The sequence below is a fragment of the Dyella tabacisoli genome (assembly GCF_003350925.1).
In the GTDB taxonomy this organism is placed as follows: domain Bacteria; phylum Pseudomonadota; class Gammaproteobacteria; order Xanthomonadales; family Rhodanobacteraceae; genus Dyella_C; species Dyella_C tabacisoli.
Map to the genome: position 1 here is coordinate 188190 of NZ_KZ857179.1, position 94883 is coordinate 283072.

The 94883-nt window shown below is 61.6% G+C and carries 84 protein-coding genes (1 of these 84 only partly in view); 46 read left to right on the plus strand and 38 right to left on the minus strand.

Annotated elements, in window-relative coordinates:
• Nucleotides 1–427, minus strand: partial view of a hypothetical protein gene (locus DVJ77_RS15800; protein ID WP_114846477.1) — the 5' portion only. It extends 242 nt beyond the left edge of the window; only the first 427 of its 669 coding nucleotides appear in the window; it begins with the start codon at nucleotides 425–427; its stop codon lies off the left edge, out of view.
• A 243-nt stretch (nucleotides 428–670) separates the two neighbouring features.
• Here DVJ77_RS15800 and DVJ77_RS15805 point away from each other — a divergent pair, with 243 nt between their 5' ends.
• From DVJ77_RS15805 to chrA, 3 genes are all read left to right on the plus strand, one after another.
• The gene (locus DVJ77_RS15805) at nucleotides 671–2908 is read left to right on the plus strand and encodes an NADP-dependent isocitrate dehydrogenase (RefSeq protein WP_114846478.1); all 2238 of its coding nucleotides are present in this window, start codon (nucleotides 671–673) and stop codon (nucleotides 2906–2908) included.
• Between the two features lie 185 nt (nucleotides 2909–3093).
• Nucleotides 3094–3402, plus strand: a complete 309-nt coding sequence (locus tag DVJ77_RS15810) for a PepSY domain-containing protein (protein WP_114846479.1) — start codon at nucleotides 3094–3096, stop codon at nucleotides 3400–3402.
• Nucleotides 3403–3551: 149 nt separating this feature from the next.
• The gene (gene chrA / locus DVJ77_RS15815; RefSeq protein WP_114846480.1) at nucleotides 3552–4796 is read left to right on the plus strand and encodes a chromate efflux transporter; all 1245 of its coding nucleotides are present in this window, start codon (nucleotides 3552–3554) and stop codon (nucleotides 4794–4796) included.
• A gap of 252 nt (nucleotides 4797–5048) precedes the next feature.
• Here chrA and DVJ77_RS15820 read toward each other — a convergent pair whose 3' ends face one another.
• Nucleotides 5049–5900 carry a hypothetical protein gene (locus tag DVJ77_RS15820; RefSeq protein WP_225428037.1) on the minus strand — a complete coding sequence of 284 codons (852 nt, stop codon included), beginning with the start codon at nucleotides 5898–5900 and terminating at the stop codon, nucleotides 5049–5051.
• Between the two features lie 292 nt (nucleotides 5901–6192).
• Between DVJ77_RS15820 and DVJ77_RS15825 the strand changes: the two genes are divergently transcribed.
• Nucleotides 6193–7218 (plus strand): TraB/GumN family protein, encoded by a 1026-nt coding sequence (locus DVJ77_RS15825; protein WP_114846574.1) that lies wholly within the window; start codon nucleotides 6193–6195, stop codon nucleotides 7216–7218.
• Nucleotides 7219–7278: 60 nt separating this feature from the next.
• Here DVJ77_RS15825 and DVJ77_RS15830 read toward each other — a convergent pair whose 3' ends face one another.
• From DVJ77_RS15830 to DVJ77_RS15840, 3 genes are read right to left on the minus strand one after another with little or no spacing between them, the layout of a single operon-like run.
• Entirely contained in the window at nucleotides 7279–7746 is a 468-nt protein-coding gene (locus DVJ77_RS15830; protein WP_114846481.1) for a nuclear transport factor 2 family protein, read from the minus strand.
• Between the two features lie 27 nt (nucleotides 7747–7773).
• Nucleotides 7774–8718: an aldo/keto reductase gene (locus DVJ77_RS15835; RefSeq protein ID WP_114846482.1), complete on the minus strand. Its 945-nt coding sequence runs from the start codon at nucleotides 8716–8718 to the stop codon at nucleotides 7774–7776.
• A gap of 52 nt (nucleotides 8719–8770) precedes the next feature.
• Nucleotides 8771–8965 (minus strand): hypothetical protein, encoded by a 195-nt coding sequence (locus DVJ77_RS15840; RefSeq protein ID WP_114846483.1) that lies wholly within the window; start codon nucleotides 8963–8965, stop codon nucleotides 8771–8773.
• Nucleotides 8966–9071: 106 nt separating this feature from the next.
• On the opposite strand from DVJ77_RS15840, the gene DVJ77_RS15845 reads away from it, so the two are divergent.
• The 5 genes from DVJ77_RS15845 (at nucleotide 9072) to DVJ77_RS15865 (ending at nucleotide 13446) form a co-directional block, all read left to right on the plus strand.
• Nucleotides 9072–9974: a LysR substrate-binding domain-containing protein gene (locus tag DVJ77_RS15845; RefSeq protein ID WP_114846484.1), complete on the plus strand. Its 903-nt coding sequence runs from the start codon at nucleotides 9072–9074 to the stop codon at nucleotides 9972–9974.
• Between the two features lie 71 nt (nucleotides 9975–10045).
• Nucleotides 10046–11158, plus strand: a complete 1113-nt coding sequence (locus DVJ77_RS15850) for an S-(hydroxymethyl)glutathione dehydrogenase/class III alcohol dehydrogenase (protein WP_114846485.1) — start codon at nucleotides 10046–10048, stop codon at nucleotides 11156–11158.
• 144 nt (nucleotides 11159–11302) lie between these two features.
• The gene (locus DVJ77_RS15855) at nucleotides 11303–11965 is read left to right on the plus strand and encodes an NYN domain-containing protein (protein WP_114846486.1); all 663 of its coding nucleotides are present in this window, start codon (nucleotides 11303–11305) and stop codon (nucleotides 11963–11965) included.
• 58 nt (nucleotides 11966–12023) lie between these two features.
• Nucleotides 12024–12893, plus strand: coding sequence for a class I SAM-dependent methyltransferase (locus DVJ77_RS15860; RefSeq protein ID WP_114846487.1), 870 nt, complete (start codon nucleotides 12024–12026; stop codon nucleotides 12891–12893).
• Nucleotides 12894–12912: 19 nt separating this feature from the next.
• A complete protein-coding gene (locus DVJ77_RS15865) occupies nucleotides 12913–13446 on the plus strand; it encodes a pseudouridine synthase (RefSeq protein WP_114846488.1) in 534 nt (177 codons plus the stop codon).
• A 3-nt stretch (nucleotides 13447–13449) separates the two neighbouring features.
• Here the strand turns inward: DVJ77_RS15865 and DVJ77_RS15870 are convergent, their stop codons facing one another.
• The gene (locus DVJ77_RS15870; protein WP_114846489.1) at nucleotides 13450–14238 is read right to left on the minus strand and encodes a TatD family hydrolase; all 789 of its coding nucleotides are present in this window, start codon (nucleotides 14236–14238) and stop codon (nucleotides 13450–13452) included.
• 419 nt (nucleotides 14239–14657) lie between these two features.
• Between DVJ77_RS15870 and DVJ77_RS15875 the strand changes: the two genes are divergently transcribed.
• The 13 genes from DVJ77_RS15875 to hrpB all read left to right on the plus strand — a co-directional run bounded on the left by DVJ77_RS15875 (nucleotide 14658) and on the right by hrpB (nucleotide 30843).
• Complete coding sequence (locus DVJ77_RS15875; protein ID WP_114846490.1) at nucleotides 14658–16286, plus strand: S8 family serine peptidase; 1629 nt, start codon at nucleotides 14658–14660, stop codon at nucleotides 16284–16286.
• A gap of 267 nt (nucleotides 16287–16553) precedes the next feature.
• On the plus strand, nucleotides 16554–18287 hold the full coding sequence (gene gspE, locus DVJ77_RS15880; RefSeq protein ID WP_114846491.1) for a type II secretion system ATPase GspE: 1734 nt from the start codon (nucleotides 16554–16556) through the stop codon (nucleotides 18285–18287).
• 93 nt (nucleotides 18288–18380) lie between these two features.
• Nucleotides 18381–19598, plus strand: coding sequence for a type II secretion system inner membrane protein GspF (gene gspF, locus DVJ77_RS15885; protein WP_114846492.1), 1218 nt, complete (start codon nucleotides 18381–18383; stop codon nucleotides 19596–19598).
• 150 nt (nucleotides 19599–19748) lie between these two features.
• Nucleotides 19749–20138 (plus strand): type II secretion system major pseudopilin GspG, encoded by a 390-nt coding sequence (gene gspG, locus DVJ77_RS15890; protein ID WP_114846493.1) that lies wholly within the window; start codon nucleotides 19749–19751, stop codon nucleotides 20136–20138.
• Nucleotides 20139–20245: 107 nt separating this feature from the next.
• Entirely contained in the window at nucleotides 20246–20683 is a 438-nt protein-coding gene (locus DVJ77_RS15895; RefSeq protein ID WP_225428038.1) for a GspH/FimT family pseudopilin, read from the plus strand.
• A gap of 8 nt (nucleotides 20684–20691) precedes the next feature.
• Nucleotides 20692–21249 carry a type IV pilus modification PilV family protein gene (locus DVJ77_RS15900; RefSeq protein ID WP_114846495.1) on the plus strand — a complete coding sequence of 186 codons (558 nt, stop codon included), beginning with the start codon at nucleotides 20692–20694 and terminating at the stop codon, nucleotides 21247–21249.
• Nucleotides 21250–21398: 149 nt separating this feature from the next.
• Complete coding sequence (locus DVJ77_RS15905) at nucleotides 21399–22085, plus strand: prepilin-type N-terminal cleavage/methylation domain-containing protein (RefSeq protein WP_225428045.1); 687 nt, start codon at nucleotides 21399–21401, stop codon at nucleotides 22083–22085.
• Between the two features lie 143 nt (nucleotides 22086–22228).
• Nucleotides 22229–23107 carry a type II secretion system minor pseudopilin gene (locus DVJ77_RS15910; RefSeq protein ID WP_114846497.1) on the plus strand — a complete coding sequence of 293 codons (879 nt, stop codon included), beginning with the start codon at nucleotides 22229–22231 and terminating at the stop codon, nucleotides 23105–23107.
• A 196-nt stretch (nucleotides 23108–23303) separates the two neighbouring features.
• Nucleotides 23304–24479, plus strand: a complete 1176-nt coding sequence (locus tag DVJ77_RS15915) for a PilN domain-containing protein (protein WP_114846498.1) — start codon at nucleotides 23304–23306, stop codon at nucleotides 24477–24479.
• The gene (gspM, locus tag DVJ77_RS15920; protein WP_114846499.1) at nucleotides 24476–25117 is read left to right on the plus strand and encodes a type II secretion system protein GspM; all 642 of its coding nucleotides are present in this window, start codon (nucleotides 24476–24478) and stop codon (nucleotides 25115–25117) included. Before DVJ77_RS15915 ends, gspM begins: the two co-directional genes overlap by 4 nt.
• Nucleotides 25114–25854 (plus strand): general secretion pathway protein GspN, encoded by a 741-nt coding sequence (locus DVJ77_RS15925; protein ID WP_114846500.1) that lies wholly within the window; start codon nucleotides 25114–25116, stop codon nucleotides 25852–25854. The genes gspM and DVJ77_RS15925 overlap by 4 nt, the downstream gene beginning before the upstream one ends.
• 3 nt (nucleotides 25855–25857) lie before the next feature.
• On the plus strand, nucleotides 25858–28251 hold the full coding sequence (gene gspD / locus DVJ77_RS15930) for a type II secretion system secretin GspD (RefSeq protein ID WP_114846501.1): 2394 nt from the start codon (nucleotides 25858–25860) through the stop codon (nucleotides 28249–28251).
• 84 nt (nucleotides 28252–28335) lie between these two features.
• Nucleotides 28336–30843: an ATP-dependent helicase HrpB gene (hrpB, locus tag DVJ77_RS15935; protein ID WP_114846502.1), complete on the plus strand. Its 2508-nt coding sequence runs from the start codon at nucleotides 28336–28338 to the stop codon at nucleotides 30841–30843.
• A 142-nt stretch (nucleotides 30844–30985) separates the two neighbouring features.
• Here the strand turns inward: hrpB and DVJ77_RS15940 are convergent, their stop codons facing one another.
• A complete protein-coding gene (locus DVJ77_RS15940) occupies nucleotides 30986–31933 on the minus strand; it encodes an NAD(P)H-binding protein (RefSeq protein ID WP_114846503.1) in 948 nt (315 codons plus the stop codon).
• Between the two features lie 103 nt (nucleotides 31934–32036).
• On the opposite strand from DVJ77_RS15940, the gene DVJ77_RS15945 reads away from it, so the two are divergent.
• Nucleotides 32037–32942: a LysR family transcriptional regulator gene (locus DVJ77_RS15945; RefSeq protein ID WP_114846504.1), complete on the plus strand. Its 906-nt coding sequence runs from the start codon at nucleotides 32037–32039 to the stop codon at nucleotides 32940–32942.
• Here the strand turns inward: DVJ77_RS15945 and DVJ77_RS15950 are convergent.
• Nucleotides 32926–33558: a flavin reductase family protein gene (locus DVJ77_RS15950; protein ID WP_318530930.1), complete on the minus strand. Its 633-nt coding sequence runs from the start codon at nucleotides 33556–33558 to the stop codon at nucleotides 32926–32928. The two genes, DVJ77_RS15945 and DVJ77_RS15950, sit on opposite strands and share 17 nt — an antisense overlap.
• Before the next feature lie 90 nt (nucleotides 33559–33648).
• Here DVJ77_RS15950 and DVJ77_RS15955 point away from each other — a divergent pair, with 90 nt between their 5' ends.
• The 5 genes from DVJ77_RS15955 to DVJ77_RS15975 all read left to right on the plus strand — a co-directional run bounded on the left by DVJ77_RS15955 (nucleotide 33649) and on the right by DVJ77_RS15975 (nucleotide 39127).
• Nucleotides 33649–34356, plus strand: a complete 708-nt coding sequence (locus DVJ77_RS15955) for an ArsR/SmtB family transcription factor (RefSeq protein ID WP_114846506.1) — start codon at nucleotides 33649–33651, stop codon at nucleotides 34354–34356.
• Nucleotides 34357–34867: 511 nt separating this feature from the next.
• On the plus strand, nucleotides 34868–35218 hold the full coding sequence (locus tag DVJ77_RS15960) for a hypothetical protein (RefSeq protein ID WP_114846507.1): 351 nt from the start codon (nucleotides 34868–34870) through the stop codon (nucleotides 35216–35218).
• A 159-nt stretch (nucleotides 35219–35377) separates the two neighbouring features.
• Nucleotides 35378–35806 carry an S-adenosylmethionine decarboxylase gene (locus tag DVJ77_RS15965; protein WP_114846508.1) on the plus strand — a complete coding sequence of 143 codons (429 nt, stop codon included), beginning with the start codon at nucleotides 35378–35380 and terminating at the stop codon, nucleotides 35804–35806.
• A 96-nt stretch (nucleotides 35807–35902) separates the two neighbouring features.
• Nucleotides 35903–37546 (plus strand): NRAMP family divalent metal transporter, encoded by a 1644-nt coding sequence (locus DVJ77_RS15970; protein ID WP_114846509.1) that lies wholly within the window; start codon nucleotides 35903–35905, stop codon nucleotides 37544–37546.
• Nucleotides 37547–37702: 156 nt separating this feature from the next.
• A complete protein-coding gene (locus DVJ77_RS15975; protein ID WP_114846510.1) occupies nucleotides 37703–39127 on the plus strand; it encodes a carbohydrate porin in 1425 nt (474 codons plus the stop codon).
• Nucleotides 39128–39248: 121 nt separating this feature from the next.
• Here DVJ77_RS15975 and DVJ77_RS15980 read toward each other — a convergent pair whose 3' ends face one another.
• The 10 genes from DVJ77_RS15980 to DVJ77_RS16025 all read right to left on the minus strand — a co-directional run bounded on the left by DVJ77_RS15980 (nucleotide 39249) and on the right by DVJ77_RS16025 (nucleotide 51663).
• The gene (locus DVJ77_RS15980) at nucleotides 39249–40187 is read right to left on the minus strand and encodes a DUF2167 domain-containing protein (RefSeq protein ID WP_114846511.1); all 939 of its coding nucleotides are present in this window, start codon (nucleotides 40185–40187) and stop codon (nucleotides 39249–39251) included.
• Nucleotides 40188–40225: 38 nt separating this feature from the next.
• The gene (locus tag DVJ77_RS15985) at nucleotides 40226–40687 is read right to left on the minus strand and encodes a hypothetical protein (protein ID WP_114846512.1); all 462 of its coding nucleotides are present in this window, start codon (nucleotides 40685–40687) and stop codon (nucleotides 40226–40228) included.
• Nucleotides 40688–40868: 181 nt separating this feature from the next.
• Entirely contained in the window at nucleotides 40869–42860 is a 1992-nt protein-coding gene (locus DVJ77_RS15990; RefSeq protein WP_225428040.1) for a DUF3300 domain-containing protein, read from the minus strand.
• Between the two features lie 1187 nt (nucleotides 42861–44047).
• Nucleotides 44048–45427: an ATP-dependent RNA helicase DbpA gene (gene dbpA / locus DVJ77_RS15995; protein WP_114846514.1), complete on the minus strand. Its 1380-nt coding sequence runs from the start codon at nucleotides 45425–45427 to the stop codon at nucleotides 44048–44050.
• Between the two features lie 374 nt (nucleotides 45428–45801).
• The gene (locus tag DVJ77_RS16000; protein ID WP_114846575.1) at nucleotides 45802–47235 is read right to left on the minus strand and encodes a sugar porter family MFS transporter; all 1434 of its coding nucleotides are present in this window, start codon (nucleotides 47233–47235) and stop codon (nucleotides 45802–45804) included.
• Between the two features lie 137 nt (nucleotides 47236–47372).
• Complete coding sequence (locus tag DVJ77_RS16005) at nucleotides 47373–48743, minus strand: DUF2867 domain-containing protein (RefSeq protein ID WP_114846515.1); 1371 nt, start codon at nucleotides 48741–48743, stop codon at nucleotides 47373–47375.
• 37 nt (nucleotides 48744–48780) lie between these two features.
• Nucleotides 48781–49101: a metalloregulator ArsR/SmtB family transcription factor gene (locus tag DVJ77_RS16010; RefSeq protein WP_114846516.1), complete on the minus strand. Its 321-nt coding sequence runs from the start codon at nucleotides 49099–49101 to the stop codon at nucleotides 48781–48783.
• Between the two features lie 85 nt (nucleotides 49102–49186).
• Nucleotides 49187–49906, minus strand: coding sequence for a pseudouridine synthase (locus DVJ77_RS16015; protein WP_114846517.1), 720 nt, complete (start codon nucleotides 49904–49906; stop codon nucleotides 49187–49189).
• A 21-nt stretch (nucleotides 49907–49927) separates the two neighbouring features.
• The gene (locus DVJ77_RS16020; protein WP_114846518.1) at nucleotides 49928–50701 is read right to left on the minus strand and encodes an ABC transporter permease; all 774 of its coding nucleotides are present in this window, start codon (nucleotides 50699–50701) and stop codon (nucleotides 49928–49930) included.
• Nucleotides 50698–51663, minus strand: coding sequence for an ABC transporter ATP-binding protein (locus DVJ77_RS16025; RefSeq protein ID WP_114846519.1), 966 nt, complete (start codon nucleotides 51661–51663; stop codon nucleotides 50698–50700). Before DVJ77_RS16025 ends, DVJ77_RS16020 begins: the two co-directional genes overlap by 4 nt.
• A 90-nt stretch (nucleotides 51664–51753) precedes the next feature.
• Here DVJ77_RS16025 and DVJ77_RS16030 point away from each other — a divergent pair, with 90 nt between their 5' ends.
• Nucleotides 51754–52500: an FAD-binding oxidoreductase gene (locus DVJ77_RS16030; protein ID WP_114846520.1), complete on the plus strand. Its 747-nt coding sequence runs from the start codon at nucleotides 51754–51756 to the stop codon at nucleotides 52498–52500.
• 247 nt (nucleotides 52501–52747) lie between these two features.
• Entirely contained in the window at nucleotides 52748–53125 is a 378-nt protein-coding gene (locus DVJ77_RS16035; RefSeq protein ID WP_114846521.1) for a hypothetical protein, read from the plus strand.
• A gap of 22 nt (nucleotides 53126–53147) precedes the next feature.
• On the opposite strand, the gene DVJ77_RS16040 is transcribed toward DVJ77_RS16035, so the two are convergent.
• The 5 genes from DVJ77_RS16040 to DVJ77_RS16060 all read right to left on the minus strand — a co-directional run bounded on the left by DVJ77_RS16040 (nucleotide 53148) and on the right by DVJ77_RS16060 (nucleotide 59401).
• Nucleotides 53148–54233, minus strand: coding sequence for a fimbrial protein (locus DVJ77_RS16040; protein WP_114846522.1), 1086 nt, complete (start codon nucleotides 54231–54233; stop codon nucleotides 53148–53150).
• Between the two features lie 10 nt (nucleotides 54234–54243).
• The gene (locus tag DVJ77_RS16045) at nucleotides 54244–55245 is read right to left on the minus strand and encodes a fimbrial protein (RefSeq protein WP_114846523.1); all 1002 of its coding nucleotides are present in this window, start codon (nucleotides 55243–55245) and stop codon (nucleotides 54244–54246) included.
• A complete protein-coding gene (locus DVJ77_RS16050; RefSeq protein WP_162791523.1) occupies nucleotides 55245–57953 on the minus strand; it encodes a fimbria/pilus outer membrane usher protein in 2709 nt (902 codons plus the stop codon). The genes DVJ77_RS16045 and DVJ77_RS16050 overlap by 1 nt, the downstream gene beginning before the upstream one ends.
• A 71-nt stretch (nucleotides 57954–58024) precedes the next feature.
• A complete protein-coding gene (locus DVJ77_RS16055; RefSeq protein WP_114846525.1) occupies nucleotides 58025–58768 on the minus strand; it encodes a fimbrial biogenesis chaperone in 744 nt (247 codons plus the stop codon).
• Between the two features lie 93 nt (nucleotides 58769–58861).
• Nucleotides 58862–59401 carry a fimbrial protein gene (locus tag DVJ77_RS16060; RefSeq protein ID WP_114846526.1) on the minus strand — a complete coding sequence of 180 codons (540 nt, stop codon included), beginning with the start codon at nucleotides 59399–59401 and terminating at the stop codon, nucleotides 58862–58864.
• A 450-nt stretch (nucleotides 59402–59851) separates the two neighbouring features.
• Between DVJ77_RS16060 and DVJ77_RS16065 the strand changes: the two genes are divergently transcribed.
• Genes DVJ77_RS16065 through DVJ77_RS16085 form a run of 5 tightly spaced genes read left to right on the plus strand, consistent with a single transcriptional unit; the run spans nucleotide 59852 to nucleotide 64223 of the window.
• Nucleotides 59852–60490, plus strand: a complete 639-nt coding sequence (locus DVJ77_RS16065; RefSeq protein ID WP_162791524.1) for a hypothetical protein — start codon at nucleotides 59852–59854, stop codon at nucleotides 60488–60490.
• 10 nt (nucleotides 60491–60500) lie between these two features.
• Entirely contained in the window at nucleotides 60501–60701 is a 201-nt protein-coding gene (locus DVJ77_RS16070) for a helix-turn-helix transcriptional regulator (protein WP_114846528.1), read from the plus strand.
• A complete protein-coding gene (locus tag DVJ77_RS16075; protein WP_114846529.1) occupies nucleotides 60698–62299 on the plus strand; it encodes an alpha/beta hydrolase in 1602 nt (533 codons plus the stop codon). Before DVJ77_RS16070 ends, DVJ77_RS16075 begins: the two co-directional genes overlap by 4 nt.
• The gene (locus DVJ77_RS16080) at nucleotides 62296–63030 is read left to right on the plus strand and encodes an ABC transporter ATP-binding protein (protein WP_114846530.1); all 735 of its coding nucleotides are present in this window, start codon (nucleotides 62296–62298) and stop codon (nucleotides 63028–63030) included. Before DVJ77_RS16075 ends, DVJ77_RS16080 begins: the two co-directional genes overlap by 4 nt.
• Entirely contained in the window at nucleotides 63027–64223 is a 1197-nt protein-coding gene (locus DVJ77_RS16085; protein ID WP_114846531.1) for an ABC transporter permease, read from the plus strand. The genes DVJ77_RS16080 and DVJ77_RS16085 overlap by 4 nt, the downstream gene beginning before the upstream one ends.
• 381 nt (nucleotides 64224–64604) lie before the next feature.
• Here DVJ77_RS16085 and DVJ77_RS16090 read toward each other — a convergent pair whose 3' ends face one another.
• Nucleotides 64605–64856 carry a DUF3820 family protein gene (locus tag DVJ77_RS16090; RefSeq protein ID WP_114846532.1) on the minus strand — a complete coding sequence of 84 codons (252 nt, stop codon included), beginning with the start codon at nucleotides 64854–64856 and terminating at the stop codon, nucleotides 64605–64607.
• Between the two features lie 144 nt (nucleotides 64857–65000).
• Here DVJ77_RS16090 and DVJ77_RS16095 point away from each other — a divergent pair, with 144 nt between their 5' ends.
• Both DVJ77_RS16095 and DVJ77_RS16100 read left to right on the plus strand, forming a co-directional pair.
• Nucleotides 65001–66242, plus strand: a complete 1242-nt coding sequence (locus DVJ77_RS16095; RefSeq protein WP_114846533.1) for an MFS transporter — start codon at nucleotides 65001–65003, stop codon at nucleotides 66240–66242.
• A gap of 458 nt (nucleotides 66243–66700) precedes the next feature.
• Nucleotides 66701–67663 carry a quinone oxidoreductase family protein gene (locus DVJ77_RS16100; RefSeq protein ID WP_114846534.1) on the plus strand — a complete coding sequence of 321 codons (963 nt, stop codon included), beginning with the start codon at nucleotides 66701–66703 and terminating at the stop codon, nucleotides 67661–67663.
• 13 nt (nucleotides 67664–67676) lie between these two features.
• Here DVJ77_RS16100 and DVJ77_RS16105 read toward each other — a convergent pair whose 3' ends face one another.
• Together DVJ77_RS16105 and DVJ77_RS16110 are read right to left on the minus strand one after the other, a co-directional pair.
• Nucleotides 67677–69188: a B12-binding domain-containing radical SAM protein gene (locus DVJ77_RS16105; protein WP_114846535.1), complete on the minus strand. Its 1512-nt coding sequence runs from the start codon at nucleotides 69186–69188 to the stop codon at nucleotides 67677–67679.
• A 422-nt stretch (nucleotides 69189–69610) separates the two neighbouring features.
• Nucleotides 69611–71665 carry a transglycosylase SLT domain-containing protein gene (locus DVJ77_RS16110; RefSeq protein WP_114846536.1) on the minus strand — a complete coding sequence of 685 codons (2055 nt, stop codon included), beginning with the start codon at nucleotides 71663–71665 and terminating at the stop codon, nucleotides 69611–69613.
• Between the two features lie 394 nt (nucleotides 71666–72059).
• Here DVJ77_RS16110 and DVJ77_RS16115 point away from each other — a divergent pair, with 394 nt between their 5' ends.
• Nucleotides 72060–73664, plus strand: a complete 1605-nt coding sequence (locus tag DVJ77_RS16115) for a glycoside hydrolase family 17 protein (protein ID WP_114846537.1) — start codon at nucleotides 72060–72062, stop codon at nucleotides 73662–73664.
• On the opposite strand, the gene DVJ77_RS16120 is transcribed toward DVJ77_RS16115, so the two are convergent.
• The 5 genes from DVJ77_RS16120 to DVJ77_RS16140 all read right to left on the minus strand — a co-directional run bounded on the left by DVJ77_RS16120 (nucleotide 73578) and on the right by DVJ77_RS16140 (nucleotide 77464).
• Nucleotides 73578–73997: a hypothetical protein gene (locus DVJ77_RS16120; RefSeq protein WP_114846538.1), complete on the minus strand. Its 420-nt coding sequence runs from the start codon at nucleotides 73995–73997 to the stop codon at nucleotides 73578–73580. The genes DVJ77_RS16115 and DVJ77_RS16120 overlap by 87 nt on opposite strands.
• Complete coding sequence (locus tag DVJ77_RS16125; RefSeq protein WP_114846539.1) at nucleotides 73994–74803, minus strand: endonuclease/exonuclease/phosphatase family protein; 810 nt, start codon at nucleotides 74801–74803, stop codon at nucleotides 73994–73996. Before DVJ77_RS16125 ends, DVJ77_RS16120 begins: the two co-directional genes overlap by 4 nt.
• Nucleotides 74804–74916: 113 nt before the next feature.
• Complete coding sequence (locus DVJ77_RS16130; protein WP_114846540.1) at nucleotides 74917–75570, minus strand: thiol:disulfide interchange protein DsbA/DsbL; 654 nt, start codon at nucleotides 75568–75570, stop codon at nucleotides 74917–74919.
• A gap of 115 nt (nucleotides 75571–75685) precedes the next feature.
• The gene (locus DVJ77_RS16135) at nucleotides 75686–76591 is read right to left on the minus strand and encodes a thiol:disulfide interchange protein DsbA/DsbL (RefSeq protein WP_114846541.1); all 906 of its coding nucleotides are present in this window, start codon (nucleotides 76589–76591) and stop codon (nucleotides 75686–75688) included.
• Between the two features lie 93 nt (nucleotides 76592–76684).
• The gene (locus DVJ77_RS16140; RefSeq protein WP_114846542.1) at nucleotides 76685–77464 is read right to left on the minus strand and encodes a c-type cytochrome; all 780 of its coding nucleotides are present in this window, start codon (nucleotides 77462–77464) and stop codon (nucleotides 76685–76687) included.
• 116 nt (nucleotides 77465–77580) lie between these two features.
• Between DVJ77_RS16140 and yihA the strand changes: the two genes are divergently transcribed.
• Nucleotides 77581–78216 carry a ribosome biogenesis GTP-binding protein YihA/YsxC gene (gene yihA, locus DVJ77_RS16145; protein ID WP_114846543.1) on the plus strand — a complete coding sequence of 212 codons (636 nt, stop codon included), beginning with the start codon at nucleotides 77581–77583 and terminating at the stop codon, nucleotides 78214–78216.
• Between the two features lie 10 nt (nucleotides 78217–78226).
• Nucleotides 78227–79420 carry a class I SAM-dependent methyltransferase gene (locus DVJ77_RS16150; protein ID WP_114846544.1) on the plus strand — a complete coding sequence of 398 codons (1194 nt, stop codon included), beginning with the start codon at nucleotides 78227–78229 and terminating at the stop codon, nucleotides 79418–79420.
• A gap of 8 nt (nucleotides 79421–79428) precedes the next feature.
• Here the strand turns inward: DVJ77_RS16150 and DVJ77_RS16155 are convergent, their stop codons facing one another.
• The 3 genes from DVJ77_RS16155 to DVJ77_RS16165 form a co-directional block, all read right to left on the minus strand.
• Entirely contained in the window at nucleotides 79429–81663 is a 2235-nt protein-coding gene (locus DVJ77_RS16155; protein WP_162791525.1) for a YfhO family protein, read from the minus strand.
• Nucleotides 81664–81769: 106 nt separating this feature from the next.
• Nucleotides 81770–83779 carry an LTA synthase family protein gene (locus DVJ77_RS16160; RefSeq protein ID WP_114846546.1) on the minus strand — a complete coding sequence of 670 codons (2010 nt, stop codon included), beginning with the start codon at nucleotides 83777–83779 and terminating at the stop codon, nucleotides 81770–81772.
• A gap of 82 nt (nucleotides 83780–83861) precedes the next feature.
• Nucleotides 83862–85091 (minus strand): multifunctional CCA addition/repair protein, encoded by a 1230-nt coding sequence (locus DVJ77_RS16165; RefSeq protein ID WP_114846547.1) that lies wholly within the window; start codon nucleotides 85089–85091, stop codon nucleotides 83862–83864.
• A gap of 163 nt (nucleotides 85092–85254) precedes the next feature.
• Between DVJ77_RS16165 and DVJ77_RS16170 the strand changes: the two genes are divergently transcribed.
• The gene (locus DVJ77_RS16170) at nucleotides 85255–86964 is read left to right on the plus strand and encodes a dipeptidyl-peptidase 3 family protein (RefSeq protein WP_114846548.1); all 1710 of its coding nucleotides are present in this window, start codon (nucleotides 85255–85257) and stop codon (nucleotides 86962–86964) included.
• A gap of 44 nt (nucleotides 86965–87008) precedes the next feature.
• Here DVJ77_RS16170 and DVJ77_RS16175 read toward each other — a convergent pair whose 3' ends face one another.
• The 4 genes from DVJ77_RS16175 to hemH all read right to left on the minus strand — a co-directional run bounded on the left by DVJ77_RS16175 (nucleotide 87009) and on the right by hemH (nucleotide 91736).
• On the minus strand, nucleotides 87009–88880 hold the full coding sequence (locus DVJ77_RS16175) for an aspartyl protease family protein (protein WP_114846549.1): 1872 nt from the start codon (nucleotides 88878–88880) through the stop codon (nucleotides 87009–87011).
• Between the two features lie 72 nt (nucleotides 88881–88952).
• On the minus strand, nucleotides 88953–89759 hold the full coding sequence (locus DVJ77_RS16180; RefSeq protein WP_114846550.1) for a helix-turn-helix transcriptional regulator: 807 nt from the start codon (nucleotides 89757–89759) through the stop codon (nucleotides 88953–88955).
• Nucleotides 89760–89803: 44 nt separating this feature from the next.
• Nucleotides 89804–90694 carry an alpha/beta fold hydrolase gene (locus tag DVJ77_RS16185; protein ID WP_114846551.1) on the minus strand — a complete coding sequence of 297 codons (891 nt, stop codon included), beginning with the start codon at nucleotides 90692–90694 and terminating at the stop codon, nucleotides 89804–89806.
• A complete protein-coding gene (hemH, locus tag DVJ77_RS16190; RefSeq protein ID WP_191983708.1) occupies nucleotides 90678–91736 on the minus strand; it encodes a ferrochelatase in 1059 nt (352 codons plus the stop codon). The genes DVJ77_RS16185 and hemH overlap by 17 nt, the downstream gene beginning before the upstream one ends.
• Before the next feature lie 203 nt (nucleotides 91737–91939).
• On the opposite strand from hemH, the gene DVJ77_RS16195 reads away from it, so the two are divergent.
• The 5 genes from DVJ77_RS16195 (at nucleotide 91940) to DVJ77_RS16215 (ending at nucleotide 94674) form a co-directional block, all read left to right on the plus strand.
• The gene (locus DVJ77_RS16195) at nucleotides 91940–92626 is read left to right on the plus strand and encodes a lipid-binding SYLF domain-containing protein (RefSeq protein ID WP_114846552.1); all 687 of its coding nucleotides are present in this window, start codon (nucleotides 91940–91942) and stop codon (nucleotides 92624–92626) included.
• Between the two features lie 96 nt (nucleotides 92627–92722).
• Nucleotides 92723–92980, plus strand: a complete 258-nt coding sequence (gene tatA / locus DVJ77_RS16200) for a Sec-independent protein translocase subunit TatA (RefSeq protein ID WP_114846553.1) — start codon at nucleotides 92723–92725, stop codon at nucleotides 92978–92980.
• A 21-nt stretch (nucleotides 92981–93001) separates the two neighbouring features.
• Nucleotides 93002–93412 (plus strand): Sec-independent protein translocase protein TatB, encoded by a 411-nt coding sequence (gene tatB / locus DVJ77_RS16205; RefSeq protein WP_114846554.1) that lies wholly within the window; start codon nucleotides 93002–93004, stop codon nucleotides 93410–93412.
• Nucleotides 93399–94193 (plus strand): twin-arginine translocase subunit TatC, encoded by a 795-nt coding sequence (gene tatC, locus DVJ77_RS16210; protein ID WP_114846555.1) that lies wholly within the window; start codon nucleotides 93399–93401, stop codon nucleotides 94191–94193. Before tatB ends, tatC begins: the two co-directional genes overlap by 14 nt.
• Nucleotides 94194–94212: 19 nt before the next feature.
• A complete protein-coding gene (locus DVJ77_RS16215; protein WP_114846556.1) occupies nucleotides 94213–94674 on the plus strand; it encodes a cupin domain-containing protein in 462 nt (153 codons plus the stop codon).
• Nucleotides 94675–94883 lie beyond the last annotated feature (209 nt).

The window sequence follows — 94883 nt, forward strand, 5'->3', positions numbered from 1 at the left end:
AGCAGAGATCGCCTTGCATGATTTTCTTGCTGCCATTGAGGCCGATTTGCTCCGCCTCTTTTTCGCGATAGAACTTCTTGCCTTCGGCGGTCAGGGTATAGCGCTTCACCTTGAGCTTCTGGCCGGTCGGCTGATTGGACATAAAGCCAATTTGATCGACCTCGGCATCCGCGCCGGCCGCCAGGCCGACCGCCTCAAGCGCGGCCATTTGCCCCGCCGTGCCGGTGGTGATGGTCTTTGCCATCTGTAGATCCATTGTGGTCAGCTCCACCGGCCATTTATTGAGCCCAAGGCAGAGCTCGCCCTTCTGGTCCAAGTACTGCCCGATGGCGGCGGCAAAATTCTTTTCGCTTACATCTTGTTTACTGCCGCAGCCTGCGAGAGCGAGGGTGGCGAGTGCGGCGAGGCATAGTCCATTCGTCTTCATGATCGTCCTTGGATTGTTTGCATCGCGGGGGAGTGTCGCAAATTCTTGCGGTAAAGGCCACCTGCATGCGTGCGTAGCCAGAGCCTGTCATTCCGGCGAAAATGCCAGGTCTTGTCTTTCGTGAGCGCGACGCCAAGTCTGTCGCGTCCGCCTTCCTGCATTGGAGAGGTTCGTGACTGCCGCGAAACTCTCCACGCTGGCTGCGTTTTCCATCCTGAATTGCTGTAGCAAAGAGGTCCATGAATGTCCGACACGCCGAAGATCATCTACACGCTCACCGATGAAGCCCCGTTCCTGGCAACGCAGTCCTTGCTGCCGATCATTGATGCTTTCACCGGCACCACCGGCATCAAGGTGGAAACCCGCGACATCTCGCTTGCCGGGCGCATCATTGCGCTGTTCCCGGACATTCTGAAAGACGAGCAGAAGATTCCCGACGATCTGGCGGAACTCGGTCAGCTAGCGACCACGCCGGAAGCGAACATCATCAAGCTGCCCAACATCAGCGCCTCGATGCCGCAGCTCAAGGCGGCCATCAAGGAGCTTCAGCAGCAGGGTTATGCGTTGCCGGACTACCCCGAAGAGCCCAAGGACGTCAGCGACTGGAATGTCAAAGCGCGCTATGACCGGGTCAAGGGCAGCGCGGTGAATCCGGTGTTGCGCGAGGGCAATTCCGACCGTCGCGCACCGCTGTCGGTGAAAAACTACGCACGCAAGCACCCGCACAAGATGGGCGCCTGGAGCGCCGATTCCAAAACCCATGTGGCGCATATGGAGGGCGGCGACTTCTACGGCAGCGAGAAATCCGTGCTGATCGAGCAGGCCGGTATTGCCAAGATCGAATGGTTCGGCAAGGACAACAGCCATACCGTCCTGAAAGAGAAGACCCCACTGCTGGCCGGCGAAATCATCGATGCTTCGGTCATGAGCAAGAAGGCCCTGGCCAGCTTTATCGATGCGCAGATCGAAGACGCGAAACAGCAGGGCGTGCTGTTCTCAGTGCACCTGAAGGCGACGATGATGAAGGTCTCCGACCCGATCATATTCGGCCAGGTGGTCAGCGAGTTCTATAAGGACGTGCTGGTCAAGCACGCCGATATGTTGAAGAGCATCGGCTTTGATCCCAATAACGGCATCGGCGATTTGTATGCCCGCATCAAGTCTCTGCCGGCGGACAAGCAGGCCGAGATCGAAGCCGACATCCAGGCCGAGTACGCCAAGCGCCCGGCGCTGGCGATGGTCAATTCCGACAAGGGCATCACCAGTCTGCACGTGCCCAGTGACGTCATCGTCGATGCGTCCATGCCGGCGATGATTCGCGACTCCGGCAAAATGTGGAATGCCCAAGGCAAGCTGCAGGACACCAAGGCGATCATCCCAGACCGCAGTTACGCCGGTGTCTATCAAGTGGTGATCGAGGATTGCAAAGCGCACGGCGCATTCGACCCGACCACCATGGGCAGTGTGCCGAATGTCGGCCTGATGGCCCAGGCAGCCGAAGAGTACGGCTCGCACGACAAGACGTTTCAGATCGCCGCCGATGGTGTGGTGCGAGTGACCGACGCCGCCGGCAAGGTGCTGATCGAGCAGCCGGTGGAAGCCGGCGATATCTGGCGCATGTGCCAGGTCAAGGACGCGCCGATCCAGGACTGGGTGAAGCTGGCGGTGAGCCGCGCGCGCCTGAGCCATACACCAGCGGTATTCTGGCTGGATCCGAAGCGTGCGCACGATGCCCGGATGATTACCAAGGTCGAGCGCTATTTGAAGGATCACGACCTGAGCGGTTTGGACATCCGCATTATGTCGCCCGATGAAGCCACTCGTTTCTCGCTGGAGCGTATCCGCCAGGGCCTGGACACGATTTCGGTCACCGGCAACGTGCTGCGCGATTACCTCACCGACCTGTTCCCGATCATGGAATTGGGCACCAGCGCCAAGATGCTCTCCATCGTGCCGTTGATGGCCGGCGGCGGATTGTTCGAAACCGGCGCAGGCGGCTCCGCGCCCAAGCATGTGCAGCAGTTTCTGGAAGAGAATTGCCTGCGTTGGGATTCACTGGGCGAGTTTCTCGCACTGGCGGCGTCGCTCGAACATCTGAGCAACCGTTACAGCCATGCCGGTGCCGGCGTGCTGGCCAGGACCCTGGATCAGGCCAATGGCAAGTTCCTCGACAACAACAAGTCGCCGGCCCGCAAGGTCGGTGAATTGGATAATCGCGGCAGCCATTTCTACCTGGCCCTGTACTGGGCGCAAGCCTTGGCCGCGCAAACCGAAGATGCCGCATTGAAAGCGACATTTACGCCGCTGGCCAATGCGCTGGAAGAGAACGAGGCGAAGATCGTCGGCGAACTGAATGGCGTTCAAGGCAAGCCGGTGGATATTCAGGGCTATTACCACCCGAACCTTAAGCTGGTGAGCGAGGCCATGCGGCCTAGTGCGACCTTCAATGCTGCGCTGGCCGCGTTGAAGACACCGCGCTGATTGCCGTCAGGTGAGTTATCCGGCCGTTCAGGCCGAATGCGAAGGGGCGCCGTTGGCGCCCCTTCGTCATGGCGTGTGCGCGGTGGAAGCGGTCGCGTAGCACTAAGCAGTATCCAAGCATTTCCTGCGAAGTTGTCATCTCCTCCCAGAGCTTTTAAGCGGCTCTAGTTACCGAAGGAATGACCATGCGTAAATCATATTTAGCTTCAATTTTGTTCTGTTTGACGCTGACGGGTGCTGCGCTGACGGCGCATGCTTCGCCGGCGACCAGCCTCGACGCCAAGGCAGTCGTCAAAATGCCCGAGGCCCGCAATATCGCCTTGAAGGTCTACCCTGGAAAAATCGTCAAGGAAGAGTTGGAAAAAGAAGCGGGCGGTAGCGGCCTGCGCTACACGTTCGACATCAAGTCCGACGCGGGAACCCATGAGGTCGGTGTAGACGCGAAGGACGGCAAGATTCTGGAAAATTCGGTCGAAGGTAGTGATAAGGATTGATAGCAAGGATTTACCGCGCGACCAGCTTGCCGGCTCATCGAATTTAGCCGCCAAGCTGGCGCCACGCACTACCACCTGGCAGCCACTCAACGACAACGCGGGCTACGCGAATAGCGTGAACAGGCCCTAGGGATGTTCTGATCTCTGACATGACCGCATCCGACATCGGCCCTGATTTATCGCCATTGCCATTGCCATTGCCATCGTCATCGGCACCTGGTCGGGCGCGCGAGGTGTTCGTCGCGTTTTTGAAACTGGGCTTGACCTCGTTTGGCGGGCCGATTGCGCATATCGGTTATTTTCGTCGCGCTTTCGTCGAACAACGGCGCTGGCTGGATGACGCGCATTTTTCGCAGCTACTCGCGCTGTGTCAGTTTTTGCCGGGGCCGGCGAGCAGTCAGTTGGGCTGCGCCTTGGGTCTGCTGCGAGCTGGCTGGCGCGGTGCGTTGGCTGCTTTCGCCGGATTCACGCTGCCGTCGGCGTTGCTGTTGTTTGCCTTCGCCGCATGGGCGCCGTACCTGGATAGCCGATGGGGTCAGGCGGTCTTGCATGGCCTGAAGCTGGTGGCGCTGGTCGTGGTGGCGCAAGGTCTACTGGGCATGCTGCGCACATTGGCACCGGATGGGCCGCGCCGAGTATTGGCACTGGCGGCCGCCACGATGCTGCTGTGGCAGCCGCAGGCATCGATGCAGCTTCTGGTAATCGCCGCTGCTGCCGCGCTGGGGCCATGGATGTGCCGCGCGGTGCAGGCACATCGTGGTGATGTGTTTGTCCTGAACTACACATATCGCGACGCGATATGGCTGCTGCTCGCGTATGCCCTGCTGTTGCTGGGGGCGCTGGCGGCAAGCGCAGGGTGGCCATGGCTGCTTCAGGCTGCAGCCGCGTTTTATCGTTCAGGCGCCTTGGTGTTCGGTGGCGGTCACGTGGTGTTGCCGTTGTTGAAACAGGCCCTGGTAACGCCCGGCTGGCTCGATGAGGGCAGCTTTCTTGCCGGCTACGGCGCGGCGCAGGCGGTGCCGGGGCCGATGTTCTCATTGGCTGCATTCCTTGGCAGCAGTTTGCATGGCGGACAGGGTGGTGTACTCGGCGCGATGGTCGGTTTATTGGCGATCTTCCTGCCTGGCCTGCTGCTGGTGACAGGCATGCTGCCGTTCTGGCAGCGGCTGTCGGCGCGCGACGATGCCGTGCGCGCCGTGGCGGGCATCAACGCGGCGGTGATCGGTCTACTTGCGGCGGCGTTCTACGATCCCCTGTGGACCGGTGCCGTACATGCGCCCATCGACCTGGTGATCGTAGCGGTAGGTCTGGCTGTGCTGGTATTTGCGCGAAAGCCGGTGTGGCTGGCGATGCTGTGGTGTGTCGGCGTGTCGCTATGCCGCGCATGGTTTTAGAGCCTGTTCAAATGACTGGCTTACGGGGGTATTGCAAGAGCTACCAAAAGGGCGATGACAAAAAGTAAGACTATGGTGATCCAAAATCCCCTAGGGCCATAATCGATAGAGCTGAGAAAGTTGAGAGTGGCGAAGAGCGTGTCGAAAAACCGCTCTAACGCCGATAAGAGAAAATCCAACATGCGACTCATGCGACACTCCTGGCCCAGGTGCGTCATAGAGCCTATGGCGCGCCTGGGCGGCAGGTGACCATCAAATATCGGCCGAGGCAATCTCTATAGAGCTGCGGTAATGCAGCGCGACTGCGGAAATGCAGGTCCGATAAATACGATTCTGATTGACTCCGGCAATGTACCTAACCACAGCTCGGGCGTTTGCCGCGAGGTACAACCGTCCTGGCATGAAGCCTACCGGGCGTGGAACAAGATTGAAGGCCGCTGAGCATTTCAAAATCTCTCCCGTTGCATCTGAAAGGAGGTCGCCCACGACAGCGTTCATGGTCCAGTTGTTAGCAAGTGACGCACTCCAAATGGAGGTGGCAACCGTGAGTAGCGCAGCCTGCTCATCTGGACTTGGGTCTGACGAATTCTGCTGTGTAGCGATCTTTGTCTTAGGTAAAGCGGTTGCCCCACTCTGTGCGCCAGGCCACACGATCGTCTCAACCGTAGGTGCCAATCTTCTTATCCATAGCTCAATGGCCGGGTGTATGCCGGGCGATTGATCGCTGCTGAAATACCGGATAGCCCCGTTTTCCACATCATAATAGGCTGCATAAATACGACCGTCTGGGTAAATAGCCACAGCGGACGTGTGTTGCTGGCTGGCATTTTCGCGCCATCCCTCGATGTATATGCCATCGCCTTTTAGCTTCGCTGGAACAGCGAGTTGATCGAGATTACGCAAAACCTGCGGATACTCCGCTCCCAGCAAGTTTCGAAGACCACTGGATGAAAGCGACTCATCAAGAGTGCTAACAGCACGCGCTCGCGCATCATTATTCATGCTTTGCGCAAATGCGGGTGCGGCGAAAACGAACGACATAAGAAAGAAACTTTTGCAGAGCATGTTTCTCGGCGACGTCATCGTCATGACACTATTCTCCATGATGCCCATCCTGTTGGGGCACTTGGACTCTACGTCACGTCGGAGTTGGGTTGCAATTTCAATGCCCGTGGCTCGCAGGCTTTTAGGAATGTTCTGATCTATCCTACGCAGCCGGCATGGCTGGTAGTGCTGTAGCGTGTCGCTATGCCGCGCATAGTTTTAGATGACTGATGGCGCAGGTGGCTTTGAACTTGTCGTGCCATTCTCCAGTCTGATCGCCGGCCTTGTCGCATTCGGTTTACGACGCCACTACAACACTTGGCTAACCCCGCACCTCATGGAGCATCGAGACATGCGTCTGTCACTGTTCGTCGTACTGTTCGCGTTATCCGGGATATCGCCGGCTTTCGCGCAAACCGTGGCCGCGACGGCACCGGCGCCAGCCAGCTCGGTCGCCAACCTGGAGGCGGTCGTGGTCACTGGCGTGCAGCCTGGGCCGGGCCTGTGGAAGGTGAGCAAGGGCGATCATGTGATGTGGGTGCTGGGCACCTTGTCGCCGCTGCCCGATCATATGCAGTGGAAAACCGATGATGTGGAGCAAATCATCGCGCAGTCGCAGGAGGTGCTGGAGCCGCCGTCGCTGCAGTTGAAAGCGGACGTGGGTTTCTTCGGCAAACTCTTTCTATTGCCGACGCTGATCGGCGCGCGCAAGAGCCCCGATGGCGCCACCCTGCAACAGTTGGTGCCGCCGCCGCTATACGCGCGCTGGCTGGTGCAGAAGCAGCTATACATCGGCAAAGACAACAGCATCGAGCGTTGGCGGCCGATCTTTGCAGCGACTGAGCTCTACGACAAGGCGATCAAGCATGCCGGCCTGACCGCCTCGGGCGGCGTAAAAAACACCATTCGCGATCTGGCCAAGAAACACGGCGTCAAATTGACCAAGACGAATTACAAGCTGGCGATTGCCAATCCACGCGAAGCGGTCAAGACCTTCAAGAGTTCGGCGATGGACGATCAGGCGTGCTTGAGCGGCGTGATCGATGGCATCGAGCATTCGCTGGGCAGCATCACCGCGCGCGCCAACGCATGGGCCACCGGCGATATCGAGATACTGCGCACGTTGTCTTTGCACGATCAGCGTGAGGCTTGTATCGATGCGGTCACCGAGGCGGGCTTTGCGAAAAAACTTGGGCTCAACGATGTGCGGCAACGTGTCGATGCGATATGGATGAGCGCTGCCGAGCAGGTTCTGGCCAACGACAAGCAAAGCTTTGCGATGCTGCCGATGGAAGAGGTGTTGTCGCCCGATGGTTATCTCGCCAAGCTCAAGGGGAAGGGCTACACCGTGCAGGCACCGGACGAGCAAGAGCCGTAGTGGCTATTCCCCGAGCTTTTGGCCCCTCCCTCAGCGCTGATGAACAAGAGAGCGCTCAAGTCAAAACCCGAACTCACTCAAGCCCGGATGATCGTCCGGTCGACGACCCAGTGGCCAATGAAACCGGCGCTCGGTTTCGCTGATCGGCGTGTCGTTGATGCTGGCGTGGCGATGCGTCATCAGGCCGGCATCGTTGAATGCCCAATTCTCATTGCCATAGCTGCGGAACCAGTGGCCGGAATCGTCATGCCATTCGTAGGCAAAGCGCACGGCGATTCGGTTGCCGGCATAAGTCCATAGCTCCTTAATTAGCCGATAGTCCAGCTCGCGAGCCCATTTGCGTTGCAGAAAATGTCTGGCGGCATCGCGGCCATCGAGAAATTCGGCGCGATTACGCCAATGGGTGTCCTCGGTATAGACCAGCGCCACGCGCTCGGGGTCGCGGCTATTCCAGGCGTCCTCTGCGAGACGTACCTTCTGCACGGCGGTTTCGGTGGTGAATGGGGGGAGTGGCGGGCGGGTTTGCATAAGTCCTCAGAGATGTTGAACAGGCTCTCAAGCGCTAGCCTGATCCAGTCGAGCGATTTCATCCGCACGGAGTTGCAACTGCGCGGCGCCAAGCAGCTCATGCCATTGCTCCACGCTGGTAGCGCTGGCGATCGGGGCAGTAAGGCCGGGGCGGGCCATCAGCCAGGCCAAGGCAATTTGTGCCGGAGTGGCGTGATGGCTGGCGGCCACCTCGTCGAGCGCGGCGAGAATGCGCAGGCCACGCGGGTTGAGATATCTCTCTACTGCGCCGCCGCGTGCGGCGCTCTTGGCCAGATCATCGGTGCTGCGGTACTTGCCGCTGAGAAATCCGCTGGCCAAGGCGTAATAGCAGATGACACCGATGTTCTCGGTGCGAATCAGTGGCTCCAGTGCTTTTTCGTAGCCATCGCGTTGGATCAGGTTGTATTCCGGTTGCAGGCTTTCATAGCGTGGCAGGTCGTTCTTTTTGGACACGGCCAATGCCTCGGCAAGACGGTCTGCCGAGTAATTAGAGGCGCCGATCGCACGCACTTTGCCTTGTTCGATCAGCCGGCTAAATGCGCCGAGTGTGTCTTCCAGTGGCACGCTGGCATCGTCATGGTGTGCCTGGTACAGATCGATATGATCGGTTTGCAGACGCTGCAGAGAGCTGTCGACGGCTTTTTGAATATTCACCGGCGATAAGCCCGGATGTTCGGCCCATTTGGCCACCTTGGTGGCGAGCACCACCTGGTTGCGCTTGCCGCTACGCTTGAGCCACTTGCCGATAATCGTTTCCGATTCCCCGCCACGATTGCCCGGAACCCAGGCGGAATACACATCGGCGGTGTCGATCAGGTTGAAGCCTGTGCCGACAAAGACATCGAGTAGTTCAAATGAGCGCTTCTCATCGGTACTCCAGCCGAATACGTTGCCGCCGAAGGCCAGTGGTGCGATGAAAAGCGGTGACTTGCCGAGTTGACGCCGTTGCATGGGGAGAACCTTTGGAAAGATCTCCAAGAATTGGTAGCGGTTTGACCGGGAATCAAGTCGGCACGCAGGCCGTGGAGCATGTCGAATCCGCCGCCTTTGGGGCACGGGCGGACTTGCTTGGCAGCGGCTTGACTTGGCCACCGAGCGGCTTGCTTGGCGGCGTCTCGATCTCGCTCAAGCGATGGGCGAGATCGACATTGCTGATATGGCCATGCAGAAACAACAGGTCGGACCAAAGCGAACTCATGACACCCTCCCAAGAAACCTGCCCATTGGCAGGTGGCTCAAGATAGGCGGCTCGAAGGCCGCCAAAAAGCGATATATTTGCAAGTCAGACTTGAAGGGGATTCAAGATGGCACGTATTTCGCTGGATCTGTTGCAGCAGTTTGTACTGGCCGCGCGGCTGGGCAATCTGTCGCGTGCGGCCGAGCAGGCCAACCTGACGGTCAGTGCGCTCAGCCATCAGATACGTCAGCTTGAACAACGGGTCGAGCGCAAGCTGTTCGATCGTGGGCCGCGCGGCGTGCAGCTCACCGCGGAAGGGCGCCGTCTGCAAGGGGCTGTAGCACATCATTTCGAGGGTATTGACCGCGCGCTTGCCAATTATCGCTGTCGCCGTGAAGAGGCGCTGACCATCAACACGCTGCCGAGTGTGATGTCCAGTTGGCTGGTGCCGCGATTGGCGCGCCTGGTGGCGGCTCATCCCGAGCTGGAGCTCAATCTGCAATCCAGTACGGGCCTGGTCGATTTCGAGCGCGATCCAGTGGATGTCGCCATACGCTACGGGCGCGGTGTCTGGCCGGGCGTGGAAAGCGAAAAGCTGTTCGACGAATGGATCGCGCCGGTAGTGGCGCCCGTCTTGCTGGAGCGCATGCGCGATACGGGCTGTGACGATGTCAGTGGGTGGCCCTTGCTTGGCGATCCCGGCGACCGTTGGCACGATTGGTTCGCCGATATCGGCGGCAGTGCGCCGAATCGCTATGTGGCCAAGTTCGACACCACCGACGCACTGCAGCGCGCGGCATTGGAGGGTATGGGCGTGGCCCTGGGGCGCATGGTGATGGCCAGGCCGCTGATCGATGCGGGCTTGCTGCATGTGCTGGGCAAGCGCTATCAACATATTCCCGATGCGTATTACCTGGTGTATCCGGCGCGGTCTAAAGATCACGCGGGTCTGCGCATATTCCGCGATTGGATTCATGCCGAGGCCGTTCTATACGGCCAGTCGATGGCGCATATGTCGGGGCGCCACTGACGGCTTAGGTTTCGTAATCGTTATCGACCCGTCATCATGAGTGCTTTGCGTTATTCAGTGAGGGAAAGACGATGAAATCACGTGCCGCCGTGGCCTGGGAGGCGGGCAAGCCGCTGTCGATCGAGGAAGTGGATGTGGCTGCGCCCAAGGCGGGCGAAGTGCTGGTGCGTATCGTCGCCACCGGCGTTTGCCATACCGACGCATTTACCTTGTCCGGCGCCGATCCCGAAGGGATGTTTCCGGTGATTCTCGGACACGAAGGCGGTGGCATTGTCGAGGAAATAGGCGCGGGCGTGACCTCGCTGAAAGTCGGCGACCATGTGATTCCGCTGTACACGCCCGAATGCGGCGAGTGCAAATTCTGCCGCTCCGGCAAAACCAATCTATGCCAGAAGATTCGCGCCACCCAGGGCCAGGGGTTGATGCCGGACGGCACTTCGCGCTTCTCGCTCAACGGCAAGCCGCTGCTGCATTACATGGGCACCAGCACCTTCAGCGAATACACCGTGCTGCCCGAGATCGCGCTGGCCAAGATCAATAAATCCGCGCCGCTGGAGAAGGTCTGCCTGCTGGGCTGTGGCATTACGACGGGTATCGGCGCGGTGCTCAATACCGCCAAGGTGGAGCCGGGTGCGTCAGTGGCGGTATTCGGTCTGGGCGGCATTGGTCTTTCGGTAGTGCAGGGAGCGGTGATGGCCAAGGCCGGGCGCATCGTGGTGGTCGACACCAACCCGGAAAAATTCGTCATGGCGAAGGCGCTGGGGGCAACCGATTTCATCAACCCCAAGGACTACCCCGGCATACCCGTGCAGCAGGTTATCGTCGATCTCACCGATGGTGGCGTGGATTACTCGTTTGAATGCATCGGCAACGTCAATGTGATGCGCTCGGCGCTGGAGTGCTGCCACAAGGGTTGGGGCGAGTCGATCATCATCGGCGTCGCCGGTGCCGGGCAGGAGATCAGCACGCGGCCGTTCCAGTTGGTGACCGGCCGCGTCTGGCGCGGCAGTGCGTTTGGCGGCGTAAAGGGGCGCTCGCAGTTACCGGGCTACGTGGAGCGTTACCTCGGCGGCGAAATCAAGATCGACGAGATGATTACCGAGGTGCTGCCGTTGGAGCGGATCAACGAGGCGTTTGACCTGATGCACGAGGGCAAGGTGATCCGCTCGGTGATTCACTACTGATGACATGTCAAAGAGCGTATTTTGTGCGCTCCTGCAAGATTCGGCCAATTCGATAGAATGCCGTCTGCCGCTGGCCCTATCGCCAGCGGTGTTGTATCGAGTGCCTCATTCGTTTTTATGCCGGCAAGACCATAAGGAATTTCTATGAACCGTACCGCCATCCTTGTCGACGGCGCTTTTTTTCTTGCCCGTTACCGCAAGGTCTGGGGTGATCGCGACGCCAACGACGCACGCACCGTCGCCAAGACGGTGTTCGGTATGGCGCTTGAGCATTTGAAAGCGGTAGACCGTCCGCGCGAAGCTCTCTACCGCATCTTTTTCTATGACTGCCCGCCGCTGGAGAAGAGTTTTACCAAGCCGATCAGCGGCGAGAGCATCGATTTCTCGCGCACTGGCTCGGCCGCGTTTCGTCGCGATTTGCACGATCAGTTGCGTCGCCAGCGCAAGATGGCCTTGCGGCTAGGCCGGTTGGCCGAGCGCGGCGAATGGCAGCTCAAGCGTCATGCTTATCAGCAATTGCGCGATGGCGCCCTGATGTGGGACGAGCTGGGCGACGAGCACTTCGAGCCCGATATGCGCCAGACCCAGGTCGATATGAAGATCGGTATCGATATCGCCGCGCTTACCTATAAAAAGCTGGTCGATCAAATCATCTTGATCGCTGGTGATGCCGATTTCATTCCAGCGGCCAAGCTGGCGCGCTACGAGGGTATCGACTTCATTCTGGACCCGATGTGGCAAGGCATTGCGCCCGATCTGCATGAGCATATCGACGGCTTGCAATCGGTCTGCCCGCGGCCGTTCTGATGCGTGCTAGCCTGCCGAAAAATAGTGATTCCCCTGTGCTGCATATAAGGAGTTGTCGATGAAAAGCCATGTCACCCTAGGATTGGCCGTGCTGTTGCTGGCCGCATGCAGCGGAACCTCCACCCCGGTCAATGCCCAGGATCAGCCGGCCGGCGAGCTGGTGCCGCCCACCAGCGCCAAAGATTTCACCGCCTCGCAGCTCGATGCCGTGCTGGCCGGTGACTGGCGCTCGGCGCAAAACCGCGCCCGCGACGTCTACCGCCACCCCAAGGCCACCTTGCAGTTCTTTGGTATCCGGCCGGATCAGACGGTGATCGAGATCACCCCAGGCGCCGGTTGGTACAGTGAAATTCTTGCGCCGCTGTTGCGCGACAACGGCCAATACATCGTCGCGGTGAAGAAATCGACAGGCGAGGGGGCAGGCAAAGATCTGCACCAGAAATTCGCTGCCGACCCGGCGCATTACGGCAAGGCCAGTTTTATCGAATTCGACCCCAAGGCGCCGGTATTCGGTGCGCCCGGTTCGGCCGATGTGGTGTTGACCTTCCGCAACGTACACAACTGGGTCATGGCCGATACCGCGCCGGCGATGTTCAAGGCGTTCTATGCGGCGCTGCGGCCCGGCGGCGTGCTTGGCGTCGTCGACCATCGCGCGGCCGACAAAGCCACGCTGGAAACCGTCAAACAGAGTGGCTACCTGCCCACCGCTTATGTGGTCAAGCTGGCTACGGACGCCGGCTTCAAGCTGGACGACGATAGCGAAATCAATGCCAATCCGAAGGACACCAAGGATTACCCCAAAGGGGTGTGGACCTTGCCGCCGACATTCACCCTGGGTGAGCAGGACAAGGCGAAGTACCAGGCCATCGGCGAGTCCGACCGCATGACGCTGCGCTTCGTCAAGCCAGCGGCGCCGGCGGCTCACTGATTTAGCCGCCACGCACGCCATGCTGATTGCGCTCAACAAGCCGTATGGCGTGCTTTGTCAATTCACCGATGCCGATGGCCGGCGTACCCTGGCCGAATTCGTCAAGCAAAAAGACGTCTATCCGGCCGGGCGGCTCGACCACGACAGCGAAGGCCTGCTGCTGCTTACCGACGACGGCACGCTTGCGCACAGGCTTACCGATCCGCGCCATAAACAGCCCAAGACCTATCTCGTGCAAGTCGAGGGCGAAGTCAGCGACGAAGCCGTCGCCGCGTTGCGCCGTGGCGTGATGCTGAAAGACGGCCTGACCTTGCCGGCCGGGGTCGAGCATGCGGGCGAGCCCGATGGGCTATGGCCGCGCGATCCGCCGGTGCGTTTTCGTAAGAGCATACCCACGAGCTGGCTTAGCATCACCCTGCGCGAAGGCCGCAATCGGCAGGTGCGGCGGATGACCGCCGCAGTCGGTTTTCCCACCTTGCGTTTGATCCGCATGCGTATTGGCGGCTATGCGCTGGATGGCCTGGCACCGGGCGAAACGCGCGTGGTGGCGTAGCTATTACGTCAGTCCGAAGAACGCCTGCGCCGTGGCCGTGCTGTTGGCGGCAGTCACTTCAGCGGGCTCGCCACGATCACGCGCAATCTCCTCGCAAATATGCCGCAGATACATCGGCTCGTTGCGCCGGTGTGCGGGATGCGGCCGCACGGTGCGCGGCAGCAAATAAGGTGCATCGGTCTCGATCATCAGACGATCGGCGGGAATCTCGCGCACCAGTTCGCGCAGATGGGTGCCACGGCGCTCATCGCAGATCCAGCCGGTGATGCCGATATGGCAATCCAGGGCGAGATAATCGCGCAGCGCTTCGCCGGTGTCGGTAAAGCAGTGCACCACAGCGGCCGGCACCTTGTCGCGATAGCGGCGCAACAAGGCGATGAAATCGTCGTGCGCATCGCGTTGATGAAGAAAGAGTGGCTTCTGCACCTCGACAGCCATCTGCAATTGGCGCTCGAACACCGCAAGCTGCACCTCGCGCGGTGAGTAATTGCGGTTGTAATCCAGCCCTGTTTCACCGACCGCACGCACTTCGGGCTGTGCTGCCAGCTCGCGCAGCAAGGTGTCGGTAGCGTCGTCGTAGTCGATTGCGTGGTGCGGGTGCACACCTGCCGTGGCATACAACTCGCCGGGGTGGCGTCGCGCCAGTTCAAGCGCATGCCGGCTGCCGTCGCGCGATGCGCCGGTGACGATCATCCGGGTCACTCCGTGCGCATGCGCCCGTTGCAACACCGCATCGAGATCGTGATGAAACGATTCGTGCGTGAGGTTGGCGCCGATGTCGAGCAGATCCATGGAGTGGCTGGCCTACAAAAGGCGGCATTGTCCCAGACCGCAGGCCTTGAGCACACAAGGTATCGAGGCTATGGGCTAGAGGGGCTGGCCAATAAAGCCGGCTTTCATGCTTGTGTGAGTACGGGCTTGAAGTAATTTCTTGCGGGATCGTGCGGATTGCGCGAAAGTTATCGCGCTTTCAGTCTTGATGAGGGCGGATATAAGCAAGTGCTATCCGTCATGGCTACCGGTGGGGGACAACCGGTCGCCAGCCGTCTGCCCGGACATCCTTGGATGGGTTGTCCGTGTTGTGTGAAACCACTGAGGGCCTTAAGGACGAGGCAGCCTGCGACAGCACGGGGGGACGCTGTCAGGGGTTGGTCGTTGAACGGGATATCGCAAAACACCTCATTACATCCATGTTTTTTGAGGGGATATAAATGACATCGCATGTGCAAGTGAAACTACTCGCTGCATCTTTGCTGCTGGCCTTTTCGGCATCTGCCGCCGCCAGTGAATTTTCTACCTCCGCGCCACCGACGTTGGCGAGCAATTACGATGTAAGCCCGTTGCAAAACGATCAAACCTATAGCGGCTTCATCGTCACTTACAAAAAAGGCAGTACCGAGCACAGCAATGCGGGGGCGGCTGTGCAGAACGTCGGCGTGGCGGTGAGCCGCGCCAGGCTGGCGATAGCCGGCGGCATGGCATCGCTCAATGCGGCATCGGGCAAGGCCATTGGTGTTCATTACGGCCGCAAGCTTGCTGCCGGTGCCGACCTGGTACGCACGGCGCGCCCGTTATCGGCGGTGGAGGCCTCGACCCTCATCAAACAGATTGCCGCCGATCCGGCGGTGGCCTTTGTCGAGCCCGAGTACATGCTGCAAGCGGTGGACGTCGTGGCACCGGCGGCAGCCGCCACGTTCACGACACCCGACGATACGTATTACGCCCGATACCAATGGGATTATCTCGCGGCCGCCGGCGCCAATTTCTTTGACAGCAGTCTCAACGCCAATGTGGCCAACTGGGGCGGCGCCAATATCCAGAATGCGTGGAGCTTGGCCGACGGCAGTGGTGTGGTTATCGCCAGTCTGGATACCGGTGTCACCCAGCATCCCGATCTGAATCTCGGCCTGGCCGATGCCGGCTATGACTTCATTTCCACGGCGGCGGTGTCGGGACGCGCCACCGATGGCCGTGTTTCCGGCGGTTGGGATACCGGCGACTGGACTACGGCGGGGCAGTGCAGCAGCACCTCGACCGCCAAGAACAGCAGTTGGCACGGTACCCATGTATTCGGCACGGCAGGCGGCGAGATCACCAACAACACGACCGGCATGGCGGGTACGGCCTTCAATGCGCAGGTTGTACCGGTGCGTGTGCTCGGTCATTGCGGCGGCTCCAATGCCGATATCGCCGATGCCATTACCTGGGCCTCGGGTGGCACGGTGGCGGGCGTGCCGGCCAATGCGCATCCGGCGAAGATCATCAGCATGAGCCTGGGCGGTTCGGGTGCATGTGCGTCGACCAGTGTGCTGGGTACGGCGATTACCGGTGCGATCGGCCGTGGCGCGGCGGTGATCGTGGCTGCCGGTAATAGCAACGCCAACGTGTCCAACTTCTCGCCGGCAAGCTGCTCGGGCGTGGTTGCCGTAGCCGCCACCGGCATTACCAGCCGGCGCGCGTACTACTCCAACTACGGCAAAGGCATCACGCTCGCCGCACCGGGCGGCGGCGTGTATCAGAACGATGGCTCCAGCGGCACCCAGACCAACTCCGGCTTTATCTGGTCGACTATCAATGCCGGTACCACCACGCCGACCACCGCGACTTATGGCGGCATGGCCGGTACTTCGCAGGCCACACCGCACGTGGCCGGTGTCGTCGCCTTGATGCAGAGTTATCGCCTGGCCCTGGGCAAGGCGTTGCTGACATCGGCACAAGTGACTTCAGTGCTGAAGTCCACGGCCGCCGCACCGCATGTGGCCGCCGGCACCACCAAGCCTATCGGCGCGGGCATTCTCGATGCCTATAAAGCCGTGCAGACGGCAGGCACCCAGCCTTGATGTAAGACACCCTCCCCTGCGCTTGCGGGGGAGGGTTGGCGGTAGGGTAAGCGCCGCTGCGAAACGTTAGCTTCTCATCTGGCTGTAGCTTGGCCAGCAGTCCGCTGGGCAAATTCCTGCGACATGCATGACAGCGTTCGTGACGAATTCGTGATGAACGCACGCGCAAAGTTCGACAAATATGCTGCCTATGGCTGTTCCTATGTCATGGAAGCGATGCATGATGCGTCGTGGACATGGGTCCGCATCTGGATGTGAGGTAGTGGCATGTCGGTAGCCTTGGAATTGGCGACTAGCGAGAAAAAAACCGCAACCGATGACCGCGAAGCGGGAGTCTGCGCCTTGCTGGTGGCGCGTGGGCGGCTGAAAGACGGCGATTTCGCCCGTGCGCGGCGATTACACGAAGAGTCGCCCGAAGGCACGCTCAGTGGCTTGATGGCGCGGCTCGGCCTGGTTTCCGAGCGCGATCTGGCCGAAGCCTGGTCCGAATATCTGCAAGCTCCCTTGCTGGCCGCGCGTGAGGCGCCGGAATTGCCGCCGGCCGAATTGGACATCTCGCTGCGTTTTCTAAAGCAACAACATGTCGTGCCGGTACGCGATGGTGAAGACGGGCTGGCACTGATCGTGGCCGACCCGGCCGATCCGTATCCCGTGCAGGCGGTAGAACTGGCGGCCGGCCGGCCGGTGGCGTTGCGCATCGGCTTGCGTTCGGAAATCGATGATTTGATCGAACGTTATTACGGCACCGGCCGTTCAGCCATGGGCACCATCGTGGAGAACCTCGACGGCAGTGCCGCGGTGGAAGACGACGTCGAGCATCTGCGCGATCTCGCCTCCGAAGCGCCGGTGATCCGCCTGGTCAATCTCATTCTTCAGCGTGCGGTGGAGCAGCGCGCTTCGGACGTACATATCGAGCCGTTCGAAAACCGGCTCAAGGTGCGCTACCGCATCGACGGCGTGCTGCACGAAGTGGAGGCGCCGCCGGCCAGTTCGACCGCCGCGGTGATTTCGCGCGTGAAGATCATGGCCAAGCTCAATATCGCCGAGCGCCGCCTGCCGCAAGACGGTCGCATCCAACTGCGCGTGCAGGGCAAGGAGCTGGATCTTCGCGTCTCTACCGTGCCGACCAGTTTTGGCGAGTCGGTGGTGATGCGTATTCTCGATCGCGAGTCGGTGGTATTCGACTTCGCCTCGCTCGGTTTCACCGATAACTTCCAGCAACGTTTTGTCGATGTGCTGGAGCGCCCGCACGGTATCTTGCTGGTGACCGGCCCCACCGGCTCGGGCAAAACCACCACGCTGTATACCGCGCTGTCGCAGATCAATACGGCCGACGTGAAAATCATCACGGTCGAAGATCCGGTGGAATATCAGATCGAAGGCATCAACCAGATCCAGGTCAAGCCGCAGATCGGTCTGGACTTCGCCGGCGCGCTTCGTTCGATCGTGCGCCAGGATCCCGACGTCATCATGATCGGCGAAATGCGCGATCTGGAAACCTGCCGCATCGCCATCCAGTCCGCGCTCACCGGTCACTTGGTGCTATCCACCCTGCACACCAACAGCGCTGCCGGCGGCATCACCCGCTTGCTCGACATGGGCGTGGAGGATTACCTGCTCGGCTCCACCGTCAACGGTATTCTGGCGCAGCGTCTGGTGCGCCGCCTCGATCCCGAAACGGCGACTTCGTACGAAGCCCTGCCCGAAGTGATCGAGCAGTTCGAGCTGCATAAATACACCGACGAACGCCCGATCCGCCTGTGGAAGCCCGGCAGCAGCACCGCTAACCCCACCGGCTATCGCGGTCGCCGCGCCATCATGGAATTTCTGGTGATGAGCGACCCGCTGCGCCGCCTGGTGATGCGCCGCGCCGATGCCGGCGAGATCGAGCGCCAAGCCCGCGCCGAAGGCATGCGCACTATGTATGAAGACGGCATCGCCAAGGCTATCGCCGGCGTCACCACGCTTGAGGAGGTGATGCGTGTTACGCAGGAGAGTTGAAGACACGGAGCGGAGCGTCGACAGTCGGATATCGAACACGGGTAGCGCAGCAGTCGAGATCGCCGGCCTTTTCCTGCGTTCGGGGCCCGCGCCATGAGCCAGTTCCGCTATCGCGCCGTCAGTGATGCCGGCGAAATGCTGCAGGGGCAGATGGAGGCTTCCAGTGTCGAGGAGGTCATCAGTCGCCTGCAGGACCAAGGCCACACGCCGCTCGACGCACAGCCAGCCGATGCCGAAAGTGGCGGCAGCGGGCTTGCAGGGTTGTTCAAGCGAGGCCCGTTCACCGGTGATGAGCTGGCGCAGTTCACCCATCAGCTCGCCACCTTGCTCGGTGCGGGCCAGCCGTTGGATCGCGCGCTCGGCATTTTGCTCGAGCTGCCCGAGGGCGAGCGCGCCAAGAAGCTGGTCGAGCGGGTGCGCGACCGCGTGCGCGGCGGTACGCCGCTGTCGCAGGCCTTGGACGAGGAACACGGTGTTTTCCCCAAGCTCTACATCAGCCTGGTGCGCGCGGGCGAGGCGGGCGGTTCGCTCGAAGATACCTTGCGCCGGCTGGCCGATTATCTGGAGCGCGCGCAGCAATTGCGCGGCAGCATCGTCAATGCGCTGATCTATCCGGCCTTTCTGATGGTCGGCGTGCTTGGCTCGCTGGTGCTGTTGCTGGCCTATGTGGTGCCGCAGTTCGTGCCGATCTTTGAAGACATGCAGGTGCCGATTCCGCTGATTACCCAGATCGTGCTGGCCATCGGCAATACCTTGCAAGCCTGGTGGTGGCTGATTTTGCTGGTACTGGTCGGTGGTATCGCCTTTTGGCGGGCTCGCTTACGCGACCCGGCTGCCCGGCTGGCCTGGCATGGCAAGTTGCTGACCATGCGCATGGTCGGTCCCTTGCTGCTGAAAGTCGAAACCGCGCGCATCGCGCGCACGCTCGGCACCTTGCTGAAAAACGGCGTGCCGCTGCTTTCGGCCATAGGCATCTCGCGCCAGGTCACGTCCAACCGTGCGCTTGACGCAGCACTCGAACAAGCTGCGGAACAGGTGAAGGGTGGCGGTGGTCTAAGCCTGGCTTTGGCGCAATCTCAGCGGTTTCCAAGACTGGCCCTGCAAATGGTGCAAGTGGGCGAGGAGGCCGGCCAGCTCGATACCATGCTGCTAAAGGTCGCCGACACTTTCGATATTGAATCCAAGCGCTCGATCGACCGTCTGCTTGCTGCCCTGGTGCCGGCCTTGACCATCGTGATGACCGTGATGGTGGCGATCATCATGGCTGCCATCTTGCTGCCGCTGCTCAGTCTTACTAGCAATATTCAATGATTACATCGGAGGAATGAGATGACTATGTGGATGATGAAGCGGGCACAGGAAACAGAGAGCAGGGAACAGGGAAGCGCCGCAAGCTCAAGCGTTACCGTGCCTATCCGTTCCCCGTTCCCCATTTCCCGTTCCCCGCGCGCAAAGCGCGCTATGGGCTTCACCTTGCTGGAAATGCTCGCCGTGATCGTGCTGATCGGCATCATCGGCGCCGTGGTGGTGACCCAGGTCGGCAAGAATGTGGACAAGGGCAAATATGGTGCGGGCAAGGCGCAGTTGACCACGCTGTCGCAGAAAATCGAAAACTACGCGCTGGATAACGGCGCGCCGCCGGCGCAACTGCAAGACCTTATGGTCAAGCCGGCCACTGCGCGCAATTGGCAAGGTCCGTATGCGAAAGAGTCCGAGCTGAAAGATCCGTGGGGCCACCCCTTCGGCTACAAATATCCGGGCGACCACGGCAGCTTCGATTTGATTTTCTATGGTCAGGACGGCCAGCCCGGCGGTGAAGGCTATAGCGCCGACGTCGGTAACTGGCAATGACTATGGGGGAACGGGGAACAGGGAGCAGGGAACGGGGGGCCGCGGCAACGCCGGGGTCTGTCGCTCTTTCCTGTTCCCTGTTCCCTGTTCCCTGTTCCCCAGGTGGTGTGCGTGCGCGTGGTTTTACGCTGTTGGAAATGCTCGCCGTCATTTTGTTGATCGGCATCGCCGCCACCGCCGTATCGCTTTCGGTATCGCAAGGCCTGGCCAGCGCACGCGTCAATGCGGCCAGCGGTGAGCTGGCCGCCGCATTGCGGGCAACGCGAACGCAGGCGATCGTGCGCGGCAAAGAGCAGGCCTTCGATGTAGACACCCGTGCGATTACTTATCGAGGCGTCAACGGTCGCGATGTACGTCTACCCAAAGGTATGAAACTAAGCATCACCAGCGCCAAGGAAGACCAGCCCAGCGCCACTACCGGGCGCATCCGCTTTTTCCCCGATGGCAGTTCTACCGGCGGGCACATCACCTTGCAGCGAGAGAAGCGGCAGTGGTTGGTGAATGTGTCGTGGCTGACCGGTGCGGTTAGCGTGGAAGTGAAATGAAGCGGGGAATGGGGAACGGGGAACGGGGAACATGCAGGCGTGGCGAGAGCTTGGTGCCGCGTTCTTTTCTACGTCTTTTCTCCGAGGCAGCGGGTTGCGCCACCGCGGTTGCTCTTCCCCATTCCCCGTTCCCCGTTCCCCGTTCCCCGCGCGCAAAGCGCGCGAATGGCTTCAGCTTGCTGGAAGTGATTGCGGCGATTCTGTTGCTGGCGATTACTTTCGCTGCCTTGATGCAGGTGGCGGGCAGTTCGATCGGCCTGACCAATAACGCGGCCGACCACGCGCAAGCGGCACTATGGGCGCGTAGCCTGCTCGACACCGTCGACCTGGATGCGCCGCTGCAACCAGGCGGCCGGGAAGGCCGCTTTAACGCGCAATACCGTTGGCGTCTCAAAGTCGCTCCATGGAGCCCAGGCAACGCCAACCCGGATGCACCGCTGCGCGTGTACAAGGTGGATCTGGACGTACTCTGGGGATCGCAGGCACACGAACGCGCAGCACACTTCAGTACGTTGCGTTTGGCCAGTGCTCATGGGGGCGGCCAGTTGCCGATGTTGACGCGATGAAGCGGGGAACGGGGAATGGGGAACGGGGAACGTGCAGGCGCGGCGATAGCTCGGCGCCGCGTTTTTTTCCATGCCATTTTTCTCTAAGCCCCTTCTTCGGAGCAGAACGTTGCGCCATTGCTGTTGCTCCCCCCCGTTCCCCGTTCCCCATTCCCCGTTCCCAGCGCGCAACGCGCGCCAGCGGCTTCACCCTGCTGGAGGTTCTCGGCGCGCTGGCCTTGCTGGCGCTGTTGTTGCTCGGCGTGTACTCCGGCGTGCGCACCGCGACGCATAGCGTGCGCTCGGGTTCGGCGGCGATCGAGCGGCTGGATCAGATTCGTTCGGCGCAGCAATTTTTGCGGCGTGAGCTGGCGCAAGTTTTGGCCGTGCCGCTTGCACATACCGACAACGGCGACAGCATTTATTTCGTCGGCAGCGAGCACGAGATGCGCTTCGTGGCGCCGCTGCCCGGTTATCTGGGCAAGCTTGGCCCGCAATTGCAGCAGCTACGGCTGGTTTCCAACGGTAAAGGCGGCTCGCGGCTGGAGGCCAGCTTTGCCTTGCTGCCACCCGATGGCAGCGCACCGCACCCGCTCGGCGAGCCCGAGGTCTTGCTCGACGATGTGCAAGGCGGTCGTTTTGTCTATCGCAACAGCGATACCGAAGAGCAAATGGGTTCGTGGCATGGCGATTGGAGCGATGGCCGCATGCTGCCGGTCGCGGTGCGCATCGAGCTGAAGCTGGACGGCAACTACGGCTGGCCGCGAATGGACGCATCGTTGCGGGTCGATCCCACCGCCAGCGGCGGGCAAGCCAACCTGCTGCGCGGGCTCAATCGCGGGCAACCGATCCGATGATGCCCAGACACTTCATCTCCAACTCAGTCCGCTCCCTCCCCTGCGCGCAGGGGAGGGTTGGGGAAGGGTACGAGCTCGCGGCAAGCTTCAGCTCCTCCCCGTGTTCCATCGACGATAAAGACAATGTCGAGCGATCACGCGCGATGAAGACGCGCCCCTCGATCCACGCCGCTCGGCGCCAACGCGGCGTTGCGTTGCTCGTCGTACTGTGGGCCTGCACTTTGCTGGCGATTCTGCTCGGCGGCTACGCCATGCTGGCGCGTACCGAGGCCATGCAGGCGCGTTATCAGTTTGCGCAGACCCAGGCGCATTACGCCGCGGAGGCCGGGGTGATGCGCGCGATCTACGGCTTGCAAGATACCCAGCAGCAAAATCGGTGGGTGCCCGATGGGCGCGTCTACCCCTTCAAGTACGAAGAGGCTGACGTCAAAGTCACGATCATCGATGAAGGCGGCAAAGTCGATCTCAACGCCGCCAATCCGAACGTGCTGCAGGGCCTGTTCCATGCGGCCGGCTTGCCCGACGCGCAAGCGCAAGAACTGGCCGGGCGAGTGGTCGAATGGCGTAGTTTTGGCCTGGGCCCCCGCGGTGCGGGACAGCAAGATGCTGCGTATGCAACTGCGGGGCGCGATTACGGTCCACGTAAGGGGCCCTTCGCCAGCATCGAGGAGTTGCAGCTCGTGTTGGGCATGAATCAGGCGCTTTATCGCACGGTGGCACCGGTAGTAACGCTGTGGTCAGGGCGCGATAGCCCTGATGTGGCCACCGCGCCGTTGCTGGCGCTGGCGGCTATTCCGGGGATGGATCCGAATCAGGCAAATGCGCTGTATGCCGCACGGCAAGCAAAACAGGGCACGCCAGCCCTAGTCGGCTTTCAAGGAGTAACGCATAGTATTCGGTCTGAGGCGACGTTGGCCGACGGCACCGTCGCGGTGCTGCGCACCACCGTACGATTACAAGGAATTCGACCCGGCGCGACACCGTACGCGGTATTGCGTTGGCAGGAAGGAGACGGGGAGTGAAGAATGCCAAGTCTGTTCATAGCTTCCTCGTGGCCCGCGCTGGGGTCGATTCGCCTGCGCGTGCAGCCAGCGACGAGAGAGCGTATGTCGATACGTCACCGAGTGACGCCGTTGGTTGGCATGCATCCAGACCCGGCCCGATGGACGGCCGCTCAGCGACAACTGCGGACTACAGTGAAGTTATGAGCATGAAGATATGAGCAGGCTCTCCACTCCGCAGTCATTGCGCATGCCGCTGGACCGCCTGCGACGCGCCTGGCGCGCATCGCCGTTACCGCGTTTCTTTGCGTGGTGGGGCGAGGAGTTGGCGGCCTTGTTGCCGACGCGCTGGCGCAGCTTGTTCGGTGGCGGTGCGCTTTGGCATTTGCTGGAGCGTGACGGCGACCACTGGCGACTGCGCCGCGCCGACCATAGCGAGCCATTGGCAAGCTGGAGCGACAGCCTCGATCCCGCCGAGCAACAAACGGCGCTGGCCGATGCCTTGCGCGGCGTCGATCACGAAGACTTGCGCCTGGCGCTGTGTCTGCCGGCGAGTGTCGTATTGCGTCGCACCGTGATGCTTCCGCTGGCGGCGCGAGACAGCCTGCAGCAGGTCGGTGCCTTCGAAATGGATCGACAGACGCCGTTCCGTGCCGAGCAAGTGCGCTACGACCTGCACGAATTGAACGCACCCGCCTCGGCCGGCCGTTTCGCCGCCGAATTGGTAGTGGTGCCGCGCACCACGCTCGATCCGTTGCTTGAGCGGTTGAGCGTGCTGGGCATTGGCGTCGATGCGGTGGATATGGCCGTGGGCCATGGGCGTCTGGGGGTGAATTTGCTGCCGCCCGAACAGGCTCCACGCCGGAGTCATCCGCGCCAGCAACTCAATTGGGCGCTGGCCGCGGGTGCGCTCGTGCTGCTGGTGCTGGTGCTGGCGCAGTGGCTGCACAATCGCCAAAGCACGCTGGAGGCCATGCGCACCCAAGTCGAAAGCATGCGCACCGACGCCCAGCAGGTATCGGCCTTGCGACAGCAGTTGCAAGACAACGCCGGGGCGGCCGGTTTTCTGGCCGCGCGCAAAAAGCATACGGTGTCGGCGCTGAGCGTTCTGCAGGATCTCACCCAACGCTTGCCTGATAACGCCTGGCTGGAACGCCTGAGCATCGACAACAACGGTCAGGTGGGTTTCCAGGGGCAGAGCGCACAAGCGGCAAAACTGGTCGATGCGCTGAAAGACTCCACTGTCATCGCCGATGCCAATTTCCAGGGCACTATCCAGGCCGATCCCAGTACCAGCAAGGAGCGTTTTTACATGGTGGCGCAGTTGCGCAAGATCGCCGATGCCAAGCCCAAGCCGCCATCCGCGCCGGCACATGGCGGGAGCGTGCTATGAAATTGACCAAGCTCAAGCCGCGCGAGAGCCGCATTGCGGCCGTCGGGCTGCTGCTCTTGGTCCTCGTGCTGGGCTATTTCTTATTGCTGCATTGGTGGTTTGTGGCGCCGCTACGGAGCATGAGTGCCGATATGGCCGACCTGCGCGATACCCAAAGCCGCTACGCGGCGGCCATCGCCGAAAAGCCGCAATTGCAACAACGCATCGCCGCGCTCGGCCAAGGCCAGGCGGCGAGCAGTGCGTTCTTGCCCGAGAACGATCCCAACGCGGCGGCGGCCGGCTTGATGCAACGCGTGGTCGATGTAGTGGCCGCGCACCCGCAAGGCGGCAGTTGCGACGTGATCCAGAAAATGCCGGTGCCCAATCCGCGCACCGACGATGGCGAGCCGTACCGGAAAGTGGCCGTGAGCATCAGCCTGCGTTGCGACATACAGCCGTTCGGCTCGGTGTTGCAAACCTTGGAGCAAGGCTCGCCATACCTGTTCGTCGATGACATGAGCATCTACCGCAACCCGGTGGCGGCACAGAAAAACGCGGCGCCGCCGCTAGAGGTGCAGTTCACTCTCTCTGGCTATGTGCGCCTGGCCCATGGCGCCCCGGCAGCAGCGGTTGCCGCCCCACCGGAAGAAGCTTTGTGAACGCGGCCTCGCAGCGACGCATCACCCCATGGCTGGCCGGCACCGCGCTCGTGTTCGGGCTGCTCTGGGTGCTGCTGTTGAGCGGCATCGGCCGCGGCGTGTATTGGAATCCACCGCGACCGACGCCGCCGCTGCCCGCAGCGCGCGACGATAGCGGCTTGCCCACGCCGTTGCCGTTGGAGCAGTTCGCGATCGTATGGCAAAAGCCATTGTTCAACCCCGATCGCAAACCGATAGCGCGTGCCGCCAGTGAAGGGGGCAATCTGGGCGACATGGAACTGACCGGCATCATTCTCACGCGCGACCTGCATATGGCTTTGCTGCACGACAAGAGCGGCGACAAACATGTGCGCGTGCGCGAAGGCGACAGCCTGCCCGATGGCAGTTGGAAACTGGCCGAACTCAAGCCGCGCACCGCCGTGTTTGAAGGCGCCAGCGGACGCACTGAGTTGAATCTGCCGGCCGGCGCGCCGATAACGCCGCCTTCGCCAAACGATGCCAATGCCAATAATGTGCCGCCGCCGATGCCCGGCATGGCGGTACCCATGCAGCCGCCGCCACCGGTCGTAAGCAACGGCCCTTCGGCCCCGGTGATGCAAGTGCAGCAGGTACCAAACAATGCAACGCCTCCGCCGCAGGCTGCGGATGTACAACAAGCCGAACGCATACGACAGCTCAAAGCCAACATCTTGAAACGCCGCGCCGAGCAAGCCGCAGCCCCCGAAGGAGTACGTTGATTCATGTCCCGCACGCTCATTTCTCCGGCTCGCCGTTTCGGCACCCTCGCTTTGGCGATATGGGTGGCCGGTTGTTCCAGCCTGCCGCCGCCGCGCGACGATGGCGCCTTGCAGCGCGAGGCCATGGCCGGCACCGAAAAACCGGCGCCGGCGCCGTTGCCGCTCAATACCGGCATTCGCCCCGACCAGGACGCAGCCGTGCAGCCGCAGCTCAACGTCGGCAGCGGTCAGTTCATCAAGCCCACGGGCCTGAGCAGCCCGCGCAAGTTGGCCAGCGGCGACGGCGCGGTAACCTTCAATTTCGAAAACCAGCCGGTACCGGCGGTGGTCAAAGCCATCCTCGGCGACTTGCTCAAACAGAACTACACCATCGTGCCGGGTGTACAGGGCAATGTGTCGTTCTCCACCGCCGAGCCGGTGGACAGCAGTCAGGCGCTGCCGATTCTCGAAACCCTGCTGGCCTGGACCGGCAACGCCCTGGTACAGCGCGACGGCGGCTATGTGGTGATGCCAGCCAAAGACGCGGTCGCCGGTAACCTGGTGCCCAGTCTCGGCGCCGCCGCGCCGCAGGCCGGCTTGCAAGCACGGCTGTTCTCGCTGCGCTACATCGCGGCCACCGAGATGCAGAAGCTGATTAAGCCATTCGCCCGCGCCGATGCGGTGTTGCTGGTCGATTCATCGCGCAACTTGCTGGTGATGTCCGGCACGCCGCAAGAGCTGACTAACTATCAGCGCACCATCAATACCTTTGACGTGGATTGGCTGCGCGGCATGTCGGTCGGCGTTTTCAGTTTGAAGCACGCCACCGTCGCCGAACTGTTGCCCCGGCTCGATGGCATGTTCGGCGCCAAAGGCGATACGCCGTTGGCCGGCATGTTTCGCTTTATCCCCATCGAGCGCACCAATGCGCTGGTGGTGATTAGCACCCAACCCAGCTATCTGCATGAAATCGGCGGCTGGATCGAAAAGATCGATCGCGGCGGCGGCAACGAGCCGGAGCTGTTCGTCTATGACGTACGCAACCTCAAAGCCTCCGATCTGGCGCAGTACCTTGCGCAGATCTACGCCGGCGGCGGTGGTGGCGGCAGTGGCGGCAAGGTGGGGCCTGGCCTCAACGCCGGGACACTCGGCAGCAGCGACAACGCCAACGGTTCGGCCAGCGGCATGGGCAGCACCGCGGGCAGTTTCGGCAGCAGCACCAGCGGTGGCATCGGCGGCGGCACGGGCGGTATCGGTGGCGGTACAGGTGGCATTGGCGGCGGCTTGGGCGGCGGCACCGGTGGTTTGGGCAGCAGTGGCGGCGGCAGTGGTGGCATTGGCGGCGGTATCGGCGGTGGTTTGGGTTCCAGCGGCAGCTCGTTCGGCGGACGCTCCGGTGCGGGCGGCGGCGGCATCGGTGGCGGCAGTGGCTCACAAGGCGGCCAGCAATACGCTTCCGAAGATGGCAGCATCCGCATCAGTTCGGTCGACGACAATAACCAATTGCTAGTACGGGCGCGGCCGTCGCAGTGGGCGGAGATCGAAGCCGCGATCAAGAAGCTGGACAACACACCGCTACAGGTGCAGATCGAAACGCGCATCCTGGAAGTGTCTTTGACCAACCAGTTCCAGTTCGGCGTGCAGTGGTATCTGGAGGGTTTGACCGGCAGCACATCCAAGCCCGATGGCAGCGGCGGCACCACGATTACCCCCGGCGAGCCTTATCGCCATCGACAAATCGGTCTCGGTTCGGGCGGCAATACCTTCAACGGCGAGCCGTTCTTCTATTCCTTCATGAACAGCAATATGCAGGTCGCCGTGCGCGCCTTGGAAACCAGCGGCAACACCAAGACCTTGTCGGCGCCGTCGCTGGTCGTGTTGAACAATCAGACCGCGCAGATTCAAGTGGGCGATCAAGTGCCGATCAATACCACCAGCGTCAATCCTGGTGTCGGCACGGCCACCTACAATTCGGTCAACTATTTGAGTACCGGCGTCATCCTTGCCGTGCAGCCGCGCGTCAATCCCGGCGGCCTGGTGTACCTCAATATCCAACAGCAGGTAAGCACGCCCACGACCGCGGCAGGAGCAGTCAACCCCACGGTTTCACAACGCGCGATGAGTACACAGGTCGCGGTGCAGAGCGGCCAGACCGTCTTGCTCGGTGGCTTGATCCAGCAGAACGACCAGAACAACGATAACGGCGTCCCCGGCTTGAGCCGCATTCCGTATCTTGGCCGGCTGTTCGGTACCACCAGCCGCAACCGCAAGCGCACCGAGCTGATCGTGCTAATCACGCCCAAAGTGATTACCAGTGGCGAAGAGGCCAAGCAGGTCACCGACGAATATCAGCAGAAGTTTGAATCGTTGACGCCGTTACGCCAGGGTAGCCAAGTGGTACCTGCCGCGAAACCGTAGTGGCGTGCACCCTCTCCCCTCAGGGGGAGAGGGTGATGAGGCGAAGCGATAAAGCCGCAACGGTCGCCGCTATCATCCCCGCGTATGACTGTACGCACTCCCAGCTTTCCGATCACTCCGCTGCTGCCCGAGATCTGCGCTTCGCTCGACGCGCAGCCGCGACTGGTGCTGGAGGCGCCGCCCGGCGCCGGTAAAACCACTCAAGTGCCGTTGGCCTTGCTCGATGCATCCTGGTTGAGCGGCCAGAAGATCCTGATGCTGGAGCCGCGCCGTATCGCCGCGCGTGCCGCCGCCCAATTCATGGCGCGTCAGTTAGGCGAGGATGTAGGTCAAACCGTCGGCTATCGCATCCGTTTTGAATCGAAGATTAGCGCCGCCACGCGGGTCGAAGTGGTCACCGAAGGCATTCTTACCCGGCTGATTCAGGACGACCCGGAACTGAGCGGTATCGGCGTGATCCTGTTCGATGAATTCCACGAGCGCCATCTCGCCGGCGATCTCGGCGCGGCGCTGGCGCTGGATGTGCAGGCCACGCTGCGGCCCGAGCTGCGCATCGTGGTGATGTCGGCCACGCTCGACGGCGAGCGCATCGCGCAATGGCTGGATGCGCCGCGCATCAGCAGCCCCGGCCGCAGCTACCCGGTGCGTATCGAGCATCCGCCGGCACGTACGCAAGAAAGCATCGAGCACCAGCTTGCCCGCGTCACGCGCCAGGCATTGAGCGAAAACGAGGGCGACGTGCTGGCGTTTTTGCCGGGGCGCCGCGAAATCGCCCGAACCCAGGTCGTGCTGCAGCAGGCGCTGGATCGGGATGACGTCGAAGTCGTCGCCCTGCACGGCGAGCTGTCGTTGGCCGAGCAGCAATCGGCCTTGTCACCTGCCGAGCCTGGCATGCGGCGGATCGTGCTGGCGACCAATGTCGCTGAATCCAGCGTCACTTTGCCAGGCATCCGCGCGGTGGTCGATGCGGGCCTGGCGCGTGAGCCGCGCTTTGATCCCAACTCCGGCTTCACCCGCTTGGAAACGGTCAACATCTCGCAAGCCTCGGCCGACCAGCGTGCCGGCCGCGCCGGTCGTGTCGCCGAAGGCACCGCCTATCGGTTGTGGCCGCAAAGCAAACGACTCGATAGCGCACGCACGGCGGAGATTACCCAAGCCGAACTTTCCGGTTTGGCCTTGGAGCTGGCTGCCTGGGGAAGCGCGGCCTTGCCCTGGCTGGAGCCACCGCCATCCGGTGCCTTGGCGCAAGCACGCGAGCTGCTGGGCCAGCTCGGCGCGCTCGATCTCGATGCGCGCATCACCGCATTGGGCCGGCGCATGCTGGAACTCGGCGCCACACCACGGTTGGCCGCTGCCGCATTGCGCGCACCCGTTGAGCTACGCGCCTTGATCGCCGATCTGTTGGCGCTGATGGAGGCACGCTCACCGCTACGTGGCGAACAAGCGCGCAGCGACGATTTCCGTTTGCGGGTTACTGCACTGCATGCCTGGCGCGACCGCCATGCAGCGAGTGGCCGCAGCGGCGCCGATGCCGGCGCGCTGGCCGCGATCGAGCAAGCGAGCAAAGGCTGGCGCAGACGTCTGGACGTCCGTACTTCCGCCAGCGGCGTGCCCGATAGCCATGCAATCGGTGATCTGCTGCTGCACGCTTTTCCCGATCGTGTCGCGCGCCGTGACGAAGCCAATCCATTGCGCTATACGCTGGCTAACGGTCGTGGCGCGCGCTTGCACGACCAGACGGCCTTGCTGGGCGAGCCGTGGCTGGTCGCGCTGGATCTGCGATTTGAGGCACGCGACAGCCTGATCCTGGCCGCTGCGCCGCTTGACGCGCGCGTGCTGGAGCGCGATTACCCCGCGCAATTCCGTCGCGAACGCGTCTTGCGCTGGAACGATGAACGCAACGCCGTCGAAGCCTTTGAAGAGCGTCGCTACGCCGCCATCGTGCTCGATCGCCGCAGCGTGCCGGTGAAGCCCGAAGATGCCCTGCCTGCCTTGCTCGCGGCGATACGCATCAAAGGTATCGCTGCATTACCGTGGAGCGAAAACGCGCGGCGCGTGCGCGCACGCATGCAGGCGTTGCGCGCATGGATGCCCGAGCTGGGCTTGCCCGATGTATCGGACACGGCTCTGCTCGAATCCATGGATGACTGGCTGGCACCCTACCTCAACGGCAAGCGCCGACTCGACGCGCTGAGCGCAGAAGAACTATCGCAAGCGCTGACCTCGTTGTTCGATTACGAGCAACGCCGCCAGCTCGATGCACAGGCGCCTGAAAGCCTCACCGTACCCAGCGGCATGACCCGCCGACTCGAATACGCCCCGGACGAACCTCCGGTACTGGCGGTAAAGCTGCAAGAGCTGTTTGGCCTCGCCGACACACCGCGTATCGCCGGCGGCCGTATACCCGTCACCTTGCATCTGCTGTCGCCGGGCGGTCGTCCGATCCAGATTACCCAGGACTTGAAAGGCTTCTGGGAGCGCACTTATCCCGAGGTAAAGAAAGAGCTGAAAGGCCGTTATCCGCGCCATCCCTGGCCCGATGATCCGTGGACTGCCGCGCCTACGCATCGGGCCAAGCCGCGAGGTACGTGAGTGAAGCTCGCGCAAGCCCTGACCCCTCCCAACCCTACGCTTTTAGCTCCTCCCCCTGCTTGTCCCGAAAAGGGGACTTCCTTCGGTCGTAGGGGGAGGCTGGGAGGGGGTCAAACCTTGCATGCGAGAAGGTTGTCGGACATCACAAACAACCATTACCCGCCAACGTCGCGCGCATCGCATCATCGATAGGCGTGTAAGGCTTGGCGCCGAGAAAAGCGAGCAATTTGCGGTCGTCCAGCTTGATCGGCGCGCGCCACAAATAACGCATCTTGCGCAGCTCGCGCAGGGTCTGCATAAAGGGCGCCGCCAGCGTGACCAGCCACCAGGGAAAGCGGCCCAAGGCAATGCTGGGATTGTTCGCGGAGCGGCGGATCGTCGCGGTCATCTCATGGCCATCCAGCCAATAACCGCCGAAGTGAAATACCTCAAATCGGCCCAGCTCACCGGCACGATCGACCAGCCGAGCCAGTGTTTCGCCGACATCCGGCAGATAGGCCCATGCGTGCCCGATCTCGCTTGGGCCGGGGTATTGCACCGTGCGAACAGGCGCACCCTGTTTAATCAGACCTTGCGACAGCCAGTTGTTGCCGGGCTGCGGCCCGAAGAAATCACCGCAGCGCAGGATCAGCGCAGGCGCGCCGGTCTCGGCCGCCGCGGCAAGGCGGCGTTCCATCTCGACACGGATTTCGCCCTTGCGAGTCAGTGGATGTTGCGGCGAATGCTCAGTCAGCGCGGGAAAGGCATCCGGCCCGAAGTTGTAGATGGTGCCCGGCAGCACGATCCGCGCGCCGACTGCCTTGGCCGCGGCAATCGTGTTGTCGAGCATCGGCAATACCAGCTTGTCCCAGTCACGGTAGCCCGGTGGATTGACCGCATGGACGATCAGCTCGACGCCTTCGGCGGCGCGCAGTACATCGGCGGCGTTCATGGCGTCGCCGGTGAACCACTCGATACCGGTCTGCGCGTTGGCCCTGGGCGTGCGCACCAGGGCACGTACCCGCCAGCCGTGGCGCAGGAGTGCAACGCACGACTCATGGCCGATGCCGCCGTTGGCGCCGATAACCAATACTGTTTTCTGTGTGTTCATGGCTGGATCCTCGTGACCGTGTTTGCCTGGATGAGGTCTAGCTTGCGCCCCGCTCATTCATAAGAAAATTGCCTAATAGTGTTGATTAGATATACAAATATGCATGGCTAGCCACGACCCAAGCTGGGAGCTTTACCGATCCTTTCTCGCCGTGATGCGTGAAGGGAGCCTGTCCGCGGCCGCGCGCACCTTGGGCATGACCCAGCCCAGCCTGGGCCGGCATATGCGCGAGCTGGAATCGAATCTCGGCATTGCCCTGTTCGCCCGCTCGCCGCAGGGCCTTACGCCGACCGACGTCGCCCATGAACTGCTGCCCCATGCCAAGGCCATGGCGGCGGCTTCAGCGGTGCTGCGACGCACGGCATCGGCAAGCCATGACGATATTCGCGGAGTGGTGCGAGTGAGCGCCAGCGAGGTGATCGGTGCCGAAGTGCTGCCGCCGATCCTGGCGGATTTTCGGCAGCAGCATCCCGGCATCGTGATCGAGCTGTCGCTGTCCAATCAGTTCGAGGATCTGCTGCGCCGCGATGCCGATATCGCGATACGCATGGTTCGCCCGACCCAGGACGCTCTCATCGCACGCCATATCGGCAAGGTGGCGCTGGGCATGTATGCCCATCAGCGTTACCTCAAAGCGAATGGGCGTCCGAAAACCATGGATGAACTCGCCACCCACGCCTTGATCGGTTTCGACCGCGAGGCACCGTATATCCGCAATATGCGCCCGCAAGGGCTGCCCTTTATCCGCGAAAACTTTTCACTGCGTACCGACAGCGACCTCGCCGCATTGGCCGCGATTCGCGCGGGCTATGGCATCGGCATCTGCCAGGTAGGCATCGCCAGCCGCGAGCCCAAGCTGGTTCGATTGATGCAGGCCGATCTTGAGGTCAATCTGGACACCTGGGTCGTGATGCACGAAGACCTCAAGCGCAGCCTGCGCAATCGCAAGCTGTTCGATCATCTTGCCGCCGCGCTCGCCGAATATGCGCAGCTCAGACCTGGGCCTTGAACGTCTTGCCCAGTGCTGCGCCACGGCCCACGTAATGCCGGAACAGATAGAACAGCGGTGCATAGCGCACGGGGTCGATGTGCTGCGTAGCGGGGACCACGATGTCGGCGTGCGCATGCACGTGGAGCACTTCGAGTTCGAGGATGCTGAAGCCGTCGGCGTCATCGCGCCAGGCTTCGAGCGAACGGAAGGTGCTTTGGACCAGCACGGCTTCCAGTTGCAGCGGGCACTCGGCGATACGTGGTGCGGCGACCGTCAGTGATGGCTGTGCATGCAGGCCGGCGAGAGCGAACTTGTCCGCTTCATGCCGATACCCGTGCTCGCGCTTCCATGCGGGGAGCGGGTTGCGACCACTGGTCGGGGCAAGCCGTTCCACTGCTTCGTGCATATCCTCGCCGGCCAGATTGAGTACGCACTCGCCTTCGCGCAGCAAGTTGGCCAACCCCTGGCCGCCGCCGCTAAGGCCGATCACCACGCGATCGGCCAGCGCCCAGGCAGAGGACATCGGCGTGATATTGGTTGAACCGTCGACGTTGCGCGTCGTAATCAGCACCACTGGCGTGCCGAAGTACAGGATGGATGGGTGAATAACCAAGGTGTCGGGGGTGCGATACATGTCCATGCCGGCAGTGTTGTACGTATAAGACCGGCAAAGTTTCGCTGTTGAACGAAACGTATCGCTGCGATCAGCCGCTAGACTGCGCGCATGAGCGATAGCGCCTCCGCAAATCGATATCAATTGGCCGAGCTGGGTGCGCTGTTGGCCGAGCCGGCGCGTGCCGCGATGTTGCTGGCATTGGCCGATGGCACGGCACGACCTGCCGGCGAACTCGCTCATGCGGCGGGCGTGGGTGCGGCTACTGCCAGTGCACATTTGAAACGTTTGCTGGAAGGCGGTTTGCTCGGTGTCCATGTGCAGGGGCGTCATCGTTACTACCGGCTGGCCAGCGATGAAGTCGCCGCCTTGCTCGAAGCGATGGCGATGCCGCGAATGGCATTGCCTTTGCCGCGACCGGCCGGCGCCGATCTTGCCTTGCGGCGGGCTCGTAGCTGCTACCGGCATTTGGCCGGCGAGCTGGGTGTGGCGATGTGCGATGCCCTGCTGGAACGTGGCTATCTGCATACACAAAGCGCCGGGTTGCAGCTATTGCCGGTCGGTGTCGAGGCCCTGATTCATGCCGGCCTGGAAGAAACGCATGCCGAGAAACTGTTGCGCTTATCCGGTCGCGGTTGCCTTGATTGGACAGAACGCCGCCTGCACGTTGGCGGGCCGCTTGGCGTGGCGATGACGACAGCGATGCTTGATGCCGGTTGGCTGCGGCGCGCCTCAAGCGGGCGGGCTTTGGTGCCGAGCGCGGATGGATTGCGGCGGCTGGGCAGCCTGGGTGTACGCATCGATCCGCAGAGATCGTAAACAGGCTCTTAGTCACGCGTCTATCGATACGCGCCCTGATTTGCCCTTCTTATGTTTGCTGCGAAAAGGGACTCCTTTCGGTCACAGGGGGAGGGGATGAGGTTTGGAGCAAGAGCAGCGTGGCTGTGAATGACGCCAGCGTTTTAGCCGTCCATTCTGTTACACCATATCGCTTCAAATCATGCGAACAGCTCGTGTCTGTCGAGCCAATAGTCCGCTCGACTGAGTCGCCATCTCAAAGTCGAAAAAATCGTTGACACCCCATACTCCCCTGAGTATGGTTCGCACGCCTTCTGGGTCACCCGAGGCACTTGTCTGGTTACCTACCTGCGAGAAATGGACAGTTATCCCCCTAGTAGCAACGCCAACGTTGAATTCAAAGATTCGATGTTGGCGAAGCCCGTACACAACTTGGACGCTTGCAGCGACCGCATTCGGTCGGCTGGCGCTTTCCTAGACTAGGGAAGTCCCGCCGCCTCCTGCGCCGTTGCCGGTGCACGGGAGGTGAGCTATGAATCTCATGAAATCCGTCGCAGGACGCCGTCGGCGTGCCTGCAACAAGCCTGTTCGCGACAAGCATGTGCGGCGCCTGACTGAGTCAGGTCGGCCCTATGTCATTCGTTATTCGATGACCTCTCGCGGCCCACGCCGCGAGGTGGTGGAGCTGCGCGCCAACAGGCCGTTGGCGACGTGGTCGCGCAACGAAATAACCGGTGCTCTGGAATGTCGTTGGAGCATGCACCGATCAGCCGCGTCGGTATCGGATGAGCATGTGCGCCCGCCGGAATCGCGACATCTCGTCAACATCGTGAACCTGCATCGCCAGGGTATGCACGCGGACTTGCGCCCTCCCTCACGCTGATCTCGCATCGCCGGCTGCGGCCGGCGAGTTATCCAGCGGTATCCAACATCCCCGTACGAGCCGATGCGCTCGGCGTTGCTTATGCAGATCGCACAGATCCGCAGGCCAACGCACGCCCGTATCCGCTCGAAGTGAGCGAATCAAGCCGAGTACATATCCATGAACAGCACCCACTTTCTAGGCGAATGGTTTGACTGCGGCGCCTCGATCAATGCCATGAGCGACCCGGCGGCGATCCGCGCCTTATGCGTAGAGCATGTGATGCGTCATCGCCTGACCATCGCATATGACTTTTTCACCCACTCGGCGCACGAGGGCGTTATCGGCGCCTTGATTGCCGAGGACATGCACATGGTGGTGCGCACTTTTCCCGCGCGCCGCGCGATGAATGTCGATCTCTACGCCAGACAACATCGCCATAGCGATATCGCTATGGCCTTCGAGGTCATGGATGGCTTGCGCGATGACTTCAGGCCGGCGCGCAGCGTCTTGCACCGCGTGCAGCAGGGCGTGGAATCGTATCCGGCCGGCCGTGTGGCGGTGGCGCCGACGCAGGCGTTTGCCGGGGCGAGGTGGCTGGCGGCTTAGCACTGGCTTTTGGCTGCGCCTGCCATCAAAGGCGCATGGCGATTTCTCTAAACCATGTGAGCGGCGTCAAGCCGCTCGCACACTGCTGGATGTCACATGCTCGATACGCTGACAACAAACGAAAACCACGGCACGGCGGTGCTCGATAGCGCCCATGTGGGCGACATCAAAGGGGCGCTGGGAACCATCGCCCAGAACGATACGGCCAGACGCAATAGTTGGGGAGCGCGCTGGCGAACCTTGCTGGCGATTCTCGGGCCTGGCCTGATCGTGATGGTGGGGGATAACGACGCCGGTGCCTTCAGCACCTATACCCAGGCCGGACAAAACTACGGCACGACCTTGCTGTGGACATTGACGCTGCTGATCCCGGTGCTCTACGTGAATCAGGAAATGGTGCTGCGCCTAGGCACGGTGACCGGTGTCGGCCATGCCCGTTTGATTCTGGAACGGTTCGGCAAATTCTGGGGTGCGTTCAGCGTCATCGATTTATTCATACTCAACGCGTTGACCATCGTTACTGAATTCATCGGCATCAGCTTAGGGCTGGATCATTTAGGCATTCCGCGCGGCTGGGGCGTGGCGGTGTCGGCGCTGCTCATCATCATGGCGGCCAGTACCGGTAATTTCCGGCGCTTCGAGCGGTTCTCGCTGATGTTGGTGGTGGGCAGCCTGTTGCTGATACCGGTGTTGGTGATGATCCACCCACCGCTAGGTCAGCTTTCGCATGATCTGGTCGTGCCGGGCATGCCCAAGGATGCGCCGCTGAGCGAAGTGATGCTGCTCATCATCGCCATCGTCGGTACCACCGTGGCGCCATGGCAGCTATTTTTTCAGCAGAGCTATGTCATCGACAAGCGCATCACGCCGCATTTCATGACCTACGAAAAAATCGACCTGGTCATCGGCATTGTGCTGGTGATTATCGGCGCCGTGGCGATGATGGGTTTCAGTGCCGCGACGTTCGCCGGAAAGCCCGAGGCGGGTCAGTTTGTCGATGCCGCGGCGGTAGCCGCCGGTGTGGCGAAATATGTCGGCGCAACCCCGGCGGCGCTGTTCTCGATTGCCCTGATCGATGCAAGCATCATCGGTGCGGCGGCGGTGTCGTTGTCCACGGCTTACGCGATTGGCGATGTGCTTTCACTGCGTCATTCGTTGCATCGCAAACCCAAAGAGGCCAAAACGTTTTATAGCGTCTACGCCTTGTTGATCGCGATTGCGGCCGCGCTGGTACTGATCCCGAACGCACCGCTGGGCCTTATCACCAACGCCGTGCAGACCCTGGCTGGCGTGCTGTTGCCGGGAGCCTCGGTTTTCCTGCTGCTTCTTTGCAACGACAAGGCGGTACTGGGGCCTTGGGTGAACTCCAAGTACACCAATCTCTTTACCGGTGCCGTGGTTGCGATCCTGGTATTGCTATCGATCATTCTCACCGCGTCGGTGCTGTATCCATCCATCACCAGTACACAGATTCTGGCGATTCTGATCGGCGGCATGGCGATGGCCGCGGTCGGCGCGGCGAGCATGGCGATCGTGCGTCGTGTGCGGGGCCTGCCCGCGGCCGAGGTCATCGACCGGACCGGTCGCGAACATTGGCGCATGCCACCGCTTGAGCAATTGCCGCCAGCACAGTTGAGCATGCGTCGGCGCCTGTGGCTGGGCGTGCTGCGCGCCTATCTGGCGGCGGCATTAATCATGACGATCATCAAGGTGACGCAGATGATTCTAGCCAAGCACTAATACGCATAGACGTCTATTTGATTCATTACGCGCCGGTCGCACGACCGGCGCGACGGACTCGCTTTGTCTGTCGACAGCGTATTCGTCAATGACTTCCGTTGCCAATCCTTCCACTCCAATCCTTCCATCTTCAATCATGTTGTTTCAGGGGTTTGTATGTTCAAGAAGTTCACGCCATATATGCACCGCGCCTTGTGGCTGGCGATAGCCGTCGGCTGCTATGGCACCGCCGCACAGGCACAAACGATCAGGGCCGATACCGCCATTGCATCCAATGACGACCGCGTGCCGGTGCCTGCCCGCGTCGCGCAAGCGACCGAAGAGGGCGATACCAGCGAGGACCGCTGGAGCGCACACGCGCAAAGCACCTATGTGTGGCAGCACAAGAACGCGTTCAGTGCGCCGTATAGCGGACCGCAAAGCCTGGGTACCAGGCCGGAGCACAGTTATACCTTCACCTTTACCGCCTATCTGGGGGCGCGCTTCTGGAAGGGTGGCGAGCTTTACGTCAATCCCGAGGCGGTGCAGGGTCTGCCGCTGTCCGGCTTGTTCGGCCTGGCCAGTATTCAGAACGGGGAAATTCAAAAGAACGGCGGCACCACCCTGCGTGGCTATTACGCGCGCGCCTTTTTGCGGCAGACCTTCAATCTTGGTGGTGAGACATTTCATGTCGAGGCCGGTCCGAATCAACTGGCCAGCAACTATCAGCGTCAGCGCCTGGTTTTTACTGTCGGCAAGATCACCCAGACCGATATTTTCGAGAAGAGCAACTATGCCAATGATCCGCGCACGCAGTTTCTGAACTGGGCGCTGATTACCCATGGCGCCTGGGATTACGCCGCCGATGCCCGTGCCTACACCATCGGTGCGGCGGCCGAATTCTATTGGGACGACTGGGCGGTGCGCGTTGGGCGTTTCATGGAACCGAAAGTAGCTAACGGTCCCAAGCTCAACTATCAAATCGGCCGTTTTCATGGCGATCAATTCGAACTCGAACACGACCACAAAATCGGCGATTTGCCGGGCCTGGTCCGCGTGATGGTATTTCGCAACCGGGCTTTTGCCGGTAACTACCGCGACGCGATTAATGCGGCCCAGGTCAATGGCGGCGTGCCGGATGTAACCAGCGTGCGCAAGGATGCGAACAAGACCGGCTACGGCCTGAGCGTGGAACAGCGCATCACCGACGACATCGGTGTATTCGCACGTGCCAGTTATGCCGATGACAAGGTCGAGGAATATGCCTTCACCGAAATCGACAAAACGGTATCGGGCGGGATTTCCATCAAGGGCATTCGTTGGCAGCGTCCCGATGACACGATCGGTATCGCTTTCTCATCGGCCGGCTTGAATCGGGATCATCGCGACTATCTCGCCGCGGGCGGGTTGGGCGGTTTTCTCGGTGACGGGCAACTCAGCCGCTATGGACGCGAGAAAGCGCTGGAGATCTACTACAACTTCCAAATCGCCAAAGGCGTGCAATTCACCGCCGACTTTCAGCGTATTACCAACCCCGGCTATAACGCGGATCGGCAAGGGCCGATTCAAATCATCGGTGGGCGGTTTCACGTAGAAATCTGAAGCGGAAAGTCTCAGTCCGCTCCCTGCATGAGGCAGGGAGCGGTCCTAAGAGCCTGAACTTCAAAAGCGGCGGGTCAGCATGGGGCCCTCGTGGCGTGTCGCGGCCAGAAGGCGCTAAACCTCAGGTGCTCTTGTTGCGCTTGAACAGCTTGGCAAAAAAGCCGCCGATCGCAGCGATGCCGATCAGCAGGAATTTCTTCAAGCCAAGCAGGATCAAGCCGAGCTTGGCAAACAGGCCCGCCTTGGCGGCAATACCGCCGGCAACCAGGGCGCCGATGCCGTAGGCGGCAAGTTTGTCGGTGCTGGAGTTGTAGTCGGCATAGCGCTGACCTTGATCGAATTCGGTCATGGCCAACACTTGCGGCATGTCGGCGCGAACCTTATTGAGCTGATCGATCGGTGCGACGGCATTGAGCGACAAATAGCCCTGACGGCCGAGTACGCGAATCGCATAGTTCAGCGAGTGGCCGTCTTCGGCACCGTTGCTTTTCTTGAACTTCAGGTCGCGTGCCCAATACAGCTTGTGCGATGCGGCGTCGTAATGCGGCGGCTCGGCCCAGCCGACCAATTCGATGGCTGGATAACCTTGTTTGATGCGCTCGGGATTCTCTTCTTCGGCGCCCTTCTGCATGTCTTTGAGCATGTCGCTGTAGTCGATCTTGGCGGCATCGGCATCGGACACGTAGCCTTCGTCGGTATAGCTGACTACCACCGCCCAGGCATCGCCATCCAGCAGCACCTTGGGGTCGGTGCCGGGCAAGATCATGCCAAGCACATCGCTGTCGGGCGGGTTGCCCCAAAGCTCGTTCAACACGCGTTGCGCATCCGTGGCGCGCAAAAAGCTATAGCCGGGTGCGAGCTTCAGCGAGGCCTGTGCCTTGGTGATGCTGACCGTGCCGGTTTGCAGTTGCAGCGATTTGAGAAAAGCATCGGTCTTGGCCGATTCATCGGCAGCGGCAGCCGGGGTTGCGGCATCGTCTGCCATGGCAATGGTCGGCCATGGCGTCAGCGCGAAGGCAGCCAGCAGGCACAGGGCTGGCAAGAAACGTGGGCGTGTCATGAGGATCCTATCGTCCGTTGAAGAGGGTTTATGGCAAGTCACTTTGCGTTTTCGGCCAGCGTCAGCGTGAAAAAGTCTTCGCCGGCCTGAAGTGATACGAGGTAGTTATGGTTGAGTTTCATCATCAGCTTGGAGCCATTGATAGGGTCCTTTTCAAGATCCACTTCGGACAGAATGATTTTCTGACTTTCGTGGTCCACGTCGATGACTTGATAGCCGTGCGCATGCGCGTAGCTTTCCACCAGCTTGATAAGGGCGTCGGGCGTCAGCTTGGTCTGGGCGATGTAGTTGAAGTTCACCAGCCGGGTGGTGTTGAAGCCAGGCTCTTCCTGACTGTCCAGCCACTTGGTGACGCCCAGTTCGCTGGCCGGTACAAACCATGCTGGATAGGCGGCTGGCGCCTTGTGATTGTAGAGCGGGCTGTCTTGCGCGACGGCTGGTGCGACGAAGGCGACAAACAGCATTACGGCGGCTACTAAGCCGCCAAAACGCGAACGCATGGATGAATTCCCCTGGAAAATGAACGCCGCATGTTAAACCACGCGCGTGCGGCCTGCATGATACGACTGGTTTGTTTACGCCGAGCTTGCAGGGCATTAGTTTTTTAGTGGTCGCGCTCAGCAATAAAAAGCCCGGCCATCACTGACCGGGCTTTGCAGGTTTGGCGCATTGCCGCCCAGATTATTTGTGCGAGTCGTCCGCTTTTGGATGGTGCGCTGGTTCCTGGGCCTTTTGCGGCCTGTTTTGTTCTGCCGGGTGGTTTTCATGCGGCGGCGGTGGCGGTGGCGGAGCCTGGCGCGGAGCCGCCGGCGGGGCTTGCGGACGAGGTGCTTCCTGCGGGGGCGGTTCGTGCCTTACCGGCGGCGCCTGCTGCATGCGTTCAATAGGCTGCGGACGCGGCTGGGGTGGTGCGGCGCGCTCGAAAGGTTGTGGGCGTGGCGGGAGTGGTGCGGCGTGTTCGATCGGTTGCGGGCGCGGCAGAGGCGCCGCAGTGTGGATCGGCGCGACGGCAGGTAGCATCTGCATCGAATTTTGATGCGGTGCCGGGGCCGGCACATGATTATTGGCGGTCTCGTTCAGCCGATTATGAGCGGGCTCATTGCGCAAGGCCGGTTGGATTTGCGGCATGGCGTGAGGCTGCTGCGCCATTTGATTCGGAGTCTGATTCGGAGTCGCCGGCGGCGGCGCCGGATGGAAGCTGGCCAAGGCATGCGGTGCCGCTTGCGGCGTGACCGCGCGTGCACTGTTCAACATCATCGCGGGGTTTTTGGCCGCGTTGAAATTAGGCATGGTCATGGGCATGGTCATGTGACCGGGCTGCACCTGTGCATGTGCGGGCTGACCGGGCTGTGCCTGTACCAGCGCGGGCGGTGCTTGCACCGGAGCAACTGGGGTGGGCGCGCGGCCGAGGAAGTTGTGATTGTTGATCTGCTGGTTGTTGACGTTGTTCGTTACGTTGTGATTTTGCAGCAACGGGTTGCGGCTGTTGTCGATGTTATTGACCGTGTTGTTCGCGTTATTGAAGGTGTTGCGGTTGTTGTTGATGGTGCCGTTGTTATTAACCGTATTGTGGTTATTGTTGATGGTACCGCTGTTATTGACCGTGACGTTGCGGTTATTGCTGTTGATATTATTGTTGTTGCCGTTGATGTTATTGGTAGTGTAACGATTGATTATGGTGGTCGAGCGCGAGACATAGGTCTGGTTGTTGTAAACCACCGCCGGCCGCTGCCAATCGCCGCCGCCGCCGTTATAGCCACCACCACCGCCCCAGTTCATGCCCCAGGAATGCCAGCCGCCGCCATCGCGCCAGCCGTCATCGTCGTGATGGTGATGCTCCAGCAGCGCACCCACCACGATGCCGACACCAAAACTCAATGCACCCGCCGCCACCACGTCGCCGGTGTCATAAGACGGGCGTACGTAGCGGTAGCTGGGATAGGTCACGATCTCTTCGCCATACACTGTTTCCGGGTCGTAGCTGGGCACATAGACCGTGTCCGGTTGCGCCGGCTCGATTTCGATCACTCTTTCAGGCGCGGGTACTACGGTCGGCCCGGCGTAGACCGGTGGATAGTTATCGCTCGGGACATAGGCGGGCTGCTGCGCGGCCACGGCCACCGGTTGAGTGTTTACCCGCAGGTGCGACGAATTGCGCAGGCTACCGTGCGCGGTGGCGCGCTGGCGCATGACCTGGATCGCATTGAGTACGTCCGTGGGGTCGTTGACATAGGCTTCGCCCAACGCCTTGGTCCAGTCCGCGTTCTGCGCCATCTGGTCGAGCACCGAAGGAAACAAGGTCAGTCCCTTCACGCTGGTATCCCAGGGCTGCGGATCGACCGCCGCCTGCAGCAGGGTGCCCTTCAAGTTCGGATTGCGTGTGAGCAGGTTGTCCGCCGCGGTGATCTGGTCCGGGTAAGTCGAGCCGGCCAGCACCTGCGCCACCAGCTTGTCCGGGAACAGCGCGATCGGTGCCACCAACTGGTAGAGCTGATCGGCCGATGGTGGTGTATAGGCCGGTGGCTGTTGCGCCGCGTTGGCTACCGGCGCCGTGCTTGCCGGAGCGGGTCCTGCCGGCGCTGGTGCCGGCTGCTGATTGCAGCCGACCAGGCCCAGCGTGCCTACACAAAGGCTAGCGCCGAGTGCCATGCCGAGAAAACGTTGAGTACTCACTGGGAATGACTCCGGGTTGTAGCGCAATGTGGAAAGGCTTGGGTGATTTCTTGCGAACAGCACGTGCGGTAATAAATGCAGAAGCTATTTTTTGTTAATAAAAAATAACGTTTGCCATGTCGTTTTTCTTGCCCCTTGTTACGGCCCGAGTATGCCCACGACTAGCCAGTCATTGGCGTAATACGGGATAAATCCGCCATCGTTTTTTGTATCGCATAAGCATGCAGTCAGGTTGGCTGGGCATGTGCGGACAAACTATCGCGGATGAGGGGAGCGATAACGCGCGGGCATCTGATGTGTTGACATGGTGTGCGGGAGATTAGGGAATGCTTAGGGGCGTTGGGGTGTGGTTCGCTCGGGGGTATTTGGTGGTGCTGGGGTGGTCGTGGTTTGGTTGTGATGTTTTTTCCTTCTATTGGCTGTGTGTCGGTGGAATTTGTTTTGCCGTTTAGACGGCTAATTAGTGGTGTGGCTAGGTTGTCGCCTGCGGCGGGCTTTCGAACCCCTGCCGGGGCCCGAGTCACTTTTCTTTGCTTGCTCAAAGAAAAGTAACCAAAAGAAAGAGCACCCCGATGCAGCGCTCTCCGGGCATCCTGCCCTACGAGTGCGTGAGGCTTGACCGGGCTTTTCGACAGGGCTTCCTGCCCTGGCGAAAAGGCATCGACATCCGTGTCGATGCCCCTGCGGGCCTGTCGTCCAAGCCTCACCGCTGCAAAGGGGCCCCGAAGAGCAGCGCGCGTCCTGCGCGCACTCAGGTGCGACTGCACGCAGTCGCCGATGAATGAGAGGGTGAGGCAGCGTGGCTCCCTCCCCTGCTCGCAGGGGAGGGTTGGGGAGGGGTTCAATCTTGCGGCAAGGTTGCACCCCCTCCCAGCCTCCCCCTAGTAGGGGGAGGGGCAAAAGCGGCGCGAGCAGCGGCTTTTGACGTTGCTCTTGACCTTGGGGCCCCTGTGCGTCGGTGAGGGTCGGACGATCAGGCCCGCAGGGGCATCGACAGGGATGTCGATGCCTTTTCGCCAGGGCAGGAAGCCCTGTCGAAAAGCCCGGCCGGCCCTCACGTACCCGAAGGGCGACTCACCGGGGTGCTCTTTCTTTTGGTTACTTTTCTTTGAGCAAGCAAAGAAAAGTGACTCGGACCCCGGCAGGGGTTCGAAAGCCCGCCGCAGGCGAACAACCTAGCGATACCCTCACCCCAGCGGCCGCACCCGAAAATTACGCCCCTTGATCTTGCCCGCGCGAAGCTGTTCCAGCGCCTTATTCGCCAGGTCACGGCGAATGGCCACATAAGCGCGAGTAGCGAACACATCGATCTTGCCGATGGAGTCTGCTTTTAGTCCGGCATCGCCGGTAAGTGCGCCGAGAATATCGCCAGGTCGTAGCTTGTCTTGGCGGCCGGCGTCGATCACCAGGGTTTTCATCGGCGCGAGGTTCAGCGTTTTTCCCTTGGGTGCTGTGATTTTCAGCGGCCGCCAGGCGAGCGGTGTGCCGAGTAGTTCTTCGATATTGCCGGCTTTCGGTCGTTCGCGCGGTGTGCACAAAGTGATGGCATGGCCCGATTGGCCGGCACGGCCGGTGCGGCCGATGCGATGTGTATGTGTTTCGGGGTCGTGTGCGATGTCGTAGCTCACCACCAGCGGTAGCGCCACGATATCCAGGCCACGCGCGGCGACATCGGTGGCGACCAGGACGGAGCAGCTCCGATTGGCGAAGCGCACCAGCACTTCATCGCGGTCGCGCTGCTCCATATCGCCATGCAGTGCCAGCGCGGAGAAGCCGCGGCGGTCGAGTTCATCGGCTACGGCATCCACGTCACGACGCATATTGCAGAACACCAGGGCGTGTTCGGCGTGTTCGCCGGCCAGTAGTTGCGCTAGCGCGTCGATCTTTTGTGCGGGGTCTACTTCGTGGAAGCGTTGTTCGATCGCTGGTTTTTCATCGACGGGTGCTTCGACCGTGATTTCGACCGGTTCGCGCTGCACGCGCTGGCTGACCTTGCGGATCTCGTCGGGATAAGTCGCCGAGAACAGCAGGGTTTGATGATGCTTGGCGATACGCCCGATGATGTCGTCGATGGCCTCGGAGAAGCCCATGTCGAGCATGCGGTCGGCTTCGTCGAGCACCAATACTTTGATGCCGCCACCATGCAGGCTGCCGCGCTTCAAATGCTCCTGCACACGGCCGGGGGTGCCGACCACGATATGCGGATCATGCGTGAGCGAAGCCAGTTGCGGCCCCAGCGGCATGCCGCCGCAGAGTGTCAGCAGTTTCACGTTGGGGATATTCGCGGCCAGTTTGCGAATCGCCTTGCTTACCTGGTCGGCCAGCTCGCGCGTTGGGCACAGCACGAGTGCCTGCAGGCGGATGGTGTCCACATCCAGGCTATGCAACAGGCTGAGGCCGAACGCGGCGGTTTTGCCGCTGCCGGTCTGGGCCTGGGCGATGACGTCGCGTCCTTCGAGCATCGGCGGCAGGCTTTGTGCCTGTACGGGGGTCATTTCGGTGTAGCCCAGGGTCTCGATGCTGGCGAGTAGGGCGGGTTTGAGCGTGAGTGTGTTGAACGTGGTCATGCGACATGATCGCATGGGTGGGTGTTTTCGGCGGTTTTGCTTGGCTGTGGGGCTTTCGCCTGTGTGAGGGTTTGGCTGGCTGGGTCGCCTGCGGCGGGCTTTCGGCCACCTGCCGGTGGTCGAGTCACTTTCTCTTGAGTGGCCAAGAGAAAGTAACCAAAGAGAAGGCTACCCCGGTGAGTCGCCCTTCGGGTGCGTGAGGGTCGGCCGGGCTTTTCGACAGTGCATCCATGCACTGGCGAAAAGGACTCGGCATCCATGCCGAGTCCCCTGCGGGCCTTGTCGTCCGACCCTCACCGACGCACAGGGGCCCCAAGGTCAAGAGCAGGAGCAACGTCAAAAGCACAGCGGGTGCTGCGCACGCTCAGATGTTTTTACTCGCGCATATCCTCTAGTTCCATGCCTTTGGTTTCGCGTACGGCTAGTAGTACGAAGGCCAGGGAGAGCAGGGCGAAGAGGGCGTATAGGCCGTAGGCGAAGCTCAGGCCGAGTTCGGCCAGTGCGGGGAAGCTGCTGGTGATGGTGAAGTTTGCTAGCCATTGGGCGCAGGCTGCGACGGCCAGGGCCATGGCGCGAATGCGGTTGGGGAACATCTCGCCCAGCAGTACCCACACCATCGGGCCCCAGCTCAGGCCGAAGAACACGACGTAGGCATTGGCGGCGACCAGGGCGATGATGTTCCATGGTGCTGGCAGGCTTAGGGTGGCGCCGCTGCCGCTGGCTTGGGAGAAGCACCAGGCCATCAGGCCCAGGGTGATGGCCATGCCTGCGGAGCCGATGGTGAGCAGGGGTTTGCGGCCGATTCGATCGACTAGCGCGATGGCTAGCAAAGTCACCAGCACGTTGACCACCGAAGTGACGACGGTGATCGAGAACGCGTCCGCCTCGCTGAAGCCTACCGAGTGCCACAGCGTGGACGAGTAATAAAAGATCACGTTGATACCGACGAACTGCTGGAACACCGACAGCAGAATGCCGATCCATACCACCGGCAACAGGCCGGCCGATGAGCCGCGCAGATCGCGCAGGCGGGGGCGGTATTCCGAGCGCAGGCTTTGTTCGATGTCGTGCAGCTTGCGGTCGAGGGCGCTTTCGCTGCGCATGTCCAGCACTTGCCGCAGCACGTGCTTCGCTTCGGCCAGGCGGCCTTTGGCTACCAGGTGCCGCGGCGATTCCGGGACTCCCAAGACCAGGGTGCCGTAGATCAGTGCTGGGATAACGGCCACCAGAAACATCCAGCGCCATGCCGCCAGGCCCAGCCATAGCGGCTTGGATGCACCGCCGGCCGAACCGGCCAGCCAGGCGTCGCTCAGCAGGGCGGCGAAGATGCCGAGCACGATCGCCAACTGTTGTAGCGAGCCGAGCCGGCCGCGTATTTGTGCGGGTGAAACCTCGGCGATATAGGTCGGTGCGATCACCGAAGCCATGCCGACACCGATGCCGCCGACTACGCGCCATAGCATCAGATCCCACACGCCGGAGACCAAACCGGAGCCTAGTGCGCTCAAGGCGAGCAACACCGCAGCGACTTGCATCGTGCGCACACGGCCCCAGCGGTCCGCCAGCGGGCCGGCATACCAGGCGCCTGCTGCCGAGCCGAGCAGGGCACACGACACCGCAAAGCCGATGTGTGCGGCGCCGAGCCCAAAGCCACCGCGGATCGCATCGACCGCGCCATTGATGACGGCGGTATCGAAACCGAATAGGAATCCGCCCAAGGCCGCCGCGGAAGCGATCAACACCACGCGAGCGGTAGCGTGCTGCTCCAGTTCGGCGGACTCATCAACCTTGTTCGTTACGTTGTTCATCATGCGCTTTCGATGACCTGCTTCGAGGATCGATCGATTCTGCACGTCTAATCATGGCGTCGGGGGCTGAATACGTATGCGTTGCAATGCGTCATCGCGGCACCGTGCGCGCCATCAGTCACCCGTGCCATACACATCTATGTGAAAGCATGCTCCACGGCCATGCGCAGCATCGCCGGGCTGACATAACGCCGATGCACGCGCTCGATCAGCGCCATGTAGACGTGGCCAAACCCGTTCTTGCATTGCACGCGCGTGGCGAGGGTGAACTCCACGCGTTGACGGTCGACGATGCGTACAGCGACGCAAGAGCGAAAGCGCAGGTGTTTATCGTCCGCGCCGAGGATCACTTGGGCGTAATGATCTTGCTGATCGATGGATTGATCGAGTACGGGGTAGCGTCCATGGAATAGATTGTGTTGTTGCCCCGACAGCAACGAAGACACCGGACAGCCCAAGGGTGAAGTACGTAGCCCCAATGGCCGCACCAAGGCGTTGCGCAAGGCCATCATGCGCGATACCCCATGGGGCGGGTTGTGTATAAAGCCGTCGAGCAGTGCGCCAAGGAGATCGCGAGCGCTGGCGCCGACGAAACGTTCTTCACTCAGGCTGAGCGAGAACATGTCTTGGTGATGAAAGCGACCGTCGAGCTGGCTGCGCAGCAAGCTGTCTTCGGGTAGCTGCGGCAGTTGGATTACCGTGTGTTGCCCGCCGCTTTCGCTGAGGAATCCACTGGCTCTACGCCAACGCGCCCAGCCGCCCCGCAGCACGCCGATACTGCTGCGTGCGTATCGGCAAAGCCTGCTTTGCAACGAATCGGGCGCTGCATCGAGTGCCAGGGCGATGGTGGGAATATGGCGATGTTCGGCGGTTTGCAGCAAGGCGAGCACATTCGACGGCAGTAGCTCGGTCAGCGCTGGAATCGTCGCCTCGTTCGCCAATACCTGCCGACGCAGCGGATCGGCCAGGTCGCCGCCCAGTTCGTTGGTATGGCAAGACAGGGCGAAAAACGTCGGGTGGGTGGAATGCGCGGTGAGCGGCGAGAACTGATGCCAGGTATCGCCGCCGAAGCGCACGGTGAACATGCAGTCCGGCGGGATATTCACGTAGCGCAGGGCGCGCAGAAAGCTGGCGGGATCTTGTGCAAGTTGTGCCGGGGAGGCACTGGAAAAACGCAGTTGAGCACCGCCGCTACCGGAGATCGCCGTGAATACGCGATGCCCGGCATGGCGGTGAAACGGATGTCCCTTCGCGCCCACGGCGAAGCTGTATAGCGAAGTGGGGTCACCCTTGTCGAAGTCGGTGCCGGCGAGTTTCGCGGAGGGTTCATCCAGGGCGTCGATGAAATCGTTGTGCGCCTGCTGCCGCGATAGTGCGGCAGCGTACAAATGATTGCCCGAGCCATGGCCGAGCTGGGCGATCAGCGATACTTCGACCGGCAGGCCGCCGCATTGGGAGGGTATGCGGGCGGTAGGGAAGGTTTCGATGACTCGTGCTTGCAGCGACATCGCGCACTCCTGTTTGCGGCGGTGGTGCTGTGGGGTCTCAGGTGCTCTGTTTCATCGCGGCGCGTTTGCGTGATTCGCGTTTCAACGGGCCGGCTACCGGGCAGATCTCGAAGGTAAAGCTGGTGAGCGTGTTCACCAGGTTGTCTTTATTGATGCGATAGACCACGTACTGTCCACGCCGCTCGCTGTTGACCAGACCGGCGGTTTCAAGCACTGAAAGATGCCTCGAAATGGCCGGCGCGCTCATGTCGAAGCGACTGGCGATCTCGCCTGCGGTCAGCTCCTGGGCGGACAGGTAGGCAAGAATCTTGCGTCGGGGCTGGGAGGCCAGTGCTTCGAAGATGCGGTCGGCGGTCATTAGCTTTTAATCAATTAAAACATTGGTTAAATATATAAGCGCATGACACAAGCCTGTCAAGCGGTCGGTGATTACGGCTGCTCGCTTACCACTGGGTGCGGTTGGGCAGCAGGCCCTTCAGTTCCGCATCGGTCAGGTTGCGCCACTGGCCCGGCTTCAAGTGGCCGAGCTTGATATTGACGACGCGCACGCGGCGCAATTGGGTGACGCGATAGCCGAACGCGGCGGCCATCAGGCGGATCTGTCGATTAAGCCCTTGCGTCAGCACGATGGCAAAACCGAACTTGGCGATCTTGCGCACGCGACAGGGCTTGGTCATCTGGTGATGAATGCGTACACCCTTGGCCATGCCGCTGAGAAACTCGTCGGAGACGGACTTGTTCACCGCGACGAGATATTCCTTCTCGTGGTTGTTTTCGGTGCGCAGGATTTCGTTGACGATGTCGCCATTGCTGGTGAGCAGAATCAGCCCTTCGGAATCCTTGTCCAACCGTCCGATCGGAAAGACCCGCTGCGGATGATCGACGAAATCGACGATATTGCCGTCCACGGTGCGATCGGTGGTGCAGGTGATGCCCACCGGTTTATACAACGCGATATAGACGGCCTTTTTCGCCGCCGGCGTGGTGGCCAGAACGCGCGCGCGCACGACCTCGCCGTCCACGCGTACCTCATCGCCCTCCAGCGCCTTGGCACCGGTGGAAACGACTTCGCCGTTGATGGTGACGCGACCGGCGATCAGCAGATCGTCGGCTTCGCGGCGCGAGCACAGGCCGGCTTCGCTGATGTATTTATTGACGCGCATAGGTTTGCTGCTTTGATGAAGTTACGAACGCAGGCCAATGCCGCGCTTAAGCAGATGCAGCGCCACCGCCGACAGGCCGGCCACGAATACCAGCATCACGATAAAAGCCTCGCCGATCGGCACGTCGGCCTTGCCGAGCACACCGAAGCGGAAGGCGTTGACCATATACAGAATCGGGTTTATCAACGAAATGCTGCGCCAGGGTTGGCCGAGCAGGTCGATGGAATAGAACACACCGCCAAGGTATGTGAGCGGAGTGAGTACGAACGTCGGCACCAGGGCGATGTCATCGAACTTTTTCGCATAGATGGCGTTGACGAAGCCTGCCAGCGAAAACACGGTGGCGCCTAGCAGTACCGACAGAAAGGTAATGACCGGATGGACCACGTTCAAGTCGGTGAAGAACAGCGCAATCAACAGCACCAGCGCACCGACCACCACGCCGCGCACCACCGCGCCGATCACGTAGCCGAGCAGAATCACCCAGTTGGGCATCGGCGACACCAGCATCTCTTCCACCGCGCGGCTGAACTTGGCGCCGAAAAACGAGCTGGAGATATTGCCGTAGCTGTTGGTGATGATGCTCATCATCACCAGGCCGGGCACGATGTACTGCATATAAGTGAAGCCATGCATTTCGCCGATGCGGCTGCCGATCAGCTTGCCGAAGATGACGAAGTACAGCGTCATTGTGATGGCCGGCGGAATCAGCGTCTGCGTCCAGATGCGCATGATGCGCATGATTTCGCGGCGGACGATGGTATTGAGCGCTACCAGATTAGCCGAGGCCTTCATGCGGCTTTCTCCTTCAGCGTACCGTTGCGGCCGTTTTCGACCAGGCGCACGAACAGCTCCTCCAGCCGGTTGGTCTTGTTGCGCATCGAGGTCACCGTGATGCCATGCGACGACAGCACGACAAAGAGCGAGTTGAGGTCTTGCGAACGCGACATTTCAGCTTCCAGTGTGTGTTCGTCGATGCGGCGCAGGTTGATGCCGGCCAAGGTCGGTAGCTGGCCCGGCACGTTAGCCACGTCAAATACGAAGGTTTCCACATCCATCGTCGCCAGCAGCCGCTTCATCGTCGTGTTTTCGACAATGGTGCCGCGGTCGATGATGGCGATGTTGCGGCACAGTTGCTCGGCTTCTTCCAGGTAATGGGTGGTAAGAATCACCGTGGTGCCGGCAGCGTTGATGCCGCTGATGAACTGCCACATGGAGCGGCGGATCTCGATGTCGACGCCGGCGGTGGGCTCGTCGAGGATCAGCAGCTTGGGCTCGTTCATCATGGCTCGCGCGATCATCAGGCGGCGTTTCATGCCACCCGACAGCATGCGCGCCTGATCCTGGGCCTTGTCCCACAGGCGCAGTTCTTTGAGGTATTTTTCTGCGCGCTCCATGGCGATCTTGCGCGGGATGCCGTAGAAGCCGGCCTCGTTCACGCAGATATCGAAAGGTTTTTCGAACTGATTGAAATTGATTTCCTGTGGCACCAGGCCGATCAACTGCATCGCTTTGCCGCGTTGCTTGTTCACCGATATGCCAAAGACCTGCGCGTCGCCGCCGGTGGAGTTGACCAGGGACGAGAGGATGCCGATCAGGGTGGACTTGCCGGCGCCGTTGGGGCCGAGCAGGGCAAAGAAATCGCCAGGTTGCACAGTGAGGCTGATGCCTTTGAGGGCTTCAACACCATTACCGTAGGTTTTGCGAAGGTTATCGACGACAAGCGCTGGAGCCGAATCTATAAAAGGCGGGGACATGGGCTGCACCGAGGGGGCTAGCCCTCTATTATAGGGGGTCCTTCCTCGTCATCCGGTCCTGCCGGGTGCACACATTGTTCCGGAAACTCCATGGCCGATCATTTCACGCTGCGCCTCGTCGACAGCTTCATGCTTGCACCGACGGTGCGCCACCTGGTGTTCGAGCGCGTCGACGGCCTGCCGCTGGCCTTTATGCCAGGGCAGTTTCTGCAGGTACATTTTCACTATGACGACGGCACCGCGACCAAGCGCAGCTATTCGGTAGGCACGGTGGGCGACGGCAGCTCGCCGGTGCAGCGTATCGAGATCGCGGTGAGCTATGTGGACGGCGGCGCGGCGACCAAGCTGCTGGGCGACTTGCAGTATGGCGAAACGATCGAGGCCAGCGGCCCCTATGGCCGTTTCTGCCTGCAAGAGATCGATAGCCACGCGCGTTACCTGCTGCTTGCCACCGGCACCGGTGTCACCCCGTATCGCGCCATGTTGCCGCAGATCCAGAAGCTGCTTGCCGCTGGCGACCGCGAAGTCGTGCTGTTGTACGGCGCCCGTAACGAAACCGAGCTGCTGTATGGGGAAGAGTTCGAGGCCTTTGCACAGGCGCATCCGGGCTTTACCTACCATGGCTGCCTCAGCCGGCAGCCGCGCGCGGTGCCGCGTTCCAGCGATCGCTCCGGCCATGTACAAAACGTGCTGGCCGAGCTTCAGCCCAGCGCCGAGCGTGACATCGCCTACCTTTGCGGCAACCCGAACATGGTCGATGCGGCCTTCGCCGCCTTGAAGGATTTCGGCTTGCCGGTACCGCAAATTCGTCGCGAGAAGTACATCTCTTCGCGTTGAGTCGGCCGTGCGGCGGCACACTCGCTCGCGATAACCGCAGCTCCTGAGAAATCACTTTCAAGAGTCCGCCTAAGCGGCTGTTGGGGCGTAACTGCCTGAATTTATGGAAAACGACCGTTTGGCTATTAAAAGTGTGATGTGAATCACGTTTTTGTGACGCGCCGAGGATTCCGATTACAGCTCGACGGTGTGTTGCCGATAGATCCTGAAAGTGCCTAGCCATGTTGCAGGTGCAGTAGGGGGCGGTATGACCGGCTTGATTCGCAAGATCTTGGTTTTTTGCGTGTTGGTCGCGGCGTTTACAGCGCCGTCCATGGCAGTGGCAGCGGGCGGGCAAATAAGCTTCTCCGGCGCCATCATGGAGCCGACCTGCGGAATCGGTGCTGGTGGCATGGCCGCGATAACGTCAGTGTCGGCGGAGGGGACGATCCTGGGGCGGTTCGTCTGCGGCAGCGAGCCGGGTCAATCGAGCAGGCCGGCGGTGCAGCCCTACACCCTCAGTGTGGTGAATCTCGTTAGTACCACACTCGCCTCCGATCACTTGATCGGCTACTTCGTCCATTACTTGAAGGCCGCCGGCAAGAACGAGGCCGATCTGCGGCTGCTGACCCAGACCTACGAATAGCGCTCTCAGGTGCGAGCGACTTTTACTGATAGGTGAGATTGAATGTGGCCGTGGCCTTGACCCGACCGCTACCCACCGGCGAAGCCGTGCGGTAGTACTGGGCAAAGTAGGGAATCGACAGCGTTCCGTTAGGTGTGGCGCCATGGGGCTGCGCGCTATTGAAGGTGACCGGAGCGTTGCTGCCATTGAGCAATTGCACCCCGACATGGGCGGCAAAGCCGGCGCCGATGGTCGGCGCAATGACGCCGACGGCCGTACCGGGTTTGGCGGTAGTCATCGTGATCGATACCTTCGAGCCGGACTGACAAGTCAGATTGACCTTGAATGGGGTTTTCCCGGTCGTTGCACCGACACTGGCGAACGCGCTGGTGCTGACTTGCGGCAAGACGACGCTGAGGTTCTGCGAATCCATGTTCACGCTGCAGGCGACCAGGCTGACCTTGCTGCCGGCACCGAGATTGAGATTGGCAATGGCACCTGAGCTGGCGCTGATGCCGTAGATGTACCAATAGAACTGCATCAGGCGAATCGATCTCACGGTGCCGGCGGTGACCGGCCCGGTCTTCACCCATTGCGCGGTGAATGTCTCGCTGATCGAGTTGGCGGGGTAGGTAACCGCGCCTGCCTCGAAGCCAGGCGTGTTGCCGGGGCCGCAGCGAATGCATGCGTTATCCGATGCCTGGATCGGGTTGGCGGTCAGTTTCAGGGCGATGCCCGGTACGTTGGTGGCATAAACGATGCCGCCGCCGCTGACCGGGTCAGAGGCATCGCGGGGCGCCAGATTACCTGCCTGGATAGTGGCGGTCTGACCGAAGGTGCTGCCGTCGTAGGGCAGCCCGGTGCAGGTGAAGGTCATCGTGACGGACACCGGCGTACCAAGCAGAGCGCCCACTGGCGTGCTGGGCGCGACAGTGACGCTCGGCAGGCTGAGCGTGCTGGTCGCGGCATGGCAATGGACGGCCAGAGCCTTGCTCGGCATCCAGCCGAGGCAGACTAGGGCAAGCAGTAGCCACATCATCCGAGGGGTGCCGCGTGCGCCGATTTTGCCGCACTTGTGGTTCAGGCCGTCGCTCTTGCCCGGCCCCATCGTGTTCGTTCTGACGTACATACTCGGATAGCTACTGATACGACATCGTGAAAGTAGCCGTAGCTGTGACTGTACCGGCCGTCACCGGGCTGGCGGTCTGGTAGTAGCGGGCGTAATACGGAATGGTCAATGTGCCGCTCGGTGTCGCGCCGACGGTGGTCGTAGTGCCGAACGATACCGCGGTAAAGTTTTTGTCGATCAACTGCACGCCGATGTTTTTGGCCCGCCCGGCGCCGGTGGTCGGCGCGATCACACCGGGCGAGCCGGCGAAAGGGGCGGCGGTATCGAGCGTGATCGCCAACGTGGCGCCAGCCGAACAGGTCAGTGAAATCGCAAACGGAGTGCTGCCTGCGACAGCGCCAACGCCAGTAAATGCAGTGTTGGACAAGGTCGGCAAGGTCACGTTGATAGCGGTGGTATCGACCGAGCAGGCCGGGTCGAGGATGGTTACCGAGTTGGCCAGGGTGAAGGCTTCGGCCTTGAGATTGTTGTCGTACTGCCAATACGCCAAAGCGCCTGCGTTCAAGGTACTGCCACTGACGATCGGACCGGTCTTTATAAGCTGCAGCCCGGAGGTGACCGAGAGGTTGTAGCCACCGGCGGCGATCTGGCAGCAAGGGTAGGGCTGTAGAAACGTACTCGAATTGTTGTGGCTGATGCTGTAACTGAGACCGGGAATGCCGGTTGGAAATACAGTCACCGAGGTGGCCGGCGTGGCTCCCACGGCGTTCACCACACCGTAGTTCGAGGTGCCAGTGCAATTGATCTGCGAAGTCGTCGACGGGGCGACTTGCGGCGAGGTGTAAAGCACGGTGCCGACCGGTGCGTTGAACGCCACGGTAATGGTCGTGGGGGGAGAGAAATTCACCGGTGCCGTAGTGCCCACTGAGAAGCTGCAGGCCGCGCTGGCCAGCGCGGGGGCCAGCATCAGCACAAGCAGGATAAGCCATAGCGCCATGTGGCGATGGCGGCGTCCGAACGGCATGGTTGTCCGGGTGTCCGCACGAGCAAGTGCTGCAGCAGCCTGTTGCATCAGCCGCCACTCCCGGCCGGGGCGGAGACGGCGGTGCAGGTCGCTTCGATCTTCTCGTAGGCTTCGGTCTGCGTGCCTTTCTGTCGCGGCGTCAGTTGGTAGGAGAACGGGCAGGTCATCGCGGTGTCATCCTCGTTTTTCCATTGCACGTTGAGTTGCCCACTGTCTTTAACGCCACGCACCAGGATGCGGCCCGCCTGACCGACCACGCCCAGTGTCTGGCTTTGTTCGTCGACCACTTCGGCGCCGAACGGAACGACCTGGCCGTTCGCCTGGCGCACCCGCACGATCAGCGAGCGCCCGCTCGATGTCTTGAACTTCACCATCACCACCGAACCGGCATGCGGCGCGACCTGCGCGCTGGTGGCATCCAACTGGACGCTCAAAGGCAGGCCCTTGGGGTCGATCTGCAAAGTGTTGAGGTTGTACGGCGACAGATAAGGCACCAAGGCGTAGCCGAAGCGGTCAATGCGCACGCCGGCCGCATTGAGCACGCGCGCGCCATGAGCATCCGGCGCCACCACGATGGCGACGGTGTCGCCCATCGGTTGACCGAAGGTGATCCCGCCCGGATGCGCCACGATGCCGCCGGACACGCCGAACGAAGCCTGTGAATAGTTGCTGCCCTTGCCGTAGCTGGCATTGAGCTGGGCGAATGGGCTGCGATAGCCCGCATAAACGGTACCCGCGTTGCCGCTGCCGCTACCCTGGTTGTCATGCGAAGCGGTGGCGCCATAGCTGAACTGATTGTCGACACCGGCGCTGCCGTTCAACATCACCTGATTGAGCGTGCGGCCGTCACTATCGTGATTGACGCTGGCGCCGAACATCGGTGCGTGCGCGCTATCGCCCAGTGGCAGGGTAAGGCTGGCGAAAAACTGACTGCTGTAACGGCCCAGCACATCGCGCACGCGGGTGGCCGAGACGCTGTAGCTCAGGCGACGGAAGGTATTGTTGTAGCCGAGCTGAAATTGCACGTCGGTGCCGTTGCGGTTCCAGTAATCGCGCGCCGAGGCAGTGGCATATACCGAGCCGCCGCGCTGGCCCAGGCGCTGGCTCAGGCTCAGGTCGAAGCGGCTGCGCTGGCGGTCGAGCTGCGCTGCGTAGGGCGTGAAATTGTTCGAGTTGGTGCCGAGCAAGGCCTGACGCTGTGCCGGCGTCAGCACGCCCGGTAGCTGCGTACCGTTTAGCGCACCGATGACACTGGGGTCGGTCGGGTCGATATAGCGATAGCCGCGTGCGTAATCGCGCGCAGCCAACGCATCGCGCAAACCCAGATAGCCGCTGGTCGAGTAGCGGTAGGTGGCTACGGTCAGCGAGGTATCGGTATCGGGCAGGATTTTGCTGTAGCTCAGTCGCACGCTCTGGCCGGTTTGCGTGGACTGGCCGGGAATCTCGGTGCGCGCCGCGGTAAGGTCCATCGCGAACGCGCCGTAACGGGTATTGAGTGCGCTGCCGATCTGCACCGCGCCATAGCCGGTGGAGGCCACCAGGCCGGCATAGCCGGTCAGCAGATTGTTGAAGCCGTGCTGCATGGTGGCCTGGGCCAGTGCCGGGTGCGAGCGCAGGCTGGAGTCGTGCAGTTGGCCGGCTACGATGGAGAAGCGACTGACGTTCGGGCGCAGCAGTTGCGGCACCGATGCGTAAGGCACCGAGAAGGTATGCACGCGGCCGTCGGCTTCGGTGACACTGATATTGAGGTCGCCACCATAACCGGTCGAATACAGGTCGTTGATGGTGAATGGGCCGGGCGACACCGTGGTCTCGTAAATCAGCACCCCGTTCTGGCGCACGGTGACCTTGGCATTGCTCTCGGCGACGCCGCGCACGGTCGGCGCATAGCCGCGCAGCGAGTCGGGCAGCATGCGATCGTCGGTCGCCAGTTGCACGCCGCGCACGCTGACGCTGTCGAACAAATCGCCGCTGGTATAGGAGTCGCCCAGAGTCAGTTGCGCGCGCAGCGAAGCGATGTCGCGGCGCACATACGTGTCGATGTTTTGCCAGCGGTGATGCGCAGGGCTACCCGCTACACCCGACTGCCACAGCATCGAAGAATCGTGGCGCAGGTGCCAGGCGCCGATGTTCAGGCCGGCGTTCAAGCCTAGAAAAGAAGAGGTCTGGCTGATCCCGCCGCTGGTGCTGCGGTAGCTGTTGAAGTTGTAGTTGAGCAGCGCCGCCGGCACGCCCGAATCCCAGTACTCCGGGCTGACGTAGCCACGCGGCCGGTAGCCCATCCAGGCCTGCGGCACGCTTACGTCCAGGCGCAGGTTGGGTTGATCGAACGTCATGCTCGCGCTGGGAATGAGCTGGCCCAGCTCGACACAAGATGACGAATCGGCGAGCTGGGCTTTCTGTTCGGGCGAGAGCTTGTCCAGCGGCAGGCCCATTTGCTCGAACAGCGCTTTGGTAACACAGGCGTTGGCGCTGGCGTCCGGCGTCGGTGCGGCGAAACGCACGTCGTTGCGGCCAACCCATACGTTGTTGAGATAGACATCAGTGCGATACACGCCGGGCAATACCGGATTGCTGCGTTCGAAGCGCGAGAGGTCGCCGGTGTTGCGTCCCGCGCCGGACAGCAGGCTGCGGTCGAAGCTGGCGTCCACTGCCGCCGAAGCATCCGCGCCGGAAGGCGCCGCGGCACCAGTGGCGGCTGCGGGTGCCGCAAGCGTCGCCGCCGGCCAGCCAGCGAGGACAACGGCGATGGCCACGCACAGCAAACCGTAACGGCACGCGGAGAACCCGCGTGCGCGTTGTTGACGGTTTGCTATGCGCTCGGCAATCACGGCGCGATCGTGCTCGTGAAGGTGGCCGGGGCCCCGAAGTCGTTGAGTGCGGTGAAGCTCACCGGCGTGCCTGCCGCCGGCTTGTTCGCCAGCGCTTGTACCGGCAGGCGCAGGTCGGCCATCGGCGCAACCATGCCGGTCTCGGCGGTCAGCGGTTTACCGGCGACGGTCAGCGACAGCTCGGTAAGCGTGATGTAGTACGGCGTCGGGTTATGTACTTCCAGCGCGACGTTCTTGCCATCGGCCACGGCCTTCCAGGTTAGCTGGGCCGGTGCCTTCAAAGGATCGCCCGCGAGATTGGCGGGGCGGTAAAAAAGCTTCAGCCGCGAACGCAGCGCGAGCTGTAGCAAGTTCTGGCTTTGTGCTTCGGCGCCCGTGGGTTTGGGCGGCACTTCCAGCACGTTGAGCCAAAACAGCGATTCGCGATCGGCCGGCAATTGCTCGTGGGTGTAGACAATGCGCAGGCTTTGCTCTTTCTTCGCGTCCATGCGGAACAGCGGCGGAGTAATCAGGAAGGGCACATCCACCGACTCGGGCGTGGAGTGCGCATCGCCACGGTCGATCCAGGACTCGACCAGCACGGGCCGCTCGTTGTCGTTGGTGAGGCGCACGGTGACCTCGCCGTCCTTTGCGGGAAACACCACGCGGGTGCCGCCGATCAGCACATTCGCATGCACGCCGGCGGCGCACAGGCAACAAGCCAACAGGCCCACGCGCAGTGCGCAGACAAACTTCCTCATCGGGGAAACCTCATTGCGATCGTGGTGCCGCCTTCATTGGCAGCGTTGCGCCGGAACCGCCATGAGCGGCTCCGGCGCGATGCGTCACGCGACTTACTGGTACTGCATGGTGAACTGAACGCTGGTAGCTACGCTGCCGGCGCCAGCGGCGGCGGTGGCGTAGTACTGCGCGTAATAGTTCAGCGTGCCGGCGCCAGCGGTCAGCGTGCCTTGAGCGGAGTTCTGTGCCGTGCTGCCGTTGGCCAGATTGATTACCGACAAGTCATTGTTGAGGAGCTGCACTTCGACGCCGGTAGCGGTGCCGGTGGCATTCTTCAGGTTGCCGTCGGCCATGATGGTCGGGCCGGTTTCGAAGAACGTGGTGGCCTTGGTCAGGGCGCCGCAATTGCTCAAGGCAATGTTGAAAGCGGCACGGCCGGCGGTTACGCCGCTGGCGTACAGCGAGGTGGTCGACACGGTCGGCAGCGTCACTGCGATCGCGGCCGGGCTGTTCGCGCCATTGATCTTACAGGTGGAGGCCGTAACGGTACCGTTGATGGTGATCGTGCCGTCCACGGCGCTAGCCGTGCGCGGAGCGATCGCAACGATGCCGAGCCCGGCGAGCAGTACAGCGGAAAGAAGCGTTTTATTCATACCCTGTGATCCTTTAGATAAAAACGTGATGTTGGTTAAGACGGATTCCGACGCATTCCTGGACAAAACAGCTTCGAGCTTCCCGATTGCGTCTACCTGGCTGCTGGGCAATCTCCCCCCGACGTGCGGTCGGCCGGCTTTCCAGATCGCTTGGGGGGCTATAAGCAGTAATCGGGCCAATACGTGATGTCGATCACAAATTTGTCGGCAGTGAGTCCCTGGCACACTGCATTTTCTGGGCAAACCGCCGTTAACCAGGCGCCAATTTCTTAGCCCCGGTCCAAAAGTGACGGTCTGCGTCAGATTTTTGCCGTGAAGTCCCCGCAAAGCAAAGACTTTTCTTTGCATTTACCCCATAAATGTAAAGGGTGCTTGACATGAGGTAAGCCCTGCCGCTAACGTACCGATGTCAAGCTTACTTGACATTACTTAGGTAAAGCCGAGGCTTCCATGCAAAAGACGTCTGCATCAGATCGTCCCCCTGCGTTGCGCAAGACCGAGTCGTCGTCGGTAGCCATCGCGGCCAACCAGCGCTCACCTTGGCGGCGATGGTTGCTGCTGTTGGCCTTCGTGCTGATGGGCGTTGGCGTGGTCTGTGTGGAGAGTGGCGGACGCATCGCAGGTATGGGCGCGCTTTGCGCGGCAGTGGGGATGTTTTTCTGGATTGGTTATGTAATGAATCCACGTGAGTATGTGCGCGCGGTCGATCGTCGCTACAAGCGCGAGTTCACCGCGGCGATGACGGCTTATGTACTCATGATGCTCTTCGTCTGGCCGCTGGCAGCTCAGACACAGCTCTTATGGGTGAAAGCCTTGATCGCGCTGCTGCCGGTGGTGCCGATCGCTCTAGTCATTCGCGCGATGGTGCGTTTCGTTCTGGGCAGCGATGAATTGCAGCGGCGGCTGCATCTTGAAGCGCTGGCGCTGGCTACGGGCGTGATTGGTTTGCTCAGCATGGCGTTGGGTTTTCAGATCGCGGCCAAGGTCATCGCGCTGGATGGGACGATTCTGTTTTGGGTCTATCCGGGGCTGTGTGTCGTTTATGGCACGGCGCACTGCTGGGCCGAGCGGCGTTATCGCGCCGAATGACGACCAACCCATGAACAACCGAGTCCGCGAATTGCGCAGCGACAAGGGCTGGTCGCAGGCCGATCTGGCCGAGCACCTCGACGTGTCGCGACAAACCATCAATGCCATCGAAACCGGCAAGTACGACCCCAGCCTGCCGCTGGCTTTCAAGATCGCGCGCCTGTTCGGGCAGCCGATCGAAACGATATTCGAACCTGGAGAGAACGAATGACGATCAAGGGACGCACAGTGCGGCGCCTTGTCGCCTTGGCGATAGCGCTGGGCCTGCTCGGCTGGAACTATCAGCATAAACGCGGCCAGCAAACGACCGATGCTGAAACACCGGCCATCGCGCCAGCCGCGTCAACGGCTAAGCCCGTACAGGCCAAGCCAGCCACCTGGCAGCTCGGCCGGTTGACCTTGACGGCCTGCGAGTTGGCTCAGCCCAACAGCGGGCTTTCGACGGCCGCATGGTGCGCGCCGTTCGATGTACCCGAGAACCGCGACGACCCCGGCAGCCGCAAAATCACCCTCAAGCTGGCGGTGATTCGCAGTAACGCGCAAGTGGCCAGCCGCGACATGCTGGTGCTGCTCGCCGGCGGGCCGGGGCAAGCGGCGACGGAATCCTGGTCGGGCGTTGCTGCCGCATTGCAACCTTTGCAAGCCCATCGCCATATCGTGCTGCTCGATCAACGCGGCACCGGCAGCTCGCATCCACTCGATTGCAAGCCAGGCGCCGAGGCCGACACGGATGACGAAGAGGGCATCAGCGGCTTCAATCCCGGCAAGCTGCGCAACGAGGCGACTCGCTGCCTCAAGCAGCTCGAAGGCAAGGCCGATCCGCGCTACTACACCACCACCGTAGCCGTGCAAGATCTCGAAGACGTGCGCCAGGCACTCGGCACGCCCACGCTCGGCGCGCCGACGTTCAACCTGGTCGGCGTGTCCTACGGCACGCGAATGGCCCAGCAATATCTGCTGCGCCATCCCGATGCCGTGCGCAGCATGGTGCTCGATGGCGTGGTGCCCAATACCTTGGTGCTTGGCGAAGATTTCGCGCCAAACCTGGATGCCGCGTTGAAAGCGCAGTTCGCGCGTTGCGCCGCCGATGCGGTTTGCAAACAACGCTTCGGTGACCCCTACCAAACGCTGTATCAACTGCGCGATGCACTACGGGCGAATCCGCATGCGGTCAGTTTTCGCGATCCGCAAACCTATAAGACTGTGAAACGGCCGCTCGACGAATACTCACTGGCCAGCGTGGTACGCATGTTCGCCTATACGCCCCTCACCGCTGCCTTGTTGCCGCTGTCGATCGATGCCGCCGCCCATGGCGATGTCGGCCCGCTGCTGGGGCAGGCCAAACTGCTGTCGGGCGACTTGGCCGACACCATGAACGGCGGCATGCAGTCTTCGGTGATCTGCAGCGAAGACGCCGACTTGCTCACCCCACGCCCGCAAGACGCCCACAGCATTCTCGGCACACGCATGATCGATACCTTGCAGGCCGTGTGTTCGGTATGGCCCAAAGGTACGCGCCCCGCCGATTTCCATCAGCCGTTGAAAACCGACAAACCGGTGTTGTTGTTATCCGGCGAATACGATCCGGTGACACCACCGCGCAACGGTGACGAGGTGGCAAAAGGCCTGAGCAACGCCCGTCATCTGGTGCTTAAAGGGCAGGGACACAACGTGATCGCCGCCGGTTGCGCACCCAAGCTGCTCAAGCGCTTTATCGAAGATCTCGCACCGGCCAAGCTCGATGCAAGCTGCCTGGATCGGCTGCAGGCAACACCGATCTTTGTCGACTTCAACGGAGCCACGCCATGATCGAAGTCAAGGATCTGCATAAAACTTTCGGCACGGTAAAGGCGGTCGACGGGGTCAGTTTTCGCGCACGCGATGGCGAAATCACCGGCTTGCTCGGCCCCAACGGCGCCGGTAAAACCACCACTTTGCGCATGCTCTACACCTTGATGGCGCCGGACCAGGGTCAGGTGCTGGTGGATAACATCGACGCAGCCGTCGATCCTTTGTCCGTTCGCCGTCAACTCGGCGTATTGCCCGATGCACGCGGTCTATACAAGCGGCTTACCGCGCGCGAAAACATCGACTACTTCGCCCGCCTGCACGGCTTGCCCGAGGCGTTGCTGAAAACCCGGCGCGAAGCCTTGATCCAAACCTTGGAGATGGCTGACATCGCCGACCGGCGCACCGAAGGCTTTTCGCAAGGCCAGCGCGTAAAGACTGCTATCGCGCGGGCGTTGATCCATGACCCGCGCAACGTAATCCTCGACGAGCCGACCAACGGCCTGGATGTGATGGCCACCCGCGCGCTGCGTCAATTCATGTTGCAGCTCAAAAACGAGGGGCGTTGCGTGCTGTTCTCCAGCCACATCATGCAAGAGGTGGCGGCGCTGTGCGATCGCATCGTGGTGATCGCCCATGGCCGCGTGGTAGCCGACGAATCGCCGCAGGCACTACGTGAGCAAACCGGCGAAAACAATCTAGAGGATGCCTTCGTGAAAATCATCGGTAGCGACGAGGGCTTAGCCGCATGAAGACCCCAGCCATCCGTAGTCGTACCTTCATCACCGTCTTTTTGAAAGAAGTGCGCGAAAATTTGCGCGACCGCCGCACCTTGATAAGCGCCTTGCTCACCGGCCCGTTGTTGGCGCCGCTGATGTTCGTGATGGTGCTCAACATCGCGCTACAACGCGAGTTCGACAAAGCCGATAAATCGTTGTCTGTGCCGGTGATCGGCGCCGAGTACGCACCGAACTTGCTCAATGCGCTCAAGGCCGGCGGTGTCGTACCCGGCCCCGCGATTGCCGACCCCGAGCAGTCGGTGCGTAAACAAGAGAATGATGTGGTGCTGCGCATCGCACCCGACTACGCCACCTCTTGGCGCAAAGGCGAGCCGGTGCAGGTGGAGTTGATCTACGACTCTTCGCAGCGCGATGCGAATACCACGGTAGAACGCGTCAGCAACCTGGTCGAAATCTATGCGCGGCAACAAGGCGCCATGCGTCTGGTGGCGCGCGGCTTGTCGCCGGGAACGGCCGTGCCGGTGACCGTGGCGCGTCGCGATCAGGCCAGCGCACAAGCGCGTGGGGTGTTGATGTTCGGCATGCTGCCGTACTTCTTCGTCCTCACTATTTACATGGGCGGCATGTATCTGGCGATCGACCTCACCGCCGGTGAGCGCGAGCGGCAATCCCTGGAGCCACTGTTTGCCAACCCGGTGCCGCGCTGGAAAATTCTCGCCGGCAAGCTGGCTGCCATCTGCGCGTTCTCTACCTTGAGTCTGCTGATAAGCCTGGTGGCCTTCGGCATCGTCGGCCGCTTCGTGCCGGTCGAAAAACTCGGTATGGAGCTGGAGCTTGGCCCGCGCTTCAGTGCCAGCGTGTTGTTGATGTCGCTGCCGCTCATCGTATTGCTGGCCGCACTGCAATCGATGGTGGCGGCCTTCGCCAAAAGTTATCGCGAGGCGCAAACCTATCTCTCGTTACTGCTGCTGGTGCCGGCGATTCCCAGCGCGCTGCTGAGTGTGTTTCCGCTGAAGGCGCAGGACTGGATGTATGCGATGCCTTTGCTGGGTCAGCACTTTGGCATCATGCAGTTGTTGCGCGGCGATGGCTTGAGCATGCATCAGCTTGGTTTGTGTATGGGGGGGAGTGCGGCTGCGGCGTTGTTGGCTGTGTTGGTGACTGCGCAGCTTTATCGGTCGGAGCGGTTGGCGATTTCTGGGTGAGGTTGTCGCTCGCTGGTTCGCCTGCGGCGGGCTTTCGAACCCCTGCCGGGGCCCGAGTCACTTTTCTTTGCTTGCTCAAAGAAAAGTAACCAAAAGAAAGAGCACCCCGGTGAGTCGCCCTTCGGGTGCGTGAGGGTCGGCCGGGCTTTTCGACAGTGCATCCATGCACTGGCGAAAAGGACTCGGCATCCATGCCGAGTCCCCTGCGGGCCTTGTCGTCCGACCCTCACCGACGCACAGGGGCCCCAAGGTCAAGAGCAACAGCAACGTCAAAAGCAGCCGCTACGCCGCTTTTGCCCCTCCTCTGCGACCGAAGGGAGTCCCCTTTTCGGGACTTGCAGGGGGAGGCTGGGGGTGGGTCAGGCCTCGCCTGGTCGCCCATCACTCACTAGGCGCCTTACCCTGCAACGAAGGAAACGGCGCCCGTCCCCTTAACGGATCCAACAACGACGACAGCCCGTTGTGATCCAACTCCAACATCAAAGCCAATAGCCGGCCAAGCTCGCCTTGCGGGAAACCTTTGCGGGCGAACCAGGCCAGATAGTTGCCCGGCAGATCGGCAATCAACCGGCCCTCGTACTTGCCATAAGGCATCTGGCGAGTGACGAGGAGTTTCAAGTCTTCGGGCTTCATGGCAGGGAACTGACGGGCGAGCGGGGCCGATCACTTTGTCATGGCATGGTGCGTTCGTCACCTGTGCCTTTATGTCGAAGGCCACGCTGGCGTTGCCATCGGGATTTTGCATTGGATAATGCGGCAGCCCGCCCAGGAACACTCATGCCATCGACTTCATCCGTTTCGACGGACTCGCTGTTTCACCATCGTGCCTATGTCGCTTTCTGGTTCGCCCGGATTTCTTCGAGTTTCGGCATGCAGATGCTTTCGGTGGCTGTCGGCTGGCAAATCTACGCCATCACCGGCCGCGCGCTCGACCTTGGCCTGATCGGCCTGGTGCAATTTTTTCCTTCGGTGCTGTTGGCGTTGCCGGCAGGGCATATGGCTGACCAGTTCGTGCGGCGGCGTATCGTGTTGTTCGGGCAGATCGTCGAATGGATCGCGATTGCGCTGCTGGCCGGCATGACCTTGTTGCATGCGATCAATGAAATCGGTGTCTTGGTATTGCTGTTTATCATCAGCACGGCCAAGGCGATCGAATCACCTTCGATGCAGTCGATATTGCCGGCGCTGGTGCCGGCGAACCTGCTGCCGCGTGCCGTGGCAGTGAATGGTTCGGCGATGCAGGCGGCGATGATTATGGGGCCGGCACTCGGCGGCTTTCTGTATATAGCCGGCCCAGGCGTCGTCTACATCGTGTCCGCCGTGTTGTATCTGCTCTCCATCACGATGATGAGCCGGGTGCGCTACGAACAGGCACCACCGAAACGCGAGCCCGCCACGCTGAAGACACTGTTTGCGGGCGTGCACTTTATCCGAGAGCGCAAAGACGTACTCGGCGTGATCTCGCTCGACCTGTTTGCGGTATTGCTCGGCGGCGCGACCGCCTTGCTGCCGATTTTCGCGAAAGACATTTTGCACACCGGCCCCTGGGGGCTCGGCCTCCTGCGTGCGGCACCCGCGGTGGGCGCGTTGTTGATGTCGTTCTGGCTGGCACGGCACAGCATGCAGCGGCACGTCGGCACGATCATGTTCGCCTCAGTGGCCGGCTTCGGCGTCGCCACGCTGGTCTTCGCACTATCCACCGTCTTGTGGCTGTCGCTGATCGCACTGTTTGTACTCGGCGCGTTCGACATGGTGAGCATGGTGATCCGCGGCTCCTTGGTGCAGCTCGATACCCCCGATGCGATGCGCGGCCGCGTGAGCGCGGTCAACGGCATTTTCATCAACACATCCAATCAGCTCGGCGAATTTGAATCAGGCTTGCTTGCGGCCTGGCTCGGCGCGGTCGGAGCGACTGTGGTTGGCGGTGTCGGCACTTTGGTGGTCGTTGGATTATGGATGGCTATGTTTCCCACGCTGCGGCGACGTCAGCGATTGCAGATGGGAACTGGGAAAGCGTGAAGGGGCGTCGCGTGAACGCACCCCCTCCCAGCCTCCCCCTACGACCGAAGGAAGTCCCTTTTTCGGGACAAGTAGGGGGGATGGGCAAAAGCCACGCTCGCAGCTTTTGACTTTGACTTTGCTTTTGATCTTGCTCTTGACCTTGGGGCCCCTGTGCGTCGGTGAGGGTCGGACGATCAGGCCCGCAGGGGACTCGGCATGGATGCCGAGTCCTTTTCGCCAGTGCATGGATGCACTGTCGAAAAGCCCGGCCGACCCTCACAAGCCCGAAGGGCGACGCGCGGGGTGGCCTTCTCTTTGGTTACTTTCTCTTGGCCACTCAAGAGAAAGTGACTCGGCCTCCGGCAGGAGGTCGAAAGCCCGCCGCAGGCGAACAACCTAGCGACCACAGAACGGACGCAGCAGGATCTAAAATACCCCTCCAACCACATGCCACATTTCAGCTTTCGGAGCCACCCATGCACGCCCTGATATTCGACCGATTCGGCGGTCCCGAAGTGCTTCGCTGGGACACTGTAGCCGACCCATCACCCGGCCCCGCACAGGCCGTGGTGCGAATGCAGGCAGTCGGGCTGAACTTCGCCGATGTCTATCGACGCAACGGCAACTATCACCTCAGCGGGCAGGCACCATGGATTCTCGGTTACGAAGGGGCGGGCGTGATCGAGACGGCCGCCGCCGGTGATTCCCGCTTTCCGGTGGGGACACGGGTCGGTTTTGCGGACATGCCGTATGCCAATGCGGAGCGTGTGGTCGTCGATGTCGATAAGCTGATACCGCTTAGCGACGACATTCATGTCGAAACGGCGGCAGCCGTATTGTTGCAAGGTCTTACCGCGCAGTATCTGTTGTCGGACAGCTTCAAGATTCAAGCAGGCAACACCGTGATCGTCCATGCGGCGGCCGGTGGTGTGGGTCTGTTGCTGACGCAGATGGCGAAAGCGGCCGGTGCGCGCGTTATCGGCGTGGCATCCACTGCGGCCAAATGCGCGGCGGCGATGGAGGCTGGCGCCGATACTGCTATCGGCTACGAAAACCTCGTCGACAATGTGCACACGCTGACGCATGGACGTGGTGCCGACGTGGTTTACGACTCGGTCGGCCGTACCCTGGGCGATAGTCTTGCGAGCGCACGCACGGGCGGAACCGTGGTGTTCTATGGCATGGCGGCGGGCGACCCCGATCCGGTCGATCCGCGACTGTTGATGGATCGTTCGCTCACCCTGACCGGCGGCGACCTGTGGAACGTGCTGACCAGTGCGGATATCCGACGCGAACGCGCCGCTGCGCTATTCGCGCAGATTCGCGCCGGTAGCCTGGTGCCGCGGATAGCCGGGCGCTTTCCCTTGAGCGACGGCGCGAAGGCGCATGCGTTTCTGGAGGGCCGCGAGGCGATCGGCAAGATCGTACTCACGCTTTGAAGCGCATTGCCGTTTAGGCGTCCATATGCCGAGCCTGGCGCTGCGGCGCGGCCAGGTATTGCTCGCGCACTGCGGCCTTTTCCTCGGGGGTGCGGCGGCCCTGGCCGGCATAGTCGCGAGCGATGACGGCGGTAACGGTGGCCTCGTCGTAGCCGTCCAGGCAAAGCCATTGACTAACCAGGCCGGCCAGCCGGTGCAGGGCGATCCGATGCGTGGCATCAGTTTCGGAATACAGCCAATCGGCGAAAGTCATAAAGCGGGCGAACGGCGTATCGCCGAGAATCAGCGGCAAGGTGTGGCCGAAGCGGCCTGAGTTGGCGACCAGGTCCCAATAACGTGCAAAGCGCACCAGCCGTTGCATTTCGGCGAAGTCGATGCGGTCGGTGGCGAGAATCGTGTACGGCGGGTAGGGGTCGAAGATCAATCCGTAGGTTTCGGTATGACGGATGATCGGTGTGCCGCGCAGGCGCTTGAGGATGCCGAACTGAATCTCGTGCGGCCCCAGCGCAACCAGCCGATCGAATCCGCGCGCAAAGCTTTCCACATCTTCGCCGGGCAGGCCGGCAATCAGATCCACATGCAGATGCGCGGTGGACTGGGTCATCAGCCAACGGATGTTTTCCTCCGCCTTGGCATCGTTTTGCCGGCGGCTGACCAGGGTTTGTACATCTGGATTGAAGCTCTGGATGCCGATTTCAAACTGCAGCGTGCCGGGCGGAAACTTGACGATGCTTTCCTTCAGCGCCTCGGGCAGGTGGTCGGGCACCAGTTCGAAATGTGCGAATACCGGATCGTTCGGCGCCGCTTCGAGCTTGTCCAGAAAGAACTGAAGTATCCGCAGGCTGCTTTTGATATTGAGGTTGAAGGTGCGGTCGACGAACTTGAACAAGCGCGCGCCGCGCGCATGCAGCGATTCCAATTCGCCCAGGAAACGGTCGAGCGCGAACGGCCATGCGGTCTTATCCAATGCCGACAGGCAGAACTCGCATTTAAACGGACAGCCGCGCGATGCTTCCACGTATAGCGTGCGCTGGGCCAGATCGGTAGCCGAATATTCGTTGTAAGGCAGGGCGATTTCGGCCATCGGCGGTTGCCGTCCGGCGATGATCTTCTGCGTCGGCGGCGCGCCGTCAAGAATGGCGCGGCACAGCTCGGGAAACGTCACGTCGCCCCAGCCGGTAATCAAGTAATCCGCCGCCTCGACAATCGGCTGCCCGGCCGACTCGTAAGAGACCTCGGGGCCGCCCAGCACGATCACGATCTCCGGTGCGATGCGCTTGATGAGCGCAACCACGCGGGTGGTTTCCTCGACGTTCCAGATATAGACGCCGAAACCCAGAATAGTGGTGCCGGTGGGGGCACGGCGCGCGAGTAGCTTTTCGACGATCTCGGTGGTTTTCGTACCGATCACGAATTCGTGCAATTCCATTTGCTCCCGCAATTCGCCCGCATTGGCCATCAGGTAGCGCAGGCCTAATGAGGCATGCGCGTAGCGGGCGTTAAGAGTGGACAACAAGATGGTCATGAGGGGGACGACGGGAGTATTTGGCCCGATATGGTACGTCACGAAGGAAATCTGAGGGTCGAAAGCCCTTGCGCGCCGCAAGAACGCACCCCCTCCCAGCCTCCCCCTACAAGTAGGGGGAGGGGCAAAAGCGGCGCAGCGGCTGCTTTTGACGTTGCTCTTGACCTTGGGGCCCCTGTGCGTCGGTGAGGGTCGGACGACAAGGCCCGCAGGGGCATCGACATGGATGTCGATGCCTTTTCGCCAGTGCATGGATGCACTGTCGAAAAGCCCGGCCGACCCTCACGCACCCGAAGGGCGACTCACCGGGGTGGCCTTCTCTTTGGTTACTTTCTCTTGGCCACTCAAGAGAAAGTGACTCGGACCCCGGCAGGGGCCCGAAAGCCCGCCGCAGGCGAACCAGCCCGCCAAACCACTCACAATCAACGCGTACTACTAGGCACCGCAGCCCCGCTTGAAGCCGCCTCAGCCGGCATCACCACCGCATTCGCCGGACAAGTCACCGCCCTGCGCGGAGTCCTGCCATTGGGAAGACTATACGTCGCACCAATCGCCGGCATGCGCTCGGCCAGGGTTACCGCCTTGCCGCTGATGCGCCAGTCGTAGATCACACTGAACGCCATCACCCGCGCAACGTATTCGCGGGTTTCCTTGAACGGAATAGTGGCGGTGAACAGATCCGGCGCCAGGCTGCCGCGTGCGGCCAGCCATTGGTCGACTCGGCCTGGGCCGGCGTTATAGGCGGCGCTGGCCAGCCATGGGGCACCGTTGAAACGGGCGGCCATTTGCGCCAGGTAGCGAGTGCCCAGGGCGATATTGGTGATCGGGTCGTACAAGGTATCGCCGCCGCCCCAGGCGAGGCCGTTGCGTTTGGCGACCAGGGCAGCGGTGCTGGGCAGCAACTGCATCAGGCCACGAGCATCGGCACCGGAGCGGGCGTCGCTCATCCAGGCGCTTTCGGCGCGCAAGATGGCATAGGCCCACGCCGGGTCGATGCCGGCTTGTTCGGCTTGCGGCACCAGGCCATCTTGGCCGGCCAACGGAAAGCGGTGCTCGTAATAGCGCAACGCATCGCCACTGTTGAGTACAAAGACCGCGCGGTCGTACCAGCCACGGCGATAAGCGAGATCGACGGCTTGGCGCAACGTTGCGGGATCGGCGCCATTCAGCGCCTGGGTCCATTCGCGCCGTGCCGGCTTTGGCATATCTATCGCGTACAGCTCGAACGCGCGTTGCAGTCCCCGGTTGGCGAGCAGCGACTGTTCGCGCTGCGGATCGTTGGTCATGGCGAGTGGGCAGATCGCATAGCCGCTGTCGATGCGGTCAGCGGCGAGAAAGCCGAAATAGCTGGGTTCTTGCGCCAGCGGGGCAAGCAGGCGGCGGGCTTCGGCATCGCGGTTGAGCGCGCTGAGTGCACGGGCGCGGAACCAGCGCCATTCGCCATCTTGCTTCTGCGCGTCGGGCATCGCATCGATCGCGGCCAGTACGCTTTTCCAATCTTGCTGCGACAGCGCTACGCGTACACGCCACTCGCGGCTGGCATCGGTTTGTGCCGATGCAGGCAGCTCGGCGAGCCGAGCCAATGCGGTTTCGTTGAAATCAGTGGCATGGAAGACCGCCAGTGCACTCATGATGCGGCCACGCTGTGCGGGGCTGAAATTGAAGTGGCTTTGCAGTTTTTGCCAGGCCTGATCGGCGGTGACGGACTGACGGCGGGCCAGCCGCTCCAGCGCCAGCATGGCCGCCTGGCGATGGCGTGGCGTATCGGGCCACTTCGCTGCTACGGCAACCGCACCGCCGGGATCGCGCAAGGCCATGCCGATGCGTTGCCCGGCTTGTACTTCATCGGCGGGAAGCCAGTTGGCGAGCGAGCTGATGGTGCCGCCTTGATTGGCATCGGCGGCGCGGTCGATGCGCTCCCACAGTCGTGCGTTGGTGAGCAGGCCCTGGTCGTGTGCGGCGTCGAGTGCCGGATCACAGGCGCTGGGCAGCGCCGATTTGGCCCACAGCGCAGACAAATCCTTATCGAAATCCAGCTTTTCGCCCTTGCTGAGCCGCGCCTGCAATGCGTTACAGCTCAAGGCATCGCCGAGGCCGGGCTGATACAGCGCCAGAAAGCCGTCCCAATCTTTGCGGCGAGCCAGTTCGAGCAGGTAGTCGCGGCGTAGGTCGCTGGCTGGGATCAGGTCAGGATAGCGGCGCAGGTAATCCTCCACCGGAGCGCGATCCATGGTGCGCAGGTCACGGCTGAGTGCGGCGGCTTCCAAATAGGGATAGAGCGGATAGTTGACCAGCCCCTTGGCCTGTTCACGCCAACTCTCGTCACCTTGCTTGGCGGCGGCATAGGCTTGCTTGAACGCGGTGCGCTGAGCGGCATTCGGCTCGGCGGCCATGACCGCGCTGCTGGCCAGCAACCAGCCCGTCACGATGACAAGCAGGCGCGAGGTGCGGCGTGGCCGCGATAAGTGATGAGACATGGACGGTCCTTGTGGCGATTCTCAGGGATTGTAGTTGTCGGGCACAGGGAGATCGTGAATGGAGCGGGGAATGGGGGATGGGGAACGGGGAACATGCGGCTTGAGTGGTGGTTGTGGTGTCGCGTTCTTTTTTTAGGCGGGGAACAGGGAACGGGGAATGGGGAACATGAAGTTCGAGGGGATATGGCAGGTCCGCGTTCTTTTTTGAACTTTCTTTGTTTTTGCTCTTGCTTTTTTGCTTCTGCTTTTTAGGCTTTTCCCCGTTCCCCGTTCCCCGTTCCCCGTTCCCCGTTCCCCGTTCCCCGTTCCCCGTTCCCCGTTCCCCGTTCCCCGTTCCCCGTTAAACTCCACGGCTCTCGACGCGCCACAGCAGGCGCAGACCAACAGGAACCCCATGCCGCCACAGCCTTCGCATTCGTCCCGCGCGCTTTGGCCGGCGTGGTTGATTCTCGGCCTCGTCGCTGGTTTGGGTGCGCTGTGGTGGTGGCATATCGGGCGGCCGGTGGATTTGCCGGAGGCGCCATCGGCACGCATTAGCTGCGTTTCTTATGCGCCATTTCGCGAGCCGGGCGAGACACCGTTCGACTTGAACGCTTTTGTCAGCCCGCAGCGGATCGACGCCGATCTTCGCGCGTTGTCGCAGCGCTTCGATTGCGTGCGCACGTATTCGCAAAGTCATGGTCTCGATGCGGTGCCGGCCATTGCCGGTCGTTATGGCATGAAAGTGTTGATGGGCATTTGGCTGGGGCGCGATGCCAAATCCAACGCGCAGGAGATCAAGCAAGGCATCGCTACGGCGCAAGCGAACCCGCAGGTATTGCGTGGCGTGATCGTCGGCAACGAGGTGCTGCTGCGCGGGGAGTTGTCGCCGAAAGCGTTGACGGCTTTTGTGCGCGAAGTGCGCGCTGCCGTGCCGACCTCGGTGCCGGTGACTTATGCCGATGTGTGGGAGTTCTGGCTGCGCTACCCGCAGATGGCCGAGGCGGTGGATTACCTCACCATCCATATCCTGCCGTATTGGGAAGACGAGCCGGTGCCGCCGGAGGGCGCGGTGCGTCACGTCGCCCATGTTTACGCGCGGATGAAGCAAGAGTTTCCCGGCCGCGAAGTGATGATCGGCGAGACCGGTTGGCCCAGCGCCGGCAAGCAGCGTCGCGAGGCCAGCGCCAGTGTGGTCAATCAGGCGCGCTATATGCGTGAATTTCTGCACTACGCCGGCAGCGTGGACATGCCTTACAACGTGATCGAAGCCTTCGATCAGCCGTGGAAGCGTGCGCAGGAAGGCACGGTAGGCGGCTACTGGGGCCTGTTCGATGTGCAGGCGAAACCGAAATTCGCCATGCAGGGCCCGGTGGTCGAAGAGCCGCGTTGGAAACTGGGTTGGTATGCCGGGGCGGCTGCGGCGCTGTTGTTTGCGCTGGCCGGGTTGTGGCGTCGCCCTTGGCGCGGCATGCGCGGCTGGCTGGCCCTGGCGCTGGCCGGTTTCGCCAGCGGCACCGCACTGGCATGGCAGGCGCGGCAAATGGTCTATGCCTGTCGCGATCGGTTGGAATGGGGCGTGTCGATCGGCGCTTGTCTGTTCGGCTTAGGCACGGCGATCGTGCTGGCACGATGGATAGCTGGGCGATTGGCCGGCGCGCCGCCGGTCCCGGCACCGGGCGGCTGGCTGCGTTTCGGCTGGTTGTTCGTGCTGGCGCTGTTCGGCTTGCTGCTGGTCTTCGACGGTCGTTACCGCGATTTTCCGCTTGGCCTGTATGCCTTGCCGTGTATCGGTTATGCCTTGGTCGCCTGGCTGGCCGGGCGCAGCGATGCTTCGAGGCCATCGCTGGAAGAGCGTTTTCTCGCGTTTTCGCTGCCGCCGTTGGCAGTCATCGTGGTGTTGCAGGACGCCGGCCTGAACCCGATCGCCTGGCTATGGCTTGGCTTGAACCTGTTGATCGCGGTGCCCATGCTGATCGCCCGCCGCCAGGCTGTTCGCCTGCCAGCGCAGCAGGCGTAGGCTGCCGATCAGCAAGGCCAGCGCACCAGCCTCGTAGCAATACAGCAGCAAGGCGAACACGCCGATGGCGCCACTTAGCCAGGCCGCAAAGGGATGCTTCCATAGCAACGCCAGTGCGGCGGCGGCCAGTGCGGCATAGCCATAGCCGTAGGTGAAAAAACCGATCACGACGGCGTGACGCCAACTGCACCAGGCGGGATCGTGGTGGCCGCCTTCGCACAGGTGCTCGATATTGGCCGGCTCGATCAGGCCATAGCGCAGCGCGGCGGCGAGCAGGGCGGCCAGGGCTATCAGCAGCCAGGGCAGGGATAGTTTCAGGAAGCTAGTTTTCATTGACGGAGTTTGTGCGCGCGCGGTGCGATATGGCCGGGCAAGCGGATTTCCGCAGCCAATGGCAGGTGATCGGAGAAGGCCTGCGGCAGCACCCAGAGTTTGTCGAGATGAATCGCCGACGAGGCGAGAATGTGATCCAGCGCCCGTCGCGGCTTCCAGCTTGGGAAGGTCAGCGTGGGATGTGCCGGTGGTTGCAGGGTGGATTTCGCGAACAGATGACGCATTTCGATGCTGTGCGCGTCGGTGTTGAGGTCACCCATCAGCACCGCATGTGGATAGTCCTGCAGCACTTCGGCGATAAAGGCGAGCTGGCGGGCTCGCGCCGGTGCGCTCAATGACAAGTGGGCGATCATCACGGCCAGCGCTTCGCTTTTCTCACCGAAACGGGCCAGCATGGCGCCGCGGCCGGGGATCCGGCTGGGTAGCGGGTAATCCAGCACCTCGGTGGGTTCGAGCCGGCTAATCAGGCCATTGGCCGAATGCGCCAGGCGCGCCATCGGCCGGTTCGGCTGATGGCTCCAGAACGGCATGCCGGAGGTTTCCGCAAGGTAACGGGTTTGATTGAGAAAGCCCGAGCGCAAGCTGCCGGCATCGGCCTCCTGCAGGCCGATCAGATCGAACTGCGGTAACACTTCAGCCAGCCGGTCGAGATTGTCCAGCTTGTTGCGGCCGGGGAGTACGGCGTTGATGCTGCGGGTCAGGTATTCGCTATAGCGCTGCACGCTGGCGCCAGCGAGGATATTGCAGCTAAGCAGACGCAAGCGTCGCTCGGGGATAGCCGGTGTGGCGGGGGCGGAGCGAGTCATTTTCGATACGGTAGCGGGGAAGGGGGGCTATCGCTATCGAAAATGGATGCCGGGGTGGCAGGCACTCCCGATAGGTAAAGCCGGCACGGGCGGCCGGCTTTACGATAAAGCGCTTACTTGCCGCTCAATTCACGCTTGGCCAGCCATTGCGCCAAGGCGGACATCTGGTCCAGTGACTGCACGGTTTCGCTGCGGTACTTGCCGTCGACCACGATGGTGGGCGTGCCGGTAATACCCCATTCTTTAATCAGCGCGACATCGCTCTTGATCTGCGCCGTCACTTCGTCGGAGCTGGCGACGCGCATGAACTGGGCGCGGTCGGCGCCCTTCTGCGCATAAAAATCGGCCAGCTCGTCCAGGGACGAGAGCGGGTAGTGATCTTCAAACTTGGCCTTGAACAGCGCCAGGTGGGTTTGCCCGAGCAGGCCCAGTTTCTTCGCGGCGTAGTACGCGCGGGCATACATCGCCCAATCGTCGTTGAAGGCCGCCGGCAGCATCTTCAGCTCGACACCGCCCGGTAGCTGTTTGCTCATCGCTTCGGCGATGGGTGCGAAGTGCGCGCAATGAATGCAGCCGTAGGAGAACACCTCGACCACTTCCACTTTGCCGTCCGCGTTGTAGCGGTGAGCCGGGCCGGGCAGCGTCACGTACTCCTTGCTTTCGGTATACGGTGCCTGCGCGCTGTTATTTGAAGCAGTGCACGCCGTGGTCAGCAGCAAGCCACCAAGCAGGCTGAGCACGCGCAGACGAGCGAAACGCTTGAACATGAATGTCTCTCCGTGGAAGCGGCGCTGGCGCCGCTGTGTCGTTCGGGTCGATGGAATCGCTTAAGTCCATGTTTGCACCGGCGCTTCAGCTTGCCGATGCGATATGGCAAAACGCTTACTTGCCCGCGGCTTCTTTAGCCACCAGCCAATTGGCCAGCTCGATGCTCTGCGTATAGCCACCGGCGCTGCTGACCGTGAAGCGGTATTTGCCGTTGACCACCAAGGTCGGTGTCTGCTGAATGCCGTAGGCCTTCACCAGTTCGTCGGCGCGCTTCATCTTGGTATTGATGGCGAAAGACTCGGCGACAGCGGCAAACTCTTTCGGATCGGCGCCGAACTTGGCGTAGACCTTGGCCGCGTCATCGATGGTCGGCAGTGCCGACGCCGGCTTGAGGCTTGTTCCGCCGGGCTTGAGCGAGGTCAGCTCGCTGGTTTTCCACACCGCGTCGTACATCGCGTCGTTCGCCTTGTCCGCCACGCCGAGCGCCTCGGCGGCGTAATAGGCGCGCTGGAACATCGGAAAGTTTTCGGCCGGATTGAACGACACCGGCAAGTACGCCATCACCGCGTCGGCCGGCAGGCTCTTGGCGAGTTGGTCGGCCATCGGGTGGAACTGATTGCAGGCCGGGCAGCCGTAGGAAAACACCTCGACCACTTCGATCTTGCTGCCCGAGGTCAGCTTGCGCTGTGCCGGTTCGATCAGGTCGTAGTGCTTGCCGGCGACCCACTTGCCGTTATCGACGAAGGCGGTTGCCGGCGCGTGCGGTGCTTCGGTCGGAGCTGCGGCAGGCGTTGCAGCGGGCGTTGCGGTTGGTGGCGTGGCGACCGTGCCGGCAGGCGCAGGCGCCGCAGCCACCGGCGCGGTACTCGCAGCGGCCGGTGCTGCTGGTGCCGCCGCCGCGCTGGCGGCCGGAGCGGCTGCTGGCTGTGGTGCGGCGCTACTGCCGTTATCACTGCTGTTATTGCTGCAGGCGGCGAGCGCGAGCAGGGCGGCACACAGGAACGGTAGGCGCTTCAGCATGGGATACCTCAGGCAAATGTGCTGGAAAACAGCATGGCTTCAAAAACGGCAAGCCTAAAAGTGATGTCGCCGGCACAGGGCCGGCGGCATCGATCAGGGCGTAGCGGGTGCGGCGGCGCCGCTTTCCGCGGCGTGCAGACCCTCGATATAGCTGGCCAATGCGGTGATGTCCTTGGCATCAAGCTTTTGCGCGATACCCGGCATGATCTTCGCGTGGGCGTCGTCGCCCCAGCTAGTGCCGTCGTGCCAGGCCTTCAGCGTGGCCTCGATGTACTGCGCATGCTGACTGGTGAGCTGCGGATACATCGCACCCGGATTGCCGCGGCCGTCGATGCTGTGGCAAGCCATGCAGGCCGGGATACCGCGGGTGGGATCGCCCTGGCGGTACAGCGTCTGGCCATGCTCCACCAGGGCCTCGTCGGCGACGCCGGGCAGCGAGGTCTTGGTGGCAAAGTAAGCGCCGACGTCGTGGACATCCTGCTCGCTCAGCGTGGCCGACATAGCCATCATGACGGGGTTAGCGCGCTTGCCGCTTTTGAAATCGGCGACCTGGCGCACGATGTACGACTCGTGCTGACCGGCCAACTTCGGGTACTGCGAATCACTGGAGTTGCCGTCCATGCCGTGGCAGGCGCCACAGGCAGCGGCCTTGCCGGCACCTGCGGCAGCATCGCCAGGCTTCACCGCAGCGGTGGCCTCGGTGGCGGGAGCAGCCGCATGCTCTGCGGCGCCGGCGGCTGCCGGTGCTGCAGCGCTGGCGGCAGTTGCCGGTTTAGCATCCTGCGCCGTGACCACGCTAACGGTTAGCGCGAAGGCGAGGGCTACGGCGTAGCCAAAAACAGCGGGCCGAAAACCGGCGGGCCGAAAACTCATACACTTGTCTCCAGAAATACTGCTATGGCTGCACGACGCATCGCGTTGTGATGGTCGTAACTGGCAGAAACCTCGGAATTATCCCCGCGCCACCGTAGCCGGTCAAACCATTATCTATGTCTGCCAATCCGCTCCAAGGCGCCCAGTTCGTGCTGGCCGCTCACCGAATCAACCAATTACCCGCCGATAGCGGTGCTGAAGTGGCCTTTGCCGGTCGCTCCAATGCCGGTAAATCCAGTGCCTTGAACGCGCTTACCGGCCATCGTGGGCTGGCGCGTACCTCCAAGACGCCCGGCCGCACGCAGCAAATGGTCGCGTTCTCGCTGCCGCCGTTGCCGCAAGAGGCGGGCCAGCCGCCCCTCGACGTGCGGCTGATCGACCTTCCCGGCTACGGCTACGCCAAGGTGCCGCCCGAGCTGCGCGATCACTGGAAACAAGAGATCGACTTGTATCTGCATCAGCGCCGCAGCCTGCGCGGCGTGGTGCTGATCGCCGACATTCGCCATCCGCTGAAAGAATTCGACCGGATGATGCTGGATTTCTGCTTCGCCACCCATCTGCCCTGCCAATTGCTGATGACCAAGGCCGACAAACTCTCGCGCGGCCAGGCGACGCAAGCCTTGCTGGCCATGCGCAAAAGTTTCCCCGAGGGTTTGCCCGCCACCGCGCAAATATTCTCGTCGTCGGCCGGCACCGGCGTGGAGGAAGCGCGCGAGGCGGTGGTGCGCCTGTTGCGAACGCCGCGCGAATAGGGTTTTACACATGCATTCCAGACTGCCCGAGCCCAGCGCCGACGAGCGCGCGCATTCCGATCGACTCTTGCAGCAACTGCGCGAGCAACTGGCTGCGCACGGCCCGATGTCATTCGCGCAATACATGGAGCGTTGCCTGTACACGCCCGGCCTGGGCTATTACAGCGCAGGCACGACCAAGTTCGGCGAGGCCGGCGATTTCGTCACCGCACCGGAACTCGGCGAGCTGTTTGCGCGCTGCGTGGTTAACGCGGTGCAGCCCGTATTGGCGACACTCGGCGATGAGGCCGATTTTCTGGAGCTGGGCGGCGGCAGCGGCGTATTCGCCGAAACGGCACTGCGTGCGATGGCCGCGATGGATACGCTGCCGCGGCATTACTTGATCCTGGAGCCCAGCGCCGACCTGCGCGAACGCCAGCGCGAACGCCTCGCCGCCGCGCTGCCGGCGGAGTTGTACGCACGCGTGCAATGGCTCGACCGTCCGCCCGAAGCCGACTGGCGCGGTGTGTTGTTCGCCAACGAAGTGATCGACGCGTTGCCGACGACACGCTTTGCGATGCGCGCCGGCGAGGTCTATGAGGAGCACGTGGCACTGGATGGCGAGGGTCGCCTGGTTCGCGTGGATCGCCCGGCCGACGCGCTGGTCGCTGGCGCCGTGCGCCATGTCGAGCGCGATCTCGGCAGCGATTTCAGCGAAGGCTATCGCTCCGAGATCCTGCCGCAATTGCCGTATTGGATACAGGCGGTAGCCGGTTCGCTCACAGCGGGCCTGATGTTGTTCGTCGACTATGGTTACGTGCGCCGCGAGTTCTATCTGCCGGATCGCCGCGACGGCACCTTGATGGCGCACTACCGTCATCGTGCGCATAACGATCCGTTGTATCTACCCGGATTGAACGATCTCACCGCGTCGGTGGATTTCACGGCGCTGGCCGAAGCCGGCAATAGCGCGGGCTTTGGTGTCGTAGCTTATTTGCCGCAGGCGCAGTTCTTGATAGCCGCCGATTTGCAGCAGGCTTTCGAGCAGGCGTATGAGCAGGCGCCCGATGAAGCATCGCGTTATCGCCTTGCTCAGCAGGTGAAAAGACTCACGTTGCCCGATCAGATGGGGGAGCGCTTTCAGGCGATGTTGTTGGCGCGGGGGTTGAGTGTGGTGCCGTTGGCGGCGGAGTTGTTTGCCGCCGATCAGGGGGAGCGGCTTTAACGATGTTATTAATGTCGCGTCCGTCGCCATGCGTCGGCCACCATCGCCCACGGATGGAACGTGAATTGCACGCTATGTTCGCCGGTGGGTACGCAAACGGCGCGGAACATGCCGTTTGCGCGGTGGATGGGCAGCGCTAGGCCATCGGATGTGGCCTCCCAGCCGGGAAAGTCGAGTTCGCTGAGCACCAGCCAGCCTGGACCTTCGCTGGCATGGGCATGGATCGTAAGCTGAGTCGGCGTGGCGTGACTTTCCAGCAGCCGAAGGCGATGGCCGCAGTTGACCATGTTCGCTTCGGCCGCCAGGCGATCTTGCTCGTCGCGTGGAGTCAGCCAGATCGTTTCACGGAAATCGGTCGAGGAAAAATTCTCGGGCGATAACGATGATGCGTCATCCTGCATACGGGCGGTTACTGGCGTCAGTAGGTGCGGATAGGCCCCGGTGTTACGCCATACCTCGACCTTCGTTGTTGCAAAGCTGAGCTCGTAGCCGCGTGGCGGGGACCATGAAGAAGCGTTCTCCTTCAGGCCCTTGACCAGATACCCGACGCCCAGCAATGCGCTCAAGTCACTGTCGGGTGCTGGATTGAAGGCGGTATTGGGCCGGGGCAAGCTGCCACTGTCGCGGGCGCCATACCAATGATCGTAGAGGGCGTAACGCAGCGGGTTATATCCCTGCGTCGATGATAGGCCGCGCAGTACCACCAGATTGTCCCAATACACGCCCGCTTCGACGGTTTCGATGCGTTGTGGGAGCGTGCCTGGCTCGGATTTCAGTTGCTCCGCCAGACGGTTCACTGCTTCGTCGCGTATGAAGCTGCGTGCTTGGTCGCGACCTTGATTGAAGGTGCCGTTGAGATTGAAGCAACGATAATCGGCCACCAACAGCGCCAGCAGCCAGAACGTATGGTGGCGCGCTTTGGTAGCGAATCGCCCGACGTGCCATAGCGCGATGCATGCCAATACAAAGGCAAGAATCGTGGGTGATTGCCAGCGCACGCCCACATCGCGCATATGCAGACTGGCCAGCCCCAGCCAGGCGGTGGCAAGGGCCAGCAGCCACATCACGTGGCGACGAGAATGCAGATCGAGATGCGAAGCTGCCAATCCTATAAAAACGGCGAATGACAGGTTGAGCAGGTAGGCAGCATCCGAAGGACGTCGAAACTGCTGGATGCCCGGAAGCCACGAATACAGCCAGCCGTAGAACGGGGTATTCACCCCAAACATATAGAGGCAGGCAAGCAGGGCGACGGCAGCGAAGAAAAGCAGTTGGCGCCGTTGCTGCGGCTGTTTCCAAGCCAGGCCGAGGCCCATCAGCAGCAGGGTCGGTACAGCGCCAAGATAGAGGTATCCCTCGGCCCGGCTTGCTGGCCCGTTGTACTGACCACGCAAGGCGTGCCAAACATTGGGATCGAAAAGGCTTAGAAAGACACGGCTATCCAGTGATGTAACCGTTGCCGCGTCAAGCGGCAGCACGGCGCGATTGGAAACACTTATATAGGCCCAGCTCAGCAGTAGTTGCGGCAAGCCAAGGGCCACGGCAACCAGCAACGCTATCCCCATGCCTGCGCACCAACGCCGGCGATCTATTGCGCTGTAGCGGCGCCAATGCGCGATGGTCGCCGCGATGGCATAGATCACCAGCATCAGCACCAGCAAATAAGTGAGTTGCACCAGCTGAGTTATCAGCGCGCCAGAGGCTAATCCGAACCATAAACCACTGCGCCAGTTCGGCGATGACATGAAATGCCGTAGAGCGAGCCATGCGACTGGCGCATAGGCGTAGGCCAGCACGATGGGAGTATGTTCAAGCCGGGCAGCAGCAACCCCGTCCGCCATGAAAACGACAGCGCCGATCAGCGCACCGAAAGTATTCGCGCCGCTGCGCCGCAGTCCAGCCAGCATGGCTGTCCCGCCCATCAGCAGATGCAGCAATACGCCCCAGGCGAACCAGCTGGCGCTCGGGTTCGAGCGCAGCAGCATCCAGCCCATCAAGAGCGGGGAGAACAACATGCCTTGCGGATCGGCGATTTGCGGATAACCCGAATAGATATACGGGTTCCACCACGGGGCAAGCCCATGGCGCAAGGTGTTCGCATTGAAATAGACCGTGGGATAGAACTGGTTGATGGCATCCCATGGCAAGACGCGCAGGCCCAGCAATACAGGCAGATTCAGCAGTAGCCAAATCAGCAAAAGGGCGCCGAACAAACGCAAAAAGGGGCGTTGCGATAACGGCATGTAAATCATCCCTGACGTGATGAGGCGTGAGGCAGGGGTTTTACCTTGTGCCAGCAGGGGATCGCAAGCCAATAACCGGCGACGGATGGTCGTCGCCGGTATGCAATCAATGCGCGCTGGTGGCGGCTGGAATGTCGGCTACGGGCAGGTCGAGTGGTTTGACAGGCGTGCTGTCTTCTTTGCGACGCAGTAGCTGACCGCTCTTGAGCAGGCTCGCGGCAACTTGATAGTAGGCGACGGCTTGATCGACCTGCTTTCCGTCCACCGGGTGGATCGCGGTGGCGTCGCCGGTGATGAAGTCAGGATGGACTTGTTCCAGCTTGCGCTGCGGTTCGAGCACCGTGAGCACGTCGCCGCGCAGGTAGCCGAGTTTTTCGTAGGTAGCCGGGAAGGCGTGTTCGCGGCCCGGCTCCAGTTGGAACAGATCGGCGCCGAAGAAGCGGCTGCGGTAGCTGAAGTTGAGCATGCCGAGCAGGGTCGGGGCGATGTCGATCTGTCCCATCAAGCGTTCCACCCGCTGCGGCTGGATGTGCTTGGGCGCGTAGATCCACAGTGGGATGTGGTACCGGTTGATCGGCACGCTGCTGCGACCGGCGCTGGAGGCGCAGTGGTCGGCGGTGATGACGAAGATGGTGTCGTCGAAGTACGGCTTGCTGCGTGCCCGTTCGATGAAATCGACCACGGCCCAATCGGTGTAAGCCACCGCGCCTTCGCGGGTGCCGTTGGCTTGCGGCACGCGATTGGCCGGAAAGGTGAATGGCCGGTGGTTGGAGGTGGTCATCACATGCAGAAAGAACGGCTTGCCGGCGGCATGGCTTTCGTCCATCTGCTTGAGCGCAAGCGTGTAGAGATCTTCGTCGGCCACGCCCCACACATTCTCGCTGTGAATCTTTTCGCCCTTGGCGATGCTGTTGCGATCGACTGCGCGATAGCCGTTGTTGCCGAAGAAATAATTCATATTGTCGAAGTAGCCGTAGCCACCGTAGACAAAGTCCGATTGATAGCCGCGGTCGTTGAAGACGCTGGCCAGCGAGAACAGGTTCTCGTTGTTATGCGCCTTGACGATCGAATCGCCCGGCGTCGGCGGCACCGACAAGGCCAGCGCTTCCAGCCCACGCACCGTGCGCGTGCCGTTGGCGTAGAGATTGTCGAAAAACATGCTTTGATCGACCAAGGCATCCAGTCTCGGCGTGATATTGCCGTGGGTGCCTTTGAACGTCTGCAAGAAATCGGCGGACAGGCTTTCGATACTCACCAGCACTACGTTGAGGTGTTTTTCGGGGCCGGCGCGACGGATCTCACGAGTGAGGTCACGCGGATCGTCGCTGATATAGGTGGCCTCCGGCGTTTTGACCAATTCACGCAAGTCGCGGAAGGCCTGGTCTTCCGGCAGCGTTTTGTAGAAACGCGCGTAATCGAGATGGCTGCTGCGGAAGGCGGCGAAGAACTCGTAGATGCCGTTGCCGGACAATTCATTGACGTAGGCGTTGGCGGTGCGGTCTTTCAGCGTGCCCTTAAACGCGGCCACGGTGACGACGGTGAGTATCAGCCACACCAGCACTACCTTGCTGCGCTGCCAGAAGCGGGTGCCTTTGTCGGCAGCCAGCAATCCCCGGCGGGTCAGCAGCACAATGACGAAGGTCACCACGGCGAGCAGGCCCAGCCACAAACCGATCGGATACGACTCGCGGATATTGCCGATTACTTCGGTGGTGTAGACGAGGTAATCCACCGCGATGAAGTTGAATCGCGTGCTGAACTCTTCCCAGAACACCAGCTCGGAGATGGCTACGAACAGCAGGCCGAACAGCAAGACCAGACCGAGCAGGTAAAGCAGCCATTGGCCTGGGCGCGACAGATAAGCCCGGCGCGGCATCAACCACAGAAACAGCACCAGCGGCCAGGCGACATAGATAAAGGTCATCAAGTCGTAGCCCAGGCCCACGCCGAAGGCATAAGCCCACGACAGCGGATTGAGCGGCACATTGTCGGTGCCGCTCATGCACAGCAGCACGATGCGGGTGATGGCGCCAATAATGATGTAGCTGATGCCTAGCCACCAAAGCGGACGAAAGCGCTGGCGTAGCGGTGAGGTCGGGGCGAGGGTGGCTGGCACGGGCGGCTCCAAAGCTGAGTAGGCAAAACGGTTTCTGTTATACAGTAACAACGACGAATCGTATCTTTATATAGCGCGAATCTTAGGATTTCCCTGGTTTTAGCTCACCAATGGCTTTGATCCTAGCTTTTTCCATCGCCGCGCCGATCGCCGGCCCATGCAGGCCTTGGGCCACAAAAGCCGCAGCGGTCACAGCCGCTGCCATGTCGCGTGCCGCACGCAAATAGGCGGCCTGGGGATAATCATCGTCAGCGTGACCAAGCCGGCCACGCTTATCAGCCTCGCAAGCGGCCAGAAAAGTGTCGAGCCGTTCGGGGCGACGCAGAGCATCCAGCGAGGTCAGTAGCTTCAACACGGTAGCGGGCTTGAGTTCAAACGCGCGATGCATGTTCAAGTGTTCGCGGCACACCAGTTCCGCCAGTGCGGCATGCTCGGTAGGGACCTTTAGCCGCGCGCACAATTGACGCAGCGGCGCCACGCCTTGGTGTTCATGGCCGACGTGTCGCGGTAGCTGATCGGTCGGCGTCAGGGCCTTGCCCAGATCATGCGTGAGCGCGCAAAAGCCGACCAGGTCGTCACGTGGGGCGATCTGTGCCGCCATGTCCAAGACCATTTCGATGTGCACGCCGGTGCCGATTTCGGGATGAAACTCCGCCCGTTGCGGCACGCCGTAGAGCGCGTCGATCTCGGGGAAAAGCACCACCAGCGCGCCGGTTTCGCGCAGCACGCGCAAAAACGCCGATGGTTGCGGCTCGCTAAGCGCCTTACGTGTTTCGGTCCAGACCCGTTCGGCCACCAGGTGATCGATTTCGCCGGCGGCCACCATCTCACGCATCAACGTCATGGTTTCGTCGGCGACGGTGAAACCTAGTGGCGCGAAGCGTGCGGCAAAGCGCGCCACGCGCAGCAAACGCACCGGATCTTCGGCAAAGGCCGGTGAAACGTGCCGCAGCACGCGTTGCTCGATGTCGTCGATGCCGTGATAAGGATCGACGCGCACGCCGTGTTCGTCTTCGGCAATGGCATTGATGGTGAGGTCGCGGCGGGCAAGATCCTGCTCCAGCGTCACCGTGGTGTCGGCTTGAAAGTCAAAGCCGTGATAGCCGTGGCCGGTCTTGCGTTCGGTACGCGCCAGGGCGTATTCCTCGCCGGTCTTGGGGTGCAGAAACACCGGGAAATCCTTGCCCACGGGCTTGTAGCCCAGCGCGAACATGTCCTGCGGGCGTGCGCCGACCACCACATAATCGCGATCGACCAACGGTCGCCCCAGGAGTTTGTCGCGGACCGCGCCGCCAACCAGATAAATACGCATCGGTGGATTCTGCCACGGTACGCAAGCCGCACCCCCTCCCAACCTCCCCCTGCCAGCAGGGGGAGGAGCTAAAAGCTCGCCTCATTCGGCCCCCCTGCGCAGGGGAGGGGTACTCTCAAGTCATCGCGTTACCATGCGCGTTCGCCATCACTGAGGACGAACCATGCATCGCCGTCTGCTTGCCCTGAGCCTTGTCGCCGCATTAGCCGGCTGTAATTCATCCCAGCACGAAGCTGCGCCGCCCGCGCCGGCATCAACGACAGCTACACCCGCGCCCGCCGCAACCGCACCTGCGCCGGCATCGACTGATGCGGAATCGGCGCAACAGCGTCTGGCCAACTACGCGACGGTGAAGCTCAGCGCCGATCTGTCCAGCTTCGATGCCAAGCAGAAACAGATGATTGCGCTGCTGATCCAGGCGGCCGATGTGACTAACGCCCTGTATTGGCAACAGTCGTGGGGCGACAAGGCCGCGCTGATGCAGCGACTGTCAGACGAGAACACGCGCCACTTTGCCGAGATCAATTACGGCCCCTGGGATCGGCTCGACAACGATCAGCCCTTCGTTGCCGGGGTGGGGCCGCGTCCGCCCGGTGTGCAGTTTTATCCGGCGGACATGAGCAAGAGCGAGTTCGAGCAAGCGCCGCTGAAAGACAAAACCTCGCAGTACACCGTGCTGCGTCGCGATGCCCAGCATCAGCTAGTCAGCGTGCCGTATCACCAGGCCTATCAAACCGACCTGCAAAAGGCGGCCGACCTGCTGCGCGAAGCGGCCAAACTATCGGACGACAAAGATTTCGCGCGCTACCTCAAGCTGCGCGCCGATGCCTTGCTCAGCGACGACTATCGTCCTAGCGATTTTGCCTGGATGGCGATGAAGAGCAATCCGGTCGACATCGTGATCGGCCCGATCGAAACCTACGAAGACCAGTTGTTCGGTTACAAAACCAGCTATGAAAGCTATGTGTTGCTGAAAGACCAGGCCTGGAGCGCCAAGCTCGCGCGCTTCGTGAAATACCTGCCCGAGTTGCAGCGCGGCTTGCCGGTGGACGACAAATACAAAGCCGAGAAGCCGGGCTCCGACGCCGACCTCAACGCCTACTTCGCCGTGTACTACGCCGGCAATGCCAACGTCGGCGCCAAGACCATCGCGATCAACCTGCCCAACGACGAAGAGGTGCAGCTTAAGAAAGGCACCCGTCGGCTGCAGCTCGAAAACGTCATGCAGGCCAAGTTCGACCAGATCATGTTGCCGATCGCCAAAGTGTTGATCGCCGATGACCAGCAATCGCATCTCACCTTTGATGCCTTCTTCGAAAACACCATGTTCCACGAAGTGGCGCATGGCCTGGGCATCAAAAACACCTTGACCGACAAAGGCATGGTGCGCACCGCGCTGAAAGATCAGGCATCCAGCTTTGAAGAAGGCAAGGCGGACATTCTCGGCTTGTATATGGTCACCAAGCTGGCCGAGAAGGGCGAGCTGGACAAGGCCAAGCTGATGGACAACTACGTCACCTTTCTTGCCGGCATTCTGCGTTCGGTGCGCTTTGGCGCCAGTGATGCGCATGCCAAGGCGAACATGGTGCGCTTCAACTTCTTTAAGCAGCAGGGCGCTTTCAGCCGCGATGCGAGCAGCGGCCGCTACCGCGTCGATTTCGACAAGATGACCGCGGCGATGAACGCGTTATCGGCCAAGTTGCTGACCATCCAGGGCAACGGCGATTACGATGCCGCCAAACAACTCACCGACAGCATGGGCAATGTCGATGCCGAACTCGCCAGTGATTTGAAGCGGCTGCAAACGGCGAAAATCCCGGTAGATATCGTTTTTGAACAAGGCCTCGATGTGTTGGGCCTGACCAAGCCCTGACTTGTGCGCGCCTCCCCTCAACGAGGAGGGGAGGCGCTCAAGTGTTATTTGGGCGCGACATCGTGCAGGTTCATGTCCAACGCACGGCCATCGGCCAGGCTCAGTTTCAGTGGCGTACCTTCCGGCCGATTCATGCTGAGCTCGCGCAGATCGTCAAAGCCTAGTGCCGCCGCTGGTTTGCCGTTGACGGCGACGATGACGTCGTCCTTCTTCAGGCCGGCTTTTGCGGCAGGGCCATCGGGCATCACCCAGCCGACCTGATAACGGTCGGGCTGGTCTTGTTTCTTGCTGGCGCGATAGCCGGCCATCGCGTAGTGCCAGGCCGGCACGGCGGCGCGCGGCATCAGCACCATGTGCTGGCGGCGATAGTCGAAATGCACATTGAAACGAGCCAGCAGGTCTTGACCAAGATTGCCCGCTTCGCTGGGGTTGCCGGTGGCGCCGGCATCAAAACGGGTCAGCATGGCGACGACATTGTCCAGTTTCTGCTCGCCCAACTGCACTGAGCGAGCGTGGGCGATATGCGCGGTGAACATACCGCCGACGCCGCCCGTTGGGATCGGTGCGCCCTGGGCGTAGCGGTCGGCGATGCCATTGCGCTCGGCCCACTGCGGAAAGGTCAGCAGTAAGCCGGAGTTACCGGTATCGACGCCGAATATGCCGCGATGACCATCCAAAGCCATGTCGGTCAGCGGCATGTCGTCAGTGAAACGCAGCGGCAATACGTCGCCCTTTGCCGCGGCCGGTGCTTCGCCCCGGTCGTAAGGCTGCAGGATCAGTTGCTGCCGGTCGTAGTCGAAGGTGACGGCGAAGCGTTCGAAAATCTCTAGGCCGAGGATGCCGGCGATCGGTTCGCGGCCTTCGCCGCGCTGGTAGAACTCATAAGGGTAGGGCATCACCAGAAACGTCTGGTCGCGAATGTCGGCAGCGCCGATCGTCAGGTGTTCGACCTTGGTGTAAGCCGTGCTCATCGAGCCCGGACCGGAGCCGGTACTGGTGCCGCTGCCCTGGGTCTGAAAGCCGAGCTTTTTCGCCGCATCGGTAGTCAGGATGGCGTGGCCGCCGGTATCGAGAATGAAGGGCAGCGGTCCTTTGCCGTTGATGCTCACCTCGATCAGCAAGGTACCGCCTTCCAGGTGCATCGGTGTGGTCGCTTGCGGGGCGCCGTTCGCCATCGTCACGTCGCGTACCTTGCCATCCGGGCGTTGCAGCGCATCGACGGGTGCGTCGGGCAATAGCCGGTAGCGATCGATGGATTCCACACTGTCGCCGTCGGCCGTGCCAATCACGGTGGCGCTGGACGAGTTGATGCGAAACGGCAACAGCAAGCCGTTTACGGTGCGGTAGTCGCTGTAGCGCTGGGTCTGGGTAAGAAACGAGCTTTGCCAGACGGCGCGGTCGAGTCGGTGGGTGGTCGGGTCGATCCATAAGGTAACGGCGCGGCCACCTTTGGGCGTCGCTTCAAGGCGTGTATAGCGATGACCGTTTTCTTCGCCGTCCGCTAACGGGCGAAAGCTGGCCGATTGCGAGTGGAGAAAACCAAAGCGACCCAGCCAGTTCTCACTGATCGCCACGGTTTTTGCTTCGTCGGAGTCAAGCGGATGGATCAGGCCGGAAATGTCTTGATGCCAGCGGCCTTGAGCATCGAAGCCGTCCGCGCCGGCAAACACGGGGTTGCGTGAGCTGGCGCTGTAGTAGCCATTGCGCAGATCGACCGCTTTGTGTGATTCACCGATCAAGCCATCGGCGGTTTCTTTGCCCTCGACGACTAAGCCGCCGACGTGAATCCAGGAGTCGCCGCCATAGGCCTGCCGCACCTCGCGCAGCAAAGCGGTGGTGTCGGTGGTCGATGCCGTGGCGAAGGCGGGTAGTGCGGCGAGCAGCAGGCAGCTCAGTGAGCGGGATATCGTGTGCATGGCAACGTTCCGTGCGGAGATGGCGCCATGCTGCCCAAGCCGTTGACGCCGGTCTAGGACGCTATTGATGTATCAGGACGCATTTTGCAGTTTGTGCCGAAAGTCACTGGGCGTTTCGCCGTTGATGCGCTTGAACACCCGCGCGAAGTGGCTTTGATCGGTAAAACCAGCCGCGGCGGCGACGTCGGCGATGGAGCGGTTGCGGTCGGCCAAGGCTTCGCGCGCCAGTTCGACACGCAGGCCGCGCTGATACTCGCCGACCGACACGCCTTGCGCTTGCTGAAAGCGTCGCGCCAGATGCGACGGATGCACGCCGGCGAGTGCGGCCAGCTCTTGCAGCGACAACGCGGCGAGTGGATCGTCATGCAGCCGCTCCATCACCCGCTTCAACCAGGGCGGTCGCTGAGTGCCCTGGTCATGTCGGCATGCTTGCGCCACCAGCTCGAACACCGCCGATTGCAGCGCGAGCGCTGCCGCATCGTCGGTGGCGGCCAGCTCGGTTTCGATGCGCGTCAGCAGGCGCATGGCGTCGGGTAACTGCAGCACATGGTGATCGCCGAGCAATCGCCGCATGCCCTCCCCGGCGCTCAAGTCACTGGATAAAAAGATACTCAGGCAACGCGCGCCCTGGGCCGAGAAGCGGTTGGCATGGCGATGACCCTGCGGATGCACCAGCAACATGCCCTTGCGGCAATCGGCATCGCGCCCACTGGCCTGCTGGGTGTAGTGACCCTCGGCAACCAGGCATAGATAAGCATCGTCGTGTTCGTGCAAGGGCAGGCTGGAATCGCCGGCATAGCTCGTCGTCGATACCTGCATGCCGCTACTTGAGCGTAAGTGCAGCGGCGATCCGTAGTTGGCGCGTAGCAGATGTTGCATGACCGCAGTTTACGGTACGTCTATGCGAGGGAATGTGCCGTCAGTCAGGGGCGCGAGCCAATCCAATCGGCCACGGCCTGCGGATGCTCCAGATGCAGGTGATGGCCACCATCCATATGACTCACCGCGATGTTGGCAACGCAGGCGGCGCGAAGGTGCATCGGGTGGCTGGGCAGGTACGGCGTGGCGGGTTGCGCCAGCAGCAAGGCGGTGGGTGCTTCGATGCCGTGAAGCAAGGCATGCACCTGGCTTTCGGCGAGGCGCACCGGCGTGGAGCGGGTGAGCCGCGGGTCGCTGCGCCAGTTCAAGCCCATGTTGTTTTGGAGCGGCTTGTTTTGCAGCGGCTCGTCTGGCGGCTGGGTGGTTTCAAACAGGCCGCGCTCGACAATCGGACGGGCCAGTTCAGGGCGTAAGCCGCTGGCCAGCGTTCGCGCACTGATGGCTTGCGCGATGTCGCGAAACGAACGCAGCGGTCTGCTCGCCGCGCGCTGCGGCATGAGCGCATCGCGAAAACGCTGCAAGGTGTGAGAGCCGTCGTCGCCGATCGGGCCCAGCCCTTCGATCAGTAGCAGCCGCTCGATGCGTGCCGGCGTTGCGGCCGCAATGAGGGCCGCGATACCCGCGCCGAGCGAGTGGCCAAGCAGCGCATAGCGCTCCAGCTTGAGCGCGTCGGCGGCGGCCAGCACGGCACGCACGTAGTCAACGAAGTGATAGTGGGCATCGGCCGGCAGATGATCGGAGTGGCCGTGTCCGGGAAGGTCCAGGGCGATCACCTGCCAGCGATCGGCCAGCAGCGGCGCCAGCAATGCATAACTGCCGGCGTTATCCAGCCAGCCGTGCAGGGCGAGCAGCGGCGGCAGTGACGCATCGCCCCAGGCCTGTGCGCGCAGCGTAAGCGATGGCAGCTCGATGGATAGTTCAGTCGGTGTGGTCATGGTCGAACTCCGGCCATCCCTGGGCATGTCGCAAGATTAAGGCGGCCAAACTCTCGATTTGTTCGGCGCTGTCGTTGAGTGCGGGGATATAGCGTAGATCCTCGCCACCCGCCTCGATGAAGAAATCGCGATTCTGCATGGCGATTTCTTCTAGCGTTTCCAGGCAATCCACGGCGAAGCCGGGGCAGGCGACATCGAGTTTTTTTACGCCGGCGGCGGCGAGTTCGCGCACGCTGGCGTCGGTGTACGGGTGCAGCCAGCGCTCGCGACCCACGCGCGATTGAAAACTGACGACAAGCTGCGATGCATCCAGTTGCAGCCGCTCACCCAGCCGGCGTGCGGTGGCCTGGCATTGGTCGAAGTAGGGATCGCCGGCGCGCACATAGCGCTCGGGAATGCCATGGAACGACAGCAGCAGTTTGTCGCCGCGCCCGTGCGTCGCCCACCAGGCTTCGATGCTGCGCGCGAGGGCCTCGATATGCGCGGGGTCGTCGTGATAGTCGTTGACCATGCGCAGTTCCGGTGGCCAGCGCAGCGTCTTGAGGGTGTCAGCGACAGCGTCGATCACCGAACCGGTCGAGGTGGCCGAATATTGCGGATACAACGGCAATACCAGCAGCCGGCGCACGCCTTCGCTCTGCAACTGCTTGATCTGCCGCGCTACCGACGGCTCGCCGTAACGCATCGCCAGCGCGACCCGGACCGATCCGTGTGCCTTTTGCTTTAACGCCGCCTGCAAGCCCGCCGCCAACGCTTCGCTGCCGCTGCGCAACGGGGAACCTTGCGCCGTCCAGATACGGCCATACGCATGGGCCGAACGCGCCGGTCGAACCCGCAGAACCACGCCATGCAAGATCAGTTTCCACAGCCAGCGCTGCCACCAGCGCGGGTACTCGATCACCCGTGGATCGCCGAGAAACTGCGCCAGATAGGGCCGCACCGCGCGCGCGGTAGCGGCCTCGGGCGTACCGAGGTTGACCAGCAGTACGCCGGCCTGAACGGCTTGCTGCTTAACGGACGGATTCTTAACGGATAGATTCATGGGAATGACCGGCCAGGCCGGTATAGTGCTCGCGGCATGGCATGGCGGCTGTGTCGGCGAAGTCAAAGTCGAGTGAGTCTGCCATAAGCCGTTCGCCATGCCGTAGGCGTCGGTTGTCGCAGGTGTGTGGTCACAGGCCGCGCCGGCGTGCCCGTCGCTTAAGTTCGAGTCAAGATCATTCGAATCAAGATCAGGAGTTACCCATGTTTCAAGCATCGCTGCGTCGTTGGTTGTTGATCGCCTTGTTGCTGCTGCCAGCGATGGCCGTGCACGCCGAAGACCCGCCGCTGGTCCGCGCGGAAAACGCCGTGCGCGTGCTGAAACAGATCATGGACGCGCCAGACAAATCGATCCCCACCGATCTGCTCAAGGAAGCGCATGCGATTGCGGTGATCCCCGACATGGTCAAGGCCGGCTTTATCTTCGGCGGTCGCCGTGGCGAAGGGCTGGTTTCGGTGAAAAACCCGGACGGCACCTGGTCCAACCCCAGCTTTGTGACCATGACCGGCGGCAGCGTCGGTTTTCAGATCGGCGTGTCGTCCACCGACGTGATCCTGGTATTTCGTACCCAGCGCGGCGTGGATTCCATCGTCAACGGCAAATTCACCATCGGCGCCGATGCTTCCGCGGCGGCCGGCCCGGTCGGCCGCACCGCCACCGCCGCTACCGATAGCCAGTTGAAAGCCGAGATTTACTCCTACTCGCGCTCGCGCGGTTTGTTCGCCGGCGTGGCGCTGGATGGTTCGGCGCTGCGCATCGACTATGACGCCAATGTGGCAATTTATGGTGCGGGCATCACCCCGCGGCGCATTTTCGAGGGTGGTGTCAGCAACGTGCCCAGCGCCGTGGTCGACTTCCGCGACCGCCTGGAAGAGTACACTCAGCGCTGACCTGGATTCGTGCAGCACCGGCAAGCGGGCATGGGCAAACGCCGATGCTTTCGCCTGCTGCACCCTTCACTATTCTTTTCGCTTTCGAGATAAGTCATGAGCATTACCCATCTCATTATTCTTCTGGTCGTGGTCGTGCTGATTTTCGGCACCAAAAAATTGCGCAACATCGGCTCGGACCTTGGCGGCGCCGTGCGCGATTTCAAAAAAGGCCTGGACGGCGGCGACGGCGACAAGCCCAAGGACGAGCAGCGTCTGCAGGCAGACCCGACACCCGGCGCCAGCACCACACAGAGTCAGGCGGCACCCAGCCAGGCCACACCGAATCAGCACGATTCCAGCGAATCGAAATAAGCGCAGGACACGCTCTAGACCATGATCGAGATCAGCTTCGGCAAGCTGGTGCTGCTCGCGCTTGTCGCGCTGATCGTGCTCGGCCCGGAGAAACTACCCGGCGTGGCACGCACCGCAGGCGCCTTGCTACGCCGTGCGCGCAACGGTTGGGACAATGTACGCGCCGAGGTAGAGCGCGAACTGCAAGTGGAAGAGATCAAGCGACACGCCCGTGAAGCGGCGGCACGTGCCGAAGCGGCCCAGGCCGAACTCAATGCCACGGTGAACAAAGTGCGCGAACCGTTCGCCCAGGCCGCCACCATCGCCGCACCAAGCACCGCTTCGCCGCCGGTCGATGCCGAAACAGCATCCACCGGTACGCCCACCGAAGCGCTCACCAGCCCATCCACTCATGACGGCCCGCCCAAGGAAGTTCCGCATGGCGGCACCTGAGCACGACACCCCCGAGCACGCGCGCCTCGAAACCGATGAGTTGCAAGAAGGTCTGCAAGAAGGCTTGTTCTCGCATCTGATCGAACTGCGCTCACGCCTGATGAAGGCGGTGATCGCCGTGGTGGTGGTCTTGCTGGCGCTGATGCCGTTTGCGAACCGGCTGTATGCGGAGCTGGCCGCGCCCTTGGTGGCACGGCTGCCGCAAGGCGCCCACCTGATCGCCACTGAAGTTGCCAGCCCGTTCGTGACGCCATTGAAACTGGCGTTCTATACCGCCTTGTTTATCAGCATGCCGGTGATTCTGTATCAGCTATGGGCCTTCGTCAGCCCCGGTTTGTACAAACACGAAAAACGCCTGGCCCGGCCCTTGCTGGTGGCGGCGGTGCTGTTGTTCTACATCGGCTGCGCCTTCGCTTATTTCCTGGTGCTGCCCGCGGCATTCCGCTTCCTGGTGGCCGTAACGCCCGAGGGCGTGGAGATGATGACCGACATCACCCACTACCTCGACTTCGTCATGCTGATGTTCTTCGCCTTCGGCCTGTGCTTCGAGGTGCCGGTGGCGGTGGTGATTCTTGCCGCGATCGGCGTGGTCAGCATCGACCAACTGCGCAATGGTCGTCGTTACGCCATTGTCGGCGCCTTCGTCATCGCCGCCTTTATCACCCCGCCCGATATCACCTCGATGATTATGTTGGCGATACCGATGTGCCTGCTTTATGAGGTCGGTGTTTTGGCGGTGCGCTGGCTGGTGCGGCCGCGCGATGAAACAACATCAAGCTAATCTGAACCAGGTTGATCGGATGACTGCGCAGACGTTAATCGATCGACTGGCGTTGCAAGCGCACCCCGAGGGCGGTCACTACCGGCGCATTTACCCGCCACCGGCTCCGCCGGGTGCCCCACGCGCACCACTGAGCGCCATCCATTTTCTGCTCGCCGCCGGTGAATTCAGTGCCTGGCATTGTGTGGATGCCGAGGAGGCTTGGCATTTTGTCGAGGGCGAGGCGTTGGAGTTGCTGATTTACCGCGCCGATACCGATCAACTGCAACGGCATCGGCTGGGCCCTGCGGGTATCGATGGCAATGAGTCGATGTGCGTGGTGCCTGCGCATGCCTGGCAGGCGGCGCGACCGTTGGGCGCGTATGCGCTGTGTACTTGTCTGGTGGCGCCGGCGTTTGATTTTTCTGGGTTTCGGTTGTTGGAGGGGGAGGGGGATTTGGCTGCGCGGTTGCTGGGGTTGGTGCCTGAGATTGGGTTTTAGTTGGGGGTGTCGCTAGGTTGTCGCCTGCGGCGGTTTTCGGCCACCTGCCGGTGGTCGAGTCACTTTCTCTTGAATGGCCAAGAGAAAGTAACCAAAGAGAAGGCCACCCCCATGCAGCGCTCTCCGGGCATCCTGCCCTACGAGTGCGTGAGGCTTGGCCGGGCTTTTCGACAGGGCTTCCTGCCCTGGCGAAAAGGCATCGACATCCG

What these genes read in the sequence shown, in the direction of transcription:
- DVJ77_RS16040 (WP_114846522.1), bottom strand. Translation starts at nt 54,233, where the DNA reads ATGTACGTCAGAACGAACACGATGGGGCCGGGCAAGAGCGACGGCCTG.
- DVJ77_RS15945 (WP_114846504.1), top strand. Translation starts at nt 32,037, where the DNA reads ATGGCTAGCCACGACCCAAGCTGGGAGCTTTACCGATCCTTTCTCGCC.
- DVJ77_RS15955 (WP_114846506.1), top strand. Translation starts at nt 33,649, where the DNA reads ATGAGCGATAGCGCCTCCGCAAATCGATATCAATTGGCCGAGCTGGGT.
- DVJ77_RS15855 (WP_114846486.1), top strand. Translation starts at nt 11,303, where the DNA reads ATGAACCGTACCGCCATCCTTGTCGACGGCGCTTTTTTTCTTGCCCGT.
- DVJ77_RS16135 (WP_114846541.1), bottom strand. Translation starts at nt 76,591, where the DNA reads ATGCTGAAGCGCCTACCGTTCCTGTGTGCCGCCCTGCTCGCGCTCGCC.
- DVJ77_RS16090 (WP_114846532.1), bottom strand. Translation starts at nt 64,856, where the DNA reads ATGAAGCCCGAAGACTTGAAACTCCTCGTCACTCGCCAGATGCCTTAT.
- tatA (WP_114846553.1), top strand. Translation starts at nt 92,723, where the DNA reads ATGAGCATTACCCATCTCATTATTCTTCTGGTCGTGGTCGTGCTGATT.
- DVJ77_RS15810 (WP_114846479.1), top strand. Translation starts at nt 3,094, where the DNA reads ATGCGTAAATCATATTTAGCTTCAATTTTGTTCTGTTTGACGCTGACG.
- dbpA (WP_114846514.1), bottom strand. Translation starts at nt 45,427, where the DNA reads ATGACCACGTTCAACACACTCACGCTCAAACCCGCCCTACTCGCCAGC.
- DVJ77_RS15825 (WP_114846574.1), top strand. Translation starts at nt 6,193, where the DNA reads ATGCGTCTGTCACTGTTCGTCGTACTGTTCGCGTTATCCGGGATATCG.
- DVJ77_RS15915 (WP_114846498.1), top strand. Translation starts at nt 23,304, where the DNA reads ATGAGCAGGCTCTCCACTCCGCAGTCATTGCGCATGCCGCTGGACCGC.
- DVJ77_RS16115 (WP_114846537.1), top strand. Translation starts at nt 72,060, where the DNA reads ATGCCGCCACAGCCTTCGCATTCGTCCCGCGCGCTTTGGCCGGCGTGG.
- DVJ77_RS15865 (WP_114846488.1), top strand. Translation starts at nt 12,913, where the DNA reads ATGCTGATTGCGCTCAACAAGCCGTATGGCGTGCTTTGTCAATTCACC.
- gspM (WP_114846499.1), top strand. Translation starts at nt 24,476, where the DNA reads ATGAAATTGACCAAGCTCAAGCCGCGCGAGAGCCGCATTGCGGCCGTC.
- DVJ77_RS15840 (WP_114846483.1), bottom strand. Translation starts at nt 8,965, where the DNA reads ATGAGTTCGCTTTGGTCCGACCTGTTGTTTCTGCATGGCCATATCAGC.
- DVJ77_RS16020 (WP_114846518.1), bottom strand. Translation starts at nt 50,701, where the DNA reads ATGAAGGCCTCGGCTAATCTGGTAGCGCTCAATACCATCGTCCGCCGC.
- DVJ77_RS15975 (WP_114846510.1), top strand. Translation starts at nt 37,703, where the DNA reads ATGTTCAAGAAGTTCACGCCATATATGCACCGCGCCTTGTGGCTGGCG.
- gspG (WP_114846493.1), top strand. Translation starts at nt 19,749, where the DNA reads ATGGGCTTCACCTTGCTGGAAATGCTCGCCGTGATCGTGCTGATCGGC.
- DVJ77_RS15980 (WP_114846511.1), bottom strand. Translation starts at nt 40,187, where the DNA reads ATGACACGCCCACGTTTCTTGCCAGCCCTGTGCCTGCTGGCTGCCTTC.
- tatC (WP_114846555.1), top strand. Translation starts at nt 93,399, where the DNA reads ATGGCGGCACCTGAGCACGACACCCCCGAGCACGCGCGCCTCGAAACC.
- DVJ77_RS15835 (WP_114846482.1), bottom strand. Translation starts at nt 8,718, where the DNA reads ATGCAACGGCGTCAACTCGGCAAGTCACCGCTTTTCATCGCACCACTG.
- DVJ77_RS16070 (WP_114846528.1), top strand. Translation starts at nt 60,501, where the DNA reads ATGAACAACCGAGTCCGCGAATTGCGCAGCGACAAGGGCTGGTCGCAG.
- DVJ77_RS16195 (WP_114846552.1), top strand. Translation starts at nt 91,940, where the DNA reads ATGTTTCAAGCATCGCTGCGTCGTTGGTTGTTGATCGCCTTGTTGCTG.
- DVJ77_RS16165 (WP_114846547.1), bottom strand. Translation starts at nt 85,091, where the DNA reads ATGCGTATTTATCTGGTTGGCGGCGCGGTCCGCGACAAACTCCTGGGG.
- DVJ77_RS16150 (WP_114846544.1), top strand. Translation starts at nt 78,227, where the DNA reads ATGCATTCCAGACTGCCCGAGCCCAGCGCCGACGAGCGCGCGCATTCC.
- DVJ77_RS16035 (WP_114846521.1), top strand. Translation starts at nt 52,748, where the DNA reads ATGACCGGCTTGATTCGCAAGATCTTGGTTTTTTGCGTGTTGGTCGCG.
- DVJ77_RS16155 (WP_162791525.1), bottom strand. Translation starts at nt 81,663, where the DNA reads ATGCCGTTATCGCAACGCCCCTTTTTGCGTTTGTTCGGCGCCCTTTTG.
- DVJ77_RS15845 (WP_114846484.1), top strand. Translation starts at nt 9,072, where the DNA reads ATGGCACGTATTTCGCTGGATCTGTTGCAGCAGTTTGTACTGGCCGCG.
- DVJ77_RS16005 (WP_114846515.1), bottom strand. Translation starts at nt 48,743, where the DNA reads ATGTCGCTGCAAGCACGAGTCATCGAAACCTTCCCTACCGCCCGCATA.
- gspF (WP_114846492.1), top strand. Translation starts at nt 18,381, where the DNA reads ATGAGCCAGTTCCGCTATCGCGCCGTCAGTGATGCCGGCGAAATGCTG.
- DVJ77_RS16075 (WP_114846529.1), top strand. Translation starts at nt 60,698, where the DNA reads ATGACGATCAAGGGACGCACAGTGCGGCGCCTTGTCGCCTTGGCGATA.
- DVJ77_RS15900 (WP_114846495.1), top strand. Translation starts at nt 20,692, where the DNA reads ATGGGGAACGGGGAACGGGGAACATGCAGGCGTGGCGAGAGCTTGGTG.
- gspD (WP_114846501.1), top strand. Translation starts at nt 25,858, where the DNA reads ATGTCCCGCACGCTCATTTCTCCGGCTCGCCGTTTCGGCACCCTCGCT.
- DVJ77_RS16085 (WP_114846531.1), top strand. Translation starts at nt 63,027, where the DNA reads ATGAAGACCCCAGCCATCCGTAGTCGTACCTTCATCACCGTCTTTTTG.
- DVJ77_RS16055 (WP_114846525.1), bottom strand. Translation starts at nt 58,768, where the DNA reads ATGAGGAAGTTTGTCTGCGCACTGCGCGTGGGCCTGTTGGCTTGTTGC.
- hemH (WP_191983708.1), bottom strand. Translation starts at nt 91,736, where the DNA reads ATGAATCTATCCGTTAAGAATCCGTCCGTTAAGCAGCAAGCCGTTCAG.
- DVJ77_RS15970 (WP_114846509.1), top strand. Translation starts at nt 35,903, where the DNA reads ATGCTCGATACGCTGACAACAAACGAAAACCACGGCACGGCGGTGCTC.
- DVJ77_RS16170 (WP_114846548.1), top strand. Translation starts at nt 85,255, where the DNA reads ATGCATCGCCGTCTGCTTGCCCTGAGCCTTGTCGCCGCATTAGCCGGC.
- DVJ77_RS16065 (WP_162791524.1), top strand. Translation starts at nt 59,852, where the DNA reads ATGCAAAAGACGTCTGCATCAGATCGTCCCCCTGCGTTGCGCAAGACC.
- DVJ77_RS16125 (WP_114846539.1), bottom strand. Translation starts at nt 74,803, where the DNA reads ATGACTCGCTCCGCCCCCGCCACACCGGCTATCCCCGAGCGACGCTTG.
- DVJ77_RS16105 (WP_114846535.1), bottom strand. Translation starts at nt 69,188, where the DNA reads ATGACCATCTTGTTGTCCACTCTTAACGCCCGCTACGCGCATGCCTCA.
- DVJ77_RS16030 (WP_114846520.1), top strand. Translation starts at nt 51,754, where the DNA reads ATGGCCGATCATTTCACGCTGCGCCTCGTCGACAGCTTCATGCTTGCA.
- DVJ77_RS15965 (WP_114846508.1), top strand. Translation starts at nt 35,378, where the DNA reads ATGAACAGCACCCACTTTCTAGGCGAATGGTTTGACTGCGGCGCCTCG.
- DVJ77_RS16045 (WP_114846523.1), bottom strand. Translation starts at nt 55,245, where the DNA reads ATGCAACAGGCTGCTGCAGCACTTGCTCGTGCGGACACCCGGACAACC.
- DVJ77_RS16095 (WP_114846533.1), top strand. Translation starts at nt 65,001, where the DNA reads ATGCCATCGACTTCATCCGTTTCGACGGACTCGCTGTTTCACCATCGT.
- DVJ77_RS16180 (WP_114846550.1), bottom strand. Translation starts at nt 89,759, where the DNA reads ATGCAACATCTGCTACGCGCCAACTACGGATCGCCGCTGCACTTACGC.
- DVJ77_RS16060 (WP_114846526.1), bottom strand. Translation starts at nt 59,401, where the DNA reads ATGAATAAAACGCTTCTTTCCGCTGTACTGCTCGCCGGGCTCGGCATC.
- chrA (WP_114846480.1), top strand. Translation starts at nt 3,552, where the DNA reads ATGACCGCATCCGACATCGGCCCTGATTTATCGCCATTGCCATTGCCA.
- DVJ77_RS15850 (WP_114846485.1), top strand. Translation starts at nt 10,046, where the DNA reads ATGAAATCACGTGCCGCCGTGGCCTGGGAGGCGGGCAAGCCGCTGTCG.
- DVJ77_RS16025 (WP_114846519.1), bottom strand. Translation starts at nt 51,663, where the DNA reads ATGTCCCCGCCTTTTATAGATTCGGCTCCAGCGCTTGTCGTCGATAAC.
- DVJ77_RS15805 (WP_114846478.1), top strand. Translation starts at nt 671, where the DNA reads ATGTCCGACACGCCGAAGATCATCTACACGCTCACCGATGAAGCCCCG.
- DVJ77_RS16110 (WP_114846536.1), bottom strand. Translation starts at nt 71,665, where the DNA reads ATGTCTCATCACTTATCGCGGCCACGCCGCACCTCGCGCCTGCTTGTC.
- DVJ77_RS16010 (WP_114846516.1), bottom strand. Translation starts at nt 49,101, where the DNA reads ATGACCGCCGACCGCATCTTCGAAGCACTGGCCTCCCAGCCCCGACGC.
- DVJ77_RS15875 (WP_114846490.1), top strand. Translation starts at nt 14,658, where the DNA reads ATGACATCGCATGTGCAAGTGAAACTACTCGCTGCATCTTTGCTGCTG.
- DVJ77_RS16215 (WP_114846556.1), top strand. Translation starts at nt 94,213, where the DNA reads ATGACTGCGCAGACGTTAATCGATCGACTGGCGTTGCAAGCGCACCCC.
- DVJ77_RS16000 (WP_114846575.1), bottom strand. Translation starts at nt 47,235, where the DNA reads ATGAACAACGTAACGAACAAGGTTGATGAGTCCGCCGAACTGGAGCAG.
- tatB (WP_114846554.1), top strand. Translation starts at nt 93,002, where the DNA reads ATGATCGAGATCAGCTTCGGCAAGCTGGTGCTGCTCGCGCTTGTCGCG.
- yihA (WP_114846543.1), top strand. Translation starts at nt 77,581, where the DNA reads ATGTCTGCCAATCCGCTCCAAGGCGCCCAGTTCGTGCTGGCCGCTCAC.
- DVJ77_RS16185 (WP_114846551.1), bottom strand. Translation starts at nt 90,694, where the DNA reads ATGACCACACCGACTGAACTATCCATCGAGCTGCCATCGCTTACGCTG.
- DVJ77_RS16015 (WP_114846517.1), bottom strand. Translation starts at nt 49,906, where the DNA reads ATGCGCGTCAATAAATACATCAGCGAAGCCGGCCTGTGCTCGCGCCGC.
- gspE (WP_114846491.1), top strand. Translation starts at nt 16,554, where the DNA reads ATGTCGGTAGCCTTGGAATTGGCGACTAGCGAGAAAAAAACCGCAACC.
- hrpB (WP_114846502.1), top strand. Translation starts at nt 28,336, where the DNA reads ATGACTGTACGCACTCCCAGCTTTCCGATCACTCCGCTGCTGCCCGAG.
- DVJ77_RS15830 (WP_114846481.1), bottom strand. Translation starts at nt 7,746, where the DNA reads ATGCAAACCCGCCCGCCACTCCCCCCATTCACCACCGAAACCGCCGTG.
- DVJ77_RS16175 (WP_114846549.1), bottom strand. Translation starts at nt 88,880, where the DNA reads ATGCACACGATATCCCGCTCACTGAGCTGCCTGCTGCTCGCCGCACTA.
- DVJ77_RS15860 (WP_114846487.1), top strand. Translation starts at nt 12,024, where the DNA reads ATGAAAAGCCATGTCACCCTAGGATTGGCCGTGCTGTTGCTGGCCGCA.
- DVJ77_RS15950 (WP_318530930.1), bottom strand. Translation starts at nt 33,558, where the DNA reads ATGTATCGCACCCCCGACACCTTGGTTATTCACCCATCCATCCTGTAC.
- DVJ77_RS15910 (WP_114846497.1), top strand. Translation starts at nt 22,229, where the DNA reads ATGAAGACGCGCCCCTCGATCCACGCCGCTCGGCGCCAACGCGGCGTT.
- DVJ77_RS16100 (WP_114846534.1), top strand. Translation starts at nt 66,701, where the DNA reads ATGCACGCCCTGATATTCGACCGATTCGGCGGTCCCGAAGTGCTTCGC.
- DVJ77_RS16130 (WP_114846540.1), bottom strand. Translation starts at nt 75,570, where the DNA reads ATGTTCAAGCGTTTCGCTCGTCTGCGCGTGCTCAGCCTGCTTGGTGGC.
- DVJ77_RS15820 (WP_225428037.1), bottom strand. Translation starts at nt 5,900, where the DNA reads ATGGAGAATAGTGTCATGACGATGACGTCGCCGAGAAACATGCTCTGC.
- DVJ77_RS16080 (WP_114846530.1), top strand. Translation starts at nt 62,296, where the DNA reads ATGATCGAAGTCAAGGATCTGCATAAAACTTTCGGCACGGTAAAGGCG.
- DVJ77_RS15960 (WP_114846507.1), top strand. Translation starts at nt 34,868, where the DNA reads ATGAATCTCATGAAATCCGTCGCAGGACGCCGTCGGCGTGCCTGCAAC.
- DVJ77_RS16120 (WP_114846538.1), bottom strand. Translation starts at nt 73,997, where the DNA reads ATGAAAACTAGCTTCCTGAAACTATCCCTGCCCTGGCTGCTGATAGCC.
- DVJ77_RS15870 (WP_114846489.1), bottom strand. Translation starts at nt 14,238, where the DNA reads ATGGATCTGCTCGACATCGGCGCCAACCTCACGCACGAATCGTTTCAT.
- DVJ77_RS15940 (WP_114846503.1), bottom strand. Translation starts at nt 31,933, where the DNA reads ATGAACACACAGAAAACAGTATTGGTTATCGGCGCCAACGGCGGCATC.
- DVJ77_RS15985 (WP_114846512.1), bottom strand. Translation starts at nt 40,687, where the DNA reads ATGCGTTCGCGTTTTGGCGGCTTAGTAGCCGCCGTAATGCTGTTTGTC.
- DVJ77_RS16140 (WP_114846542.1), bottom strand. Translation starts at nt 77,464, where the DNA reads ATGAGTTTTCGGCCCGCCGGTTTTCGGCCCGCTGTTTTTGGCTACGCC.